Source organism: Micromonospora sp. DT43, assembly GCF_049841645.1.
Classification (GTDB): Bacteria; Actinomycetota; Actinomycetes; order Mycobacteriales; family Micromonosporaceae; genus Micromonospora.
The window spans coordinates 1-97703 of record NZ_JBNCKR010000022.1; the positions used below are offsets into that span (position 1 = coordinate 1).

General features: G+C 71.7%; 94 protein-coding genes, 3 tRNA genes and 1 pseudogene. 35 read left to right on the forward strand and 63 right to left on the reverse strand.

Annotation, left to right across the window (positions count from 1 at the left end):
- Window positions 1–553 precede the first annotated feature (553 nt).
- On the forward strand, window positions 554–778 hold the full coding sequence (locus ACLQ26_RS31620) for a hypothetical protein (protein ID WP_425748028.1): 225 nt from the start codon (window positions 554–556) through the stop codon (window positions 776–778).
- A gap of 4 nt (window positions 779–782) precedes the next feature.
- Here the strand turns inward: ACLQ26_RS31620 and ACLQ26_RS31625 are convergent, their stop codons facing one another.
- Both ACLQ26_RS31625 and ACLQ26_RS31630 read right to left on the reverse strand, forming a co-directional pair.
- The gene (locus tag ACLQ26_RS31625) at window positions 783–1580 is read right to left on the reverse strand and encodes a carbon-nitrogen hydrolase family protein (protein ID WP_425748029.1); all 798 of its coding nucleotides are present in this window, start codon (window positions 1578–1580) and stop codon (window positions 783–785) included.
- A 39-nt stretch (window positions 1581–1619) separates the two neighbouring features.
- Complete coding sequence (locus tag ACLQ26_RS31630) at window positions 1620–2453, reverse strand: EamA family transporter (protein WP_425748030.1); 834 nt, start codon at window positions 2451–2453, stop codon at window positions 1620–1622.
- A 41-nt stretch (window positions 2454–2494) separates the two neighbouring features.
- On the opposite strand from ACLQ26_RS31630, the gene ACLQ26_RS31635 reads away from it, so the two are divergent.
- Window positions 2495–3115: a helix-turn-helix domain-containing protein gene (locus tag ACLQ26_RS31635; protein ID WP_425748031.1), complete on the forward strand. Its 621-nt coding sequence runs from the start codon at window positions 2495–2497 to the stop codon at window positions 3113–3115.
- A gap of 27 nt (window positions 3116–3142) precedes the next feature.
- Here the strand turns inward: ACLQ26_RS31635 and clpX are convergent, their stop codons facing one another.
- From clpX to ACLQ26_RS31660, 5 genes are all read right to left on the reverse strand, one after another.
- Window positions 3143–4438 carry an ATP-dependent Clp protease ATP-binding subunit ClpX gene (gene clpX / locus ACLQ26_RS31640; protein ID WP_007464107.1) on the reverse strand — a complete coding sequence of 432 codons (1296 nt, stop codon included), beginning with the start codon at window positions 4436–4438 and terminating at the stop codon, window positions 3143–3145.
- Window positions 4439–4648: 210 nt separating this feature from the next.
- Window positions 4649–5311 carry an ATP-dependent Clp protease proteolytic subunit gene (locus ACLQ26_RS31645; RefSeq protein WP_007464109.1) on the reverse strand — a complete coding sequence of 221 codons (663 nt, stop codon included), beginning with the start codon at window positions 5309–5311 and terminating at the stop codon, window positions 4649–4651.
- 10 nt (window positions 5312–5321) lie between these two features.
- A complete protein-coding gene (locus tag ACLQ26_RS31650; protein WP_007464111.1) occupies window positions 5322–5963 on the reverse strand; it encodes an ATP-dependent Clp protease proteolytic subunit in 642 nt (213 codons plus the stop codon).
- A 194-nt stretch (window positions 5964–6157) separates the two neighbouring features.
- Window positions 6158–7504, reverse strand: coding sequence for a trigger factor (gene tig, locus ACLQ26_RS31655; protein ID WP_425748032.1), 1347 nt, complete (start codon window positions 7502–7504; stop codon window positions 6158–6160).
- Window positions 7505–7621: 117 nt separating this feature from the next.
- Window positions 7622–7695 (reverse strand) — tRNA-Pro (locus ACLQ26_RS31660).
- Window positions 7696–7989: 294 nt separating this feature from the next.
- Here ACLQ26_RS31660 and ACLQ26_RS31665 point away from each other — a divergent pair.
- Window positions 7990–8063, forward strand: a tRNA-Gly gene (locus ACLQ26_RS31665).
- A 95-nt stretch (window positions 8064–8158) separates the two neighbouring features.
- Here the strand turns inward: ACLQ26_RS31665 and ACLQ26_RS31670 are convergent.
- Window positions 8159–8629, reverse strand: a complete 471-nt coding sequence (locus ACLQ26_RS31670; protein ID WP_425748033.1) for a hypothetical protein — start codon at window positions 8627–8629, stop codon at window positions 8159–8161.
- A 41-nt stretch (window positions 8630–8670) separates the two neighbouring features.
- Window positions 8671–10254 (reverse strand): hypothetical protein, encoded by a 1584-nt coding sequence (locus tag ACLQ26_RS31675; RefSeq protein WP_425748034.1) that lies wholly within the window; start codon window positions 10252–10254, stop codon window positions 8671–8673.
- 270 nt (window positions 10255–10524) lie between these two features.
- On the opposite strand from ACLQ26_RS31675, the gene ACLQ26_RS31680 reads away from it, so the two are divergent.
- On the forward strand, window positions 10525–10791 hold the full coding sequence (locus ACLQ26_RS31680; RefSeq protein WP_425748035.1) for a hypothetical protein: 267 nt from the start codon (window positions 10525–10527) through the stop codon (window positions 10789–10791).
- A 172-nt stretch (window positions 10792–10963) separates the two neighbouring features.
- On the opposite strand, the gene ACLQ26_RS31685 is transcribed toward ACLQ26_RS31680, so the two are convergent.
- Window positions 10964–11509: a hypothetical protein gene (locus ACLQ26_RS31685; protein ID WP_425748036.1), complete on the reverse strand. Its 546-nt coding sequence runs from the start codon at window positions 11507–11509 to the stop codon at window positions 10964–10966.
- A gap of 140 nt (window positions 11510–11649) precedes the next feature.
- On the opposite strand from ACLQ26_RS31685, the gene ACLQ26_RS31690 reads away from it, so the two are divergent.
- Window positions 11650–11991, forward strand: a complete 342-nt coding sequence (locus tag ACLQ26_RS31690) for a hypothetical protein (protein WP_425748037.1) — start codon at window positions 11650–11652, stop codon at window positions 11989–11991.
- Between the two features lie 14 nt (window positions 11992–12005).
- Here ACLQ26_RS31690 and ACLQ26_RS31695 read toward each other — a convergent pair whose 3' ends face one another.
- Window positions 12006–12473 carry a ribose-5-phosphate isomerase gene (locus ACLQ26_RS31695; protein WP_425748038.1) on the reverse strand — a complete coding sequence of 156 codons (468 nt, stop codon included), beginning with the start codon at window positions 12471–12473 and terminating at the stop codon, window positions 12006–12008.
- An 88-nt stretch (window positions 12474–12561) separates the two neighbouring features.
- On the reverse strand, window positions 12562–13761 hold the full coding sequence (locus ACLQ26_RS31700) for a DUF1015 family protein (RefSeq protein WP_425748039.1): 1200 nt from the start codon (window positions 13759–13761) through the stop codon (window positions 12562–12564).
- Between the two features lie 297 nt (window positions 13762–14058).
- On the opposite strand from ACLQ26_RS31700, the gene ACLQ26_RS31705 reads away from it, so the two are divergent.
- Window positions 14059–14403, forward strand: coding sequence for a hypothetical protein (locus ACLQ26_RS31705; protein WP_425748041.1), 345 nt, complete (start codon window positions 14059–14061; stop codon window positions 14401–14403).
- A 304-nt stretch (window positions 14404–14707) separates the two neighbouring features.
- On the opposite strand, the gene ACLQ26_RS31710 is transcribed toward ACLQ26_RS31705, so the two are convergent.
- A complete protein-coding gene (locus tag ACLQ26_RS31710) occupies window positions 14708–15331 on the reverse strand; it encodes a DsbA family protein (RefSeq protein WP_363690079.1) in 624 nt (207 codons plus the stop codon).
- Between the two features lie 220 nt (window positions 15332–15551).
- Here ACLQ26_RS31710 and pepN point away from each other — a divergent pair, with 220 nt between their 5' ends.
- Both pepN and ACLQ26_RS31720 read left to right on the forward strand, forming a co-directional pair.
- On the forward strand, window positions 15552–18101 hold the full coding sequence (pepN, locus tag ACLQ26_RS31715) for an aminopeptidase N (protein WP_425748042.1): 2550 nt from the start codon (window positions 15552–15554) through the stop codon (window positions 18099–18101).
- Window positions 18102–18185: 84 nt separating this feature from the next.
- Window positions 18186–18749, forward strand: a complete 564-nt coding sequence (locus tag ACLQ26_RS31720; protein ID WP_425748043.1) for a Uma2 family endonuclease — start codon at window positions 18186–18188, stop codon at window positions 18747–18749.
- Window positions 18750–18814: 65 nt separating this feature from the next.
- Here the strand turns inward: ACLQ26_RS31720 and ACLQ26_RS31725 are convergent, their stop codons facing one another.
- From ACLQ26_RS31725 to ACLQ26_RS31790, 14 genes are all read right to left on the reverse strand, one after another.
- On the reverse strand, window positions 18815–19222 hold the full coding sequence (locus ACLQ26_RS31725; protein WP_425748044.1) for a DUF5130 family protein: 408 nt from the start codon (window positions 19220–19222) through the stop codon (window positions 18815–18817).
- Window positions 19209–19505 carry a hypothetical protein gene (locus tag ACLQ26_RS31730; RefSeq protein WP_425748104.1) on the reverse strand — a complete coding sequence of 99 codons (297 nt, stop codon included), beginning with the start codon at window positions 19503–19505 and terminating at the stop codon, window positions 19209–19211. The genes ACLQ26_RS31725 and ACLQ26_RS31730 overlap by 14 nt, the downstream gene beginning before the upstream one ends.
- Before the next feature lie 72 nt (window positions 19506–19577).
- Window positions 19578–21041, reverse strand: coding sequence for an amidase (locus ACLQ26_RS31735; protein ID WP_425748045.1), 1464 nt, complete (start codon window positions 21039–21041; stop codon window positions 19578–19580).
- A 135-nt stretch (window positions 21042–21176) separates the two neighbouring features.
- A complete protein-coding gene (locus ACLQ26_RS31740; protein WP_425748046.1) occupies window positions 21177–22187 on the reverse strand; it encodes an amidohydrolase family protein in 1011 nt (336 codons plus the stop codon).
- Window positions 22187–22711, reverse strand: a complete 525-nt coding sequence (locus ACLQ26_RS31745; RefSeq protein WP_425748047.1) for a 3-hydroxyanthranilate 3,4-dioxygenase — start codon at window positions 22709–22711, stop codon at window positions 22187–22189. The genes ACLQ26_RS31740 and ACLQ26_RS31745 overlap by 1 nt, the downstream gene beginning before the upstream one ends.
- Window positions 22708–23139 carry a RidA family protein gene (locus ACLQ26_RS31750; RefSeq protein WP_425748048.1) on the reverse strand — a complete coding sequence of 144 codons (432 nt, stop codon included), beginning with the start codon at window positions 23137–23139 and terminating at the stop codon, window positions 22708–22710. The genes ACLQ26_RS31745 and ACLQ26_RS31750 overlap by 4 nt, the downstream gene beginning before the upstream one ends.
- A gap of 127 nt (window positions 23140–23266) precedes the next feature.
- Window positions 23267–24040, reverse strand: a complete 774-nt coding sequence (locus tag ACLQ26_RS31755; protein WP_425748049.1) for a 2-keto-4-pentenoate hydratase — start codon at window positions 24038–24040, stop codon at window positions 23267–23269.
- A complete protein-coding gene (gene dmpG, locus ACLQ26_RS31760) occupies window positions 24037–25095 on the reverse strand; it encodes a 4-hydroxy-2-oxovalerate aldolase (RefSeq protein ID WP_425748050.1) in 1059 nt (352 codons plus the stop codon). Before dmpG ends, ACLQ26_RS31755 begins: the two co-directional genes overlap by 4 nt.
- A complete protein-coding gene (locus ACLQ26_RS31765; RefSeq protein ID WP_425748051.1) occupies window positions 25092–26027 on the reverse strand; it encodes an acetaldehyde dehydrogenase (acetylating) in 936 nt (311 codons plus the stop codon). Before ACLQ26_RS31765 ends, dmpG begins: the two co-directional genes overlap by 4 nt.
- On the reverse strand, window positions 26024–26821 hold the full coding sequence (locus tag ACLQ26_RS31770) for a 2-keto-4-pentenoate hydratase (RefSeq protein ID WP_425748052.1): 798 nt from the start codon (window positions 26819–26821) through the stop codon (window positions 26024–26026). The genes ACLQ26_RS31765 and ACLQ26_RS31770 overlap by 4 nt, the downstream gene beginning before the upstream one ends.
- Window positions 26822–26841: 20 nt before the next feature.
- Complete coding sequence (locus ACLQ26_RS31775) at window positions 26842–28323, reverse strand: 2-hydroxymuconic semialdehyde dehydrogenase (RefSeq protein ID WP_425748105.1); 1482 nt, start codon at window positions 28321–28323, stop codon at window positions 26842–26844.
- 23 nt (window positions 28324–28346) lie between these two features.
- Entirely contained in the window at window positions 28347–29684 is a 1338-nt protein-coding gene (locus ACLQ26_RS31780; RefSeq protein ID WP_425748053.1) for an FAD-dependent oxidoreductase, read from the reverse strand.
- Window positions 29681–30991 carry a kynureninase gene (gene kynU / locus ACLQ26_RS31785; protein ID WP_425748055.1) on the reverse strand — a complete coding sequence of 437 codons (1311 nt, stop codon included), beginning with the start codon at window positions 30989–30991 and terminating at the stop codon, window positions 29681–29683. The genes ACLQ26_RS31780 and kynU overlap by 4 nt, the downstream gene beginning before the upstream one ends.
- A gap of 19 nt (window positions 30992–31010) precedes the next feature.
- Window positions 31011–31913, reverse strand: coding sequence for a tryptophan 2,3-dioxygenase (locus ACLQ26_RS31790; RefSeq protein ID WP_425748106.1), 903 nt, complete (start codon window positions 31911–31913; stop codon window positions 31011–31013).
- Window positions 31914–32061: 148 nt separating this feature from the next.
- Here ACLQ26_RS31790 and ACLQ26_RS31795 point away from each other — a divergent pair, with 148 nt between their 5' ends.
- From ACLQ26_RS31795 to ACLQ26_RS31805, 3 genes are all read left to right on the forward strand, one after another.
- A complete protein-coding gene (locus ACLQ26_RS31795; protein WP_425748057.1) occupies window positions 32062–32526 on the forward strand; it encodes an Lrp/AsnC family transcriptional regulator in 465 nt (154 codons plus the stop codon).
- Between the two features lie 105 nt (window positions 32527–32631).
- Window positions 32632–33153, forward strand: a complete 522-nt coding sequence (locus tag ACLQ26_RS31800) for a hypothetical protein (protein WP_425748058.1) — start codon at window positions 32632–32634, stop codon at window positions 33151–33153.
- A gap of 75 nt (window positions 33154–33228) precedes the next feature.
- Complete coding sequence (locus ACLQ26_RS31805; protein ID WP_425748107.1) at window positions 33229–33996, forward strand: class F sortase; 768 nt, start codon at window positions 33229–33231, stop codon at window positions 33994–33996.
- Here ACLQ26_RS31805 and ACLQ26_RS31810 read toward each other — a convergent pair.
- Window positions 33942–34721 (reverse strand): TioE family transcriptional regulator, encoded by a 780-nt coding sequence (locus ACLQ26_RS31810; RefSeq protein ID WP_425748059.1) that lies wholly within the window; start codon window positions 34719–34721, stop codon window positions 33942–33944. The two genes, ACLQ26_RS31805 and ACLQ26_RS31810, sit on opposite strands and share 55 nt — an antisense overlap.
- A gap of 54 nt (window positions 34722–34775) precedes the next feature.
- Here ACLQ26_RS31810 and ACLQ26_RS31815 point away from each other — a divergent pair, with 54 nt between their 5' ends.
- Complete coding sequence (locus tag ACLQ26_RS31815) at window positions 34776–36362, forward strand: DUF6194 family protein (protein WP_425748061.1); 1587 nt, start codon at window positions 34776–34778, stop codon at window positions 36360–36362.
- A gap of 36 nt (window positions 36363–36398) precedes the next feature.
- Here the strand turns inward: ACLQ26_RS31815 and ACLQ26_RS31820 are convergent, their stop codons facing one another.
- Window positions 36399–36935 (reverse strand): HNH endonuclease, encoded by a 537-nt coding sequence (locus tag ACLQ26_RS31820; protein ID WP_354860605.1) that lies wholly within the window; start codon window positions 36933–36935, stop codon window positions 36399–36401.
- A 267-nt stretch (window positions 36936–37202) separates the two neighbouring features.
- Between ACLQ26_RS31820 and ACLQ26_RS31825 the strand changes: the two genes are divergently transcribed.
- From ACLQ26_RS31825 to ACLQ26_RS31835, 3 genes are all read left to right on the forward strand, one after another.
- The gene (locus ACLQ26_RS31825) at window positions 37203–38261 is read left to right on the forward strand and encodes a mechanosensitive ion channel family protein (protein ID WP_425748108.1); all 1059 of its coding nucleotides are present in this window, start codon (window positions 37203–37205) and stop codon (window positions 38259–38261) included.
- Between the two features lie 234 nt (window positions 38262–38495).
- Window positions 38496–39860 (forward strand): MFS transporter, encoded by a 1365-nt coding sequence (locus tag ACLQ26_RS31830; protein WP_425748062.1) that lies wholly within the window; start codon window positions 38496–38498, stop codon window positions 39858–39860.
- A 108-nt stretch (window positions 39861–39968) separates the two neighbouring features.
- On the forward strand, window positions 39969–40358 hold the full coding sequence (locus tag ACLQ26_RS31835) for a globin (protein ID WP_363679614.1): 390 nt from the start codon (window positions 39969–39971) through the stop codon (window positions 40356–40358).
- Between the two features lie 33 nt (window positions 40359–40391).
- Here ACLQ26_RS31835 and ACLQ26_RS31840 read toward each other — a convergent pair whose 3' ends face one another.
- The 4 genes from ACLQ26_RS31840 to ettA all read right to left on the reverse strand — a co-directional run bounded on the left by ACLQ26_RS31840 (window position 40392) and on the right by ettA (window position 43947).
- Window positions 40392–40976, reverse strand: a complete 585-nt coding sequence (locus ACLQ26_RS31840; protein ID WP_358106650.1) for a YbjN domain-containing protein — start codon at window positions 40974–40976, stop codon at window positions 40392–40394.
- A 132-nt stretch (window positions 40977–41108) separates the two neighbouring features.
- Window positions 41109–41828, reverse strand: a complete 720-nt coding sequence (locus ACLQ26_RS31845) for a hypothetical protein (protein WP_425748063.1) — start codon at window positions 41826–41828, stop codon at window positions 41109–41111.
- Entirely contained in the window at window positions 41825–42271 is a 447-nt protein-coding gene (locus ACLQ26_RS31850) for an acyl-CoA thioesterase (RefSeq protein WP_007464226.1), read from the reverse strand. The genes ACLQ26_RS31845 and ACLQ26_RS31850 overlap by 4 nt, the downstream gene beginning before the upstream one ends.
- A complete protein-coding gene (gene ettA / locus ACLQ26_RS31855; protein WP_363679620.1) occupies window positions 42271–43947 on the reverse strand; it encodes an energy-dependent translational throttle protein EttA in 1677 nt (558 codons plus the stop codon). Before ettA ends, ACLQ26_RS31850 begins: the two co-directional genes overlap by 1 nt.
- Before the next feature lie 403 nt (window positions 43948–44350).
- On the opposite strand from ettA, the gene ACLQ26_RS31860 reads away from it, so the two are divergent.
- The gene (locus tag ACLQ26_RS31860) at window positions 44351–45751 is read left to right on the forward strand and encodes an alpha,alpha-trehalose-phosphate synthase (UDP-forming) (protein ID WP_425748064.1); all 1401 of its coding nucleotides are present in this window, start codon (window positions 44351–44353) and stop codon (window positions 45749–45751) included.
- Between the two features lie 41 nt (window positions 45752–45792).
- Window positions 45793–48357, forward strand: coding sequence for a trehalose-phosphatase (gene otsB / locus ACLQ26_RS31865; RefSeq protein ID WP_425748109.1), 2565 nt, complete (start codon window positions 45793–45795; stop codon window positions 48355–48357).
- Between the two features lie 227 nt (window positions 48358–48584).
- On the opposite strand, the gene cobA is transcribed toward otsB, so the two are convergent.
- Genes cobA through cobC form a run of 3 tightly spaced genes read right to left on the reverse strand, consistent with a single transcriptional unit; the run spans window position 48585 to window position 52028 of the window.
- On the reverse strand, window positions 48585–49829 hold the full coding sequence (gene cobA / locus ACLQ26_RS31870; RefSeq protein ID WP_425748065.1) for a uroporphyrinogen-III C-methyltransferase: 1245 nt from the start codon (window positions 49827–49829) through the stop codon (window positions 48585–48587).
- A gap of 40 nt (window positions 49830–49869) precedes the next feature.
- Entirely contained in the window at window positions 49870–50949 is a 1080-nt protein-coding gene (cobT, locus tag ACLQ26_RS31875; RefSeq protein ID WP_425748066.1) for a nicotinate-nucleotide--dimethylbenzimidazole phosphoribosyltransferase, read from the reverse strand.
- A complete protein-coding gene (gene cobC / locus ACLQ26_RS31880; RefSeq protein WP_425748067.1) occupies window positions 50949–52028 on the reverse strand; it encodes an Rv2231c family pyridoxal phosphate-dependent protein CobC in 1080 nt (359 codons plus the stop codon). Before cobC ends, cobT begins: the two co-directional genes overlap by 1 nt.
- Before the next feature lie 122 nt (window positions 52029–52150).
- Between cobC and ACLQ26_RS31885 the strand changes: the two genes are divergently transcribed.
- Entirely contained in the window at window positions 52151–54280 is a 2130-nt protein-coding gene (locus tag ACLQ26_RS31885; protein ID WP_425748068.1) for a transglycosylase domain-containing protein, read from the forward strand.
- A gap of 9 nt (window positions 54281–54289) precedes the next feature.
- Here ACLQ26_RS31885 and ACLQ26_RS31890 read toward each other — a convergent pair whose 3' ends face one another.
- Together ACLQ26_RS31890 and ACLQ26_RS31895 are read right to left on the reverse strand one after the other, a co-directional pair.
- Window positions 54290–54859, reverse strand: a complete 570-nt coding sequence (locus ACLQ26_RS31890; protein WP_363679631.1) for a GNAT family N-acetyltransferase — start codon at window positions 54857–54859, stop codon at window positions 54290–54292.
- On the reverse strand, window positions 54856–56253 hold the full coding sequence (locus tag ACLQ26_RS31895; RefSeq protein ID WP_425748069.1) for a cobyrinate a,c-diamide synthase: 1398 nt from the start codon (window positions 56251–56253) through the stop codon (window positions 54856–54858). The genes ACLQ26_RS31890 and ACLQ26_RS31895 overlap by 4 nt, the downstream gene beginning before the upstream one ends.
- A 171-nt stretch (window positions 56254–56424) precedes the next feature.
- Here ACLQ26_RS31895 and ACLQ26_RS31900 point away from each other — a divergent pair, with 171 nt between their 5' ends.
- The gene (locus ACLQ26_RS31900; RefSeq protein WP_425748071.1) at window positions 56425–57246 is read left to right on the forward strand and encodes an SURF1 family protein; all 822 of its coding nucleotides are present in this window, start codon (window positions 56425–56427) and stop codon (window positions 57244–57246) included.
- A 10-nt stretch (window positions 57247–57256) separates the two neighbouring features.
- Here ACLQ26_RS31900 and ACLQ26_RS31905 read toward each other — a convergent pair whose 3' ends face one another.
- The 5 genes from ACLQ26_RS31905 to ACLQ26_RS31925 all read right to left on the reverse strand — a co-directional run bounded on the left by ACLQ26_RS31905 (window position 57257) and on the right by ACLQ26_RS31925 (window position 62466).
- Window positions 57257–58849 carry an ATP-dependent DNA ligase gene (locus tag ACLQ26_RS31905; protein ID WP_425748111.1) on the reverse strand — a complete coding sequence of 531 codons (1593 nt, stop codon included), beginning with the start codon at window positions 58847–58849 and terminating at the stop codon, window positions 57257–57259.
- 88 nt (window positions 58850–58937) lie between these two features.
- Window positions 58938–59144, reverse strand: coding sequence for a hypothetical protein (locus tag ACLQ26_RS31910; protein WP_007464240.1), 207 nt, complete (start codon window positions 59142–59144; stop codon window positions 58938–58940).
- Between the two features lie 66 nt (window positions 59145–59210).
- Window positions 59211–60554 carry a dipeptidase gene (locus ACLQ26_RS31915; RefSeq protein WP_425748112.1) on the reverse strand — a complete coding sequence of 448 codons (1344 nt, stop codon included), beginning with the start codon at window positions 60552–60554 and terminating at the stop codon, window positions 59211–59213.
- A gap of 36 nt (window positions 60555–60590) precedes the next feature.
- A complete protein-coding gene (locus tag ACLQ26_RS31920) occupies window positions 60591–61736 on the reverse strand; it encodes a M48 family metallopeptidase (RefSeq protein WP_425748072.1) in 1146 nt (381 codons plus the stop codon).
- A gap of 67 nt (window positions 61737–61803) precedes the next feature.
- Window positions 61804–62466 (reverse strand): uridine kinase family protein, encoded by a 663-nt coding sequence (locus ACLQ26_RS31925; RefSeq protein ID WP_425748113.1) that lies wholly within the window; start codon window positions 62464–62466, stop codon window positions 61804–61806.
- Between the two features lie 581 nt (window positions 62467–63047).
- On the opposite strand from ACLQ26_RS31925, the gene ACLQ26_RS31930 reads away from it, so the two are divergent.
- A complete protein-coding gene (locus tag ACLQ26_RS31930) occupies window positions 63048–63449 on the forward strand; it encodes a rhodanese-like domain-containing protein (protein WP_039908933.1) in 402 nt (133 codons plus the stop codon).
- 148 nt (window positions 63450–63597) lie between these two features.
- On the opposite strand, the gene ACLQ26_RS31935 is transcribed toward ACLQ26_RS31930, so the two are convergent.
- From ACLQ26_RS31935 to ACLQ26_RS31945, 3 genes and pseudogenes are all read right to left on the reverse strand, one after another.
- The gene (locus ACLQ26_RS31935) at window positions 63598–65139 is read right to left on the reverse strand and encodes a cobyric acid synthase (protein ID WP_425748073.1); all 1542 of its coding nucleotides are present in this window, start codon (window positions 65137–65139) and stop codon (window positions 63598–63600) included.
- A gap of 206 nt (window positions 65140–65345) precedes the next feature.
- Window positions 65346–66338, reverse strand: a pseudogene (locus ACLQ26_RS31940) (cobalamin biosynthesis protein); the annotation flags it as partial.
- Window positions 66339–66611: 273 nt separating this feature from the next.
- The gene (locus ACLQ26_RS31945; RefSeq protein WP_425748074.1) at window positions 66612–67388 is read right to left on the reverse strand and encodes a single-stranded DNA-binding protein; all 777 of its coding nucleotides are present in this window, start codon (window positions 67386–67388) and stop codon (window positions 66612–66614) included.
- Window positions 67389–67692: 304 nt separating this feature from the next.
- Here ACLQ26_RS31945 and ACLQ26_RS31950 point away from each other — a divergent pair, with 304 nt between their 5' ends.
- Window positions 67693–68130: an HPF/RaiA family ribosome-associated protein gene (locus tag ACLQ26_RS31950; protein WP_425748075.1), complete on the forward strand. Its 438-nt coding sequence runs from the start codon at window positions 67693–67695 to the stop codon at window positions 68128–68130.
- A 163-nt stretch (window positions 68131–68293) separates the two neighbouring features.
- Window positions 68294–69391 carry an alpha/beta fold hydrolase gene (locus ACLQ26_RS31955; RefSeq protein WP_425748076.1) on the forward strand — a complete coding sequence of 366 codons (1098 nt, stop codon included), beginning with the start codon at window positions 68294–68296 and terminating at the stop codon, window positions 69389–69391.
- 138 nt (window positions 69392–69529) lie between these two features.
- Here ACLQ26_RS31955 and ACLQ26_RS31960 read toward each other — a convergent pair whose 3' ends face one another.
- Entirely contained in the window at window positions 69530–70225 is a 696-nt protein-coding gene (locus tag ACLQ26_RS31960; protein WP_425748077.1) for a hypothetical protein, read from the reverse strand.
- Between the two features lie 158 nt (window positions 70226–70383).
- Here ACLQ26_RS31960 and ACLQ26_RS31965 point away from each other — a divergent pair.
- Together ACLQ26_RS31965 and ACLQ26_RS31970 are read left to right on the forward strand one after the other, a co-directional pair.
- Window positions 70384–70456, forward strand: a tRNA-Arg gene (locus tag ACLQ26_RS31965).
- 204 nt (window positions 70457–70660) lie between these two features.
- Entirely contained in the window at window positions 70661–70906 is a 246-nt protein-coding gene (locus ACLQ26_RS31970) for a hypothetical protein (protein WP_425748079.1), read from the forward strand.
- A 108-nt stretch (window positions 70907–71014) separates the two neighbouring features.
- Here the strand turns inward: ACLQ26_RS31970 and ACLQ26_RS31975 are convergent, their stop codons facing one another.
- From ACLQ26_RS31975 to ACLQ26_RS31985, 3 genes are all read right to left on the reverse strand, one after another.
- On the reverse strand, window positions 71015–73576 hold the full coding sequence (locus ACLQ26_RS31975) for an ABC transporter permease (protein ID WP_425748080.1): 2562 nt from the start codon (window positions 73574–73576) through the stop codon (window positions 71015–71017).
- Window positions 73573–73743, reverse strand: coding sequence for a hypothetical protein (locus tag ACLQ26_RS31980; RefSeq protein WP_425748081.1), 171 nt, complete (start codon window positions 73741–73743; stop codon window positions 73573–73575). Before ACLQ26_RS31980 ends, ACLQ26_RS31975 begins: the two co-directional genes overlap by 4 nt.
- 417 nt (window positions 73744–74160) lie before the next feature.
- Window positions 74161–75387 carry an ankyrin repeat domain-containing protein gene (locus ACLQ26_RS31985; protein WP_425748082.1) on the reverse strand — a complete coding sequence of 409 codons (1227 nt, stop codon included), beginning with the start codon at window positions 75385–75387 and terminating at the stop codon, window positions 74161–74163.
- A 92-nt stretch (window positions 75388–75479) separates the two neighbouring features.
- Between ACLQ26_RS31985 and ACLQ26_RS31990 the strand changes: the two genes are divergently transcribed.
- On the forward strand, window positions 75480–76418 hold the full coding sequence (locus ACLQ26_RS31990; protein ID WP_425748083.1) for an SMP-30/gluconolactonase/LRE family protein: 939 nt from the start codon (window positions 75480–75482) through the stop codon (window positions 76416–76418).
- 157 nt (window positions 76419–76575) lie between these two features.
- Here ACLQ26_RS31990 and ACLQ26_RS31995 read toward each other — a convergent pair whose 3' ends face one another.
- Window positions 76576–76929 (reverse strand): hypothetical protein, encoded by a 354-nt coding sequence (locus ACLQ26_RS31995; protein ID WP_425748084.1) that lies wholly within the window; start codon window positions 76927–76929, stop codon window positions 76576–76578.
- Between the two features lie 110 nt (window positions 76930–77039).
- On the opposite strand from ACLQ26_RS31995, the gene ACLQ26_RS32000 reads away from it, so the two are divergent.
- Complete coding sequence (locus ACLQ26_RS32000; protein WP_425748085.1) at window positions 77040–78074, forward strand: NAD-dependent epimerase/dehydratase family protein; 1035 nt, start codon at window positions 77040–77042, stop codon at window positions 78072–78074.
- Here the strand turns inward: ACLQ26_RS32000 and ACLQ26_RS32005 are convergent.
- The 3 genes from ACLQ26_RS32005 to ACLQ26_RS32015 all read right to left on the reverse strand — a co-directional run bounded on the left by ACLQ26_RS32005 (window position 78054) and on the right by ACLQ26_RS32015 (window position 81179).
- Window positions 78054–79268 carry a hypothetical protein gene (locus ACLQ26_RS32005; protein WP_425748087.1) on the reverse strand — a complete coding sequence of 405 codons (1215 nt, stop codon included), beginning with the start codon at window positions 79266–79268 and terminating at the stop codon, window positions 78054–78056. The two genes, ACLQ26_RS32000 and ACLQ26_RS32005, sit on opposite strands and share 21 nt — an antisense overlap.
- Before the next feature lie 582 nt (window positions 79269–79850).
- Entirely contained in the window at window positions 79851–80522 is a 672-nt protein-coding gene (locus tag ACLQ26_RS32010) for an alpha/beta fold hydrolase (protein WP_425748114.1), read from the reverse strand.
- Window positions 80523–80609: 87 nt separating this feature from the next.
- On the reverse strand, window positions 80610–81179 hold the full coding sequence (locus tag ACLQ26_RS32015) for a TetR/AcrR family transcriptional regulator (RefSeq protein WP_425748088.1): 570 nt from the start codon (window positions 81177–81179) through the stop codon (window positions 80610–80612).
- A 97-nt stretch (window positions 81180–81276) separates the two neighbouring features.
- Here ACLQ26_RS32015 and ACLQ26_RS32020 point away from each other — a divergent pair, with 97 nt between their 5' ends.
- Together ACLQ26_RS32020 and ACLQ26_RS32025 are read left to right on the forward strand one after the other, a co-directional pair.
- Window positions 81277–82200, forward strand: coding sequence for an oxidoreductase (locus tag ACLQ26_RS32020; RefSeq protein ID WP_425748089.1), 924 nt, complete (start codon window positions 81277–81279; stop codon window positions 82198–82200).
- Window positions 82197–82577: a hypothetical protein gene (locus tag ACLQ26_RS32025; RefSeq protein WP_425748090.1), complete on the forward strand. Its 381-nt coding sequence runs from the start codon at window positions 82197–82199 to the stop codon at window positions 82575–82577. Before ACLQ26_RS32020 ends, ACLQ26_RS32025 begins: the two co-directional genes overlap by 4 nt.
- Window positions 82578–82604: 27 nt before the next feature.
- Here the strand turns inward: ACLQ26_RS32025 and ACLQ26_RS32030 are convergent, their stop codons facing one another.
- Window positions 82605–83591 (reverse strand): hypothetical protein, encoded by a 987-nt coding sequence (locus ACLQ26_RS32030; RefSeq protein ID WP_425748091.1) that lies wholly within the window; start codon window positions 83589–83591, stop codon window positions 82605–82607.
- A 98-nt stretch (window positions 83592–83689) separates the two neighbouring features.
- Here ACLQ26_RS32030 and ACLQ26_RS32035 point away from each other — a divergent pair, with 98 nt between their 5' ends.
- The gene (locus tag ACLQ26_RS32035; protein WP_425748092.1) at window positions 83690–84583 is read left to right on the forward strand and encodes a septum formation family protein; all 894 of its coding nucleotides are present in this window, start codon (window positions 83690–83692) and stop codon (window positions 84581–84583) included.
- A 6-nt stretch (window positions 84584–84589) separates the two neighbouring features.
- Here ACLQ26_RS32035 and ACLQ26_RS32040 read toward each other — a convergent pair whose 3' ends face one another.
- Entirely contained in the window at window positions 84590–85624 is a 1035-nt protein-coding gene (locus ACLQ26_RS32040) for a hypothetical protein (RefSeq protein ID WP_425748093.1), read from the reverse strand.
- 125 nt (window positions 85625–85749) lie between these two features.
- On the opposite strand from ACLQ26_RS32040, the gene ACLQ26_RS32045 reads away from it, so the two are divergent.
- From ACLQ26_RS32045 to ACLQ26_RS32070, 6 genes are all read left to right on the forward strand, one after another.
- Window positions 85750–86268, forward strand: a complete 519-nt coding sequence (locus ACLQ26_RS32045; RefSeq protein ID WP_425748094.1) for a hypothetical protein — start codon at window positions 85750–85752, stop codon at window positions 86266–86268.
- 117 nt (window positions 86269–86385) lie between these two features.
- Complete coding sequence (locus tag ACLQ26_RS32050) at window positions 86386–86781, forward strand: VOC family protein (protein WP_425748095.1); 396 nt, start codon at window positions 86386–86388, stop codon at window positions 86779–86781.
- Between the two features lie 118 nt (window positions 86782–86899).
- Window positions 86900–88078: a sensor histidine kinase gene (locus tag ACLQ26_RS32055; protein WP_425748096.1), complete on the forward strand. Its 1179-nt coding sequence runs from the start codon at window positions 86900–86902 to the stop codon at window positions 88076–88078.
- Between the two features lie 97 nt (window positions 88079–88175).
- Complete coding sequence (locus ACLQ26_RS32060; protein WP_425748115.1) at window positions 88176–89285, forward strand: hypothetical protein; 1110 nt, start codon at window positions 88176–88178, stop codon at window positions 89283–89285.
- Window positions 89258–89971, forward strand: coding sequence for a response regulator (locus ACLQ26_RS32065; RefSeq protein WP_425748097.1), 714 nt, complete (start codon window positions 89258–89260; stop codon window positions 89969–89971). The genes ACLQ26_RS32060 and ACLQ26_RS32065 overlap by 28 nt, the downstream gene beginning before the upstream one ends.
- A 71-nt stretch (window positions 89972–90042) precedes the next feature.
- On the forward strand, window positions 90043–90756 hold the full coding sequence (locus ACLQ26_RS32070) for a hypothetical protein (protein ID WP_363679694.1): 714 nt from the start codon (window positions 90043–90045) through the stop codon (window positions 90754–90756).
- A 72-nt stretch (window positions 90757–90828) separates the two neighbouring features.
- Here the strand turns inward: ACLQ26_RS32070 and ACLQ26_RS32075 are convergent, their stop codons facing one another.
- The 7 genes from ACLQ26_RS32075 to ACLQ26_RS32105 all read right to left on the reverse strand — a co-directional run bounded on the left by ACLQ26_RS32075 (window position 90829) and on the right by ACLQ26_RS32105 (window position 97519).
- Window positions 90829–91581, reverse strand: coding sequence for a lysophospholipid acyltransferase family protein (locus tag ACLQ26_RS32075; RefSeq protein ID WP_425748098.1), 753 nt, complete (start codon window positions 91579–91581; stop codon window positions 90829–90831).
- Window positions 91582–91685: 104 nt separating this feature from the next.
- Window positions 91686–93746 carry a glycogen debranching N-terminal domain-containing protein gene (locus tag ACLQ26_RS32080; RefSeq protein WP_425748099.1) on the reverse strand — a complete coding sequence of 687 codons (2061 nt, stop codon included), beginning with the start codon at window positions 93744–93746 and terminating at the stop codon, window positions 91686–91688.
- Window positions 93746–94117, reverse strand: coding sequence for an SCP2 sterol-binding domain-containing protein (locus tag ACLQ26_RS32085; RefSeq protein WP_425748100.1), 372 nt, complete (start codon window positions 94115–94117; stop codon window positions 93746–93748). Before ACLQ26_RS32085 ends, ACLQ26_RS32080 begins: the two co-directional genes overlap by 1 nt.
- Window positions 94118–94414: 297 nt before the next feature.
- The gene (locus tag ACLQ26_RS32090; protein ID WP_007464304.1) at window positions 94415–94831 is read right to left on the reverse strand and encodes a CBS domain-containing protein; all 417 of its coding nucleotides are present in this window, start codon (window positions 94829–94831) and stop codon (window positions 94415–94417) included.
- A gap of 92 nt (window positions 94832–94923) precedes the next feature.
- Window positions 94924–95622, reverse strand: coding sequence for a TMEM175 family protein (locus ACLQ26_RS32095; protein ID WP_425748101.1), 699 nt, complete (start codon window positions 95620–95622; stop codon window positions 94924–94926).
- Window positions 95623–95894: 272 nt separating this feature from the next.
- Entirely contained in the window at window positions 95895–96335 is a 441-nt protein-coding gene (locus tag ACLQ26_RS32100) for a PPOX class F420-dependent oxidoreductase (RefSeq protein ID WP_425748102.1), read from the reverse strand.
- 158 nt (window positions 96336–96493) lie between these two features.
- A complete protein-coding gene (locus ACLQ26_RS32105; protein ID WP_425748103.1) occupies window positions 96494–97519 on the reverse strand; it encodes an aspartate-semialdehyde dehydrogenase in 1026 nt (341 codons plus the stop codon).
- Window positions 97520–97703: the final 184 nt, after the last annotated feature.

The window sequence follows — 97703 nt, forward strand, 5'->3', positions numbered from 1 at the left end:
GGGGTATAAATCATAATTGGCACTGGCTTTACAAGCACCCTGTTGAGTTCTCAAAGAACAACCACACACCGATCAGAAGCTCCACATCCGTGGAACCCCGTTTCGGGGCAACCGCTCAAACCTACTTGGTCGAACTTTCATTGTCAACCTCGTATCCGAGGTGATCAATCTGGTTCGTCCGGACCCACGATGACGCACGCCGTACCCGGCGGTCGTTACTGTCGTGGGAAGCCGCAGACCGGCCGATCACCGCTTCGCGGCTCTCCGCCCGGCTCCTGCCGGCTTCAGAACTCTACCCGGTCGGCTTCGCGTTCGCAACTCCGTTTCCGGAGTGTTCCGCACCGCCCGATCCCCAGTCTCGCTCGGCGTTCCCGCCACGAGCCTGGTGCCCGGTCTCGGCCAGTTCGTCCGGCCTCCCCCGTGCAGAGAGAAAGTTACGCGGACCGCCCGGAGAAGGCAAATCAGGGTTCATCACTGGTTCGGTCGAGCGGATCGGCGCGGTCTGCGCCGCGGTCGGCGACGCGGCGCGCGCTGTCGTGCCAGAGTGTCAGGCATGGATGAGTCCGGGCTGGACGCCGCGGTGTTTGCCGAGGAAGCGCTGCTCGGCGTCCTCCTGCCGTTCTGGCAGCTGGTGATCGGCGCGGTCGTGCTTGTCGTCCTGGTGCTCTCGGTGGGACGACTGGCCCGCCGGGGCAGATCCCGGATGACCACCGCCCTGCTGGTCACCGCCGTGGTGATCGCCGGCCTCGCGACGATAGGCGTCCTGCTGGAGGGCTGAACGCTCAGAGCCGGCGGTTGGCCAGGCTGGGCAGCTCGGTCCGAATCGCGGCGAGGCGGTCGAGGTCCAGGTCGGCGACGGCCACCCCGCAGCCGTCCGGCAGCTGGGTGAGGACCGTCCCCCAAGGGTCGACCACCATGCTGCGCCCGAAGCACGTGCGGCCGGGCTCGTGGTCGCCCGTCTGACCGGCCGCCGCCACGAAGCACTGGTTCTCGATCGCCCGCGCCCGCAGCAGGACCTCCCAGTGGTCCCGCCCGGTGTGCAGCATGAACGCCGCCGGAACCACCAACAGGTGGGCGCCGCCCTCGGTGGCGAGCCGCCGGTACAGCTCCGGGAAGCGCAGGTCGTAGCAGATCGACAGCCCGACCCGGAGACCCTCCACGTCCACGACGACTGGTTGCACGCCGGGCGCGACGCTCGCCGATTCCCGGTAGGAGACCCGGCCCGGGATCTCCACGTCGTACAGGTGGATCTTGCGGTAGCTCGCGGCCAGGCTGCCGGCGCGGTCGAAGACCAGCGACGTGTTCCAGGTGTGCTCCGGGTCCGGGCCGGCCTCGTGGAACGACCCGGCCAGCACCCACATGCCCAGCCGCCGTGCGACCCCTGCGAAGAAGTTGCCCACCTCGCCGTCGACCGGCTCCGGCGTGGGCAGGCCGGCCGCGGGGCCGAGATAGTCGACGTACTCCGGAAGGATGGCGAGGTCCGCGCCGCCGTCGGCGGCGCGTTCCAGCAGCCCCTCCGCGGCGGCCAGGTTGGCCTTGCGGTCATCCCGGGCGTTCAGCTGGCAGACGGCGACGCGCATGAGCCAAGAGTACGGCCGGGAGGGCCGACGCGGACAGCGTCAGATGCTGGCCAGCACCAGGGCTCCCGCGGCGAACCCGAGGCCGGCGATCTGGACCGGCCGCAGGCGTTCCCGGTCGACGGCGAGTGCGAGCAGCACCGTGCTGGCGGGGTAGAGCGCGGCGACCGCCGCCACGATGCTGAGGTGACCCCGCGCGGCGGCGGCCATGAAGAGCGCGTTGGCGGCGCTGTCGAGCAGGCCGGCGACGGCCGCCCAACCCAGCACCCGCCGGTCGAGCCGAAGCCGCACCCCGGTGCCGGCGGCGAGGATGAGGCCGAAGGCGATCGAACTGGCCCGGACCGCCGCCACCGGCCACATGCCGGCGCTCTCGCTGGCCTGGCCGAGCAGAGTGAAGAAGACGCCGAAGAGCGCGCCGGCGGCGAGGGCCAGGCCCACCAGCCGCGCGGGAGCGCCGGAAGCGCTGCCCCCTTCGCCCAGGCTCACCAGGGCGATCGCCACCACGGCGAGGCCGGCCCCGGTGAGCGCCAGTGCGCCGGGGAAGCTCGACGTGAACAGGCCGGCGACGATCGGCACCACCGCGGCGGTGATCGCGGTGACCGGCGCCACCACTGCCATCATTCCGCCGGCGAGGGCTCGGTAGAGCAGCATGACGCCACCGGCGCCGGCCACCCCGGCGAGCAGCCCCCAGGCGATGTCGGCGACCGTCGGTGTCCCGGGCACCACAAGCACCAGCGCGACAAGCAGGGGGACGCTCAGCAGCTGGGAGATCACGGTCACCGCGATCGGGTCCGCACGACGGGACGCCTTGCCGCCGGAGAAGTCGGCGGTGCCGAACGCGATCGCGGACACCGCTGCCAGGAGAATGGGTAGCATGCCACTGTCGTACCACAATAGTGACCACGAAGGATAGTTTGATGACCGATACAGGTAGCCGGGTGGGCGCGGTGACCGCCGCCGTGGCCCGGCAGGTACGGGAGCTGCGCGGCGCCCGTGGCTGGTCCTTCGAGGAACTGGCCGGCCGCTCCGGGGTGAGCAAGGCGATGCTCGTGCAGATCGAGGGCGCACGCACCAACCCCAGCGTCGGCACGCTGTGCCGGATCGCCGACGCGTTCGGCGTCAACATCGCCCGCCTCGTCGAACCGGACGAGGAACGGGCGGTGCGGATCAGCTCCACGGCCGAGGCGCCGGTGCTCTGGCAGGGCGAGCACGGCGGCACCGGCCACCTGCTGAGCGGGCTGGGCGAGCCCGACCTCGTCGAGCTCTGGGACTGGCGAATGGAACCCGGGGAGGAACACCGCTCCGCCGACCACCCCCGCGGCACCCGCGAGGTGCTGCACGTCCTCACCGGCGCGGTGATCGTCCAGGTCGACGGGCAGGATCACCCCGTCCGGGCCGGTGACACGATCGAGTTCCACGCGGACCGGGAGCACGGCTACCGCAACGACGCCGGAGAACCGGCCCGGCTGATGATGGTGACCGTCACCCCGTCGGGCGAGTGGGACCGCCGAACACGGTCACGCCGGCCGCGTCAGTAGCGAACGGCCGGCGTGACGCGGGGAGGATCAGGCCGACTTCTCCTCGCGGTCCCGCCGGGCCCGACGCCCGGTGAACTCGCGCGGAACGATCGTCGGGTTGACGTTCTCCAGGACGACCTCGCGGGTGATCAGCACCCGGGCGGCGTCGGGATTGCTCGGCACCTCGTACATCGCGGAGAGGAGGACCTCTTCGATGATGGCGCGCAGACCACGGGCGCCGGTGCCCCGCAGCATGGCCTGATCGGCGATCGCCTCCAGCGCCGGCTCGTCGAACTCCAACTCGACGCCGTCCAACTCGAACAGGCGCTGATATTGACGGACCAGAGCGTTGCGGGGCTCGGTGAGGATCCGCACGAGCGCGCTGCGGTCCAGGCTGCGCACATTGGTGATCACCGGCAGCCGGCCGACGAATTCGGGGATGAGCCCGAACTTGAGCATGTCCTCCGGCATGACCTGGCTGAAGATGTCATCTGTCGACCGGTCCGAGACCGACCGGAGCCGGGCGCCGAAGCCGGTGCCGCCCTGACCGGTGCGGGATTCGATGATCTGATCGAGACCGGCGAACGCGCCGCCGCAGATGAACAGCACGTTCGTGGTGTCGATCTGGATGAACTCCTGGTGCGGGTGCTTGCGACCGCCCTGCGGCGGCACGTTGGCCACCGTGCCTTCCAGCATCTTGAGCAGAGCCTGCTGCACACCCTCGCCGGAGACGTCCCGCGTGATCGACGGATTCTCCGACTTGCGGGCGATCTTGTCGACCTCGTCGATATAGATGATGCCGGTCTCGGCGCGCTTGATGTCGTAGTCGGCGGCCTGGATCAGCTTGAGGAGGATGTTCTCCACGTCCTCGCCGACGTAGCCCGCCTCGGTGAGCGCGGTGGCGTCGGCGATGGCGAACGGCACGTTCAACATCCGCGCGAGGGTCTGTGCGAGGTGGGTCTTGCCGCAACCCGTCGGGCCGAGCAGCAGGATGTTGGACTTGGCCAGCTCGACGGCGTCACTGCCGGAGCCCGGCGCGTTGGCCGCCTCTGCCTGGATCCGCTTGTAGTGGTTGTAGACCGCGACGGCGAGCGCCTTCTTGGCCTGATCCTGACCCACGACGTAGTTGTCGAGGAACTGGCAGATCTCCATCGGCTTGGGAAGCTCTTCCCACTTCACCTCGCCGGACTCGGCCAGCTCCTCTTCGATGATCTCGTTGCAGAGATCGATGCACTCGTCGCAGATGTAGACCCCTGGGCCCGCGATGAGCTTCTTGACCTGCTTCTGCGACTTGCCGCAGAAGGAGCATTTCAGTAGGTCGCCGCCGTCACCGATCCGTGCCACCTACGTTCTCCCTGCACTCATCGGCCGGAGACCCGGCCCTGACCTGCGGGCGCTGCGCGCCGCCCGGCTTGTTTCACCTCGCCGGCTCAACCGGCGAAGCGGTACGGACCCGACGTTACCCGCTGGCGGGGCATTCTCCGACCCCCAAAACGGGTGTGTCAGAGGTCGGCCGGGAACGGGTGCCCCGGCCAACCTCTGACCCGGTATTGCTCAGCTGGCGGAGTGGGTCGCCAGCAGACCCTTCTTGCGGCTGGTCAGGATCGTGTCGACCAGCCCGTACTCCTTGGACTCCTCGGCCGTCATGATCTTGTCACGGTCGATGTCCTTGCGAACCTGCTCGATCGGGCGGTTGCAGTGGCGGGACAGCATGTCCTCCAGCTGCGTCCGCATCCGCAGGATCTCCCGGGCCTGGATCTCGATGTCCGAGCCCTGCCCGTAGCCGCCCTCGGTGGCCGGCTGGTGGATGATGATCCGCGAGTTCGGAAGAGCCATCCGCTTACCCGCGGTGCCCGCCGACAGCAGCACCGCCGCCGCGCTGGCGGCCTGCCCGAGGCAGACCGTCTGGATGTCCGGACGGACGTACTGCATGGTGTCGTAGATCGCCGTCATCGCGGTGAACGAGCCACCCGGCGAGTTGATGTACATGATGATGTCGCGGTCCGGGTCGGTGCCCTCCAGCGTCAGCAGCTGGGCCATCACGTCGTTTGCCGACGCGTCGTCCACCTGGACACCGAGGAAGATGATCCGGTCCTCGAAGAGCTTGTTGTACGGGTTCGACTCCTTGACCCCGTACGACGTGCGCTCGACGAACGACGGCAGCACGTAGCGGTTGTGCACGGCCGCGAACTGGGGCGGCAAGCTCAGATCGGTCATCGTCAGCTCCTCAGCTCAGGGTCCCGGCGCCATCCGGAACCTGGGCGGCCCCGATGATCACCTTGTCGATGAAGCCGTAGTCCATGGCCTCCTGGGCGGTGAACCAACGGTCCCGGTCCGAGTCCGCCTCGATCTGCGACTGGCTCTGGCCGGTGTGGTGCGCGACGCGCTCCTGGAACATCCGCTTCGTGTAGAGCATCTGCTCCGCCTGGATGGCGATGTCGGACGCCGTGCCGCCCAGACCACCGGACGGCTGGTGCATCATGATCCGAGCGTGCGGCAGGGCGTAACGCTTGCCCTTGGTGCCCGCGCAGAGCAGCAGCTGACCCATCGAGGCGGCCATGCCCATCGCCACTGTCGACACGTCGTTGTCGATGAACTGCATGGTGTCGTAGATCGCCATGCCCGAGTAGACCGAGCCACCCGGCGAGTTGATCCACAGGTTGATGTCGCGGTCCGGGTCCTCCGCGGCGAGCAGCAGCAGCTGCGCGCAGATGCGGTTGGCGACCTGGTCGGTCACCTCACTGCCCAGGAAGATGATGCGTTCCTTGAGCAACCGGTTGTAGACCGAGTCGTCGAGGTTGCCAATGGAGTCGCCACCGCGCGCGTCAATCGCCCGGAGCGACTTCTTGGGGATGTGCATGTCGGTCATGGCAGCCCTTCGCTCTCCGTACCGTCTTTCCCGACACTAACCGCTGTGCGGGGCGGCAGAGTCCCGGTCGGGGCACTGTTCGCTCTCAGCGCAGTTGCGTCGGGCGCACCCGCGGCGCGGGCTTCCGGGCGTACCCGGGGAAAGGTACGGCCGCCGCCCACCGCGCAGCGGCGGACGGCGGCCACACCCGACGATCAGTGCTCGTGGTTGTGCTCCGCCTCGTTGGCGGCGCGCAGCGCGTCCAGGGTGACCTCGTTGCCGGCCGAGTCCTTGATCGAGATGCGCTCCATGACGGCCGCGAGCGCCTTGCCCCGCCGCACGTCGCCGAAGACCGCGGCGGCCGCGCCGGAGCGCACCAGCTGGTCGTAGTACTGCTGCGGGGCCATCCCGGCGCGCTGCGCCCGGTGCACGATCTCGTGACCGAACTCGTCGTCGGAGACCTGCACGTCCTCCGCGTCGGCGAGCGTGTCCAGCAGGAGCTGCACCTTGACGCCCTCGGTCGCCGCCTCGGTCAGCTCGGCGTCGATCTGCTCCTCGGTCTTCTCCTCGGCGGCCAGGTACTCCTCCAGGGAGGCGCCGATCCGCTCCAGCTGGTCGACCATCGCCTGCTTGCGGCTCGCGACCTCCTCGCGGACGACGCCCTCCGGCGCCGGGATCTCGGCGGCCTCGACGAGCTGCGCGAGGGCCTTGTCCCGGGCGGCGTAGATCTGCTCGACCTGCTTGCCCTGGGTGACCCGCCCCCGCAGGTCGCCGCGCAGCTCCTCGATCGTGTCGAACTCGCTTGCCATCTGGGCGAACTCGTCGTTCAGCTCCGGCAGCTCCTTCTCCTTGACCGTGCGCACGGTCACCGCCACGTCGGCGTCGCGGCCGGCGAAGTCGCCGCCGACCAGCTGGGTGGTGAAGGTGGTGTCGTCGCCGGCGGCGAGGCCGACCACTGCCTCGTCCAGGCCCGGCAGGAGCTGCTTGCTGCCGACCTCGTGGGAGATGTTGCTCGCCTGGCCGCCCGGCACGTCCTCGCCGTCGACGGTGGCGTTCAGGTCGATCTGCACGTAGTCGCCCTCGGCGGCGGCCCGCTCGACCGTCTTGAGGGTGGCGAACCGCTCCCGCAGGTTCTTCACCTGCTCGTCGATCTCGCTCTCGTCGATCTGCAGCTCGTCGACGGTCACCTCGATGGTCGACGCGTCGGGCAGCGTGATCTCCGGGCGGACGTCGACCTCGGCGGTGAAGTTCAGCGAGTCACCGTCGTTGAACTCGGTGATCTCGACCTCGGGACGCCCCAGCGTCTTCAGGTCGTGCTCGCGCACCGCGGCGAGGATGTTCTCCGGGATGGCGTCCTGGACCGCCTCGTTGAGGACGGTTCCCCGGCCCACCCGCTGGTCGATCACCGCGGTCGGCACCTTGCCCCGGCGGAAGCCCGGGACCTGGACCTGCGAACCGATCTCCCGGTACGCCTTCTTGAGGCTCGGCTCGAGCTCGACGAACGGCACCTCGATGGCGAGCCGCACGCGCGTCGGGCTCAGAGTCTCGACGGTGCTCTTCACAGGCGTACTCCTTGACGGATCTGGGTTTGATTCTGGGCCTTCGATTGGCCCATCGAGTGTAGGCGAGCCGACACGGCCGGCTGCTAGCGCCCGGGGCGACCCGGGCACTCACGACAGTCGGGGTGGCGGGATTTGAACCCACGGCCCCTCGCTCCCAAAGCGAGTGCGCTACCAAGCTGCGCCACACCCCGTGGCGACGTGCAGTCTATGCCGTCGCCGCGCCCCAGGCAGTGCCGGGGCGTCCCCCACCCGGACAGATCCCCCAGAAATACCGAAAGGGTCGCCGGCGGTCGGCGTCCCGCTCCAAGATCCGCGCGACTTCGGGGATGTAGGAGGGGTACCGCGAGCCGGGAACGGACGTTGTGCCGATCTTGGGCGGTGGGACGAAGCGCCACCGCCCCGCGCCGCCGCCAGGCGGTGGCGCGGTTGCACGTCGGGCATCAGCATTGGGTACGCTGTAGGGCGTCCCGCTCGGCGGGGCGCACGCGGGCGTAGCTCAATGGTAGAGCTTCAGTCTTCCAAACTGACTACGCGAGTTCGATTCTCGTCGCCCGCTCCACCTGCGAAGGCCCAGGCAGACCGCATCGCGGCACCTGGGCCTTCCGCGTCTCCCCATCGTCGATCCATGCGCCGCCCGCGATCCGAGCCGGCGGATCACGCCCACTGCCGGCGGGGGAAGCCGATGTCGTCGAAGAGTGAGTAGTGCTCGGCGAACGCCCTGACGGCGCGTCGGGCGGCGGCGATGGTCTCGTCCACGGTCGTGAGGTCCTCGGTGACGCGCATGACCGTGTGCTCGCCGGCCGGATACCTGAACAAGGGACGGAGGAGATCGACTTCGATCGCAGCGGTCAGGGTGAAACCGTCCTCGCGGAGCGTGAGCCGCAGGTAGAGACGAATCTCGGAGAGGAAACCGGTGACGTTCACCGGGAGATGCGGCAGCGTAAACGTCAGGGCGTAGAACGTCGGCTTCCCGCCGTCGCTCGGATCGAACTCAAGACGACTTCCCGAGACCAGGACCTCGTCCTCTTCGCCCGGCACCGAGAGGTCATGGTTCAGGTAGACCTCGGTGAAATCGCGCCCGACTTCCCAGGACACCTCGGTCATCCCACGCAGCAGAGCAGCCATCCCCGAACTCACCGTGTCCACGGTGGCGGAGCCTGGCCCGCTCATACGGTCACCGGCGGACCCGCAAGCCATGCGGTGAGTAGATTGCCGACCTCGTCGCCGAGCGCGGGCGCGGCACGCCAGGCCAGCACGAGAAGGTCCGCATGCTGGTCGGGCGTCACATCGAGAGTAGGCAGCGGCGTGCGGCGCCAGGTCGTACGGCTGGCGTCTCGTACGAGCCCGGTCACGTCGGCACGACCGCGTCGGGACAGCCCCGCATCGGGGTCGACGGCCAGGAACAGGGCGGCACGCAAGCGCACGGGTACGGGTCCCCTGCCGAGCAGCCGATAGCCCGCGCGTCGCAGTTCCACCCGCGCGCCGGCGAGCAACTGCCAGGGCAGCTCCGCCGGCAGGGTCGCCGCGATGGGCCGTAGCGCCGTGGTGGCCTCGCGGACGACCGCCGGTGAGGGATCGGTCAGCAACGGCATGACCTGGCTGGTCTCGACGGCGTCGAGCTGGCGCAGGCCGCGTACGGCCGCGGCGCGGATCGTCGCGGCCGGGTGGGTGAGGAGCCGGTTCAGCAGCGGCGCGTCGGTCTCCGAAGCACTCTCGCTGAATCCGAGGACAGCACCCGGTGTGGGCGCGGGCCCGGTGACCGCCGCCCGGTAGTGCGCCCGCGCGTCGGTGCCGACGCGCCGAGCGGCCGCCCTGGCGATGGCCCGCACCAGCGACGCGCTGTCGTCGAGACGGGTCACCACCTCGGCCTGCTCGCCGAGGCGCAGCAGACCGATCAGGGCGGTCGCCCGTACGTCCGGGCGGCGGTTGCCGGCCAGCCGCCGCAGGGTCGGGAGTCGCTCGGTCCACACCGCCTCCCGGCAGGCGGCCTCGGCCGCCAGCGAGCGGATGCGCACGTCGGCCTCGGACTCGGCGAGCGCGACCAGGTCGTCGATCCGCAGCCAGCGCTGCGCCACCTCCATCTCGACGACCAGCCGCCGCTGGGCCGCGGAACCGGAGGCGCCGACCGCTCGGCGTACGGCCGGCGGCGCGCTGAGCAGCGTGGCCACGGCCTGGTTGGCGGCGAAGCCGCCGCGCGACCTGGCGTCCACAAGCAGTGCCATCGGCATCGCCGCCGGAAGGTACGTGGCGGGGTCGTCGGCCAGCAGCAGCGCGAGGCCCGCTCGGGCGCGGTCCCGCACCTGCCGGACCCAGTCGCCGGTGCGCAGCACCAGAAACGGCACCAGATCCGGGTCGGGATCATCCAGCATGGACAAGACCGCGCGCTCGCGGACACGTCCGTCGCGGTGGGTGCTGGCCAGCGCCACGGTGAGGGAGTTGGCCATGGGTGGGGACAGACCGGCCACCAGCCGAGCGAGCGGTGTCGTCGGCTGGTCCGACGGGTGCCACAGCACCTGTCGGGTGTGTTCGTCGAGCCGGACGACCAGTTTCGGGGAACGAGCCAGCGCCCGCAGCGCCGCCCGGCCCCGGTCGTGGTCAGCGTTGGCGCCGACATCGGCCAGGAGGAGGGCGAGGTGTTCCAGCGCCTTCCTCCCGGCGCCGGCTCGCTGGCCGGCCGCCGCGACGGCCGCCTCCAGCGCCGGTCCCGTCTCGGCGCCGGGTTCTTCCCGGTCCCCCGGCGTCCACGTCATGTGATCATGCTGCCGTACCGGCGGCCCGGCCCGCCTCCGACTTATCGACGGGTGGCCCCGGAGCGCCGGTTACCACGTCGCTCCAGGTGGAACCATTCGTCGACCGGGCCGAACGCGGCCGCCGTATTCAGCGTCCGCCGTATTCAATGGTGGTGGAGAGGCACCGTCCGCCACCTCGCCACCACGCCGCCGCCGAGGCGGCCAGCGGCTGACCCACCCGGGCGACATTTCGCCTGTTTCTGGCTCCCGGGCGGCGGGTAGGGCAGGCACATGGACACCAACACCACAGCCCACCTGGTCGGCGGCCCGCGCGACGGCAGCACCCACGACACCGGCGGCGAAGCCCTCGTCGAGGTGGAGATCGACGGCATGATGCACCGCTACATCCTGACCACCAAGCAGCACGACGACGGCCGCCCGCTCTACAACTACGACGGGATGGTCGCCCCGGACGGCGGCGAGCCCGGCGTCGAGGACCCGGCCGCCCGGGTCGCCTCGCCCCGGGCCGACGCCGAGGGGCACGGCGGCGACCGCTGACCACCGCGGGTCGCTGACCCGAACGACGGACGCGCCGGCCGGCCGCGGATGATCCGTGGCCGGCCGGGTAAGCAGCGGCCCTGCCTGGTGGGGAGACGACCGGTGTCGCGGTGTCCCGCGACGGACGCACGGGCGGGCGGCGCTGACCGGCCCGCCCGTGCGCGCCGCCGGGTCAGTTCGAGGTGATCCAGTTCCAGGCCGAGACGACCCACTCGGTCTGCTGCAACCAGGCGACGCCGAGACCGACGAGGAAGACAGCGGTGGCCAGGTGGGCGCCCCACGCGCTGCGCCGGACCCGTCCGAGCTGCCGCTCCAGCACCAACCGGCCGATCACCCGGGCCAGCGCGAACAGGCCGACCGCCACCAGCAGGCTCAACACGAGCACCAGCAGCGGGCCGGACAGGTTGCCCCCGCCGGAGAGCGCCCAGATCCCCCAGCACACGAACGCGAACAGGCCACCCGCCGCGCTCCACTCCCCGCCGCGACGCAACTGGGCCAGGCGCCAGCTCAACGGCCGGCGCGGCACCGGTTCACCCGGCCAGCCCGTACCGGTCGGCTCCTGCTCCACCACCGGGAACGGTTCGGTCCGTGGGGTGCGCGGCTGGCCCACCGGCGCGACACCCCGGCGGAACCCGTCCCGCTGCGGCGGCACCCCGACGCCGGCCTGCGGTGGGACCTCCACGGTTCGCTCCGCCCACGGCTGCGTCTGGTCTGCCATCTCGTCCTCCCCCTGACCGGCGGCACCACCACCACCCGAATCCGAGGGTAGCCACCCGGCAAATCGGTCGCCGACCCCCCGTCCGGCGCGAACCCGGCACGACGTGCCGAATTCCACACCGGGCGAGGTACGGTCGGCTGATGGGTGATCCGGAGCGACGCAGGCGACGGCTGCGCCACCAGTCCGACCCCGATCCTGCCGTGCGCGGCGCCGACGGTGCGACTGTCAGCACCGCCGGCGTACACGACGGCGTGGAGTCGCCGCCGCGGCGTCGGGGGCCCAGCGGCGACGACCGCGACGGCGAGCGGGGGTTACGAGGGCTGGTCGGCTCCGGCTCGTCGCAGGTGGGGCTGAGCGCCGCGCTGCGGGCCCGGGACGCCGCCCGACCTACCGACGACGACCTCGCCGAGGCGGAGGCCCGGGTGGTAGTCGTCCGCCGCAACTGGGTGCCCCGCGAAGAGCTGCCCCGCCCGCCGCGCTGAGGGCGGCGGCCCGGTCAGGGCAGGTCGGGCAGCTGCCGGGTCTGCTCGTACGTGGCGACCTGGATGATCCGGCGGGCGTGCCGCTCGTTTCCGGAGAACGGCGTGTTCAGGAACGCCTCGACGATGCCGGTGGCCTCGTCCAGGGTGTGCTGGCGGGCGCCCACCGCGACGACGTTCGCGTCGTTGTGCTGGCGGGCGAGCTGAGCCGTCTCGACGCTCCAGGCGAGCGCGGCGCGTACGCCGGCGATCTTGTTCGCGGCGATCTGCTCGCCGTTGCCGGACCCGCCGATGACCACCCCCAGGGAGGTCTCGTCGGCCACCACCCGGTCACCCGTGTGCAGGCAGAACGTCGGGTAGTCGTCGTCCGGGTCGTAGCTGTGCGGGCCGACGTCGACCACGTCGTACCCCTGCTTGGCCAGGTGATTGGCCAGGTGCACCTTCAACTCGAAACCGGCGTGATCGGATCCCAGGTAGACGCGCATACCGGGCAGTCTGTCAGGCCGCGCTCTCCGACGCCGCAGGGGCGGCGTCGGAGAGCCGGGTTCGTCACACGGTCGTGCGGATGGTCACTCAGTGCGGCAGCTCGGCGACCACCAGGCCGCCGCGCGCCTTCGGGGTGAACCAGGTGCTCTTGCGGGGCATCTTCTCCCGAGCCAGGTTCACCGCGACGAAGTCCGCCACGGTCACCGGCGCGATGAGGACGGCCAGCTCGGCGCGCCCGGCGTCGACCTCACCGGTGAGCCAGCTCGCCGGGTAGTCGCCGCCCACGTAGGTGATCCGCTTGTCGCCCGGGTCCAACCCCAGGGCGTCGCGCAGCAGCAGCCGCTCGACCAGGGCGTGGTCCAGGTTCTCCAGGCGTGCGTCGGCGGTGGCGGGCAGGCGCACCGCGTACCCCTGGCCGGCGAGCCGGAGATGGACTGTGCCGCCGGCCGCCGGAACCTCGACCGGGCCGTCGATCGGCTCGACCTCGGCCCCCGCCGCGCGCAACCGGTCGAGCAGCTCGCCTGGCGTGGTGGTCAGCTCGCTGACCAGCCGGTTGTAGGGCTGGATGGCGACCGACGCGGGAGTGGTCACCACGGCCAGGAAGCGCGACAACCCGCCGGTCTGGGCGGCCAGGCTGCGGTGGTTGCCGTCGGCGACGACCAGCTCGCCGCCACCGGCGAGAGCGGTAAGCGCATCCTGCTCCGGGCCGGGGCCGACCAGCCAGATGGCGTGGGTGCGCCCCGCCTGGTCGGTGTCGGTCGCGGCGGGCGCACCGGCCGCGTCGGTCGCCGCCGCGAGCGCGGCGTGCAGCTCGTCGCCGCTCCCGGTCTGCAGCAGGAGTACGGGTGAGAGCAGGTGACCCAGCGCCTCGGCCAACGCGACGCGCTCGCGCACCTTGGCGATGAAGACGTCCTCGTTGCGGATGACCAGGCCCGGCTCGTCGGCGCGGGTGGAGATCTGGTCGGTGTCCACCATCGCGAAGAGCCCGTACGCCGTCTCCTCGCCGGGGGCGGTGATCCGGTACAGCACGACCACCTGCTCGGCGGGCGTGTAGCTGCCGTCGGCCTTGGCCTCGGCGAGCCGGGCCACCGAGGCCGGCAGCGCGTCGAGGAACGACGTGCCCAGGCTGTCGGGGGCCCGGTGCGGCATTTCGATGCCGAGGGCACTGTGCGGGTTCGCCTCGATGATCGCGGTGATCTCCGCGTCGTCGGCGAACTCGTCGTAGTTCTGCGCGCCGGTGCCGCCAGTGGTGATCCAGGCCCGGGCGATCGGATGCACGACCGTCATGCCCACTGACGCTACCGGCGGCGACGTCGCGGGCGACGGGGACCCGCGCGGCGTCCACCAGTTGAAAGTGCCGGGCCGGGACGTGGTGGTCAGCCGGCGCGGCCGGACGCGCCGTTGTGCCGTCGGTGTCGGCCGGCCACGACCGGTCCGGCGTTACTTCGCCGGCCGTTCGCGACGGGCCCGGTGATCGCGTTGCGGCGAGGCGCGGCGGGCGGCCCCGGCACGGGACGCGGTTCCGGCGGCGGCGCCGGAACCGGTCGCGGGTTCAGCGGTGGCGTCGGCACGGGACGCGGGGCGGTGGGTGCCGGCGGGGGCGGGGCGGGCTCGGCCGGCGCGGCAGCCACGACCGGTTCCACGGCCGACGGTACGACCGGATCCGACGCCGCCGGCACGACAGACGGCATCGGCACGACCGGCATCGGCACGGCCGGTGTCGACACGATCGGCGCCGACACGATTGGCGCCGACACGACCGGCATCGGCGCGGCCGGTGTCGACACGATCGGCATCGGCACGGCCGGTGTCGTCATCGCCTGCGTCGTCGCCGGTGCCGGTGTGACCGGGCCGGGCGTCAGGCGCGAGGTGACCGGCACCCGGGCCACGCCGACCACGATGGGCGGGGCGAGCAGGTCCACCACATGAGCGGGGAGGTCCGGACGGACCGTCGGCCAGCGGGAGTCGTCGACCGACCAGTACGCCGCTCCGGGATTCTCATTCACCCCCTGTCGGGTCAACTGATCGTCACCGGACGCACGGTGCTTGGCCATCGGGATTGCCTCCACGAGCTGCGGGGTGCGGCCCTGCGGGTCGCTGCGGCGGACACCGAGGGAAACGACGCCCCCCGCCCAGCGGTGACGCCGTGACCGCGAGGCGTACCCGCCGACCGACGCGGCGCGCCCCCGCCGACCACGTGACGGTGGCCGGCGGGGGCGCGTGCGATCGCGGCTCAGTCGAAGATCGGGCCCAGGTCGCGGGTGCGCTTGAGCTCGTAGAACCCGGGGGTGCCGGCGACCAGCAGCACGCCGTCCCAGAGCCGGCCGGCAGCCTCGCCCTTCGGCCTCGGCGTGATCACCGGACCGAAGAAGGCGACGGGCGTGCCGTCCGGTCCGGGCGCGTGGATAACCGGGGTGCCCACGTCCTGGCCGACCGGCCGCATACCGGCCTCGTGGCTGGCGCGCAGCGCCTCGTCGTACTCGGTGCTGTCGGCGGCCGCGGCCAACGCCGGGTCCAGCCCGACGTCGGTGAGGGCGGCGGCGAACAGCTCCGGTCCGAGCTGCTCCTTGCCGAGGTGGATGCGGGTGCCCAACGCGGTGTAGAGCTGACGGACGGCGTCCGCGCCGTGGGCCTGCTCCACGGCGATGCAGACCCGCACGGGGCCCCAACCGTTGTCCATCAACTCGCGATACTGCTCGGGCAGGTCCCGGCCCTCGTTGAGCACCGACAGGCTCATCACGTGGTAGCGGATGGTCACTTCGCGGACCTGCTCGACCTCCAGCAGCCAGCGAGAGGTGATCCACGCCCACGGGCAGATCGGGTCGAACCACATGTCCACGGCGACACGTTCGGTCACGGTGCGGTCCCTTCGCGACGGGTGACGCCGGACGTCCGACGTCTCCTCCGATCCTCACCCCGGAGCACATCGACCGGTACCCGAATGAGAGCGTGACCTCGGCCACCGCTGGCTGCCCGTCCGTGGAAGACTCGGATCGGGCCGGACGTCACGAGCGGTCGGCAGACGGGCGCCGCCGGGCGTACGGCGAGACGTGGGATGGAGACGAACAGTGCCGGGAGTGCGTAACCTGACGCAGGTCGAGGCGACCGAGCGGGCCCGCCTGCTCGAGGTGACCGGGTACGACATCAGTCTGGACCTGTCGACCGCCGTGCTGGCGGCCGACAACCGCACCTTCCGGTCGACGACCGAGGTCCGGTTCCGCTGCGGCGAACCGGGAGCGAGCACGTTCATCGAGCTGGCCGCCGAGACGGTGCGGTCCGCGACGCTTAACGGCACCCCGGTGGACCTGTCCGACTGGTCGGCCGAGAAGGGCCTGACACTGTCCGGGCTGGCCAGCGAGAACACCCTGGTCGTCGACGCGGACTTCGCCTACTCCAACAGCGGGCAGGGGCTGCACCGCACTGTCGACCCGGTGGACGGCGAGACGTACCTCTACAGCCAGTTCGAGACGGCCGACGCGCAGCGGGTGTTCGCCTGCTTCGACCAGCCCGACCTGAAGAGCGTCTACACCTGGCACGCGACGGTGCCGGGGCACTGGCGCGTGGTGTCCAACATGCCGGTGCAGCGCGAGGAACCGGCCGGCGACGGGTTCAAGACCGTCCACTTCACCGAGTCGGTGCGGATGAGCACCTACATCACGGCGCTGTGCGCTGGGCCGTACCACGAGGTGCGCGACACCCACGACGGCATCGACCTGGGGGTGTTCTCCCGGGCGTCCATGTCGCAGTACCTGGACGCCGACAACCTGTTCCTCATCACCAAGCAGGGCTTCGACTTCTTCCACGAGAAGTTCGGCGTGCGCTACCCGCTGCCGAAGTACGACCAGCTCTGGGTGCCCGACTTCAACGCCGGCGCGATGGAGAACTTCGGCTGCGTCACGCACGCCGAGTCGCACTACCTGTTCCGCTCGCAGGTCACCGACTTCGAGTACGAGCAGCGCGCCAACACGATCCTGCACGAGCTGGCACACATGTGGTTCGGCGACCTGGTCACCATGCGCTGGTGGAACGACCTGTGGCTCAACGAGTCGTTCGCCGAGTGGGCAAGCCACTGGTGCAACACGAACGCCACCCGGTTCACCGAGGCGTGGACGACGTTCCTGTCCATCCGCAAGAACTGGGGCTACCGGCAGGACCAGCTCTCCTCCACCCACCCGGTCTACACGGAGATGCCGGACATGGAGGCCGTCGAGGTCAACTTCGACGGCATCACCTACGCCAAGGGCGCGAGCGTGCTCAAGCAGCTCGTCGCGTACGTGGGTGAGGAGCCGTTCGTGGCCGGGCTGCGGGCGTACTTCGGCAAGCACGCGTGGGGCAACGCCACCTTCGACGACCTGCTCACCGAGCTGGAGGCGGCCTCGGGCCGGGAGCTGCGCAAGTTCGCGGCGCAGTGGCTGGAGACCGCGCAGGTCAACACGCTGCGCCCGGAGGTGACGATCGGCGCCGACGGCACGTACGAGCAGGTGGTCGTCCGGCAGGAGGCGCCGACGGCGTACCCGACGCTGCGCACCCACCGGATCGGCGTGGGCCTGTACGACCTGACCGACGGGCGGTTGGTCCGCCGCGAACGGTACGAGGTGGACGTGACAGGCGAGCGGACCGACCTCGCCAACCTGCGCGGCGTCCGGGCGGCCGACGTGCTGCTGCTCAACGACGACGACCTGAGCTACACCAAGCTGCGCCTCGACGAGCGGTCGATGGCCACGGTGGTGCAGCACATCGGCGGCTTCGACTCGTCGCTGGCCCGCGCCCTGTGCTGGACGGCCGCGTGGGACATGACCCGCGACGCCGAGCTGGCGACCCGCGACTACGTGGCGCTGGTGCTGGCCGGGCTGCCCGCGGAGACCGACATCAACCTGGTGACGGCGACCCTGCGCCAGGCCACCACCGCGCTCACCCTCTACGCCGACCCGGCGTGGGCGGCCACCGGCTGGGCGGCCCTCGCCCGCACGGCGAAGGACGCGCTCGCCGCAGCCGAGGCGGGCAGCGGCTTCCAGCTGGCCTGGGCCCGGGCGTACACCTCTGCCGCCCGGTCCGAGGAGGACCTGGCAACGCTGCGCGGCTGGCTGGACGGCACCGGTGCGCCGGCCGGGCTGACCGTTGACACCGAGCTGCGCTGGACGGTGCTCGGTGCGCTTGTCGCCAACGGCGCGGCCGGCGCCGCCGAGATCGAGGCGGAGCTGGCCGGTGACCGCACCGCCAGCGGCGAGCGGGAGGCCGCGTACGCGCACGCGCTGGTGCCGACCGCGGAGAACAAGGCCGCCGTGTGGGCGCTGCTGACCGGCCCGGACGCGCTGCCGAACTGGCGGAACCGGGCGCTGTTGCAGGGCCTCGCCCACCCGGCGCAGGTGGAACTGGTCGCCCCGTACCGGGAGAGGTACTTCGCGACGGTCGGCCAGGTGTGGGCCACGCGGGACAGCGAGCCTGCGCAGGAGTTCGCCCAGTTGGCGTACCCGACCTACCTGGTGGACGACGACACGGTGGCGGCCACCGACGCGTGGCTGGCCGGCGACGGCAACCCCGGCCCACTGCGTCGACTGGTCGCCGAGGGCCGCGACGGTGTGGTGCGGGCGCTCAAGGCCCGCGCGAAGGACGCCGCGCAGAGCTGACCAGCGAGTACGCGGCCCGGGGCCGGCGTGGGTGCGAGTCCACGCCGGCCCCGGGCGTTATCGTGGCGAGAGGAGGTGAACGTGATGGCACACCCGACCTACGAGTGGCGACCCCCGGATCGGGGCTGGCGCGAGCAGGATCTGTTCGACCTGCCTGAGGACGGGAACCGCTACGAGATCATCGACGGGAGCCTGCACGTGACACCACCCCCGGGTTACGGGCATCAGGAACTGGCTGATGAACTACGGGCCGCCCTTCGAGCAGCGGCGCCCGCTGGATGGCGGGTCATCCGGGAGGCGGGGCTTCGAGTGGCAGGGGGAAATCTCATCCCCGACGTCACGGTGCTGAAGCCGACGGCCCCTGCCGACGGCACCTGGGTCGAAGCAGCGGATGTGGCGCTTGTCGTCGAGGTGGAGTCGCCGGGCAGCCGTCGGCATGACCGGTTCACCAAACCAGCGCTCTACGCCGAGGCCGGCATCCCCGCCTACTGGCGGGTCGAGCGCGGCGATTTCGGGCCGGTGATCTACCGGTACGAGCTGGTGAAAGGCGTTCACTACAACCTCCTCGGCACGGTCGGTCCCGACGACCCGGCGCGGATCGACGAGCCGTGGCCGATGCGCCTCGATCCCTCGGCTTGGCCCCGCTGACACGCTGACACACCGAAGCCCGGCCCGCTGAAGAGCGGGCCGGGCTTCGTCGTACGTGGAAGTCGTCAGCCCTTGCCGGCGTGGCTGGCCAACTGGTCGAGGCCGTTGATGATGCCGCCGGCCAGGTCGCCGCCGCTGAACGCGCCGACCATGGAGAGCGCCGCCAGCTTGGCGTACGTGTCGGGGATGCGCTTGCGGGCGTGCCGCCCGGTGACGATCTCCAACTTGCGCTGGTTGGGCGACACGGCGATCAGCACCGACTTGTCGGGGTCGGCGAGCTGGCGGTGCAGCCGCTGGGCGTGCTCACGGATCGGCTCGTCGAGGCCGCCGACGAACACCGAGAAGACCAGGCCGGTGCCCTTGTCGGCCAGGCGCAGGGCCTCGTCGATGCGCAGCAGCTGGCGGGTCGAGAACGGCCCGTCCAGCACCTCAGGCGGACTGTCCGTCCCAATCTGCTTCTCACCAACGGTCACTTGCGCCTCCGGTTCCACCGGCCGGCGCCTCGACGCTGGCCTGCTGCAGCTTGTGGCTGGTCAGCGCGGGTGCCTGCGCGCCCGCCGCCAGCGCGGTGCCGGCCGAGTCGGCCAGCTGCTCCGGGCGGCCCAGGAACCAGACCGGAGTGAAGTCGAAGGGCCGGCCCGGCCGGTAGCGCTTGGCGCCACCACGGCCACCGGCGCTACCACCACGGCTACCGGCGTACGACAGGCCGGCGATCACCAGCACCGCGGCCACCGGGATGCCGACGAAGACCAGCAACGTCTCGGTAACAGACAATCCCAACGCCCCCAGGCGGAAGAAGGACCTCGAACAATCGGGTCGGATGGACGATCATGATGGCGACCGGCCAGCTCCGTCACCATTCACGTTAGCGGAGTCGACGGCCCGCCAGATTGCGGGGTGCCGATCCCATCCGTCACTGGCGTGCTCCAGTTGCGCAGCGGTCGCGATGAGCCGCGCGTCGTCGCCGTACCGGCCGGTGAGCAGCACCCCGACGGGCAGCCCGTCGGTAGTGGCGCCCACTGGCAGGGACACCGAGGGATCGCCTGTGACGTTGAAGATGGCGCAGTAGGGCGAGAAGCGGCGTTGCCTGTCGAAATCAGCAGCCGGATCGCCGTCGGCGGTGAACCAGCCGACGGGTGCCTGCGGTGCGGCCAGGGTGGGGCAGAGCAGCAGGTCGCAGCCGGCGGTGCGGGCGGCGCCGAGCCGCACCTGTGCCTGCAGCTCGCCGAGGGTGGCGGCCAACGCGCCCGCCGAGACCGTGGCGCCCCGGGCCCGTAGCAGTCGCGTCAACGGCAGCAGCTCCGCCTCGCGGTGCGGGGGCACGGGGGCGAGCGCCAGCACGTACCAGATGATCTCGAACAGCGGCCACGCCTGGGGCCCCAGCGGCGGCGGCACCTCGACCACCTCGTGGCCGGCGGCGGCGAGCAGGGCGGCGGCCTGGTCGACGGCGGCCACGCAGTCGGGGTGCACAGGCTCGTCGGCGAGCATCGGCGTGGTGAACCGGCCGATCCGCAGCCGGCCGGGCTCGGCCCGGCGGGCGACGGCCAGGTATCCCCCGGGCGGCGCGGGCGGCGGCAGGTAGGGCTCGCCGGGCACCGGCACGGCCATGACGTCGAGCAGTGCGGCGACGTCGGCGACGGTCCGCCCGAGCGGGCCGCTGGTGGGCAGCCCGAACGCGCCGGAGCCGAGCGGCCCGCCGGAGACCAGACCGCGACTGGGCTTGTAGCCGATCAGGCCGCAGAGCGACGCCGGGATGCGCAGGGAGCCGCCGCCGTCGGACCCCTGGGCGATCGGGACCAGCCCGGCCGCGACAGCCGCCGCCGCGCCCCCGCTGGACCCACCGGCGGTGTACGCGAGCTGCCACGGATTGCGGGCCGGCGGTGCGACGCGGCCCTCGGAGTAGAGCGAGCAGCCCAGCTCGGAGGTGGTCGTCTTGCCGAGACTGACGAGGCCGGCGGCCTTGATGAACCGGACCACGTCGGCGTCGACCGGCGGGACGAAGTCGACGAAGGCTGCCGAGCCGAAGGTGGTGCGTACCCCGGCGGTGAGGGTGAGGTCCTTGATCGCGGTCGGCACCCCGTGCAGCGGGCCGCGCTCCTCGACGGGCGTGGCGTCGGCGGCCCGCGCGGCCTGCCGGGCCAGGTCGGGGGTGACCGTGACGAACGCGCCCACGGTGTCGCCGAGCGCCGCCACCCGGTCCAGGCAGTGCTCGACCAGGTCGATGCTGGTCAGCTCGCCGCGGGCGATCGCGGCGGCCTGCTCCAGCGCAGTCAGGTCGTGCGGCTCGGCCATCCCGTCATCCTGCCCGCTGCGGCCGGCCGGAAGCGGCCGACACGGCGGCCCGATCCGCCCGCTCCACCCGCCCACTCCGCAGATCTTGGACAATTTCCGTTCACGGATGACGGAAAGTGTCCAAGATCTGCTCCGTCAGGGGCGAGACTCACCGAGGAAGCGCCTGGCGTTTGTGGACAGGAGCTTGTCGCGCTGGGCGTCGGTGAGGAAGTCGGCGGCCCGGACCACCGCGCCGGCCGGGCGTTCACCCAGCGGGTACGGGTAGTCGCTGCCGACAAGCACCCGGTCCTCCCCCATCGTGTCGACGAGCAGCCGCAGCGCGGGCGGCGCGAACACCACCGAGTCGACGCTGAACCGGTCGACGTAGCTGCTGGGCGGGGCGACGGACACGCCCCGGACCAGGTCGCCACGGCGGTGCCAGGCGTTGTCGGCGCGGCCGAGCCAGAACGGGAAGCTGCCGCCACCGTGCGCGAAGCAGATCCGCAGCGTCTCGGGCACCCGGTCGAAGACGCCGCCCAGGATCATCGCCAGCACCGACAGGTGCGTCTCGGCAGGCATTCCGGCGAGCCAGCGGGCCATCCAGCGGTCCAGCCGGGGACCACCGGGCATGTCCCACGGGTGGACGAAGACCGGCGCGCCCACCTCGGCGCAGTGTTGCAGGAAGGTGACCACGCCCTCGTCGTCGAGGTCCCGGTCGCCGACGTGGTTGCCGATCTCCACACCGACGTGCCCGGCGGCCAGGCTGCGATCCAGTTCGGCGCAGGCGGCGTCCGGGTCCTGCAGCGGCACCTGGCAGAACGGCACCAGCCGGTCACCGCCGGCCGCGGTGACCTTCAGGGTCAGGTCGTTGAAGATCCGGGCGACCTTCACCGCCTGGTCGGCCGGGCGGTCGTAGCTGAAGAAGACAGGCGTCGGCGAGACCACCTGCACTGCCACGCCGTCGGCGTCCATGTCGACCAGGCGCGTCGAGGCGTCCCAGCACTCGGCGCCGACCGGGCGGAACTCCGTCTCGCCCACCATGATCATGGCGGCGCGCTCGGAGTCGACCCGCAACCAGGGCCAACCGGACCCGCCGCACGCCGCGCCGAGGTCAGGCCACCCCTTCGGTACGACGTGCGTGTGCACGTCGACCACGCCAGCGGGCATCAGCCCTTGCCCGGGTGCAGGGTGCCGCAGTTCGCGCAGGTGCGCGCCGCTTCGTCGGCGTAGAACGCCTGGAACACCGGTGGCAGGTCGGCGGCGATGTCGCGGACCTGCAACTCCACCTCGTGCACCTTGTGCCCGCACTCCGGGCAGTACCACTGGAACGTCTCCAGCGTGCCCTCCTCGCGGACCCGCTCGACGACCATGCCTATCGAACCGGCCTCCGGCCGCTGCGGCGAGTGCGGGGTGTTGCGCGGCAGCATCCACATCTGACCCTCGCGCACGTGCACCGTACGCGGCCCTTCCGGGGTCATCAGGTTGATGTGCATGTTGCCCTTGACCTGGTAGAAGAACTCCTCGTACGGGTCCACGTGGAAGTCGGTGCGCTGGTTGGGACCGCCCACCACCATCACGATGAAGTCGTCCCCGCCGGGGAACATCTCCTTGTTGCCCACCGGCGGCTTCAGCAGGTGCTGGTTGTCCGCGATCCAGCCCGGAAAGCTGAACGGTTCGGCGATCTCACTCACGACTGACCTCCCGAGGGAAGAAGGGCCACGGCCTGGATCTCGATGAGCAGGTGCGGGTGCGGCAACTGGTGGACGGCCACCGTGGTGCGGGTCGGCCCGGACGCGTCGAAGAACTCCGCCCACACCTCGTTGTAGCCGCCGAAGTCGTTCATGTTCACCAGGTAGGACGTCACCTGGACGAGGTCGGAGAGGTCCGCACCGACCGAGCGCAGCAGATCGCCGATGTTCGCGATGACCGCCCGGGTCTGCACCCGGATGTCGAGGTTCGTGGTGCCGAACTCGTCCACCTCGACACCGGCGAACGTGTTGTCCGCCCGCCGTGACGACGTACCGGAGACAAAGACGAACCCACCCGCCACCTTCACGTGCGGAAAAGCGCCCCGAGGCACAGCCTTCCCGGCAACAACCCGAGCACCACGGGAGCTCATGACTTACCACCAGCCGGCACGGAGACGCGGACCGCAACCAGGTCAGGGGTTCCGGGCAGCCCGACCGGCGCAGGGATCAAGCCTGACCGCCCGGAGCCGGTCGGGCTGCCCGGAACCCCCACGCCGATCACAAGGACGCCCGCAGCGACGCCGTGCCGAGCTTCTCCACCACGGCGCGGACGTGTGCGCCGGCACGCAGCGGCACCGCGGCCGTAGCGGCACCGGCCAGGAAGACCCAGCCGGCCTCCAGCCGCACCCCGTGCCGACCGGCCAGCCGGATGCCCTCGTCGAGCGCCCGGCGCGGATCACCGAGGATCGCCGCGGTCGAGCCGACCTGGGCCACCCGCCCGTCGACCTCCAGCAGCACACCCAGGTTGTCCAATCCCGACGGCACCGGCGACCACGGCCCGATCACGAACGCGGCCGCCGAGGTGTTGTCGGCGATCACGTCCGGCAGCGAGAAGCGGAAGTCCGCGTACCGGGAGTCGATCAGCTCGATGGCGGGGGCGACCGCGCGGACGGCCGTGGCGAAGTCGCCGACCGGCTCACCCGGCTCGGGCAGCCGGTCCAGCAGGAACGCCACCTCCGGCTCGACCCGGGGATGGATGTACGCGGCCGGGTCCACGGCGCCGCCGTCGGGCACCCGCATCGCGTCGGTGAGCCGCCCCCAGATCACCTCGTCCACGCCGACCTGGGCCATCTTCGCCCTGCTGGTCAGCCCCATCTTCAGCCCGACGAGCCGCTCGCCACGTTCCAGCCGGCGCTGCACCAGCGCGGCCTGCACGCCGTACGCGGTGTCCACGTCGAGACCGGTCTCGGCGGCGAGCTGCGGGATCGCGGTGGCCGTGTCGGCCGCCGCACCCAGCTTGTCGGCGATTCCCGCGACGTCCACTCCGATCATGGGTGCTGCTCCTTGTCGGCCAGGTCGAGTGCCACGTCCACGATCATGTCCTCCTGGCCGCCGACCATCCGGCGACGGCCCAGCTCGACAAGGATCGACCGGACGTCCACGCCGTACTTCGCGGAGGCCCGCTCGGCGTGGCGCAGGAAGCTGGAGTAGACCCCGGCGTACCCCAGGGAGAGCGTCTCCCGGTCGACCTGGACCGGCCGGTCCTGCAACGGGCGGACGATGTCGTCGGCGGCGTCCATCAGCGCGAACACGTCACAGCCGTGCTTCCAGCCGTGCAGCTCGGCGACCGCCACGAAGACCTCCAGCGGCGCGTTGCCCGCGCCCGCGCCCATGCCGGCGAGGGAGGCGTCCACGCGGACGGTCCGCCCGGACGGTGAGCCGAGCGGGCCGGCGCCGAGGATCCTGCCGTGCTCGACGGCGAGCACGCTGTTGGCCACCCCGAGGGACAGGTTGTGGTGCGCGTGGATGCCGATCTGTGTCTCCGGGCCGAGGACCTGCCGGTACGCGTCGACGCGCTGCGCCACGTCGGACATCAGCAGCCGGCCGCCGGAGTCGGTGACGTAGACGCAGTGCGCCCCGTACGACTCCATGAGCTTGGCCTGCCCGGCAAGCCCCGCCGCATCGAACATGTGCGACATCATCAGGAACCCGGCCACGTCCATGCCGTTCTCCCGTGCCCAGGAGATGTGCTGGGCGGAGATGTCCGCCTCGGTGCAGTGGGTGGCGACCCGCACGCTCGTCACGCCCAGCGCCTTCGCCGCCTTCAGGTCGGCGATGGTGCCGATGCCGGGCAGCAGCAGCGTGGTCAGCTTCGCCGTGGTCAGCACCTCGGCGGCAGCGGAGATCCACTCGGCGTCGCTGGCAGCGCCGTGGCCGTAGTTGACGCTGGAGCCGGCGAGGCCGTCGCCGTGCGCCACCTCGATGGCGGCCACCCCGGCGGCGTCCAACGCGGCGGCGATCGTGCGTACCTGCTCGACTGTGTACCGGTGGGCGATGGCATGCATACCGTCGCGCAGCGTCACGTCCTGGATGTACAGGTCGGTCATGGCGCGGCCACCTCCGAAGAACGCATGGCGACCAGCCGCTCCGCGGTCCGCAGCGCGGCGGAGGTCATGATGTCCAGGTTGCCGGCGTACGCGGGCAGGTAGTGGCCCGCCCCGGAGACCTCCAGGTAGACCGACACCTGCAACGCGGTGAGCTGCCGCCCGAGCGTCGGCACGTACGCCTGCACCCGGTCGAACTGCACGTCCTGCTTGAGCCGGTAGCCGGGGACGTACTCCTGCACCGTCGCCACCATCTCCACCACCGAGGCGGTGATGGCCTCCGTGTCGGCGTCGACGTCCGGGCAGAGGCAGTAGACGGTGTCCCGCATCAGCAGCGGCGGGTCGGCCGGGTTCAACACGATGATCGCCTTGCCCCGCTCGGCCCCGCCGACCACCTCGATGGCCCGGGCCGTGGTCTCGGTGAACTCGTCGATGTTGGCCCGGGTGCCCGGCCCGGCGGACTTCGACGCGATCGACGCGACGATCTCCCCATACGCCACCGGGGTGACCCGGCGGACGGCGGCGACGATAGGCACTGTCGCCTGCCCACCGCAGGTCACCATGTTGACGTTCGGCTCGTGCAGGTGCTCGTCGAGGTTGACCGGCGGCACCACGTACGGGCCGAGCGCGGCCGGGGTCAGGTCGACAACAGTCCGACCGTGGGCGCGGAGCACCTCGTCGTGCCGGCGGTGCGCGCCGGCCGAGGTGGCGTCGAAGACCAGCTCCACGTCGGCGAACTCGGGCATCGCGACCAGGCCGTCCACGCCGTCGGCGGTGGTGGCCACGCCGAGCCGGCGGGCGCGTGCCAGGCCGTCGGAGGCCGGGTCGATGCCGGCCATCGCCACCATCCGCAGGCTGTCGCTCAGCCGCAACACTTTGATCATCAGGTCGGTGCCGATGTTTCCCGATCCCAGCACCGCCACGTTAATGGTCACTGCCCGCCCCTGTCGCTGAAGGATGTGCGCACCGAGCCGAGGCCGGAGATCCGGGCCTCGTACGCGGCGCCCGGGGTGACCGGCACCATCGGGCCGAGCGCCCCGGAGAGCACCACGTCCCCGGCGCGCAGCGGGTCACCGGCGCGGGCGAGGGTGCTCGCCAGCCACTGCAGAGCGTGCAGGGGGTTGCCCAGGCAGGCCGCGCCCGCGCCCACCGAGACCGGCTCACCGGCGTGCTCCAGCACCATCCCGCACAGGCGAAGGTCCACGTCGGCGAGGCGGCGTGGCGTGGTGCCGAGCACGAACAGCCCGCTGGAGGCGTTGTCGGCGACGGTGTCCACGATGGAGATGTCCCAGCCGGCGATCCGCGAGTCGACGATCTCGATGGCCGGCAGCACGTGGTCGACGGCGCGGATCAGGTCGACTGTGGTGATCTGCGGGTCGGCGAGATCCTTGTCGAGCACGAACGCGATCTCGGCCTCGACCCGCGGCTGGAGCAGCCGGTCCATGGGCACCTCGACCCCGTCGCCGACAGCCATCGCGTCGGTGAGCATCCCGAAGTCCGGTTGGAACACCCCGAAGGTCTCCTGCACCGCCCGGGAGGTCAACCCGATCTTCGCGCCTACACGGCGTTCGCCGCGGCCCTGCCAGGCCCGCGCCTGGAGCTGCTGCACGTGGTACGCGGACTCGACGTCGCCCTCCGGCAGCAGCCGCCCGCGCAGCGGTGGGCAGGGCTTGCCGGTGCTGCGGGCGTCGGCCAGCTCCCGGTTGGCGGCCTCGATGTCAGCTTCCATGCCCGCTCCCTCGCTACGGCTCACGACAGGTCCACGCAGACGTTTGTGAGTTCGGAGTAGAAGTTCAGCGAGTGCACGCCGCCCTCCCGGCCGATGCCGGACGCCTTCACCCCACCGAACGGGGTCCGCAGGTCACGCAGGAACCACGTGTTGACCCAGACGATGCCGGCGTCCAGTCGGGCGCCGGCCCGGTGCGCGACACCCACGTCCCGGGTCCACACGGTCGCCGCGAGACCGTACTCGGTGCCGTTGGCCAGGGCGTACGCCTCGTCCTCGGTGTCGAACGGCGCGACGTGCACCACCGGGCCGAAGATCTCCTCCCGGTTGGTGCGCGTCTGCGGGCCGAGGCCGGTGAGCACTGTCGGCTGCACGTACGACCCGCCGTCGCGGGCGTCACCGAAGGTGGGCGTGCCGCCGCCGGTGAGCACCTCGGCGCCCTCGGCGCGGGCCAGCTCGTACGCGCCGAGCACCTTCGCTCGATGCTGCGGGGAAATCAGCGGCATCGTGGCGGTGGCCTCGTCGGTCGGCCAGCCGTACGCCAGTTCGCCGGCCCGCTTCGCCAGCCGGGCGGTGAACTCCTCGAAGACCGGACGCTGCACGTAGATGCGCTCGGTGCAGAGGCACACCTGCCCGCCGTTGGTGAAGCTGGAGCGCATCGACCCGGCCACCGCCGCGTCCAGGTCGGCGTCGGCGAAGACCAGGCCGGCGTTCTTGCCGCCAAGTTCGAAGCTCACCGCCTTCACGCCGTCGGCGGCGGCCCGCATGATCGCGCCGCCGGTGGCCGACTCGCCGGTGAAGGTGATCGCGTCCACGCCCGGGTGGCGGGTGAGGAACTCGCCGGCCGAGTCCGGGCCGAAGCCGTGCACGAGGTTGAACACCCCATCGGGTACGCCGGCGGCGGCCATCACCTCGGCGAGCACCGTCGCCGAGGCGGGCGTCTCCTCGCTGGGCTTGACCACGACGGCGTTGCCGCAGGCCAGCGCCGGGGCGACCTTCCAGGTGAGCAGCAGCAGCGGCAGGTTCCACGGCACGATGACCGCGACCACACCTACCGGCTTGCGCAGCGCGTAGTTGAGCGCGCGGCCGCCGGTCGGGGTGACGGTGGTGAACGATTCGGTGGGCGCGGTCGCCACGATCTCCGCGAACGCCCGGAAGTTCGCCGCGCCGCGCGGGATGTCCAGCGTACGGGCCTGGGCGATGGACTTGCCCGTGTCGGCGACCTCGGCGGTGACCAGGTCGTCGAAGCGACGTTCCAGCTCGTCGGCGACGCGGCGCAGCACCTCGGCGCGTTCCCGCTCCCCCATCCGGCCCCACGGCCCGCGCAGCGCCGCGCGGGCAGCGGCCACCGCGTCGTCCACCGTGGACCGCGACGCCTCGACCACCTCGAAGACCGGCTCGCCGGTCACCGGGCTCACCTTGGTGAACGTCGACAGGCCGTCGACGAAGTCGCCGCCCACGAAGTTGCGCAGCCGCGACGGCCCGCCCGGGGCGTGGCCGGTCATCAGCGTGGCGTCCCAGGTGCCGGTCATGCGCGCCTCCCTCGGCTGAGCCCCGCCGTGATCGCGCCGACCAGCAGCAACGCGGCACCACAGGCGACCGCGCCGAGCACCCGGTGCTGCCGGCGGACCCGGCGGCGCACCTGGGCGTACGGGGTGGTGGAGAAGGACACCAACTCGTACTGGGAAACGTACCGGCCGGGCAGTGCCCGTTCCAGTGCGTGCTCCACCCGTCGCCAGTTCTGGAAGACCGGCGAGGCGACCTTGTCCCGCATCTCCACGAAGTTGGTGAGCGCCATCTGCGCGATGGCCTCGGCGTTCTCCTGGCGACGGCGCTGGAACAGCGGCAGCGCCGCCGACCAGTCGTCCGCGCACTCGTCGAGGCAACGGTCCAACTCGACGACGTCCTCGAAGGCGCAGTTGGCGCCCTGACCGTAGAACGGCACGATGGCGTGGGCGGCGTCGCCGAGCAGGCCGACGGTGCCGTTGACCTGCCACGGGGTGCTGCGCACCGTGCCGAGCACGCCCACCGGGTTGTGCTGGTAGTCGTCGACGAGGTTCGGTGCCAGCGGGACGACGTCCGGGTAGTGCTCGGCGAAGTGCCGCTCGATCGCCAGCGGATCGTCCAGCGCGGCGAAGCTGCCGGCACCGTCGTTGGGCCAGAACAGCGTGCAGGTGAAGGACCGGTCCGGGTTCGGCAGCGCGATCATCATCGAGGTGCCCCGGGGCCAGATGTGCAGGGCGTCCGGATCCAGGGCGAAGTCCCCGCCCAGAGGGGGAATCGTCAGCTCCTTGTAGCCGTAGTCGAGGAAGTCCACGCTCTCGCGCAGCAGCCCGTACGCCAGCAGTTGCCCGCGTACCGCGGAGCCGGCGCCGTCGGCGCCCAGGACGACCGACGCCTTCGCGCCGACAGTGCCCTGCGGGGTGTCGAAGCTCAGGGTGCCGTCGGCCGGGTCCAGTCCGACGAGCCGGTGGTCGAAGACGATCCGGACTCCGGGCAGCGCGGCCGCCGCGTCCAGCAGGGCGTTGTTCAGCGCGCCCCGGCTGATCGAGTTGATCGCCCGGTCACCGGCCGCGCTGTACGACTGGAACTGCGGCTCACCCTCGACCGGGTGGATCATCCGGCCGCGCATCGGCAGCGCGTCCGTCATCACCTGCTCGGCGAGACCGATCCGGCGCAGCGCGTCCAACCCACGCTCGGAGAGCGCCAGGTTGATCGAGCGCCCTCGCTCGGCCGTGCCGGCACGTGGGTCCGGTCGCCGCTCGTACAGGGCCACCGGATAGCCGCGCCGGGCCAGGAAGCAGGCGGCCAGACAGCCGGCCAGACCCGCGCCGATGATCGCGATCTCGTCGCGCCGCTTCGTCATGAGGTCACCTGCCCCACAGTCGCCGCCAACGCGGCGGCGGCCCGCCAACAGTCGAGATACGTGGAGTAGAGCGGCACCGGGGCGAAACGGACGATGTCCGGCTCCCGGGCGTCGGCGATGACGCCGTGCTCGTGCCGCAGCCGCTTGGTCAGCTCGGCGGCGTTGCCGGCGCCGACGCGTACCGACAGCTGGCAACCCCGGCGGGCCGGGTCGCGCGGGGTCACCACGCGCAGCGGCCGGTCGGCGGTGACCTCGTCGAGCAGCGATTCCAGCCAGCCGGTGAGCCGGAGGCTGCGCTCCCGCAGCGCCGGCATGCCGATCGCGTCGAACAGCTCCAGCGAGGTCCGCACCGGGCCCATCGCGAAGATCGGCGGGTTGGAGATCTGCCACGCCTCCACAGTGGACGGCGGCCGGGACACCGGCGTCATCTCGAACCGGGTGGCCGCCGCGGTGCTCCACCACCCCTCGAAGCGCGGCAGGTCCTCGTCGCCGAGGTGCCGCTCGTGCACGAAGACGCCGGCCAGCGCGCCCGGCCCCGAGTTCAGGTACTTGTAGGAGCACCAGGCCGCGAAGTCGACGTCCCAGTCGTGCAGGGCCAGCGGCACGTTGCCCACCGCGTGCGCCAGGTCCCAGCCGACGACCGCGCCGGCCGCCCGGCCGGCCGCCGTGATCGCCGGAATGTCCAGCAGCTCACCGGTGAGGTAGTTGACCCCGCCGAGCAGCACCAGCGCCACCCGGTCACCCTCGGCGGCCAGGTAGTCGGTGACGTCCTCGGTGCGCAGCGCGTCCTCGCCGGGGCGCGGGCTCAGCCGGACCACCGCGTCGTCCGGGTCCAGGCCGTGGAAGCGGGCCTGGCTGCGCACGGCGTAGCTGTCCGAGGGGAACGCGTTGTCCTCGATGACGATGCGGGTGCGGACGCCTGCCGGCCGGTAGAAGCTGACCATCAGCAGGTGCAGGTTGACCGTGAGCGAGTTCATCACCACGGCCTCCGCGGGCCGGGCGCCGACAAGTCGCGCGGCCGGGCCGGTCAACAACTCGTGGTACGGCAGCCAGGCGCGCTCCGCCTCCAGGTGTCCCTCGACGCCGAGCCGCCCCCACGCGTCCAGGTCGGCGAGGAGTTCGTCGCGGGTGGCCCGGGGTTGCAGGCCGAGCGAGTTGCCGGCGAGGTACGCCGACTCGGGGTGGCCGCCGCCGTCGGCGGGCGGCACGTGGAACAGATGCCGGTGGCCGGGGTCGGCCTCGTCGCGGCGGTGCGCTTCCGCTTCGCCGGCGGCGAGGCCCAGCGGCTCGGCTTCAGGGGTCGTCATGCTTGTTCTCGCTCTCCGGTCACATCGCCGTGCGGGCCGACCACAGCTCCGGGAAGACCACCCGGGCCATGCTGCGCTGCAACCACGCCAGCCCGGCGGAACCACCGCTGCCGACCTTGGCGCCCATCGTCCGCTGCACCGCCTTCACGTGGTTCCACCGCCAGTCGCCGAACTCCTCGGCGACACCGCTCAACGCCTCACCGAGCAGCCGCAGGTGGTTGTCCGGGCCGCCGTCGCCGTAGATCCGCACCCAGGCCGCCTCGACAGCCGGCTGCGGGTCGTGCTCGACCGACACGTCCCGGTTCAGCAGGTCGGCGGGAAGGTCGAAGCCGCGCCGGGCGAGCAGCGCGAGCACATCGTCCCAGAGGCTCGGGGTGGCAAGTGCGGCGCTCAGTTCGGCGTGCACCTCGGCCTGCCGCCGGAACGGGCGGATCAGCGTCGGGTCGCGCAGCCCGAGCAGGAACTCCAGCTGCCGGTACATCGCCGACTGGAAGCCGGAGGCCTCGCCGAGCAGGTTGCGGAACCTGTTGAAGTCGGCCGGGCTCATCCAGCGCAGGCCCTGCCAGGCGGCGTTGAGCCCCTCCAGGTGCAGCTTGGCGCGGCCCAGCGGGGCCAACGCCTCCCAGATCTGGTCGGCGCGGATCAGCCGCTGGGTCTCCCGCAACTCGTGGCAGGTCAGCCCGAAGTACAGCTCCATGATCTGGCTGACCATCAGGAAGGACATCTCGCCCGGGTCGTCGCTGAGCGGGTGCTGCATCTTGTGCAGCGCGCTGGCCTGCACGTACGCGTCGTACGGCACCATGTCGGCGAACTCCAGGGTCGGCTCACCGCCGGTGCGCTCCGCCTGCGCCGCGCGCTGTCCGGGGGTCACCGGTTGCACCGTGGCACGGCGGCTCGGCGCCCGCCGCTCCGTCTGATCCACCATCTCGTCTCCCTCCCCCGGACCAACCAACGTCATGATCTCGCGGTGGGATCGGCCTGCGGAATGCCGGATCAACGGCACTTACCGACGTGACCTGACGAACCAAAGGCAGCTAGGCGAATTCGGTTCACGAAAGTAAGGTTCGAGCGTGGACGACATGGACTGGGCGCTGCTGCGCGAGTTGCAGGCCGACGCCCGGCTCTCCTTCAGCGAGTTGTCCCGTCGGGTACACCTGTCCCCACCGGCGGTCGCCGAGCGGGTCCGCCGGTTGGAGGAGGCCGGGGTCATCACCGGCTACCACGCCCACGTGGACCTGACCCGGGCCGGCCGGACGGTGGTCGCCCTGATCCGGATGTCCTGCTACGGAGCGCGCTGCATCCTGCACGACCCGGAGGTGTCCGGCTGGCCGGAGATCCTGGAGATCCACCGGATCACCGGCGACGCGTGCAGCATGCTCAAGGTGGCCGCCGGCTCGATCGGCGACTTCGAGGCGGTCATCGACCGGCTCGCCCCGTACGGCCAGCCGTCGAGCACCATGGTCCTCTCGTCCCCGCTGGACTGGCGGCCGATCACCCCACTCCCTCCCGCCGACGCCGGCGCCCGACACCGCTGACCCCTTCCCCCTGCTCCGCCTGTTGGTTTGCCTCCGGGCCAGCGGGAACTCAGCGCCCGTGCCCAGGGGAGGGTTCCGGCGGTCGTCGCCGGTTGGGGGGAAATCATGCAGGGACTTCGCACGATCAACCGCGCGCTCTCGTCCGTACTGACACTTGTGGGGCTCATCGGGGCGTTCGTCCTGTTGTCGGTCGCGCCCGCGCGAGCCGGTGAGAACAGCTTCGTCGAGGTGACGCCGAACAGCGTCCCGGCGGGCGGCCGGGTCACGATCCGCGCGAGCTGCGACAACAACAACGATCGACAGGCAAACGTGCACTCCGACGCGTTCGGGCACGTGATGCTCAGACCGGACAACGGCTTCCTCAAGGGGGAGGTCACCGTTCCGGGCAACAAGGAACCGGGTGACTACCAGGTCGACCTGCGCTGCCAGAACAACCAGACGGCCCAGACGATGCTGACCGTGCTCAACATGGCGTCGCCCAGCAAGGGTCCGGCGACGGGCGGCGGCGGCACCGCGGGTGGCCGGGGCACCGGCTCGGTCCTGGTCGTCGGCGGCGTGGCCCTGGTGGCCGCCGCGGTCGCGCTCGGCATGGCTGGCGGTCGGCGTCGAAGCGGAGCCGGCTCCTGAGCCGGACCTGCCATGACCCGCAGATCCGCGCGTGCGCGGTCGGACCACCGTGCCCGCCTCCGGGCCGCGGCCGTCCTGCGCGCCTCCGGACGGCTGGCGGCCCGGGCCTCGGGTCGGCTGCGCCGGGTCGCCGGGCAGGCGGGGTTCGCAAGCGTCGCCACCACTGATCCGGACGCCCGGCCGCTGCCGCCGCGCCGCCGGGTCGGGTCGACGCGGCGTGGGCTCGGCACCGGGCCGGGACTTCCGGTCCTGGCCGTGGCCGCGCTGATGGTGGTGATCGTGGCGATGCTGGGCGTCGAGCAGGTGACAGGCGTGAGTCTGCTGCCGGAGCGGATCAGCGCCGGCCTGCGACCGCCGCCGAAGAAGTTCCCGGTGCTGCCGGCCAGCCGACCGACCGCTCTCGCCATCGGCAAGATCGACCTGCGGGCGCCGCTGCACGACGTGGGCATCGCCCCGGACGGCACCATCGCCGTGCCCGACGTGGCCCGCGCCCAGGAGGCCGGCTGGTACGACAAGGGCCCCACCCCCGGCCAGTACGGACCGGCGGTGATCGTCGGACACGTGGACACCACCACCGGCCCGGCCGTCTTCCACCAACTGCGGGACCTGCGCGCGGGCGACCAGATCGAGGTCACCCGCTCCGACGGCCGGGTCGCGGTCTTCGAGGTGGACTCGGTGCAGCGGTTCGACAAGGACCGGCTTCCGGTGGACGAGGTGTACGGCGACTTCAGCCGCCCCAGCCTGCGGCTGATCACCTGCGGCGGCCGGTGGGTGGGCGGTGAGCGGGGCTACTCGGACAACCTGGTGGTCTTCGCCTCGCTGGTCAAGGCCCGTGACGGTTGATCTCCGGCGGCGGCGTCGAGGTACTCGGCGAGCCGGGCGGCGCCGGTGAGCATGGCCCGGCCGCGCTCGGTCAGCCGTCGGCGCCACTGGCCGAGCGACGCGGCGAGCGGTTCGGCGCCACCGGCGTTGCGCACCCGACCCAGCACGTCGGCGATGTGGTCCAGCCGGTATCCGCCCCGACGCAGCAGGTGGGCGAGTTCGGCGTCCCGGACGTCGTCGGGCGAGTAGACGCGGTGGCGGGTCACCCGGTCACGCTCGGGCCGCAGGATCCCGGCCGACTCCCACTTGCGCAGGGTCGCGGGTCGTACGCCGAGGCGGTGAGCGAGCACGCTGATCGGCACGGTGCCGCGGCTCTGCGGGGTGGGCTCCGCCGCGGTGAGAGTGGTGACCGCCGCCTCGACCGCGTCCAGGGTCTCCCGGTCGCGCTGTAGCAGCCCATGGCCGTGGTCGATCGTGCGCAACGCCGTCTCGATCTCGCCCCGGTTGACGGCGCGCATGATGTCGCCGCTGGCCGCGTGACCGTGACCCACGATGAGCGCGAGATAGGCGCACAGGGCCTTGGCGTGCGCCTCGGTGAACCGGCGGTACCCGGTCGCGGTGCGCGCGGCCGGTGGCAGCACGCCGTCTCGTTCGTAGTTGCGGACGGCCTGCGCCGACAGCCCGTGCCGACGGGCGAGGTCGACCGGTCGGCGTACACCCGGGTTTGAGGGTTTTGGGGTTGCCACCGCGCTCCCTCGCTCTGAAGTCTCCACCGCTGGTGCAACGATACGGTTGATGCAATGACCACCCTTCTCGACCTGCTCGCCGGTTCGCCGACACTGCTCGCGCTCGGTGAGCCGACGCACGGCGAATCCGCCTTCCTCCAGATCCGCAACGACGCCTTCCTGACGCTGGCCGAGCACGGCTACCGGTCGATCGCGGTGGAAAGCGACCGGGCCGCGGGACTGCTCGCCGACGAGTTCGTGCAGGGCGCGGCCGTGCCGCTCGACCGCGTGCTGGCCGACGGGTTCAGCCACGGGTTCGGCGCGGCGCCGGCCAACCGCGACCTGCTGCTGCGGATGCGCGAGTGGAACCACGGCCGGCCCGCCGCCGAGCGCCTGAGCCTGCACGGCTTCGACGCCCCGCTGGAGATCGAGAGCGCCCCGAGCCCACGTCGTCACCTGCTGCGGGTGTGCGACTTCCTCGACCTGGACCGGTCGGCGGAGATCGACGACCTCGTCGGGGACGAAGCCCGGTGGAGCGACACGGCCGCGATCTGGGAGCCGGCCCGGTCGATCGGACGCTCGTCCGACGCCCAGCGACTGCGGGTGCTCGCCGACGACCTGCTGACCGAGTTGTACCTACAGGCACTCCGACGGTCCGAAGGCTGGCCGGCGGCACTCGTCCACGCCACGTCGGCCGTCGCGCTGCTGCGCTACCACGCGGCGGCCGCGGCGCAACTTCCCCAGGAGGAACGCTTCGCCCGCCTGGCCGGGGTCCGGGACGCGCTGATGGCCGAGAACCTGCTCGCGATCCGGGCGGTCGAGGCACACCGCGGACCCACGCTTGTCTTCGCGCACAACACGCACCTCCAGCGTCACCCGAGCACGATGACGGCTGGCGCGACGGAGGTGTCGTGGGCCGGCGCCGGCGCGATCGTCGGAGCGCTGCTCGGCGAACGGTACGCGGTGATCGTCGGCAGCCTCGGCGCAAGCCCCGCGCTCGGCATCTCCTCGCCCGCCGCGTCGACCTACGAGGGCAGGCTCCAGCAGCAGTTCACCCTTCCCGGGTACGTCCCCACGGCCGAGATCGGGCCGGCCGAGCGGAGAACGCACGACTACCGCTACTTCCCTCTGGACCAGGCCACCATCGACCACGCCGACGCGGTGCTGCACATCCCGACCGGAGTCGACGCGGCAGTGCTCGCCGACCGGATCCTCGCGCTGCCCGGCGTCGAGCAGGTGGTGGCGAGCACAGAGAACGGGTCACCCGAGGGCACCTGGGGCGACAGGTTCTTCTTCGTCGGCTCGGATCGCCGCCAGCCGTTCGCCACAATCGTCGAGCACGACGTGCCCGGCTTCGACGAGGCCGCGCAACTGGACCGTCCCGGCGTCTTCCGCCTCAACCTGGACCTGGGCCGGGCCGAGTTCGAGAGGCTGTTCGGCTTCCCACCGAAGGCGTTCGAGGAGCACCGCGACGCCTTCGACTTCGCCCGGGTGGACACGGTCACGCCGCACCCGGGGTACGCGCTGCACGGCTTCGCCAGCATCGTGATGCCCGGTCCGCAGATGCTGCCCGAGGTCGACCGGCTGCTCGCGATCGCCCACGGCCGGGCGGTCGGCCGACACGAGCGCGCGATCCGGCGGGCAGCCGACAAGCGGGACTGAGCCGGCCCGCCGCTTCTGCCGCAGCCGGGCTCGGGGTCAGGCGGCCGCCTCGGGCTCGCGCAGGTCGAGCCAGTCGGCCCAGCGGGGGTCCGGAGCGCGGTGCCCGAGGACCCGCCAGGCGGTGCCCTTCGGCGCGGTCGGCAGGGCGTGCAGCCGCCAACCCAGCTCCGCCGGGGTCTTGTCGCCCTTGGTGTGGTTGCACCGGGCGCACGCGGCGACCACGTTCTCCCAGGCGTGCCGGCCACCCCGGCTGCGCGGGAAGACATGGTCGATGGTCTCGGCCGGCCCCCGGCAGTAGGCGCACCGCCATCCGTCCCGGGCGAAGATCGCCCGGCGGGACAGCCCGACGTGGGTGCGGTAGGGCACCCGGACGAAGCGGGTCAGGCGGACCACCGACGGCACCGGCAGCGCGTCGCGCGCGCTGTGCAGGATGCCGTCGCCGTCGGCGACACAGACGGCCTTGGCGGAGAGGACGAGGATCGCGGCGCGACGCACCGACACGACACACAGGGGCTCGTAGGTGGCGTTGAGGACCAGCGCGCCGGAGCCCACCGTGGGTCGTATGTCAGGCATCGCGCTCACCCTCCCGGTTCAGCGGCTGCTGCAAAACGCCCGCCGACCGGAGCCGGGCACGAGGGCCCGCACCGTCGACGCCCGTTCGATCACCGACGTCCGTTGCGCCAATAGTCCCTGATCGGACCCCGGATTGCACGCACTAATCCGGGGTCGGACATGAAGCTCTTTCCCGCACCTGTCACGATGGCCGGTTCGCCCCGGTCCGATCCGGCGCTCGGCCGCATCTCACCCGGCCGGTGGGTCGGCGGCGGTCGGTCCGGGGCGTTGCGGTACGAAGACAGGGTGAGTACCGCCAGCGAGACACCCCTTGCCCTGTCCGACGCCGTGTCGGTGAACTGCCAGGGCAGCACCTCCTGTGAGTGGATCTACGGGATCACCAGGTCGGCCTGGTTCGCCGAGGGCAGCTACTGGATCCTGCTCAAACCGCTGCGGGTGCTGCTGATCGTGGCGCTGGCGATGATCGCCCGTTGGGCGCTGCACCGGACGATCGACCGGCTGGTCCGGACCACCACCGACGGCGCGGTGCCGACCATGCTGCGGCCGCTGCGCGAGCGGGTGCCCACGGCCGCCGTCGACCCGGCCGAGTTCGTGCCGGAGCGCCGACGGCAACGGGCCGAGGCGATCGGCTCGGTGCTGCGCAGCCTGACCACCGCGTTCGTCTTCGGCATCGCACTGCTGATGATCCTGCGCGAGTTCAGCTTCGACCTCGCCCCGCTGCTGGCCAGCGCCGGGATCGCCGGCGTGGCCCTGGGTTTCGGCGCGCAGAGCCTGGTGAAGGATCTGATCGCCGGGCTCTTCATGCTCATCGAGGACCAGTACGGCGTGGGCGACAACGTCGACCTGGGCGAGGCGACGGGTGTCGTGGAGTCGGTCGGGTTGCGGGTCACCACGGTCCGCGACGGACGCGGCGTGCTCTGGTACATCCGCAACGGCGAGATCGTCCGGGTGGGCAACAAGAGCCAGGGCTGGGCGCTGGTGGTGGTGGACCTGCCGATCGGCTTCAGCGGTACGGAGGAGGCCAGCGCCGTGTTGCGAACGGCCGCCGCCTCTGTCGCGCTGGACCCGGAGCTGTCGCCGGAGATCGTGGAGGCGCCGGAGGTGCTGGGTGTCGAGCAGATGACTGTGGACGGCGCCGTGATTCGTACGGTGGTGAAGACGACCGCCGACGGCCAGTTCGCGGTGGGCCGGGAGCTGCGCCGCAGGCTGGCGGAGGCGCTGGAGAACTCGGGGATCACCGCGCAGATCGCCGCCGCCCGCATCTATCCCGGTGTGTCGAGCCGGCCGCTGCCGGAGGGCGAGACCGGTCAGGGTGGCGCCACCTGACGTCGGCGACACTGGCCGGCGATACAGGGGTCGCGAGCCGCCCGGCCCCTCAGGTATCGTCCGTTCGTTCAGTCGGGGATGCGACGAACGATCCGTTCGCCCTAGCTAGTTGTCAGACGATCGGGCAGAATCCGGAGCACGCGTTCCCGCCGGAGCGTGGTCACATCCTCGCTGATCCTCAGATCTGACGAGTGTTCCCGGCCCGGCCGCCACGAGTTGCCGTTCCGGGGGCCGATGGAGGCGACGGTGCCCGACGAGCGACCTTCCGCGGAAGGCCCGGCCACTTTTCGCGAAGTGTTCGCCCAGCGCGAGTTCCGGGCTGTCTTCACCGCTGGAGCTCTGTCCTGGGTCGGTGACTACGTCGCCAAGGCGGCCGTGACCCTCCTCGTCTACCAGGAGACCAGGTCCGTCGCGCTCTCCGCCGCCGCCTTCGCGATCAGCTACCTGCCGTGGTTGCTGGGTGGCCCGCTGCTCACCGCCCTGGCCGAGCGGCACCCGTACCGCCGGGTGATGGTGATGTGCGACGTGATCCGGATGGCGCTGATGCTGCTCATCGCCATCCCGAACCTGCCGGTCCCGGCGGTGCTGGTGCTCCTGTTCGCCTCCACGCTGGCCAACCCGCCGAGCCAGGCCGCGAAGTCCGCGCTGATGCCGCAGATCCTCGCCGGCGACCGGCTGGTGATCGGGTTGTCGCTGAACGCCAGCATCGGACAGGCCGCCCAGGTCGTCGGCTACCTGCTGGGCGCGGCCGTCGCCTCGATCGACCCGACGGTCGCGCTGTTGTTCAACGCGGCCACCTTCGGCTTCTCCGCACTGCTCGTCCGCCTCGGTGTGCGGAACCGGCCGGCGGCGATGACCAGCGCGCACCGCTCGCACCTGCTCCGAGAGACCGGCCAGGGGTTCCAGATCGTGTTCGGCACACCTGTGCTGCGGGCCATCGCGGTGCTGGTGTTCAGCGCGATGCTGTTCTCGATCGTCCCGGAAGGGCTGGCCGCGGCGTGGGCCAACAAGGGCTCCCGTGGTGACATGGACGCGGGCACCGCGCAAGCAGTGATCATGGTCGCCAACCCGCTGGGCTTCATCCTGGGCGGGCTGCTGATGAGCCGGCTGTTCGGCCCGACCCGCCGGCTGGCCCTGATGCGGCCCCTCGCGGTGCTCGCCCCGCTGGTGTTGGTGCCGACGCTGTTCAACCCACCACCGCTTGTGGTGGCGTTGCTGGCCGCCCTGTGCGGGTTCGCCGTCGCCGGGATGCTGCCGATGGCCAACGGGCTCTTCGTCCGGGCGCTGCCGGCCGGATTCCGGGCTCGCGCATTCGGCGTGATGGCCACCGGCGTCCAGATCATCCAGGGTTTCGCGGTGCTGGCCACGGGGCTGCTCGCCGAGCGATTCTCCATTCCGGTGGTGGTCGGGGTCTGGAGTGCCGTAGGGGTGCTGCTGATGACGATCGCCGCCGTGCGCTGGCCGGACAAGCAGACGGTGGACGACACCATCGCCGAGGCCGCCGCGGCCAGCGCCGAGCCGACCCCCCGTCCGGGCGGCACCCCGACGGGCGCCGACCTCCGGCCCGGCGACGGGCACCGCCGGCACGCGGTGACCTGATCGGCGGCGTGAGCCGACGCACGGTCTCCGGGTCGGGCCGGCGGCCGACACGCCTGGCAGGATGGAACGGTGAACCCCGCAGGTGAATCCGACCGTCCCGATGCGTCGATGACCCTCTTCGAGGCGGTCGGCGGCGAACCCACCTTCCGTCGGCTGGTGGACGAGTTCTATGTCGGCGTCGCGAGCGATCCGCTGCTGCGTCCCATGTACCCCGAGGAGGACCTGGGTCCGGCGGCCGACCGGTTGACCCTGTTCCTGATGCAGTACTGGGGTGGGCCGAACACGTACTCGGCGCAGCGCGGGCACCCGCGGCTGCGCATGCGGCACGCTCCGTTCCGGATCGGCGTGGCCGAGCGGGACGCCTGGCTGCGGCACATGCGCCAGGCGGTGGACCGGCTCGACCTGGAGCCGCCGCTCGCCGTCGCCCTCTGGGACTACCTGGAGCGGGCCGCGTACTTCATGGTCAACATGATGGAGGACCCGGCCGGGCGCGCCTGACGGCGCGCCCGGGCACGGACGCCGCGGCCTGCCTCAGAGCAGTGCGCCCTCGTCGTGCAGCCAATCCACGAAGCTGGTGGCCACAGCCGCCCCGCAGTCGAGCATCTCGACCAGCAGAGCGTCGTGGGTGCCGGCGCCCAGCGGCACCTGCAGCTCGGCGTAGATCGGCAGTTGACCGCGCTCGGTGGGGTCGCCGATATACGCCTTGCAGAAGCGCCGGGTGTGGTTCCACTCGTTGACCACCCGGTAGGCCCGGTCGGCCCAGTCCGGCGGAACGGTGGCGTGCGGGCGGGCCCGCATCACCAGGATCTCGTCCTCCGGGCCCTCGAGGGTCACCAGCACGGCGTGCCGCTCCCACATGGCCAGCAGGTTGCCGTCGCCGTCGGCCAGGTAGCGCACGTCGAGCAGGTCGAGTGCGTCACAGACACGGCGCAGGCTCACCGGCTCGATGGTCGCCGGCATCTCGGTCAGTACGGGTCGGTCGCTGCCGGGGCAGTCGTCCCCCGGCTGGCGAGGGTTCGGCGGGCCGACCCGGACCGCGCTCTCCACTGTGATCCCGCTTCGGGTTTCCGGATCGCCGCCGTCGGCGGGACCGGGGCGCCATGACCACCACGGCATCGCTCGTCGCACCTCACTCCCCAGCGGATCCAGTCGCCTACGGTGCGTTGGATCCGAGGATGGACGGTACCCGGACAGCCGGGTTGAAGCATCCCCCCAACGGCCGCACCGGTCCAGAAGAATGAGCAGGGGTCATCCGAACGGACGAGCTGTGAGGGGTGTCACGGCAAGATCGGTGGCCTTCTGCAACCAGGCCGCTCCATATGGTGCCACCAGGCCCACCCAACGGCCGGCCACCCGCACCTGCACCTCGGAGCCCGCCGGGGCGTCGACCGCGCCGAGGAAACCCAGCCGTACCAGCCCCTGCACCAACCGCTGCGGCACCTCGACAGCGGGGCCCGGCGGATCGTCCGGCGTGACCCGTACGGCGACGTGGTCGAGCAGCGCGTCGCGCAACGCGCGCTGACCCACCGCGCGGCCCGCCACCCCCTGCTCGCTCGCGGTGCGCAGGGTGCCCGCCGCCGCGTCGGCGATCCGCCGCAGCTCCACGCCGGGCAGTACCTCCACCGGCTCGCTGCGCGCCGGTGGCAGCGGCCAGCGCCACTGCGCGTCGCGGCGGGCCGGCAACGCCGCGCCACCGCGTTCCAGCTCGGCCAGCAGGTCGGCGGCCCCCACGGTGACGTCGCCGGCCGCCGCACCGGCGACAGTGCGGGTCACCAGCACCTGCCACGGCAGCCGGGCGAACAGGGCGACCCGGCCGGGTGCGCCGGCCGGCCGCAGCCGGACCGGCGCCGCCGCGTCCAGCCGGACCAACCGGGCCAGGAAGGCACCCGCGTCGGCCACGCCTGTCACGCCGTGCGTGGACGGCGACGCCGCCACCCGGTCCGGGCCGGCGGCGCCCGGCCGCGTCACGCCCCGCCGCCCTGCGGGGCGTACGTGAGCAGGAAATCCCGCTCCTCGGCGGTGATCCGCCGGGGCACCTGGCGGGTCAGGTCGAACGGCACCAGCACCGAGCGGGCGCGGCTGGCCAGCACCTCGCCGTCGTACAGCTCGTACGCGACGGTGAACCGCGACGCCTTGATCTCCTCCACCCACAGCTCGATGCGGACGGTGGGCGCGGCCTCCGCGGTGGCCCGACCCAGCGCGTAGTCGACCGGGCGCAGATAGTCGACCTCGTGCCGGCGGATCACCACTCCGTCGGCGAACGAGCCCACTCCCCACGCCCGGCCGCCGGCGAACATCAACGCCACCCGCGCCTCCTCGTAGAGCGTGAGGAAGCGCGAGTTGTTGACGTGGCCGTACGCGTCCAGGTCGGACCAGCGCAGCGTGCAGTGGTAGACGAACCGGTCGGACATCAGTCGCGGGTCAGCTTGCGGTAGGTCACCCGGTGCGGCCGGGCAGCCTCCGCGCCGAGGCGGTCGATCTTGTTCTTCTCATACGCCTCGAAGTTGCCCTCGAACCAGAACCACTTGGCCGGGTCCTGGTCGTCGCCCTCCCAGGCCAGGATGTGCGTGGCGACCCGGTCCAGGAACATCCGGTCGTGGGAGATGACCACGGCGCAGCCGGGGAACTCCAGCAGGGCGTTCTCCAGGCTGGAGAGCGTCTCCACGTCCAGGTCGTTCGTCGGCTCGTCGAGCAGGATGACGTTGCCGCCGATCTTCAGGGTCAGCGCCAGGTTGAGCCGGTTGCGCTCACCGCCGGAGAGCACCTTGGTCGGCTTCTGCTGGTCCGGACCCTTGAACCCGAACGCGGCGATGTACGCCCGCGACGGCATCTCGACCTTGCCCACCATCAGGTAGTCCAGACCGTCGGAGACGACCTCCCAGACGGTCTTGTCGCCGTCGAGGCCCTGCCGGTTCTGGTCGACGTACGACAGCGAGACGGTGGGGCCGACGCGGACCTCGCCGCCGGTCGGCTCCTCCAGCCCCACGATGGTCTTGAACAGCGTGGTCTTGCCGACGCCGTTCGGGCCGATGATGCCGACGATGCCGTTACGCGGCAGCGAGAACGACAGGTTGTCGATCAGCAGCCGGTCGCCGAAGCCCTTGCTGAGGTCGTTCGCTTCGATCACCGTGCTGCCCAGGCGCGGGCCCGGCGGGATCTGGATCTCCTCGAAGTCCAGCTTGCGGGTCTTCTCCGCCTCGTTGGCCATCTCGTCGTACCGGTCGAGGCGGGCCTTGGACTTGGTCTGCCGGGCCTTGGCGTTGGAGCGGACCCACTCCAACTCCTCGGTGAGGCGCTTCTTCATCTTGGCGTCGCGACGACCCTCGACGGCCAGCCGGGCGGCCTTCTTCTCCAGGTAGGTGGAGTAGTTGCCCTCGTACCCGATGGCCCGGCCGCGGTCCAGCTCCAGGATCCAGCCGGCCACCTTGTCCAGGAAGTACCGGTCGTGGGTGATCGCCATGACGGTGCCGGCGTACTTGGCCAGGTGCTGCTCCAGCCAGGAGACGCTCTCCGCGTCCAGGTGGTTGGTGGGCTCGTCGAGCAGCAGCAGGTCCGGTGCCTCCAGCAGCAGCTTGCAGAGCGCCACGCGGCGGCGCTCACCACCGGAGAGCTGGGTCACGTCGGCGTCCGGCGGCGGGCAGCGCAGCGCGTCCATGGCGAGTTCGAGCTTGGAGTCGATGTCCCACGCGTCGGCGTGGTCCAGCTCCTCCTGGAGCTTGCCCATCTCCTCCATCAGCTCGTCGGAGTAGTCCGTCGCCATCTGCTCGGCGATCTTGTTGAACCGCTCCAGCTTGGCCTTGGTCTCGGCCACCGCCTCCTCGACGTTGCCGAGGACGGTCTTGGCGTCGTTGAGCGGGGGCTCCTGGGCGAGCATGCCGACGGTGTAGCCGGGCATCAGCCGGGCCTCGCCGTTGCTCGGCTTGTCCAGCCCTGCCATGATCTTGAGGAGGCTGGACTTACCGGCGCCGTTCGGGCCGACCACACCGATCTTGGCCCCCGGCAGGAAGCTCAGCGTCACGTTGTCGAGCACGACCTTGTCGCCGTGCGCCTTGCGCGCCTTTTCCAGGACGTAGATGTACTGGGCCACGGTGCGGGCTACCTCCGTCGGATTGCTGTCGCCTGAGTCGGCGGCGCGGCGCGGGCTGGGACCTGCACCCGCCGCCGCCGGCCGGGAGCCGGCCGCGCGCACGCCATCGTCAATCCTGACAGGTACGGCGCGCTTCGCCCACATCACCCCGCCCCAGGAGTACGCGGAGAGCGATCGCCAACCCATGATCCACTCGACTTTATGGAAATCGGGCCGTCCCCCGCGCCTGGATACACCAGTTTCAAGAAACCCGAGTCGATCACCCCGGTTGTCGACAAGATCACCCTCAGGATTTCGAGGAGTACGAGGCGGGTAGGAGACTCCGGCACGGGGCACAAGACGCCGCAGCTACGCTCAGTACGCTCATCGCGGTGGACCCGTCAGCACCCGGAGGTGGCCGATCGTGACCGTCCGTAGCTCCTTTGTCGTAGTGGCGAACCGTCTGCCGGTCGACGAGGTGAGCACACCCGAGGGACGGCAGTGGCGACGCAGCCCGGGCGGGCTGGTCACCGCGCTGCATCCCGTGCTCGCCGAACACAAGGGCACCTGGGTCGGCTGGGCCGGCGGCACCGGCGCCGCCCCCGAGCCGTTCGACCTGGAGGGCATCCGGCTGCATCCGGTTCCGCTCAGCGCCGAGGAGCTGGAGCGCTACTACGAGGGCCAGTCCAACGCGACGATCTGGCCGCTCTACCACGACGCGGTCGAGACACCTGCGTACAAGCGGCGTTGGCGGGAGGCGTACCGCCTGGTCAACGCCCGGTTCGCGGAGGCCGCGGCGGACGTCGCGGCCGAGGGCGCGACGGTCTGGGTGCAGGACTACCAGCTCCAGCTCGTCCCGGCGATGCTCCGCGAGCTGCGCCCGGACCTGCGGATCGGGTTCTTCCTGCACATCCCGTTCCCGCCGATCGAGCTGTTCATGCAGATGCCGTTCCGCACCGAGATCCTGCGCGGTCTGCTCGGCGCGGACCTGGTGGGCTTCCAGCAGCGGCTGGCCGCGCAGAACTTCGTCCGGCTGGCCCGGCACCTGCTCGGGCTGCGCTACGAGGGGCAGATGATCCAGGTCGACGGTCGGCAGGTGAAGGCGGGCGCCTTCCCGATCTCCATCGACACGCAGGAGATGGAGCGGATGGCCGCCGACCCGGCGATCCAGGCGCGGGCCAAGCAGATTCGCGCCGAGCTGGGCGACCCGAAGACGATCATCCTGGGCGTGGACCGGCTCGACTACACCAAGGGCATCGAGTTGCGGCTCAAGGCGTTCCGCGAGTTGCTCGCTGACGGAAAGTTGACAGTTCCAGACGCCGTTATGGTGCAGGTGGCCACGCCGAGCCGCGAGCGCGTCGAGCACTACCAGGCACTTCGGGTCAAGGTGGAGCGCGAGGTTGGTCGGATTAATGGCGAATTCGGCCGAGTCGGCGTGCCTGCCGTGCATTACCTCCATCAGTCGTACAGTCGCAGTGAACTGGCCGCGATGTACGTTGCTGCGGACGTGATGATGGTGACCCCGCTGCGAGACGGCATGAACCTCGTGGCAAAGGAGTACGTCGCATCCCGTGCCGACCAGGGCGGTGCGCTCGTGCTCAGTGAATTCGCCGGCGCCGCAACGGAGCTGCGCCAGGCCTTTTTGTGTAACCCGCACGACCCGGACGCGGTCAAGGACGCCCTGCTCCGGGCCGTGCACGTGGAAAAAAGCGAGGCGCGCCGCCGGATGCGGACAATGCAACGTCACCTGCGTACCCACGACGTGGGGCACTGGGCCAAGTCTTTCCTCTCCGAACTCGGAGTTCCCGAGGCGGAGGACGCGTGAACACGTCCGTCAACGACGGAGCGGCGATCGCCACCGGGGTGATGGACCCGGAGCTGCGCTCCGCCATCGGCCGGATCGCCCGGGTACCCCAACTCCTGATCGCCTGCGACTACGACGGCACACTCGCGCCGATCGTGGAGGACCCGAGCACCGCCGTACCGCTGCCCGAGGCGGTGGCGGCGATCCGGGCGCTCGCCGCGCTGCCGCAGACGAATGTGGCAGTGGTCTCCGGCCGGGCGCTGCGGGATCTGGCCACGCTCTCCCGGCTGCCCAGCGAGGTGCACCTCGTCGGCAGCCACGGCTCCGAGTTCGACATCGGCTTCGTCGAGCGCCTCTCGCCCGAGTTGGTCGCCGTCCGCACCCAGGTGCGTAACGCGCTGCGCGAGATCGCCGCCGAGCACCCGGGCATCCGGCTGGAACGCAAGCCGGCAAGCGTCGCCGTACACACCCGGGGTGTCGACCCGCAGGTCGCCGCCGCGGCCATCGAGGCGGTCCGCAACGGTCCGGCCAGCTTCGACGGCGTCACTGTGACGCAGGGCAAGGAGGTCATCGAGCTGTCCGTGGTGGCCACCCACAAGGGCACCGCCGTCGACCAACTCCGGACCCAGCTCTCGGCCAGCGCGGTGCTCTTCATCGGCGACGACGTCACCGACGAGAACGCCTTCGGCAACCTGCACGGCCCGGACCTCGGCATCAAGATCGGCCCTGGCGAGACCAAGGCCGGCTTCCGGGTGGCCGAGCCCATCGAGGCCGCCCGCGCGCTCGGGCTGCTGCTGGAGACCCGTCGGCACTGGCTGTTCGGCGAGCGGGCGGTGCCCATCGAGCGGCACTCCATGCTGGCCAACGGTCGTACCGTCGCGTTGCTCACGCCGGAGGCGAAGGTCAGCTGGCTCTGCCACCCCAAGCCGGACTCGGCGGCGATCTTCGCCGACCTGGTCGGTGGCAGCCCGGCAGGCCACTTCAGCGTCGCCCCGGAGCGCGGGGGCATCCCGCTGGGCCAGCGCTACCGCTCCGGCACGATGACTGTCGAGACCCGGTGGTCCGGGCTCACCGTCACCGACTGGCTGGACAAGCCGGCCCGGGAGACCACCCCGGACGACAGCCCGGCGGTCATCACCGGCGACTCGACACTGGTCCGGGTGCTCACCGGCAGCGGCCGGGTGCGGCTGGAGTTCGCGCCCCGACCCGAGTTCGGTCAGGTCGCCGTGCAGATGCAGCCGCTCGGCGACGGCCTGCTGGTGCTCGGCTCCAACGAGCCGGTCGCCCTCTACTCCCCCGGGGTCCAGTGGCAGGTCAACAACGACGGCGGGTACGAGACCGCCAAGGCTGTCGTCGACCTCTCCGCCGCCGGTGGGCAGGTCGTGCTGGAGCTGCGCTTCGGCACGCACAGCCTGGAGCACCACCGGGTGCCGATCCACGAGCGGCAGGCCGCGGCCGAGCAGCCGTGGAAGGACTGGGTGGCCTCGCTGCGACTGCCGTCCACCTCCCGCGAGCTGGTGGCCCGCAGCGCGCTCACCCTGCGCGGGCTCTGCCACGAGGCCACCGGATCGATCCTGGCCGCCGCCACCACCTCGCTCCCCGAGGAGCTGGGCGGCGTCCGCAACTGGGACTACCGCTACTGCTGGCTGCGCGATGCCGCGCTGACCGCCCGCGCGCTCGTCGACCTCGGTTCCATCGAGGAGGCCGAGGCGTTCCTGCGGTGGGTCGACGGTTGCATCGAGCGCACCGGTGGCCACCCGGAACGGCTGCACCCGCTCTACACCATCGACGGCTACGAGCTGGGCGCCGAGGCGGTCATCGACACGCTGCCCGGGTACGCCGGCTCCCGGCCGGTCCGGGTCGGCAACCTCGCCAACCACCAGCTCCAGCTGGACGTGTTCGGCCCGATCGCCGACCTGATCGCGGCCGTCGCCGACGCGCGCGGCTCGGTTCGTGACGATGAGTGGCGGGTCCTGGAGAACATGGTCGAGGCGGTCCGCCGCCGTTGGCACGAGCCCGACCACGGCATCTGGGAGGCCCGGCTGCCACCCCGGCACCACGTCTTCTCCAAGGTGATGTGCTGGATGACAGTCGACCGGGCGCTGCACGTGATGCGCCAGCACGGCGGCGAGGACCGGTCCGAGTGGAGGGACCTGCGCGACCGGATCGGCGCCAACGTGCTGGAGCACGGCTGGCACTCCGACGTCGAGGCGTACAGCGTCGCGTACGGGGACGAGGACATGGACGCCTCGTCGCTCTGGATCGGGCTCTCCGGCCTGCTCCCCGGCGACGACCCGCGCTTCCTGTCCACGGTCCTGAAGATCGAGGCGGACCTGCGCAGCGGCCCGGTCGTCTACCGCTACCACTGGGACGACGGCCTGCCCGGCCGTGAGGGCGGCTTCCACATCTGCACGGCGTGGCTCATCGAGGCGTACCTGCGCACCGGACGCCGCACCGACGCCGAGGAGCTGTTCGCGCAGATGGTGCTCACCGCCGGCCCGACCGGGCTGCTCCCCGAGCAGTACGACCCGCTCGCCGAGCGCGGCCTGGGCAACCACCCGCAGGCGTACAGCCACCTGGGTCTGATCCGCTGTGCCCTGCTGCTGGACAACATGCTCAAGCAGTAGTCCCACCGCTCGTGATACGGGGCCGGAGGCGCTTGCGCCTCCGGCCCCGTCCGCGCGTTCGGCCCTGTTGTCCGGCTACCACGCCCTCGCCGGTGCTGATCCTGGCTCGGCGTGGCGCTGATCGACTCGGTTCCCTTGAATCTGGGGTGTCTGGTGGCTGAGATGCCCCGGTTTCCATGAGGCCGAGTCGATCACGCCCTGGCCCACTAACCCGCAAACCTGGTTGCTCACCCGTCGAGTGCCTCCACCACGTCGCCCACCACGACCACGGCCGGCGGTCGCACCTCCGCCGTGAGCACGTCCGCGGCCACCGCGTCGAGCGTGGACCGCAGCGTCCGTTGGGCACCCGTCGTGCCCTCCTGGACCACGGCGGCCGGCGTCTGCGGCGACTTTCCGTGCGCGATAAGCGTCTCGGCGATGGCTGCGAGGTTCTTCAGCCCCATCAGGATCACCAGGGTGCCGCGCAGGCCCGCCAGGGCGTCCCAGCGCACCAGCGAGGCCGGCGAGTCGGGTGCCACGTGCCCGGAGACCACTGTGAACTCGTGCGCCACCCCCCGGTGGGTGACCGGGATGCCGACCGCCGCCGGAGCGGCGATCGAGCTGGTGACCCCGGGGACCACGGTCACCGGCACACCCGCCTCGGCGCACGCCAGCAGCTCCTCGCCACCACGACCGAAGACGTACGGGTCGCCGCCCTTGAGCCGGACCACGAAGGCACCGGCCAGGGCACGGTCGACCAGGATCCGGTTGATCTCCTCCTGCGCCCGCGACGGGCCGTAGGGGATCTTCGAGGCGTCCACCAGCTCGACGTCGGCGCGCAGCTCGTCCAGGAGCAACCCGGGGACCAGTCGGTCGGCGACCACCACGTCGGCCTCGGTGAGCAGCCGCCAGCCCTTCACGGTGATCAGCTCCGGGTCTCCCGGGCCCGCCCCGACGAGCGCCACCCGCCCAGTGGTCGGGCCGGTCGTTGCCTGCGCGTCGGGCAAGCCCTGCGGCGGAGCGACGTCGTCCGCCACCAGGCGGGCCGCGAGCAGGTCACGGACGGCGTCGCGGACGGTCATCGCCCGCCGGGGGTCGCCCCCGCCGAACACGGCCACGGTGACCGGCCCCTGTCGGGTCACGGCCGGAGTCCAGGCCGTGGCGGCTGTCCGGTCGTCGGCCCGTACGCAGAAGATCCGCCGCTCGGCGGCGACGGCGCTCACCGCGGCCGCCGCCATCGGGTCGTCGATCGCCACCTGGACCAGCCACGCCCCGTCCAGGTCCTCCGGGGCGAACCGGCGCGGCACCCAGTGCAGCCGACCCGCGTCCACCCGGGCCCGCAGCGCCGGGGTCAACTCCGGCGACACCAGCAGGACGTCCGCGCCGGCGTCCAGCAGCGCCGGCACCCGGCGGGTGGCGACCGCGCCGCCGCCCACCACTACCACGCGCCGCCCGTCGAGCCGCAGGCCGAGAGGGTACGGGCTGGCACTCACGCCGCACCACCGGGCCGGGCCGCCCATTCGTTGGACACCGTCACTTCTCGGCCACCCCCGCGGAGTCGAAGGTGGCCACGTCGTGCAGCACACGGACGGCGCCGGTGACCACCGGCAACGCCAACAGGGCGCCGGTGCCCTCGCCGAGGCGCAGCCCCAGGTCGATGAGCGGATCGAGGCCGAGGTGACGCAGCGCCACCGTTGCGCCCGGCTCGGCCGAGCGGTGCCCCGCGACCATGGCCGCGACCGCGTCCGGTGCGAACGCCGCGGCGGCGAGCGCCGCGGACACGGCGATCACGCCGTCCAGCAGGACCGGCGTACGGCGGGCCGCGGCGCCCAGGATCAGCCCGGCCAGCGCGGCGTGCTCCAGGCCACCGACGGCGGCGAGCACGCCCAGCGGGTCGGCCGGATCGGGTGCGTGCCGGGCCAGCGCGGCCCGCACCAGGGCCACCTTGCGGGCGTACGTCGGGTCGTCGATCCCGGTGCCCCGGCCGGTGGAGTCGAGCGGGTCGGCGCCTGTGAACGCGGCGATCAGCGCGGCGGCCGGGGTGGTGTTGCCGATGCCCATGTCCCCGGTGAGCAGGATGCCGGCACCGGCGTCGATCAGCTCGTCGGCGATCCGGATGCCGGTCCGCACCGCCTCCAGGGCCTCGTCGCGGGTGAGCGCGGCGGTCACCGTGAGGTCGCGGGTGCCTGGGCGCACGGAGGCGGCGACCAGTCGGGGCGCGGACGGGTCGGCCGGATCGGAAACCTCGCCGACGGGCAGCGGGGTGGCCACTCCGACGTCGACCACGGTGACCGAGGCGCCGGCCTGCCGGGCGAACGCGTTGACGACCGCGCCGCCGGCCAGGAAGTTGCCGATCATCTGTGCGGTCACCTCCTGCGGCCACGGGCTGACGCCCTGGGCGTGCACTCCGTGGTCGCCCGCGAAGATCGCCACGGCGGCCGGTTCGGGGATCGGCGGTGGGCAGGCTCCGGCGAGCCCGGCGAGGCGTACCGACAGGTCCTCCAGCAGGCCCAGCGAGCCCGCCGGCTTGGTCAGCCGACCGTGCAGCTCGCGGGCAGCGGCCATCGCCGCCTCGTCCAGTGGCCGGATGGCAGCGATAGTGGTCTCCAGCATCATGCCTCCATGATCTCGCGCAGCACCTCGATGAACGCGTCGGTGGTGTGTCGGTCGCGTACCGCCACCCGCAGCCAGTCCGGGCCGAGCCCGGGGAAGGTGTCCCCCCGGCGTACCGCCCAACCCCGGTTGCGCAGGGCCTCCCGTACCCGGCTCGCGTCGGCCAGGTGCAGCAGGACGAACGAGCTGGCCGGGCGGCCCGCGACGCGTACACCGGGCAGGTCGGCCAGCCGCGCGACCAGGTGGTCGCGGTCGGCGGCGAGGTCGGCGGCGATCGCGCGTTCGGCCTCGACCGCGACTGGAGTGGCGCAGGCCGCGGCGGCGGCCAGCGCGGGCGTGGAGACGGCCCAGAGCGGCTGGACGGCGGCCAGGCGGGACAGCAGTTCCGGGGCGCCGAGCAGGTAGCCGATCCGCAGCCCGGCCAGGCCCCACGTCTTGGTGAGGCTGCGCAGGACGAGCAGGCCGGGCAGATCCCGCCGCTGCGCCAGCGACTCCGGCTCGCCGTTGTGCCCGGCGGCGGTGTCGGCGAACGCCTCGTCGACCACCAGCACCCGGCCGGGACGGGCGAGAGCGGCCACGGTCCGCGCGGGGTGCAGCACCGACGTGGGATTCGTCGGGTTGCCGATCATCACCAGGTCCGCGTCGACGGGCACCAGGGACGGGTCGAGCAGGAACCCGTCGGCCGGGTCCAGCAGCACCCGCTCGACCGGGTGCCCGGCGGCCCGTAGCGCCGCCTCCGGCTCGGTGAACTGCGGGTGCACCACCACGGGCCGGCGGACGCCGCGCAGGGCCTGAGCGATGAGCACGAAGCCCTCGGCGGCGCCTGCGGTGAGCAGTACCTCGTCCGGGTGACGTCGGTGCCGGGCGGCGACGGCGGCGCGGGCCGGCGCCGGGTCGGGGTAGCGGGCCAGGTCGGCGAGGGTGGCGGCGATCGGGGCGGCCAGCCAGGCCGGTGGCGGCGCCTGCCGGACGTTGACGGCGAGGTCGATCAGCCCGGCGGTCGCCTCCGCGTCGCCGTGGTGCGCGAGGTCCGGCTCGGCCACGGCGATCGGAGCCGGTGCGCTCGGTTGATCGGGCATGTCCGCGATCCTGCCGGGAAGGCGGCCGGCGGGACAGTCGATGTCGGCGTAAGCCATGTCACCACCTCGCGGGTTTATGAGTTCTTCTCATGCATGAATCGGAAATGTCATAACTTGACCACGTGAGCAACCGACCCCTTGCTGCCGCTGGTCGACTCGTTCCTCTACTCCGCGCCGGACTCATCGCCGGCATCGTGATCGCCGCCGCCGCGTACCCGCTGGTCGCCCTCACCGGGCTCGGCGCGAAGGCCACCGCGCACGCCGTGGAGCAGAAGACCAGACTGCTGACCACCGCCCTGCCCGCCGAGACCTCCTACCTCTACGCCCCGGACGGCAAGACCGTGCTGACCATGTTCTACGAGGAGTACCGGCAGTACACGAAGCTGTCGGACATGTCGCCGAACATCCAGCAGGCGATCGTCGCCGCCGAGGACTCCCGCTTCTACCAACACCACGGCGTCGACCCCAAGGGCGTGGCCCGTGCCTTCGTGTCCAACGCCCGCTCCGGCGGCTCCCAGGGCGCGTCGACGCTGACCATGCAGTACGTCCGGATGGCCCTGCGGGACAGCGCGACCACGCCCAAGGAGGTCCAGGAGGCCACCCAGCAGACAAGCATTCGCAAGGTCAAGGAGATGCGGATGGCGCTGGACCTGGAGAAGGAGATGAGCAAGGAACAGATCATGGAGCGGTACCTGAACTCCGCGTACTTCGGTCACCGGGCGTACGGCATCTACGCGGCCAGCGAGATCTTCTTCTCCAAGACACCGAAGGACCTCACCCCGGTCGAGGCGGCCACCCTCGCCGGGCTGGTCAAGTCCCCCTCCGAGTACGACCCGGCCGACTCCGACCAGAAGGAGGCCACCGGGCGACGCAACTACGTGCTGGACCGGATGAGCCAGCTCGGCTACCTCTCCCCCGACTCGGCGGCCGCGGCGAAGACCGAGCCGATCCGGCTGAAACTCACCACCCCGCCGAGCGACTGCGCCTCGATCATCGAGAAGTACAACAGCTGGGGCTTCGCCTGCGACTACCTGAAGAACTGGTGGAGTTCGCAACCCGCGTTCGGTACGAACCGGCTGGAGCGGATGGACAAGCTACGCCGGGGCGGCTACCGCATCGTGCTCAGCATCGACCCGAAGATCCAGGCCGCGGCGGAGAAGAACGTCGGCGCCAAGGAGGGCACCGGCAGCCCGTTCGCCAACGGGATCGTGGTCTCCGAACCGGGCACCGGGCGGGTGAAGGCGATGGCGGTGAACCGCAACTACTCCCTGGATCTGGCCGACAACCCACCCAGCTCCAACCCCGAGGCCGGCCCGAAGGTGAAGGCCAACTATCCGAACACGGTGGCACCGCTGCTCGGCGGCGGTGACCTACCGGGCTACCAGGCCGGGTCGACGTTCAAGATGTTCCCGATGCTGGCCGCACTGGACTCGGGGATGACGCTGTCCACCTCGTTCAACGCCCCGTACCGCTACAAGTCGAACGTCTACGACGGCTGGGCGCCCTCCAACGCCAGCGGCGCGATGACCGGCCAGCAGACCATGTGGTCCGGCTTCGGCAAGTCCGTCAACACGTACTTCGTGTGGCTGGAGGAGAAGGTGGGCGCGGACCGGGCGGTCCGGCTGGCCGAGCAGCTCGGGCTGCGCTGGCGCACCGACGTCGACAGGGATCAGGCGTCCCCGGGCAAGGCCAAGAAGTGGGGCGCGTTCACCCTGGGCGTCTCCGACGCCACGCCGCTGGAGATGGCGAACGCCTACGCCGCCGTCGCGGCCGACGGCCGCTACTGCGAGGCGATCCCCGTGCAGGCGATCATGAACCGGGACGGCACGCCGGCCACGTACGCCACTCCGGGCGGTCTGCACCGGGAGGTGGCCAAGCCGCGCTGCCGCCAGGTGGTCAGCGCCGATGCCGCCCGCGCGGCCACCGACGCCGCCCGCTGCCCGACCGGCGACCGGCCGGCACGCGGCGGCTGCGGCGGCTGGTCGACAGCCGACAGCGTCCGGGGTACGGTCGGCCGCCCGGTCGCCGGCAAGACAGGCACCACCGACAGCACCCGGTCCGCCTGGTTCGTCGGCTACACACCGGAGCTGGCCGCCGCGAGCTTCATCTCCGACCCGGACAATCCGTTCAACGCGGTCGGTGACGGGCAGTCCCAGATCCCGATCGCGGCGGTCGCCGAGACCCTGCGCGACGGCCTGAAGGGCACGCCCACCCGTGACTTCACGCCACCGTCGGACGCCATCGTGGGATGACGGCGCCGCTCAGCGCAGATCCGCCGCCACGAACGACCAGAGTTCGAGGTCGACCCGGCCACCGCCGACGAAACCGGCGTTGCGCAGCAGCCCCTCGTAGCTGAAGCCGGCCTTCTCGGCGACCCGGCGTGACGCCAGGTTTCCGGGAGCGACCCGCAGCTCGACCCGCTGGAAACCGTGCTCCAGGATCAGCGCGATGGCCGCCGCGTCCACCGCCTCGGCGGCCAGGCCGAAGCCCCGCGCGTGGGGTGCCATCGCGTAGGAGACCTCGGTGAGCCGGGCGCCCCAGTCGGTGCGCCGCGTCCAGAGGGAGCCGACCATCTGGTCGTCCTCCCGACGGACCACCGCGTAGTGGTCGCCCTCGCCGCTGTCGCGCCGCTGCCGGGCCAGATCCGTGCACCAGGCGTGGCCGTCGATCGGGCCCGAGTCGTCGGCCAGCGGCAGCCACCGCCGGGTCAGCTTGTCGGCGAAGATCTCCCCGGCCACGAGCGCGTCCGCCGCCGTGAGCCGACGCACCTCCGTACGCGGAGTGGAGACGGTCAACGCCGGAAACCGGCGGACCGCCAACTCACCGATCACGCGGGCACCACGGGAGGCTGCGCCGCCTCGGCCGCCGGCTCGCTGACCGCCGCCGCCACCACCCGGGCGGCGGTCGCCGCGTGCCCCGCCCAGTGCAGGGTGAGCTGCGAGGCGTGCACGTTGCGCCACACGAAACCCTCAGGCGTGCCGCCGTCCCAGCTCCACGCCGGCCGCTGACCGGCGCGCGGGGTGAGCACCGCCCGATGCTCCTTGTGCCCCACCACCACCGTGTCGCGCGCGGCGACCACGCTGTCGGTCTGGGCGGTCGCCTCCCGGTAGCCCACCACCAGGCCGTCGCGGCTCACACCCACCGCGTCCAGCACACCGCACATCGGCAACCCGTCCAGCTCCCGGGCCAGCCACAGCAGGCCGGCGCCCTCGGCGACCACAGGCCGGCCGGTGCGGGCCAGCTCGGCCACCGCGATGCAGAGCCGCCTGTTGGCCGACAACTGCTCGGCGTACGACTCGGGAAGCGCGCCCCCGACGACAAGCGCACGGGTGCCGACCGGCAGCGTCTCGTCGCGCAGCGGATCGACTGTGACCACCTCGGCGCCGGCGGCGGTCAGCAGCTCGGCGGTCTCCGGGTGGCTGAAGCTGCCACCGGGCCCACCGGCCAGCGCCACCAGCGGGCGCTGCGCCGGGACGACCAGCTCACCGAGCGCCTCCCCCGGCGACCAGGCCGCCGCCGGCAGTGGCGGAGCGGAACGGGCAAGCCCGAGCAGCCGCTCCAGGTCGACAGTGGCGGCGACGGCCTCGCCCAGCCGGCGCACCGCACGGACCGCGTCGGCCGAGGCGTCGACCACCGGCGCCACCCCGTGCCGGCGCGACGGCAGCACGGCCGGCAGGTCCTGGCGACGCAGCGCGCCGTAGACCGGCACGCCCACGTCGTCAAGCGCCTCGCGCAGCATCGCCTCGTGCCGCGACGACGCCACCCGGTTGAGGATCACCCCACCGAGCCACAACTGCTCGTCGTACGACCGGAAACCGTGCACGAGGGCGGCCACCGACTGCCCCATCGCGGCCACGTCGACCACAAGCACCACGGGGCTACGCAGCGCGGCGGCCGCGGCGGCCGTGGACTCCTGCTCCGGGCGGCCACCGACCGAGTCGTACAGGCCCATGCTGCCCTGCACCACGGCGAGCGCGGCCCCCGCGGCGCCGTGTGCGACGAGCGGGGCGAGCCTGTCGACGCCTACCAGCCGCGGATCGATCACCCGACCGGGCCGGCCGGCGGCGAGACCGAGGTACGCGGCGTCGACGTGGTCCGGGCCGAGCTTGAACCCGGCGACGTCGACACCCCGCTCGGCCAGGGCGGCGAGCAGCCCGATCGCCAGCGCGTTCTTTCCGTGCCCGGAGGACGGGGCGCTGAGCACCAGGCGCGGCACGACTGTCATCAGCGACTCCTCGCGGGCGGCGGCGGGTACGCGACGACCGGCTGGGGGCCGAGCCGTCCGCGTGACGATACCCGCCCGCCCCGACGGGCGAGCACCGCCGACCCACGCCAACCGGCACCGCCTGGCCCGGTCGAGGTCAGTGGCCCCGGTCATACGGGTAGCCTCGGTGCCGTGTACCGGTTCCTGCTGAGCCCACGCTGGTTGGGCGCCCTCGCGCTGACCCTGGTCGCCTCCGCCGTCATGGTGTGGCTGGGCAACTGGCAGCTGGACCGCTATCGAGGTCGTACCGAGATCAACGAGCGGATCGACGCGGGCGAGCGGATGTCCCCGGCCCCGCTTACCGACGCGTTCCGCGCGCCCACCGGCGGCCCCGGGACCGCCGGCCCGGCCCCCGCGAAGGACAGGGTCTGGACCCGGATCACCGCCACCGGCAGGTACGACACGTCGAACACCGTCCTGGTCCGTGGTCGGACTGTCGACAGCCGGGTCGGCTTCGAGGTGCTCACGCCGCTGGTGCTCGCCGACGGCAGCGCGCTGCTGGTGGACCGGGGCTGGATCCCGCCCGCGCCGGGCGGGGCGACCGCCCAGCCGTCGGTGCCCACCCCGCCGGGCGGCGACGTGACTGTCAGCGGCCGGGTGCACGAGACCGAGAGCGGCGCCGGCACGGTGGACCGCCGCGACGGCCGGCTGGAGACGCGGCGGATCGCCGTACCGCGCCTGGCCCGCGAGCTGCCCTATCCGGTCTACGGGGGCTACCTGCTGCTGGACGAGCAGACCCCGGCCGCCGACGCGGTGTTCAAGGCCGTGCCGGTCGGGCACACAAACAACTGGCAGAACTTCGGCTACGTCGTGCAGTGGTGGCTGTTCGCCGCGATGGCGCTCTTCGGCTACGGCTGGGTGGCCCGCCGCGAGGCACGCCGGGCGGCCGGCCTGGACAACCCGACGGCCCCGCTGGACCGGGCGGCCGAGCCGACGGCGAACGCGTCCGCCTGACTCGGCCCGCTCAGCCGCTCTGCCGACCGGCGTGGATGGCGCGGACCGCGTCGATGGTGTCCGCCTCGGCGGCGGACTTGTCGTCGCGGTAGCGCACCACGCGGGCGAACCGCAGCGCCATCCCGCCCGGATAGCGGGTGCTCGTCTGCACCCCGTCGAAGGCGATCTCCACCACCTGCTCGGGCCGGACCCGGACCACCCAGTCGCCGCGCTCCACGGCCAGGCCGAGGAAACGCTCGGTCTGCCACCGCAGCAGCTCGTCGGTGAGCCCCTTGAACGTCTTGCCGAGCATCACGAAGTCGCCGGTGCGCGGGTCGCGGGCGCCCAGATGCAGGTTGGACAGCCAGCCCTTGCGCCGGCCGCTGCCCCACTCGACGGCGAGCACCACCAGGTCGAGGGTGTGCCGTGGTTTGACCTTGACCCAGGCGGCGCCGCGCCGGCCGGCGTCGTAGGGGGCGTCCGGCGCCTTGACCACCACGCCCTCCTGGCCGGCGTCGAGCGCGGCGGCGAACGCCGCGCCGGCCTGCTCAGGGCCGTCGACCTCCATCCGCCCGACCAGCAGCGACGAATCGACAGCGCCGGCCAGGGCGGTCCACCGCTCCCGGCCGGGCAGATCGATCAGATCCTGGCCGTCGAGGTGCAGCAGGTCGAAGAAGTACGGAGTGAGCACCGTCGCGCCCGTGGTGGCGGCGGCCGCGAGCACCGCCGGGGCGACAGGTGTGCGACCGGTGGTGCTCGGTGTGGTGCGTCGGGCGGCTCGGCTGGACGTCTGCTGGAACGGCAGCGGGCGGCCGGTCTCGTCCAGGCCGATCGCCTCGCCGTCGAGCACCAGCTCCCGCCCGGGCAGGGCGCGAACCGCCGCGACCACCTCCGGCACCCGGCTGGTGATCTCGTCGAGGCTGCGGGTGAACACGGCGATGTCGGCGCCGGAGCGGTGCACCTGGATGCGGATGCCGTCGAGCTTCACGTCGACCACCGCCGGCGTGCCGGTCGCGGCGAGCGCCTCGTCGACCGAGGGGGCGCTCTGCGCGAGCATCGGCGCCAGCGGTCGGCCGACCTGTAAACCGAAGCCGGCCAGCTCGGCGGCCCCTCCGGTCAGCGCGGCCACCGCCACGGCGCGCAGGTCACCGGCGAGCAGCAGGGCCCGACGGACGGTCGCCACCGGCACCTCGGCGGCCCGGGCCACGGCGTCGGCGAGCAACCCGGCCTGGGCGCCCTGCCGCAGCTCGCCACCGAACAGGCCGGTGAGCAGTCGTTGCTCGTCGGCGGTCGCCGCCGCGTAGAGGGCGCCGAGCAGAGCCCGGCGGCGGGCCTGCGACCCGGCGCCCGCCACGGCGGCGATCTGCTCGATGGCCGCGTCGACGGCGGCCACGGTAAGCGTCGGCTCGGCGGCCGGTGGCGGCAGATCGCGCAGACTCGCGTAGCCCACGCCGGTCTGCCGCTGGCGCAGCTCACCGGCGAGATAGCCGGCGCCGGGCTCCACCTCGGCCGGGTCGAGCCGGCGCAGCGCGTCGGCGAGCAGCTCCACCTTGGCCCGCCGGCCACTGGTGGCGCCCACGGCGGCGGAGGTGGCCGCCAGGTCGATGAACCGCACGAAGCCCATCCTGCCAGCCACCTCCGACACCGCCCGGGCATTGCCGTGCCCGGGCGGTGTCGGCGCGGTGCCGCAGCCCACGAGGGGGCGGCGGGAATCAGGCGGAGACGGGCTCCTCGATGCGCAGCCCTCGGGCGCGGACCTCGCCGGCGACCCGGGAGAGCACCGAGTCGAGGGCGACCAGGGCGGCGGACAGCTCACCGAGCTGGTCGTTGAGCGTGTCCTCGGACCACGCGGAGACGTCGACGTCCCCCAGTGCGCTGACGGCGGCCCCCAACCGGGCCATCACCTCGTTCGTACTCATGTACGAAAGGCTATAACAACCCGTCCGGCGACACGCCGAAAACCCCTGATCAGGGTCGAAAGATGTCTAGATCCCCGCCTCGGCCACCTTGCCCAGCAACAGCGCCTCGGCGAGGCAGACCTTGGCGAACTCGCCGAGGTGCAGACTCTCGTTCGGGCCGTGCGCGCGGGCGTGCGGGTCCTCCACACCTGTCACCAGAATCGCCGCGTCCGGGAACATCTCCTGGAAGGTGGCGATGAACGGGATCGAACCACCGATGCCCACGTCCACCGGGTCCGTGCCGTCCCAGGCCGCACGGAACGCCGAACGGGCGGCGTCGAACATCGGCCCGGACGCGTCGATCACGCACGGGTTGCCGTCGTGCTCCAGGCTGACTGTCACCTGCGCGCCCCACGGCGCGTGCTTCTCCAGGTGCGCGCGCACCGCCGCGTACGCCCGCTTGGGGTCGTCGCCCGGGGCGAGACGGATGCTGAGCTTCGCCTTCGCGGCCGGCACCAGGGCGTTCGGGGCCTCGGCGGTGGGCGGCGCGTCGATGCCGAGCACCGACACCGCGGGCTTGGTCCAGAGCCGGTCGGTGATCCGGCCGGTGCCGATGAACTGGACGCCCTCGGCCAGCCCGGCCTCGGCGCGGACCCGGTCCTCCGGGTAGTCGACGGTGGCCCCCTCGCGAGCGACAAGCCCGTCCACCGCCACGGAACCGGCGTCGTCGTGCAGGGTCGCCAGCAGGCGGACCAGCGCGGTCAGCGCGTCCGGCGCGGCACCGCCGAACATGCCGCTGTGCACCGCGTGGTCCAGCGTGCGCACCTCGACGAAACAGTTGACGACGCCGCGCAGCGAGGTGGTCAACGCCGGTACGCCGATGTCCCAGTTGCCGGAGTCGGCGATCACGATCACGTCCGAGGTGATCTCGTCGCGGTGTTCGATCAGCAGTCGCTCAAGCGAGTCGGAGCCGTACTCCTCCTCGCCCTCGATGAAGAGCACCACACCGACCGGCAGCGCGTCCCCGTACGCCCGCAGCGCCGCGACGTGCGCCATGATGCCTGCCTTGTCGTCGGCCGCGCCCCGGGCGTACAGGCGGCCGTCGCGCTCCACCGGCTCGAACGGGTCGGACTCCCACAGCGACCGGTCGCCGACCGGCTGCACGTCGTGGTGGGCGTAGAGCAGCACGGTGGGCGCGCCGGGCGGGGCGGCCCGACGGCCGATCACCGCGGGCTGCCCGCCGGAGCGCACGATGTCGACGTCCAGGCCGCAGCCGCGCAGCAGCTCGGCCACCGCCTCGGCGGAACGCTCCACGTGTGAGTGGTCGAAGCCCTCGAAGGCGATGCCGGGGATGCGGACGAGACGTTCCAGGTCGGCGCGTACGCCGGGCATCTCCCGCTCGACGGCGGCCCGCACCTCGGACTCGGACATGATCGGTGAGGTCATGACCGGCATCGTATGCCGGCCTTACCCAGGCGTGCTGGCCGAGCCCGTAGGGTCACCGCCGCCCGCCGGGCCGGAGCCTGCCCGTGCGCCCGGCGCGGCCCGGCCGGCACGGTGCGCGCGAGCGGCGGCGTCGGTGGCGGCATCCATCCAGGAGCGGGCCCGCCCGGCCGTGCCGCCCACCCACTCGCCGACGTCGCTCGCGCCGTCGCCGAGGCGGCGCAGCAACCCGACCAGCGGATCGGTGGAGCTGCTGAACTCCTCCCGGTACGACTCGGCGGCAGCCTTGATCTCCTCGGAGACGCTTGTCGAGGCGTCGTCGTCGCGGCGCGGATAGTCCCCGGCCAGCACCCGCCCGTACGCCCCGGAGTCGATCCACTGCCGCAGCTGGGCGGCCCGCGCCACAGGCGTCGGGTGCGTGCTCCACGCCGTCATCCGGATCTTGTGGAGGCTGTCGCGCAGGTCGCCGCCACCGGCGTACTCGGCGGCCTGCTCCAGGAAGGCGGTCGTGTCGACCTGCGACAGGTCACCGCCGCCCGCGAGCTTCATCAGCAGCCGCAGCGCGGCCGCCGGGTCCTGCCCGGCGAGCAGGCCGGCCCGGTCGGCGGACAGCTCCGCCTTGCGCCACCACTCGAGCATCGCCGCGATGATCGCCCGCAGCGCGAACGCCCCCACCGGCAACCAGCTCAGGTTGGCCGCCCACCGGGTGAGGATCGTGAGCATCGTCTTGTAGACGGCGTGCCCGCTGCCCACGTGCCCCAACTCGTGGCCGAGCAGGCAGCGCAGCTCGTCCTCGTCCAGCTGCTGCACACACGCGGAGTTCAGCACGATGAACGGCCGTTCCAGGCCGACGGCCTCGGCGCCCAACCACGGCGACTGCGTCACGTACAGCTCGGGCAGCTCCGCCACGTCGAGCGCCGCCGCGGCCTCGGTGTAGCGCTGCCACACCGCCGGATACTGCCGGTGGTCGACGCGGATGCCGGACGCCAGCACGGACAGCCGGAAACCCCGCTCGTTCCACATGCCGAAGAACGCCCGCACCACGTCGTCGAAACCACGCAGCTCCCGCAACGCGACCAGGGCGCCCCGGTCGGCCGGATGCTCCCAGGCCCGCGAGCTGATGCCGGTGAGGGTGATGCGGCGCCGAGCTGGCGCGTCCGCTGCCGTCATGATTGGTCCCCGTTCGCCGTGACTCCTCGCATCGTGCCGCAGCGGATGACAGGCGTCCATGCCCCGGTCAGCGGATCCGCACGTAGTACCGAGAGACGTCGAGCGACATCGTCGGCGCGCCGTCGACCACCAGGTCGACCCGCCCCGCGGTGTCGTCGGCGGCGAAGTGTGCCCGCTCCCCCGCATGCCAGCGGCGCAGCTCGGGCAGGATCCCCGGCCCGTCCCGCTCGACCGCCCGGGCCAGCCGCAGCGGCGCGGGCGCGGTGACGAAGACGGCGAGGGTCAGCTCCGGCCGGACGACGGCACGGGCCGCGCTGACCCCCTCCACGATCAGCACCGACGTCACCGGCACGGACACCGGGCGGGGCAGGAAGCACCGCCGAACCCAGCTGTAGCGCCGATAGGCCCCCGGCTGTTGTCGGCGCAGCGGGGCCAGCACCTCGCCGTCCAGCCGGGACCAGAACGTGAGCTGGTCGTCCCAACCGTCGAGCAGGTCGTCGGTGTGCACCACCGGCGGGCGACCACCGGGCAGCGCCGCCAGGGCGTCCGCGAGGTGCGCGGCGAACCGGCTCTTGCCCGCGCCGCTCGGCCCGTCGACAGCGACCAGCCGGGTCCGCCCCAACCGCGCCGGGCCCGCGAGCACCCGACGTGCCAACTGGGCGTACGCCTCGACGACCACCACCGGCGGCACCTGCGCGCCGGATCGCCCGGTCGGCCCGCCGACGTCCATCCCCACGCCCCCGCCCTCGTGTCCGCCCTCGTGTCCGCCCGAATTCACGCCCTCGTTCCCGCCCTGGCCCACGACCTCGCCCCGCCCTGGCCCCGCCCTGGCCCAAGCCCTCGCCCTCGGTCTCGTCCCCGCCCTGGCCCAAGCCTCGTCCCCGCCCTGGCCCAAGCCTCGTCCCCGCCCTGGCCCAAGCCTCGTCCCCGCCCTGCCCACGGCCGTGTTCCTCGGTGCGCCCGTGCTGTTGGGCCTGCGCCGTTGCCGGGCCCTCGCGGGCGGCCAGCCCTCTGGCCACGAGCCGGTACACGACCGCAGTATGCCCCGGCCCCCGCCTCCGGGGCGGGAGTCCACTACCGTGATCAACTCAGGTTCCCCGATACCGGGGTGTCCCGTCGACCAGGACACCCCGACTTCAGGAAACCCGAGTTGATCACGGCGTTTTCGGCGGAATGACACGTCCGGGCCGACGCCCCGGGCCGGTCATTCTCACGTCCGGGGGATTTGGGGCGGTGACGGGTGACGGGCGGCCCGTTCGGCGCGCGGGCCGATACCCGAGTCGGCATGATCGGGTGGTGCTCCGAGACGTGATGAGCCCCGGCATTGACGCCCTCCTCGAACAGGCCCGCGCCGGGCTGCACCGATTGACTCCACAGCAGACCGTCGAGGCGGTCCGCGGTGGCGCTCTGCTGGTCGACACCCGTACCGACACACAGCGCCGCGAACAGGGCGACCTGCCCGGGGCGGTCGTCATCGACCGCACGGTGCTGGAATGGCGGCTCGATCCGGCCAGCGCCTGGCGCATCCCGGAGGCCACCGCCTACGACCGGGAGATCGTGGTGGTGTGCCGCCAGGGCTACAGCTCCAGCCTGGCCGCCGCCAGCCTGCAGACCCTCGGCCTGCGGCGGGCCACCGACATGATCGGCGGCGTCGACGCGTGGCTGGCGGCCGGCCTGCCCACCACGGACCGCCCCGCCGACATCCGCCCCTGAACTCCGGCCCTGAACTGCCCTGCTCGGCTCATGGGTTGTGCCTTCCCGACCGCTGGGCGGTCTCAGCCGCGCAGCCAGTGACATCCCGCGGATCGTGTGCGATCTCGTGGCCCCGGTCAGGCTCAGGTCGGCGCGGCCCCGGTCAGGCTCAGGTCGGCGGGGCGCCGGGTGGGATGAAGGGGAGCCCGGGGGGTGCGCCGCTCTCGATGAGACGCCAGAGGGCATCGGTGTCCAGGTGCTCCTCGACGAGGTCGCCGAGCAGGTCCAGCGAGCCTTCCCGGGCGGCGGCGAAGCTTGTGGTCGGCGCGACCCGGAACCCGGTGCGCCCCGCCAGCCGGGCCGCCTCGGTGAGGAACCAGCGGCGGAACCCGTCGGACTCGAACGCCCCGTGCCAGTGCGTGCCGTGCACCGCGCCGAGCACCGCGCCCTCACCGCTGCCGTCGGCCCCGGTCAGCAGCGGGGTCAGGGCCGGGTCGGTCTGCGAGACGTACCCGTGGTGGATCTCGTAGCCGCGGACCGCCACGTCGCCGGGGCCGGTGCCGACCGACTGCCGGACGGTCTTGCGGGGATCGAAGGTGATCTCGATGGGCAGCAGGCCGAGCCCTGGAACGCTGCCCTGTCGGCTCTCGACCGGGTCGTGGATGGCCCGGCCGAGCATCTGGAAGCCGCCGCAGAGGCCGAGCAGCGGCTTGCCGGCCGCCGCGTGGGCGAGGACCGCGTCGGCGAGGCCGGTGTCGCGCAGCCAGGCGAGGTCCGCGACTGTCGACTTCGAGCCGGGCAGGACGATCAGGTCGGCGGCGGCCAGTTCGGCCGGTTCGGCGGTGAGGCGTACGCGCACGCCCGGCTCGGTCGCCAGTGCCTCCACGTCGGTGGCGTTGCTGATGCGGGGTAGCCGGACGACGGCCACGTCCAACCAGTCGGCGCCGTGCGGGGCGGCGGGACGGCCGAGCACCCGGCCGTAGGCGAGCGAGTCCTCCGCGTCGAGCCAGAGGTCGAGCGACCAGGGCAGCACCCCGTACGTGGGACGACCGGTAACGTGCCGCAACATGTCCAGCCCCGGCTGGAGCAGACCGAGGTCGCCGCGGAACTTGTTGATCACGAAGCCGGCGATGAGCGCCTGGTCGGCCGGGTCGAGCAGAGCCACCGTGCCGAACATCGAGGCGAAGACGCCACCCCGGTCGATGTCGCCGACCACGATGGCAGGCAGATTGGCGTGCCGCGCGAGCCCCATGTTCACGTAGTCCCCGGCCCGCAGGTTGATCTCCGCCGGGCTCCCGGCGCCCTCACAGATCACCACGTCGTACGCCGACCGCAACTCGGCCAGTGCCCCGTACGCCGTCTCGGCGAGCCGGGGCCGCAACTGCCGGAAGGCGCCGGCGGTGATCGTGTCGACTGCAGTACCGAGGAGAACCACCTGGCTGGCGAGGTCACTGCCGGGCTTGAGCAGCACCGGGTTGAAGCGCAGGTCCGGGGCGAGCCCGCAGGCGGCGGCCTGCATGGCCTGGGCGCGGCCGATCTCGCCGCCGCGCCCGTCCGGCCCGACCACGACTGCCGAGTTGTTCGACATGTTCTGCGCCTTGAACGGCGCCACCTTCACGCCCTGGCGGTGCAGCCATCGGCAGATGCCGGCGGTGAGCACGCTCTTGCCGGCGTCGGAGGTGGTGCCGGCGACCAGCAGCCCGCCGCTCACCGCCCGCTCCCCGGCCCCGCCGCGCCACGAGCCAGGCCACGCCCCGACCCGGCCCCGCCGGAGAGCAGGCCGCCTCCCCGCCCAGCCATCCGCAAGCCACCCCCGGCCTTGGCCCTGCCGGGCAGCAGGCCGCTGACAGACCCGGCCCCGCCGAGCAGCGGGCCGCTGGCAGACCCGGCCCCGCCGGACAGCGGGCCGCTCCCGGGCCGGGGGCCGACGGCCCGCAGGCTGCGGCGGGCGACGGCGCCGGCCAGGCGGCCCACGGTCACCGGGTACGCAGCCGCCAGGCCGAGTGCGGCCAGCCCGACAGCGCCGGAGATGCGGGCCGCCCGCTTGAGGTGTCGCGCCTCGGGACGGGGGCCGTCGCCCAGGAACGGGCGGACCTCGGAGCGCCCGAAGTACATGTTGCGGCCACCGAGGCGGACGCCGAGCGCGCCTGCCATCGCCGCTTCGCACTGGCCGGCGTTGGGGCTCGGGTGATCGTTGCGATCCCGTCGCCACACCCGCCAGGCCCGCTCCCGGTCGCCGTTCGCGACCGGCGCGACGGCGATGGTGAGGAGCCCGGTCAGCCGGGACGGCACCAGGTTGAGCAGGTCGTCCAGCCGGGCGGCCGGGGTGCCGAACCGCGCGTAGCGCTCCGATCGGTGCCCGACCATGGCGTCGAGGGTGTTGGCGGCGCGGTAACCCAGCAGCCCGGGCAGGCCGGCGACCGCACCCCAGAGCAGCGGCGCGACCACCGCGTCGGAGGTGTTCTCCGCGACCGACTCGACTGTCGCCCGGGCCAACTCCGACTCGTCGAGCGTCGACGGGTCGCGCCCGCAGAGGTTGCCGAGCCGCCGTCGGGCGGCGGGCAGGTCACCGTCACGCAGCGTTCGACCCATGACGGCGGCCTCGCGTCGGAGCGTACGACCGCCCAGCACGGTCCAGGTGCCGGCGGCGACGAGCACCACGCGGGTCACCGGCCGGTGCCGGGTGGCCGCTGCGGCGACTGCCCCGAGCACCACGGGCCCACCGACGGCAAGCGCCGTGAACACCGCGCCGGCCTTCCGGTCCGGCCGGTGCAGGCGGCGCTCCAGAGCGCCCGCCACCTGGCCGAACCCGGCGACCGGATGCCACCGTTGAGGGTCGCCGAACAGCCTGTCCAGCGCGTAACCGGCCACCAGGCCCACCGCGTTCGCCACCGGCGCTGTCCGTCGCATGCGTACCACCCCCCGGCCGGCCAGCCTAGACGAGCACCAGGTGCGCCGGCCGTGACCACCGTGCTCCATCGACTCCACCTCCGCCAGCCTCCGTCACGCGGGGTGACGACGCCTGTCACGTCGCCACCCCGCCCCCGTCGTGCCGCCGGCGCACACAGTCGTCGGCACCAACCTCGGGCGACAAACCACAGCCCGACCGTCACCGGCCCCAGGCAGCCAGGGCTCTGGCCCTACCCCGTCGACAGCCGAGCCGCCGCCGACCGGGCCGAACTGTCAGGCCGGCTGCGGAACCCGCCCTCGCCCTCGCCGGCCCCGACCGGGCGGCGGAACCTCCGGCCGACCCTCGTCGGGCACCGGCCCCAACTCGTCGTCGGGCTCGTCCTCCGGGTCGACGTCGTCCGCGCTCACCGCGAGGGCAAGCTCGTCGTCGACTGCCGCACGCCCGTCCCCGCCGCCAACGGAGAAGCCGTCGTCGAGGTCACCGCCATCGAGGGAGATGTCGTCGAGCGGGCCGTGGCCCAGCGGGCTGGTACGCGGCAAGCCGTACTCGGGCAGCTCGAAATCGTCGTCGAGCGGGCGGTCGTCCAGCAGCACCGGCGCCTGCTCGTCGGGCACCGGGTCGGTCGGTTCGCCGTGTACGCGGCTCTCGGCGGCCCCGTCCTCGACGATGCTCGTGGTCGTGGTCGGCCGGTTGCGCAGGAAGCGGGCCCGCCCCCGGGAAAGGTCGTGGCCGACGGCGACCGCCTCCAGCTCGTAGAGGGTGCGGTGGTTGCCGGCGTCGTCGGTCCAGTCGCGGGTGTAGAGCCGACCGCAGACCACCACCGGGTCGCCGACCATCACCGAGGCGGCCACGCCCTCGGCGAGCTTGCGCCAGCAGTTGACGCGGACGCGCAGCGAGTTGCCGTCGACCCACCGGCCCGTCTCGCGGTCGAGCCGGCGGGCGGTGGAGGCGACCTTGAAGTTGGCCACCAGCGTGTTGCTCTGGGTCGTACGCCGCCACTCGGGCGTCGTGAGAATGTTTCCGACAATCGTGACGTACGTGTCGAACATCGTCCCTCCAGGGATCCGGGGTCTGCCAGCGCGAGTCGACTCGACATCGAGCATCGACACCGGGTGCGACCACCGCCAGCGGCCATCTCCGACCTGTGGATGACGAGGCCACCTGTGGACAACGCCCTGATCACACCCCCGCTGTGGTACGGCCGACCCACCTGTCCGGGCACCGACGGTTCCGGAGCCGCCCGAACTGGGTATGGATTTGATCAACGCACCACCGACAAGCTCCACGTGGACGAGAGGTCAGCGCCATGATGATCACTACTTTCGGCTCCGCAACCGCTTCCGAGGTGCGGCGATGAGCGCCGTGGCGAACCCGGCGACCGTGGGTGAGTGCCTGCGGGTGGGCGCGGGGTTCTCCCAGGGCGACCGCAACTGGATCGCCGAGCAGTTCGCCACCCTCGACGCCCGGCTGGCCGGTTTCCACGCCGACGCCACCGAGCTGGAGGTGTCGGTGAAGGACCGGGAGGCCCGGGGTCAGAAGGTCACCCTGGAGTGCTGGATCGCCGGCCGGCAGAAGATCGTCACCACCTCCGCCGAGGAGGATCTGCACGCCGCCCTCAACGACGTCCGCGACGACCTGCGCCGGCGGCTCAACGACGCGAAGACCCGGCAGGAGCCCCGGCACAACAAGCACCTGCGGGACGTCCCCCGGCCGCAGGGCGAGGTCGACCCGACCGACGAGGACGCGCTCCCGGCGGCCGACCCGAACCGCGCCGACGCCGAGACGGCCTGACCCGCGCGCACCCTCCACGGCCGCCCGCGATCGTGCACTCTCGGTCCTCGTCACGCGCCTTCTACGCGTCATGCCGGGGCAGCAAGTGCACGATCGCGGGTGCCGGAGGGCAGGTACGGCCTGGGGCTACCGCCGGGTAGGTTGGCGGCGTAGCGTCGCGTCCGTGGAACCGGACGTGTTGGGGCCGCCCTACGAGCGGCAGACGATCGACCTGGGCACCGACGACGAAGGCCCGGTAGTCGCGACGCTGGTCCGGCGGCGGGCCGAGCGCCCCACCGGACGGGCGGTGCTCTACGTGCACGGCTTCGTCGACTACTTCTTCCAGACCCACCTGGCCGACTTCTTCGCCGAGCGCGGCTGGGACTTCTACGCCCTCGACCTGCGCAAGTACGGCCGCAGTCTGCTCGCGCACCAGACGCCGAACTTCTGCCGCGACATCAGCGACTATTTTCCCGAGTTGGACGCCGCCGCCGAGATCATCCGGTCTGACGACGGGCACGACACCCTGCTGGCGATGGGCCACTCCACCGGCGGCCTGATCCTCTCGCTCTGGGCGGACGCCCGCCGCGACGCCGGCACCGTCGACGGTCTGGTCCTCAACAGCCCGTTCTTCGACTTCAACGCCCCCTGGGCGGTCCGTCGACCCCTCGCGGCCGCCATCTCACGGCTGGGCCGCAGGGCGCCGCACCGCATCGTGCCGTTAGGTCTGGGCACGGTGTACGGCGAGAGCCTGCACGCCGACCACCGCGGCGAGTGGACCTACGACCTGGCGTGGAAGCCGCTGGCCGGGTTCCCGGTGCACGCCGGCTGGCTGAACGCGATCCGCGCCGGTCAACGCCGACTACGCGCCGGCCTGGACATTCCGGTTCCGGTGCTGCTGGCCTGCTCGACGCGCTCCTTCCGGGGCACCAGGTGGCACGACAACGCGACACTGGCCGACGCGGTGCTGGACGTCGAGCACATGGTCCGCTACGCGCCCCGCCTCGGCCGGCACGTCACACTGGCCCGCTTCGACGGCGGGTTGCACGACCTCACGCTCTCCGGCCCCTCGGTACGGAAGAAGGTCTTCGACGAGGTCGGCCGATGGGCCGAGGCGTTCCTGGCCGCCGGCCCGACCGCACCGGCCGACCCCGCGACGACCGAGACGAATCCGATCGACACCGCCCCCACGGACCCCGTCCCGACCGGCGACGGCCCCCGAGTGCCGGGCAGCCGGCAGCCGACGGCCGGTTACGCCGAGGCGACGCCCGTCGGCGACTGACACACGCCGAGTCCTGCCCCCGAGCCGAGACGGCGGCCGTCCGCGACCGACGCGCGCAGCGCCCGCCCTCAGCTCAGGCGAGCGGACTGGGCGCAGATCGCCGACGCGTCCGACCGGGACCGATCGGCGCTTTCCGTCTCAGGCGTCGCCGGGTGTGGCCGGGAGGACGGCCCGGATCCGGTCGAAGGTCGCGACCGGGTGACAGTCGATGCCGGGCAGCACCAGGCCCAGGCAGTACAGGGCCACCTCCCCGGTGGCGTCGGGCTGCACGACGAAGACGGGCGCACCGACGTACCCCGCTGGCAGTTCGCTTGTGATCCGCACGTCGTCCCCGTCGCGGACCACGCGCTCGATCCCCACCTCCAGGGGGCGCGAGTCGTCTTCGCGTACCCCATGGGCCAGCACGAAAGCGGAACTGCCGTCGGCGGCGAGGGCCGCGACGGCCTCGGGCCCGGCGGCGATCGTGGCCGGGACCGGCTGCACGCGCCACCGCCAGCCGCCGTCGCCGGCGTACCGGTGCAGGCCTGCGGTCGGCAGTACCGCGACCCCGTCGCTCGGGAAGCGGGCCCAGCCGGGCACGATCTCGCTCTCCGCGACGGCGTCCGGCGCGACGCCTGCCGGCTCGGTGACGCTCGCCCGCAGGCCCAGCTCACCGCCCGCAGGGCCGACCAGGTCGGCCGCCGTCAGCAGCGCCTCCCCCACCGGGTCGTCGCCGTCCTGGAAGAAGAAGGCGGTGCCGTGGGCGTCGGCCGTGCGGTACGGCAGGATGGCGCGGCCGACGACCTGGCACAGCTCGTAGGCGACGCCGCTCTCGGCGTCGGGGTCCAGCAACACCAGCCGAGGGTACGGGCTGCCGAGTGGTCGACCTGCGAGAACCCGGATGCCTGTCGCCCGGCCTTCGTGAGACCCTGCTCGACGACGCGGACGGGGGCACCCTTTACCCCGGCGTGCCCGGGGTCGGCGGTACCCTTCTGGCGCGACATCCACGCCGCGCGCCCGTAGCTCAGCGGATAGAGCAGGGGACTTCTAATCCCAAGGTCGTAGGTTCGAACCCTACCGGGCGCACAGGTACTTCTCTCAGCCGACTGGCTTCCGTGGAGCTGTTCGTGGAGCCATCGAGCTGCTGACTCCCTGCAAGGACTGAGCGTCAACGACCGTAAGGTTGGCCGGCCGGGGTGTGCAATGCCCTGGCCGGCCATCTCGTGAAGGAGGCGGCGGTGGGACTCGGCGTGTATCGAGAACCAGGTGCACGAGCAACGCTATGCCGGCGTGGAAGCAAGCTCCTCGCTGGAACGCCTGGTGACGGCGAGCAACCGGGAGCGGCACCACCTGGTGTCGAGGATCGATTCCTACGGCGACGCCATGATCAACCTGATCCAGCTGCCGCAGTTGACCGCGGAGCTGGACGAGATCGCGAGCCGCAAACCGGAACTCCGGGTCGACGTGCAGGCGCTGGGGGCGCTCATCGAGGAGGCGACCCGGGCGCGCGGATATCTCTGGATCTCCGGTGACTGAGGCCGGCCCCGGCCGGGACGGACAGGTTGGCCGCAGAAGGTGCAGGTCGCGGTCGGTCTGATGATCTGATGTGGACATGGAGCGAAGCTACGACCATGACAGCGTGGGCTACTCCCGAGCCAGCATCAGGGTGATCGGCGAACGTCCCGCCCGCCGGGCCGGCAGCGCCGTGGCGAGCAGGCCGACAACCAGCGCCAAGACGGCGAACAAGGCGATCTGCGCCGCGGGGAACGACAGGACAGCCGTGAGACTCCAATTCATCGCCGCAGCCACCGCCCAGCCGAGGCCGACCCCGAGCACGATACCGGCGGCCGCGCCGAGTGTCACCACGAAGAAGCCCTCCGCCATCAAGGTACGGCTCAGCTGCCGCCTGGTCAGCCCGAGAGCCCGCAACAAGCCGGACTCCCGTGTCCGCTCGACGATCGACAGCGACAGCGTGTTGGCCACGCTGAAGAAGGCGATCAGCACCGACAGCCCTAGTAGCGAGAGCAGTAGGCCGCGCAACGTCGACATCGCCTCAGTCCACTGCTTGATGCTCTGGGCACTGCTCACCGGAGTGATCGCGGGTTGCCCGGCGACCACGTCGGTGACGGCACGACGAAACGCCGCGTCGGTGGCGCCCGACGCCTGGGTCACGTAGACCGCCGACACCGGTAGCGCCGGTGCGACGCGGGTCAGGTCGTTACCCGAGACGGCGAACGGACCGAGTGGCGACATGGCGTCCAGGAGTGCCACCACGCTGAGGGTGAGTTCGGTGCCGTTCGCAGATCTGGCAGTGAGCCGATCGCCCACCTCGACCCGCAGCTGACGCGCCAGCTTCGCTTCGAGAGCCACCTTGCCGGGACCAAAGCCGCGCAGCGAACCCTCTGCCACAGCGGTCGGGGCTGCACGAGCGACCGTGTCGTCCACACCCTTCATCCGGATCGCCCGCCCGTTCACGATGACCTCGGTCGCCGAGCTGGGGCCCCGAGCGCCCACCACGGCGCCGACCTCCGGCCGGCCCTCCAGGGCAGCCATTACGTCCGTGCTGGCCGTGGGGGTCGCGGAGTCCACCCGCAGCGTGTAGGCGAACGGGAAGTTCTGAGCAAAGTCCTCCTCGATCGAGCGTGTCGCGGCCGCCGCGATCGTGCTGACCACGGTGACAAGGGTCAGGCCGATGCAGAGCGCCGCCGCTGTCGTGGCGGTCCGCTCCGGATTGCGGCGGGCGTTCTCCCCGGCGAGCCGGCCCGGGTGCCCGAGGATCCGCCCGAGGATGCGGCTGGCCGCGGACCCCAGGCGCGGGATGGCCAGCGGCGCAAAAATCAGCACCGCCGTGATCAGCGCCAGCGCGCCGACCACCACCGCGGCGATCGGGAGACGACCGGGCTGGGCGAGGGTGCGGGCGGCGACGACCCCGCCGACGACCAGCACGGCGGCGAGCGACGCCAGCACGGTCGCCGTGCGGCGGCGGCGACCGGCAGAGCGCACCGGCGGCGGCGCCGCGTCCCGCAGGGCCTCCACCGGTCGGATGCGCGAGGCCTTCAGGGTCGGGCCCACGGCCGCCAGCATCGCGACCACCGGACCCAGAACGAACGCGACCAGCGCCGTACGAGGCTCAAGGAGCGGCGTGGCACCTCCGACGTCGATGCCCTCGCCCGAGCCGAAGACCCGCAACAGCACCCGCGCCGCGGCCAGGCCGAGCACCAGGCCGACCACCGAGGCAAGGAACCCGAGTAGCGCGGACTCTCCCAGTGCCCCCACGCGGACCTGCCGCCGGGTCGCCCCGACGCACCGCAGCAACGCCGTCTCCCGCAGACGTTGCGCGAGCAGGACGGAGAAGGTGTTGTAGGCCACGACCCCAGCGACGATCGTCGTGATGCCAGCGAACACCAGCAGGGCGTTGCTGAACCCGTCGAGGTCGCGGGCAGCGTCGCGGGCTTCCTGTGCCCGAACGGCCGCGCCGGTACGGACGGCGTACCGGTCACCCAGTTGAGCGATCAGGCGGTCTCGCAGCGCCTCCTGCGACAGCCCTGAGGCTGCCACGGTCTCGATCCGGCCGAACGCGGTCGCCCTCAACAGTTGGACGGCCACCGCGTCCGTGGTGCCGACCACCACGCCGTCACCGAGGTCGTCCCGGCGGGTGTCCACGTCCATCAGACCCGTCACGGTGTACGGCTGCGGCCGGGCACCGGAGCCGGCCGTGAGCAGCAATTGATCACCGATTCCGATCCGCTGCTCATTGGCGGTGTCGCGATCGATTGCGATGTCGGTGGGACCGGCCGGGGCCTGCCCCCGCACGAACCTGACGTCCCACAGTTGGGACTCGTCGGCGATCCCGATCAGTTGGGTACGGCTGGGCGCGGCTGTCAGCGTCCGGCCGTCCGGTCTGGCGGCCTTCACCGGCCCCCAGACCTGACCATGCGCCGCGGCCACTCCGTCTACCGTGGCCACCTCGTCGAGCAGCGCCGCCGGCACGGTCCTGGCACTACCCGCCACGTCCTGTGGCTGACGTTCCACCACCACGTCGAGTGTGGCTGAGGTCCGGGTGAGTTGGTCCAACAGTGCCGCGCGCATCGTATCGGTCACCATGAGCGTGCCGGCCACGAAGGCGACGCCGAGCGCGACGGCGAGCCCGGGAAGTAGCAGCCGCGATGCCCGATGCACGACATTTGCCCAGACCAGCTTCATCATCGGCCCTGCTCCAGCTTCTTCAAACCCCCCAGGACCAGGTCGGCGGTGGGTTCCATGAGTTCGCTGACGACGGTGCCGTCGACCAGGAAGAGCACCCGGTCGGCGCAGCTCGCCGCGACCGTGTCGTGGGTCGCCATGACGGCGGTGAAGGCGCCGGAAGGGAACATGACATTTGCTCCCTCCAATGCCTCTATCGCAGACTCGCTGGCACCGAATCGTTTGCGCATAGCGGCTCCGGCCAGAGCGGGAGGGACGACGGTCTGCACTGGCTCCTCCTCGAAAGTTCACGTCACCGATTTCGGCCACACTTTATACCGACCCAAACCGTGTAATAGCGGTGTCGGATCCGCATCTTCCGTCGTCACGGCCTCCATAGCCCTGGGCCAACTCCATCTCGGAGTCGTCTGGCCGACGAAGGCCGCCCCTTGTGCACCTCCGAACTCCGAAGCCGCTGAGCCCCGGAGCCTCACGCGACCCATGAGGAAGGGTGAGCCCGCCGTGAGCCCGGACGGCCACAGATCAACCGCTACAGACCAACACTGAACGGCACGCCCAGAGGTGTCTATCTGGACAGATAGACACCCCTAGGACTGCTGGCTCAGTTGGGCATCGAGTTCGTCGAGCGCGTCACGGACATACTCCTGCCCGAGGCCGTCTGGCAGCGTGACACGGACCGCGAAGACGAGTTCCACGAATGCCTGCCGCAGCGTGTCCAGCTCGGCCTCGGTCAGCTCGATGCGGTACCACGACGCCCTGGGAGCCTTGGCCGGTTCGTCGACGAGCCTTCGGGCGACGGTCTGGGCCAGCGCGTACGGGGTGCCGGTCCGCGTGTCCCACTCGTCATCGCCCAACTCCTCCGCCGCGCACGCAACGAGCTGCCCCCAGCGGCGGAACTCCGCCGGATCGCCGCGCAGCTCGTACCCGGTGGGATGCAGCCGCACGGCCGTACGGGCGATCGGTACGTCGTCCAGGCCGACGCTCATCTCGCCGAGTTCGAACTGAACGATCTGCCGCTGCCAGCCCCGCGCGATCTCCAGCGCTCCCGCGGGGTCGGCACCGGCCAGCAGCAGCGCACGGCTCACGGCCCGCTCGTCCCGTTCGATGGCGTGCATCAGCGCGGTGTGCCCGTTGCCGTCGACCGCGTTCGGATCGGCGCCCGCGGTCAGCAGCACGTCGACGGCGGCATGGTCGCCGCGCCGAGCGGCGAGGATGAGCGCCGGAGTGCCGTCGGAGCGACGCGAGTTCGGATCGGCGCCGTGGCTGAGCAGGATGCGGATCGTGGCTGGTGCGGCCGATCCCAGCACCGCCCGCACGATCGGGGCCTCCTTGCCAGGCTCTGCACCCACACCGAGGTCCAGCAGGTAGCGCAGGACGTCCAACGCCGCCGGCTGGGGTCGGTGCCAGGTAGCGGCGATCGCGTTGGTGAGAAGGCTGCCACCGTCGGTGCCCTCGACCTCAAGGGCACCACTATCGACGAGGAGCCGGACGACGCCGAGATGGCCGTTGCGCACCGCCGACTGCAACGGCGACTCGTACTGCGGCCTCCTCGCCCGCAGCGACGCCCCCGCGTCGACCAGCAAGCGAGCGATCTCCAGGTGCCCTGTACTCGCCGCCTCGGACAGCACGGTGGCCGTGTAGGGGCTGGCGGCCGAGTCGGGGTCGGCGCCGTCTGCGAGCGCTCTCGCCACGGCCACCGGATCGGCCGCACCAACCGCCGCGACAAGCTCTGCATCAGCATCCACGACGACGACCCTATGCGGCGCGTGTCGGGAGGACACCTCGATAACCGCACGCGGCACGGCCGCGTACATCCTCAATCCATCGACGGTCGTACAGTGGGGATCGTCCTGGCCCCAGTGATCGTGGCGGGTGTGTTCCCCTCTGCCCGCCCGGAAGGAGCACAGTGAACCGACCCCTCAGGACCGCGCTCGGCGTCGCCCTGACCGCCGCCCTCCTGACCTCCGTCGCCGTCGCGCCCGCCCATGCGCACGCCGGGAGCCGACCGCCGGCCGTCATCGACCTGCCGGACGGATTCCAGCCCGAGGGCATCGCCACCGCCGGCCGTTACGCGTACTTCGGTTCCCGCGCGACGGGCGAGATCTACCGCGCCGACCTGGTGACCGGCCGGGGCACGACGATCAGCGCACCCACCGGCACCCCGTCGCTCGGCCTCAAGGTCGACCCGCGCGGCCGGCTGTTCGTCGCCGGCGGCACGGCCGGTGACGCTCGCGTGCTCGACACCCGCACGGGCGAGGTGCTGGCGCGCTACCAGTTCGCCACCGCCCCGACGTTCGTCAACGACGTCGTCCTGACCCGCGACGCCGCGTACTTCACCGACTCCAACCGGCCGGTGCTCTACCGACTGCCGCTCGGTCGCGGTGGCGCGCTGCCGCCCGCCGACGGCTTCACGACCATCGCGCTGACCGGCGCGTATCAGCAGGTCGGCACCGGCGTGAACATCAACGGCATCGTCGCCACCCCGGACGGCAGGGCGCTGATCGTCGTCCAGTCCAACACGGGCACGCTGTTCCGGGTCGATCCGGCGACCGGCGCGACCACAGTCGTGGCCGTGCCCGGCTACACCTTCACCAACGGCGACGGCCTTCTGCTGCTCGGCCGCACCCTCTACGTCGTGCAGAACAGCCTCAACCAGATCGCGGTGGCCACGCTGAACCGCGCCGGCACCGCCGGAACGGTCACCGGCACGATCACCGACCCGAACTTCGACGTGCCCACCACAGTTGCCGAGGCGTTGGGCCGGCTCTACCTGCCCAACGGCCGCTTCACGACGCCACCGACCCCGACCACGCCGTACACGGCAGTCGCGGTCCGCGCCCACTGACGAGCCCAACCAATGGGGTACGCCGGCGGGTCGATGGGCGCCCGTGCGCCCACGTCCCGCCAGCCGGGATGACGCGGCAGACGGTGATCGTTTGGCGGGCTTGGTATGAGGCCCGCAGGATTGCCGCGCTGGCTGACCTGCCGCATTCCGCGTGACGTTAGAGATCACGCCAAACGTGCGGCTCCTGGTAGGCATGCCATCCGCGAAAGAACCAGTCCGTCAGATCCCGCAACCGCTCCCGACAATCCTGGTAGTACTGCGCAGGTTGCGGCCGAGGGAAGTTCGGGTGCGCGGTCCACTCCGCCACGAAGTGTGAGACCTCGTAGAACCCGTCAGCCATCCAGCGTGGCAGGTCATCATGACCTTCGTACTGCTCACAGCCCACCCGCATCGCCTGCTCCAACCGGCTGAACGCCGCCTGGTCCCAGACGAGTTCACCGCGCAGTCGGAGCAGGAAGCCCCCCTCCACGGACTCGAACTCTCGCCTCAGCACCCTCAACGCGTCATCCACGTCTGCATCGTGGCAGCCTGGTACGACGACTCGGCACCGTCAAAATTATTCAGACACGCGACACTAGTGACTCTCGCGTCAAACTGCCGGTTCTCTGGGGTGATAAGCCTGTGCGTTTGTTAGTGCTCGGAGGAACGTGGTTTGTAGGTCACGCGATTGTCAGGGCGGCTATCGGTGCCGGCTGGGAGGTGACAACGTTCAACCGAGGCAAATCGAGCCCCTTCCCGGAGGCCGCTCGGCTCGTACGGGGTGATCGAACCCAACCGGAAGACCTGGCTGTCCTTGCCGCCGCTGGCCCCTGGGATGCCGTGGTCGACACGTCGGGCTACGTCCCGAGCAACACCCTCGCCGTCGCCCGCGCACTCGCGCCCGTCGCCGCCCGCTACGTCTTCATGTCGACGCTGAGCGTGTACCGGGACTGGCCAATCAAGCCGTTGGATGAGCGGTCCGAGGTGCTCGACTGTCCGCCGGACGCCGACGCAGACTTCGGCACAGACACCGAGGACGGGCCAACCAGCTACGGCTACCAGAAGGCTGGTTGCGAGGCTGCGGCAGTCGCCGTGTTCGGGGCTGACCGGACCACGATCCTGCGGCCCGGCGTCGTACTTGGCCCGCGTGAGTATGTGGACCGCCTGCCCTGGTGGCTGCGCCGCGTGGCTGCCGGCGGAGAGGTGTTGGCGCCGGGCTCGGCAGAGCGGGCCATTCAGCCGGTCGACGTCCGCGACCTGGCCGCGTTCACCCTGCAAACCATCCGTGACCAGTCGTCTGGCTCCTTCAATGTCTGCGCTCCCATTGGCAGCGCGACCTTCGGAGACTTGCTGACGCTCTGCGGCCACTCGACGCACGCCGACGCGTCCTTCACCTGGGTGCCTGACGACTTTCTGCTCGCGCAGGGCGTCCGGCAGTGGTCCGAGCTGCCGCTCTGGCGCACCTTCGACGGGGTGTGGAGCGTCGACACCTCCGCCGCGCAGGCCGCTGGCCTCCAGAGCCGCCCGCTCGAATTGACCGTTCGGGACACCTGGCGGTGGTTGGTCGAGAGCGAAGACATCAGCGGCCACGACCGCGCCGCCGAGATCGGAATCAGCCGAGACAAGGAAGCAAAGGTTCTGGCTGCCTGGCACCGCTCAGACAAGCGGTCGGGCTGAGGTCTCCAACCGCCACTCCGCGATGCGCTCACCGAGCTGCCGTGCCTCGGCATCGCCGCTCCACGGTGCCTCGTTCAGCAGGTGTTCTATCCGATCCAGCCGACCGGTCAGCGAGACGTTGCGCCCCTGCGGTGGCAGCGCCAGCACAGCACGCAACGCTTCCGTAGCGCCGTCCTTGTCCCCCATGTGGAGGTGAGCGGCGGCCATGTCGATGTTCGTACCGTTGATCTGCGAATGTGGCCGCCGCGCTGCCGGCAGCGCTTGATAGACCCGCAGTGCATCGCCCGCGTACTTTGCGGCCTGCTCGCCGTTGCGGAGGTCGAGCCAGGCAGCGGCGGCGCAGGCTGCGGCGCGTGCAGCTCCGAAGGCAAACTCCCCACCGGTCGTCACAGCCAGCTCATCGGGCCTGCCTTCTGCCGCCTCGCTGTCTCGCTGGGCGGCGTCCAGCACGCCAGCAACCGATACGGGGTCATCGAGCAGAGCATGAGAACGAGAAGCGATGTAGCGGAGGCGCAGCTTCGGTTCACCGTCAGGGGCCACCCGCATTGCACGGCCGAAGTAGCTGATTGCCGTGTCCGGCTCGTTGCGCCAGTTCGCCAACGTCATCTGCAGCCCGTACGTCCATGCCTTCAATGACGCGTGACCGGCAAGATCTGCGTACTGCGTAGCTGCCCTGGCCAGCGTCGCCGACTCATTCCAGTGCCCGAGGTCGAAAGCGGTGGAGGCCATGAGTGCTGCGCCCTGGCCGATGACCACGAACAGGTCAGCCAGATCTCCCGGCCGCCGCGTCCGGTCGGCGAGTGCTCGGGCATCGTCACGCAGCCGCCGAGCGCTTGAGAACGTGTCGAAGGCTGTCATTCCAACAGACCGCGCGAGGACCCCCATGTCCTGTTGCAACGTTTCAATCGAGTCATGCGGCACCCCCGTGCTCGACAGCAGTGAGTCATGGGCGACCGCATCCGCGGCATCGCTCACGGCATCACCAAGATCACCTCCGCCACCAGCGCCTCCCTTTCGGGCAACGCCGTCGATGTGTTGGAAGAACCGCGATCTGGCCGCGTCCGAAAGCCTGTCGACTGCGACGTCCAGCAACTCCTGGTTCGCGCTGCCGGGCACCGTTCCCGGCCGGCTGTGCCAGTACGCAACGGTTCTGACCGCGATGCCCAGCCAGGCCGCGAACCCCTCGTTCGTCATCCCGGCGGCAGCTTGCAGCGCACAGGCGAGGCGTCCACTCCACTGACCCATCCTCGCCATCGCGCCTCCCGCGCCTGTGTTGCATCGGATTGCCGCTCGTTGCACCAGCTTTGCATGGGCGCATCGTCCGACTTCGACTTCACTGGATTCAGTAAGCCGATACAAGCACCAGAGGACGTGCGGTGACCAGCATCAAAGACGCGGCCCGGGGGCGGCTATGCGGGCCGGACCAGCATCGAGCGTGTCTGTCGTACCCAATATGAAGGCGGCCCCCGACCAGCGCAGCCACGCCGATCGAGGGCCTTGATCGCCTAACGAGGAGGCGACCCGTGAGCACCGTACCCACACTGCCCGCCTGCGGTGAACCCGCGACGATCCGCATCGAGCTGTACTCGGCAGACTCCCTGGACGCCTGTGCGTACACCTGCGTTGACCACACCATCCGCGCGACCGCAGCCGCTGCCCGCGCCGGGCTGGAAGCCCACCTGCTCGGCATGGCACCTGACGTCGAGCGGTCCTGCGGCCATGTGTTCGTCTTCCCGACCGGCGCTCTTGGCGAGGCCCCAGCCGATCGCTTGTCGCCTATGGCCGCAGTGCCGACAGGAGCAGATCCGTCACCTCCGCCGGATGCGTGACCATCGCCAGGTGATGGGCGTCCATGCTCCAGACCCGGTAGCCGCGTTCCTCCGCCTGCTCTGCCGTGGACTGGTACGCGGCACTCAACCGGAGGTAGATGTGTCGGGCCGAGTGCCATGCCTCGCGCGGTGCGGGTAGCACCTCGGAGACGACCTGCCATGGCAGTTCGGGTATGTCGTGGAGCACCCGTCTCCGCTGTTCGGGGTCCGTCAGGACATCGGCTAGGGAGGCCCCGGGAAACCAGGTGTCCCACCGTGGCAGCCGGCCCGACACCACCATCTCCCGCAACCACGTGGCCCGTTCCGGCGTCAGCGATCCGATCCAGCTCGTGCCCGGATGCGGCAGGCGGGCATCCAGGAAGACGACGTCGAGCCGGTCACTGCCGACGGCGTCGGCGATGCCCGGCAGGTAGGCGCCGGCGCGGCTGTGGCCGACGACGACGGTAGGCGCACCGGAGGTGACGGTGGCAGCCGCCGCGCAGACGGCCGCATGGAAGGACGGCGACTCGATCAGGGGGCGAAGGTTCAGGACCACCACGCGCCACCCCGCCGCTTCGAGAGGTGTACGCAGTGCGTCCCACGTCGCAGGAGTGAGGAGCGGGCTGTGGACGAGGAGCATCGTTGGTTCGGCGGCCACAGTCGCATCCTGGTTGCCGGACCGTCATCTGTACAGCCGAGCCCTGGTGGCGCACGGGCTGAGCGGGATTCAGGTGGCGCGTAGACCGTCGCGGACGACGGCGATGACGCGGTCGCGGGCGCCGGTGTCCGCCGGGTCGACCTCCCGCGCCAGGCAGCCGCTCATCAGGGCCTTCACGTCGGCGAAGGTGATTCCATCCCGTACCGCGCCCGCGTCCTGGGCGGCCTTCAGCAGGGCGTGCAGCCGACCTGACACGTCGCTACCGGCCTCGACGGCAGCCGACTCGATGTCGAATCCGGCACCGGCCAGCGACTCCGCCAACCCACGGTGGTCGGTGCCCTCGTGGATGAGCTCGGCGAAGAAGGCAAAGAACGCCGCCCCCGGATCCTCCGTCGCCGCCAGGGCGTCCGCCCTCGCGGTGAGCACTGCCATGCGATCGAGCAGGACGGCCGCGAACAGCGATTCCTTCGTCGGGAAGTGGCGGCTGACCGTGCCGGTGCCCACCCCGGCACGTCGGGCGATCTCGTGGACCGGCACGGACAGCCCATCGGTGGCGAATGCTTCCGCCGCCGCCCGCAGCACCAACGCCCGATTGCGTCGGGCATCGGCGCGCGGCGCTCGCGGAGGCTTGCCCGTCATCGAGTTCCATCTCCTACCTGTCCAAACGGGATGGCCATCCCGTATATTCACTCCATCCGGGACGATGGTCCCGATTATAGGGATCGGGAGGGCCACCATGCCCAGATGGACCGCCGACGACGTCGGCGACCAGCATGGCCGCACCGTCGTCATCACCGGCGCCAACAGCGGCATCGGGTACGAGACTGCCACGGTGTTCGCAGCCCGGGGTGCCTCGGTCGTCCTGGCCTGCCGCGATCATGACAGGGCCACCGCTGCGGCGGCAGCCCTGCCCGGCGGGGACGTCACCACGATCGACCTCGACCTGGGCTCGCTCGCCTCGATCCGCCGCGCTGCGGACGAGCTCCGGTCACGCCACGCTCGGCTGGACCTGCTCATCAACAACGCGGGCCTGATGATGCCGCCACTCGGCCGCACCGAGGACGGGTTCGAACTCCAGATCGGGATCAACCACCTGGGCCACTTCGCCCTGACCGGGCTCCTCCTCGACCGGCTCCTCGCCACACCCGGCTCCCGCATCGTCACCGTCAGCAGCTCGGCGCACCGCCAAGGGCGTATCGACTTCGACGACCTGCAGTTCCAGCGCCGCCGCTACCGGCCGCCGACCGCCTACGGCCAGTCGAAACTCGCCAACATCCTGTTCACGTACGAACTCCAGCGCCGCCTTGCCGCGGCGCAGGCCCAGCCCATCGCGGTGGCTGTCGAACCCGGCATCGTCTCCACCGGCCTCCAACGCCACGTCACCGGCGGGATGGCCGTCGGTGTCGCGGTCGTCGGAAAGCTGATCGGCCAACCCAGCGCCGCGGCCGGCGCGCTCGCCACCCTGCGCGCCGCCACCGACCCCACGGTCGAGGGTGGCGACTACTACGCGCCCGACGGTCGACTGCTGAACGCATCCGGCCACCCGGTGCCGACCCGATCAAGCGCTGCGTCGTACGACGTGGACACCCAGCGCCGCCTGTGGGCCGAGTCCGAAACGCTGACCGGGGTGAGGTACTCATTCACGGGCGCGGCCGCATGATGCTCCGCTGGCTGCTCAGGATCACGGCGATCCACCTCGGCATTCTGGGCGCCGCCGCGCTGCTCGTCCCGCAGGCCGCGTCATCCGGCCTGGGCCAACCGTTGACGCCGTTCGACGTGTTCGCTACGCGAACCATCGGGGCGATCCTGCTCACGGTCGCGATCCTGAACTGGTCAGCGAGCGTCAGCACCCGGGCGCCGGCCGCAGTGGTCCTCGCCAACGTCTTCCTGAACGCCGCGCTCGGCGCGGTCAACGCCATCGCCATCGTCGACGGCACGATCGGCGCCGGCAGTTGGAGCGGTGTGGCCATCCACGCGGCACTGGTTCTGGCCTTCAGCCTCTGCCACTTCCTGCGCCGCCCGCCCCAGCTCGCGTGAAGGGCGTTCAGCTGCGGTCGCGCGTCATCAGGTGTCGAGGGAAGGGATCCGCCAGACGGTCGCGGAGGACTCCTTCCCATCCCAGATGTCGGCGGCGAACATGTCCTCTGCGACACCCAGCATCATCGCAACCTCGGCGTCGCCGGCCTGGGAGGGCGGATTCAGGCTGATCCACGCGGCAGGGCGAAGCTCGCCCGAGCACAGCAGCAGCCCGTGTTCGGAGGTCTGCACGAGGATCCGCTGGTCATTCAGGAAACATCCGTACAGGTCGAACGCGAATTCGTCCAGTGCCAGATCCTCGGCGTGCAGTCGAGCGACCGTACGCCCGCTCGGCCACTCCAGGAGGGATATCTCGTCGTCGAAGCTGGGGTGTGGCATGAGCAGCAGACGGTCTCCGGACGGCGCGAAGCTTGTCGAAACGACGTCCTCGGCGATCAGCTCCACGGTGATCCGGTCGCCGGTCACCCGAGCGGCATAGATCGAACTGCCGTCCTGCCCCATGCCCGCGTCCAGGACCACCGATCCGTCGTGCGGGTGTGGCACGGCGATCACCCCGGCGTCCGCCACGTCCAGAACGGCCTGGTCGAGGATGCCTCCCGAACTCGGGTCCACCAGGACCACCATGTGTTCGCCCTTGGTCTCGTACTCGTGGCCCCGATGTTCCTGCCGTTCGATTACCGGCGCGGTGACGAGCAGACGGCCGCCCGGCAGCAGCGTCGCGGAATCGGCCGCCGCGACGTCGACCGCGATCGGCCCTCCCGCCGCGATGACGATTACCGACCGGGTGTCCGTGACGACGACGGTCGCCAGGTCCGGAGTTGCCGCGAGGAGACTGGCCGTCGGTGGCACGTCCAGGACCAGCCGCTGGATTGACCGCAACTGCTCGTCCAGCACGCTCACCACTCCGTCGAGCAGGCGGTACCTGACCCCGGGCTCAAGCGACAGTGGCGCAAGATCATGACCCAACCGCAGGCCGGGAACCCGACCCACCCACTCCGCTGCGATCCGCTGCACGCGGTCATCCTGCCAACGCCTCGGGAACAGCGATCAACGGGCCGCCACGCCGCTGCCATATGCTGCCCGCGTTCACACGGGGCCACGGGGAGAGTCACATGCGACGGCACGGCAGGGCAGCGCTGACGGCTGCGATCCTCACGGTGGCACTGGCCGGCTGCGGCACGCCGGCCGGCACGGACGGTGACCTGTTCGACGGCTGGCCAGCAATGGCGGCGGCGCAGCAGTTCGCCCCGCAGGCCGGCGAGTGCCACATGATTCCCACGCCCAGTTCGTACCTGAGCAGTTACTCCCCGCTGGACTGCGCGAAGACCCACAGGTTGGAGACCTTCCACGTGGGCACGTTCACCGGCACCCTGGCGGCCCGAAGTGCTCCGCCCACCGTGGAGTCGGCGACGATGCGGTCGACCTTTGCCGACTGCGACACACGGGCCAAGCAGTTCGTGGGCGGCGACTGGCGCGATGCCCGACTGTCGGTGCAGGTCGCGCCGCCGTCGCCGGCCGGCTGGGAGGGTGGCGCCCGCTGGTACCGGTGCGACATCTTCGAGTTGGACGAGATCAGCGGCCCGAACGGCGAGAGCGATGCGGCGATGGAGCGGGCCGGCTCGCTGCGTAACGCCCTGGCCAGCCGTTCCCCGCTCCACCTCGGGTGCATGAACGAGGACAGGTGGGGCATGCTGCGGCCGGTCGCGTGCACTACCGGGCATCAGTTCGAGTACGCGGGCATCTGGACCGCGTCGGATCGTTCCTGGGCGGACGCGACAAGAGACGAGGACCCCATCCACTCGGCCTGCCGGACGGTCATCGCCCGGTACGCCAAGGTGCCTGTGGACAGCAACCTGCCCTACCGCACCGGGACCTCGTACCGCTTCCCGACCCGTCCGCTCTGGGAGCGCGGTGATCGCGGTGTGCGCTGCTACTACTGGTCCGGCGGCGCCGCCGTCAAGCGATCGATCGCCGGCGGTGGCACCAAGGCCCTGCCGATCCGCTGAGGCGGGTCAGATCGGGCCCAGCAGCGCCGCCATCGCCGCGTCGCCCTGCCCGAGTTGCGTGCCACCGGGCGGTGCCACGACCAGGAAACGCCGGCAGGCGTCGAGTTCGACGTACCACTCGGGCCCACCTCCGTCGAGGGACCGCAGCACCGCGAAGCGGGACGCCGGGGTGGCACAGTCGGCCGCCGGTCGAGTGGTGGTCAGCGCGCGGAGCGCCTTCGCCTGCCGCTCGGGTGGCAGCGGCCCGCCGTACACGAAGTCACCTGCCGGTTTGCCGCCGCCCCGCTCGGACGAGGGCACCGCGTAGACGCAGAGGCGCAGCGGCCCGGCAGTCGGACTCGCGCCGCCCGCGACGCGTCCGGGACGGCCGAGGTGGGTCTCCACCCACACCATGTCGGACCACCGCTGCGCGCAGCCGACGGTCTCGGCCGCCGACGATTCGACAGGCCCGACGGTACGACTGTCGACAGTGGTCAGGCGCAGCCCGTCCAGCGCGGCGAGCACCTGAGGGCGCGGCTTGCCGCAGACGTCCGTCGGCACGTACGGCCGTAGCCAGCGGCCCCGGTCGTCGAGCAGCGCCAGCCAGGGTGGGACGACCAGGTCGAGAGTGCAGGCGATCTCTCGTCGACCCCGGACCTCGTCCGACAGGCGCAACGCGGCCACCAGCGCACCGATGTCGTCGGCGCGACGCTCAGTGGTCACCTGCTCCCGGCCGCCACCGGCACGTGGCCGCACCTCGCGACCGCAGAGCACGACGGCGACCGGGACGAACGCGGGGTCGATCCGCCCGATCTCCGGCTCGACTCCGGCCGGCGTCGCCGCGCCCGGCGATGCCGCCGACGGTCCGGCAGACCCCGGCGGTACGGGCAGCACGACACCGGCCCGCGGTGCGCTCTCGGCGCAGGAGGTCCACCTCTCGACGATCTCGGCGGGGCCGGGATCGTTGGGCGTGCTGGCCGAGCCCGCGCAGCCGCTCAGTGCCATGCCGCACAGACCCATGCCGAGCAGCGCCGCCGCCAGTGTCGTTCCGCCCGAGCGCATCCGGCTCACCACCTCTCGCCAGGAGATGAGACGGTCGATGCCGGTGCCCGGTTCCGGACGACCGGCCCGACGGGCGAATCCGACGGAGGCGGGAACGCGTGCCGGTCCTGCGACGTCGCATCGGGATGGATGCGAAGACTCTCGCCCGTACGGCCGCTCTCGCCGGGGCGACGCTGCTGGCCACGGCAGGCTGCGGAGGATTCGCCAGGTCGACGAACCAGCCGCCTCCTCCGGCACGTGGCAGCGCAACAGCAACCCCCGTCGCCTCGTACCCGCCACCCGTCGCGACACCAGCGGCCATCCGCCTCGTCGACGAGGACCTGGCCGACCTGCACCTCTGGGTGAGCAACCAGTCGTTCGAGGACGACCGGGTCACCGTCACGGTCAGCATCGACGGCACCCGGCTCGTCGACCAGCCCTTCGACGTGCAGGGCCAGCACAACTGGGTCCTGTTCCCCGTCAAGCTGCCGGCGGGCAGCCACGAGGTGACCGCCACCTCGCAGACGGGCGCCGAGACGCGCCAGCGGCTCACCATGCCCGAGAAGGGACGCCGGTACGCCGTGATCGGCTACTGGAGGGACCCGGGTCGAGACGGACCTCATCTCGACTGGCTCGTCAGGTCCCACCCGATCGGCTTCCAGTAGCCGAGCCGACCGAGCCCGCCGAGAACGCCGAGCCAACCGAGCCGACCGAGAGTGACGTCGCCGACGCTGGGCGACGCCGCCCGCCACGGCTGGCGCAACCGTGGGCATGATGGCCGAATGGCACATCTGGGACTGGTCGCGGTGCTGGTACGCGAGTACGACGAGGCGATCGACTTCTACGTGGGCGGCCTCGGCTTCGAACTGGTGGAGGACACGGCCCGTCCGGACGGCTCGCGCTGGGTGGTGGTGCGCCCACCGGGGGCTCGGGAGACGGCGTTGCTGTTGGCCCGGGCGAGCAGCGCCGAACAGCGAGCACGGGTGGGTGACCAGACCGGCGGTCGGGTGGGCCTGTTCCTGTACACCGAGGATTTCGCCCGGGACCACGCCCGGATGGTCGACGCCGGGGTGCGGTTCCTGGAGGAGCCACGGCACGAGGCGTACGGCTCGGTGGCGGTCTTCGTCGACCTGTACGGCAATCGGTGGGACCTGATCCAGCCGCGCGCCGAAGGGTGACGACAAGATGACATGACGCACACGGTGGGTGAACGCTCACTGTCCGCCATGCTATTCTCCGATGTCGATCTCTGCCGCGCGGACCCGGACCGGGTCGTTGTCGGAAGGACACCTCCCGATGCCGGCGACTGCCGCCCCGACCGTGCCACCGCCCGCTCTGGACAATCCGGCGGGCGGGGCGTTCAGCCTCATCTTCACCACGCTGCCGGCGCTGCTGCGGCTGACGTGCGGGCTGGTCGGCGGCGCGGTGGCGCTGTCGGTGCGTACCCCGCCCGTCGACGAGGCCCTGCTGCTGCCCGGCGTGGCCGCGCTGACCGGATGGTCGCTCTGGTACGCCGGCCGGGCGCTGCGCCACGGGATCACCCCGGCACTGGTCGCCGGCGACGTCGCTGTCACCGTGGCGGCCTGCCTGCTCATCCCTCACCTGGTGGCGCCCGAGGTGCTGCCCGGTGAGGGCAGTTGGATCGCGGTCCTCGCCAGCACCACGGTGATCAACGCGCAGGCCACCGCACCGGCCCGCTGGTCGGTCCCGGCCGGACTGCTGGTCATCGCCGCGTACGTGGCTGGTACGCAGGCCGCCGGCAACCCCACCGAGTCCCGGGCGCACGCCGCCACCCTGGTGGTGCAGACGGCCTGCACGGCGATGATGACGGGTGTGATGCGCCGCCGGATCGGGCGGGCCGACCGGGCGTTCGTGGAGCATCAGCGGCTGACCCGGGAGGCGCTCGTCGCGCGGTCCGCCCGCGAGGCCGAGCGCCAGCAGAACCGGGACCTGCACGACACCGTGCTCGGCACGCTGACCATGGTGGGGCTCGGCGCGGTGGCTGGCCCGTCGGCCTCCTTCCGCGACAGGTGCGCCGCCGACCTGCGTACCCTCGTCGCGTTGACCGACCTCGGTCCGACGCCCGGCGACGGCCCGGTGCCCCTCGACGGGCGGTTGCGGGCGGTGCCCGACCGGCTGCCCGAGCTGCCGGTGGGCCTGGATCTGGCGTCCTGCGCGGTGCCCGCCGGGGTGGCCGACGCGATCACCGAGAGCGCCTACGCGGCCCTGTCCAACGTGGTCCGCCACGCGCCGGGCGCAACGGCCACCCTGCGGCTGACCCGCGACGCGGTCGCCGTCGTGGTCGAGGTGGTCGACGACGGCCCCGGCTTCGACCCGGCCACCGTCCCCCCGCACCGGTACGGGCTGCGCGAGTCGATCCACGGGCGGATGGCGGCGGTCGGTGGGCGGGCCGAGGTGCGCTCCGCGCCCGGTGCGGGCACCCGGATCCGACTGGAGTGGCCCGGTGTCGGCTGACCTCGGCGCCTCGGCGGAGCGCACCCGCACCGGCGAGACGACCATTCTCGGGCCGCGTCCCAGCCCGGTCGACGGGCCCACGACGCCCGAGCCCGCGCTGCTCGCCGCGCCGGCCGCGGTGGCCCACGCCTCCGACCGGGGCGCCCGGATCGTCGCCGTCGCCATCGCGTTGGCCTGGCACGTCGCGATCGGACTACCGGCGGTGCTGGCGACCCGGACGCAGTTCGCCGCGCCGACGGTGGTGCTCGGCGGCTGGCTCCTGGTCGCCGTGACCGGGGCGGTGGCCGGCGTCCGGTTGCTGCGAGGCAGGCCGCTGCCGCCCTGGCCGCTCGCGGGGGTGCTGCTCGCCGTCGACGCGGCCGTCTTCGCCGCCGTCGGCGCGGGGCAGCTGTTCGCCGCCGCGAACTGGGTGTGGGGCACTCTCGGCTGGTTCTTCGTGCTGGCGCTGTGGGGCCGGCGGGTGAGCGGTCTGGTCGCGCTGCTGACCACGCACGCCCTGATCGCGCTCGCCGCCGTCCTCCTGCACGGCGCCGGAACGGCCGACCTGGCCCGCTACACCATGTACGTCTACGGCACCTTCTCGCTGCCGGTGGCGGTCTTCGTGGGCAGCGCGGTGATCGTCGGCCTGGCCCGGGACCGGGCCGCCGCGGCCGCCGCCATGCACACGCTCTCCGCCGAGCGAGCCGCCGCCGAGCGGGGCCGGCAGGAACGCCGCGACCGGCTCTCCCTGGTCGGCGCGGCGGCCGGACGCGTCCTCGGCGAGCTGGCCGCCGGGGAGGCCGACCCGGACGACCCGGAGGTGCAGCGCCGCTGCGTGTTGGCCGCGGGCCGACTACGGCGTCTGATCGCCGAGTCCGACGACGTGCCCGACCCGTTGCTGCACGAGCTGCGGGCGGCCGCCGACCTGGCCGAACGCAACGGGCTGCCGATCGACCTGGTCGCCATCGGCAACCCACCGCCGCTGCCGGTGGAGATCCGCCGCCGGCTGGCCGACCCGCTCACCGGCCTGCTCGCCGACGCCCGTGGGTGGGCGCGTCTGACAGTGGTGTCCGGCCCCGGCGAGGTGGTGGTCAGTCTGGTCACGCCGGACCGGGAGGGACCGGACACGACAGGCCCTCCGCCCGGGGAGCACGAGGACGGGCCGGTGCAGCACCTCTACGAACGGGACGGGGACATCAGATGGGCGCAGACCCGGTGGTTGGGGTGACAGGTGACCGGCTGATCGGGGTGGCGATCGTCGACGACCACCCCGTGGTCGTCGAGGGGGTGCGCGCCTGGCTCGCCAGCGAGCCGCGACTGACCGTGCTGGCCACCGGGGACGACCCGGACGAGGTGCTACGGGCCGCGCCGGACGCCGACGTCGTCCTGCTCGACCTGCGGCTGCACGGCCGGATGGCGCTCGACAAGCTGGCCGAGTTGAGCGCCACCGGACGGCGGGTGGTGGTCTACTCGGAGCACACCGACCCGGAGACGATGCTGGCCGCGCTGGACGCTGGGGCGGTGGCGTTCCTCGCCAAGCACGAGGGCCGGGAGCACTGCGTGGCGACCGTACTGGCCGCGGCGAGCGACAGGCCGTACGTGCCGCCGGCGCTGGCCGGTGCGATGGTCGGCGACCCGCGGCCGGACCGGCCGATGCTGTCCGACAAGGAACGTGAGGCGCTGCTGCTCTGGTTCCAGTCGATGTCCAAGGCGTCGGTGGCCCGTCGCATGCAGATCAGTGAGCACACGGTGAAGCAGTATGTGGACCGTGCGCGGATCAAGTACACCCGGGCGGGGCGACCGGCAGCCACAAAGGCGGCGCTGCTCGCCCGTGCGATCGAGGACGGACTCGTCCGCCCGGAGGAGATTGGCATCTACCGGTCACAGGCGACACACGACCGGCCGACCCCCTAACGGGCGTCATGACAGTGGCCGGCGGATCGGCGAGGCTCAACCCACAGCCAGCTGACCGGGAGGTCGTGACGATGCACGCCGACGCGTCCCCCTTCTTCATCGGCCCACACCGGTTCGACGCGACTGACGACGACGTGGGCCCGACCCTCGACCGGCGTTACGACATGCGCCCGCTGCTCGGCGAGAAGGTGCTCGGCAGGCACCGGCTGCTCGTCGCGGGCTACCTGCTCGGGCCGACCGAGACACAACGCGGCTGGCAGCTTCCCGGGCCGGTCTCGGTGACCGTCACCGACCAGCGGATCTGCTGGGTGGGCACCGGCTCGCAGCTGTCGCTGGTCGCCGACGACACGCCGCGGTCCCGGCTCGCGGGGCGGCTGACCGGTCTGATGACCGGTCAGATCCGCTGGCAGTGGCCGTCCCGGCTGGAGCTTCCTCCCACCGATCCGGCACAGCTGATGATCGTCTGTGACGCGTTGCGCACCATCCAGCAGCCGGCGTTGGCCCTCGGCGGGTCACCGGGTGAGGTAAGCGCGCTGGCGCGTCAGGTCCGCCGGGCGGTGGCCATGTTCCGTCTCACCCGCCCCCAGCTCGTGGACCTCTCCGCCCAGGAGCGCGACGTTCTGCTGCTGCGCGCCGGCCCCGCGCTGCTCGCCGGGGAAACGCGGATCACCCTCCCCGGCTCGCTGCCTGTCGAGTTCCGCTCCCGGGACGACTACTACCGCTCGGGGCCGGAGCCGACCTCCTGGGACGGCTTCGCCGGCGGCGCGGCGTCCGGGCGCTGGTGACACGAGCGTCCGGGCGCTGGTGACACGCAGCGTCCGTGCGCGTTGGTGGCGAGGAGCCGGCGGGCGTCGCCGTCACACGCTGGGCGTGCGCTCCTCCCCGGCGGCGTCCAGCGCTGCGGCCTCCTCCGGCGTCGGCGCGGTGCCACCGAGGTGCGCCGGGAGCCACCAGGTGTCCTCCGGGCCGGCCGGCGCATCCGGGTACTCGCGCTGGGCCCGCTCGACAAGCGCGCTCAACCGGCTGGTCAGCTCATCGGCCAGCACGTTCGGGTCCGGGAAGTCCGCCGGCTGGATCGGCTCACCGATCAGGATGGTGATGGGGGTGTGCCGACGCGTCAGGGTGCGGGGCCGACCCTTCGTCCAGAGCCGCTGGGTGCCCCAGAGCGCGACAGGCAACACCGGCACCTTCGCCGAACGGGCCATCCGTACCGTGCCGCTCTTGAGCTCCTTGACCGTGAACGACCGGCTGATCGTGGCCTCGGGGAAGACGCCCACGACCTCGCCCTGCTTGAGCGCGCCCACGGCGGCGCGGAACGAGGCCGCGCCTGCCTGCCGGTCCACCGGGATGTGCCGCATACCGCGCATCAGCGGGCCGGAGATCCTGTGCGTGAAGACCGAATTCTTGGCCATGAACCGGACCAGCCGGCCCGACGCGTTCGCACCCAGCCCGGCGAAGATGAAGTCGAGGTAGCTGACGTGGTTGCTGGCCAACACCGCCCCGCCGGTGCGGGGTACGTGGTGGGCGCCCTCGATGGTGATCTTCAGGTCGAGGACCCGGAACAGCGTCTTGGCGGTGGCGATAACGGGCGGGTACACGAGCTCCGGCATCCGCAGAATCTACCCTGCCCGGCTGGTGGTCGGCTGAGTGGCGACCCGGCGGCGTACCGGCGGCGACGCGGGTGGCGCGCCGCCGCCGGTACGCCGACCGTGGCTCAGTCGGCGAGGCTGTGCAGATCGAGCCGGCCACGGGCGAAGGCGTCCACCCGGCCCCAGCGGCCCGGGATGTCCAGCACCTCGATCCGGCCCATCCCGACCGGCAGCCGCGGTTCGACCGCCAGGTGGCCGTCGTGTGGTTCGAGGCCGAGCATGGTGCGCAGCAAGAGCAGCGGCGTACCTGTCGACCACGCCTGCGGGCTGCACGCCGTCGGGTACTCCACCGGGAACTTCGTCAGCTCCCGCGGGTATCCGCCGAACGCCTCCGGCAGCCGCCCGTCGAAGTAGGTGGCCGCGTCCAGGATGCCGTTGGCGATGGTGGCGGCCTCCTCGGCGAAGCCGTACCGGCGCAGACCCCAGGCTATGAAGGAGTTGTCGAACGGCCAGATCGTGCCGTTGTGGTAGCCGATCGGGTTGTACCGCGTCTCCCCCTCGGCGAGGGTCCGCACCCCCCAGCCGGAGAAGAGCCGCGGCCCCACCAGGTGCTGCGCGACCTGCTCCGCACGCTCGGGCAGGACGATCCCGCTCCACAGCAGGTGGCCGATGTTGGAGCTGAGGACGTCGCACTGACGACCGTCCGGATCGAGGGCCAGCGCGTAGTACCCGCCGTCTTCCACCCACCAGTCGCGGTTGAACCGTTCCTTCAGCTCCGCCGCCTCCCGCTCCAACTGGTCGGCGAACTCCGGGTCACCCCAGAACTCGCGGGCCAACCGTGCCCCGCGAACCTTCGCGTCGTACGCGTACCCCTGCACCTCGCACGTCGCCCGCGGAAAGGGCGGCAGGGTGCCGTCGGAGTAGGAGATCGAGTCCCAGGAGTCCTTCCAGCACTGGTTCTCCAGGCCGGTCTCGGTGTTGCGCCGCTGGTACCAGATGTAGCCGGTGCCGACCAGGTCGGCGTAGTCGTCGATCCACCTCAGCGCGGCCCGGGACTCCTGCTCCAACTCCTTGACCAGCGCCACGTCCCCGGTCCACCGCTCGTACTCGTCGAGCAGCACGACGAACAGCGGGGTGGCGTCCACCGACCCGTAGTACGGCGAGTGCGGTTGCTCCTCGAAGGCGGCCGTCTCGCCGTAGCGCATCTCGTGCAGGATCCGCCCCGGATCCTCGTCCCGGAAGTCGTCGAACCGGCTGCCCTGCAGGGACGCCAGGATGCGCAGCGTCGTCTTCGACAGCTGCGGCGTGAACGGCAGCGTCTGCAGGCAGGTGAGGATGCTGTCCCGGCCGAACATGGTCATGAACCAGGGCAGACCGGCGGCGGGCAGGGTCGCGCCGCCGAGCGAGAGCGGCGAGAAGCGCAGCGCCGCCAGGTCGATCAGGCTGCGCCGGTACGTGCTGGCCACCCGACCGTGCTCACTGTTGACCTTGGGAGCGTCCGCGATCCACTGCTCCAGATCGTGTTGCAGCGCCAGCCGCTCACCGCCGTGCACCCGCAGACCCATCCGCAGGTCCCGGTCCCCGGGCCCGACCGCGCGCGTCTGCACGTCAATCGTGGCCTCCCACTGCTGGTTCGGCTCCAGGCGAACGGTGTACGCGAACCCCCGGCTGTCGTACCGGGCCGACACCGACGAGGAGATGATCGTCTCGCGTCGGAAGTTGCCCCGGCGGTAGCCCAGGCGCAGCTTGTCGGCCTCGACCTCGGTGTAGATCTCGCCCTTCTTGTTCAGGATCTCGTCCTTGACCTGGAACAGGTCGGCGAAGTCGGACGCCGCGTCCATCCGTACCTCGAGGTCGACCGCCTTCTCGTCGTGGTTGAGGATGGTGAGCTGCTCCCGGAAGCTGCCACCGACCGCCCGCTCCCGGATGATCGACAGCTTCGCGTCCACGTAGTGCGTGGCCATCCCCGGCACCAGGAAGAACCGGGACTCGAAGTACTGGAGGTCGTCGTACGAGAGGGAGTTGAGGCGTTCGCCGTTCACGCTCAGCACCCAGGTGGACAGGAACCGGGTGTCGATGGAGAAGAGCCCGGTCGGCTCGCTCGGCGTCGCCTCGATGTCACCGGTGTCCTCGCAGACGACGAACGTGTTGCCGTCCAGGATCCGGACCGTGTTGCTCTGGCCCATCAGTGCTCCTCCCCCGCGAAGCGGCGACGCGGCCCACGGGCGTCCGGCGACCCGGGAAAGATCCGCTCCACCTGCACCACAAGTCGGGCGTCGCCCGTCACCGTCATGTCGCCCCGCAACAGGGCGGCCAGGCCGTGCTCACGGCCGGTGGCGATGTCGTCGAAGAGGACCGGGCTGGCGCCGATCACCGTGTCGGCCTCCCGGTCCTCCTGAGTCACGTCGAGCCGCCCGTGGTCGATCGCCAGCAGCCAGTGTCGGGTCTGCGCCCCCTCGTGCAGGTCGAACCGCACTGTCCCGGAGGTCTTCGCCAGCAGGGGCTCGTACCCCCGCCGGTCCAGGTCCTCAAAGAACCTCGTGGTCGCGTCCACCATCGGGTCCACTCCTCCCAGTTGGCCGGGCCCGGGATCCCACCCGGCGCGCTCGCGTCACGCGCACGGCCGGCGTCACACGTCCCCGCACGGGTCCCCGCCTACCCACACGGTCAACCTCGCCCAATTCGGGTGAGCCGCGCGTCGTGTCGGTCGCGGCCGGTAGCCGCCCGGTGATCGGTGGCAGCTCAGCAGGGCGGTGCTCGGCGTGTCGGGTCGCTCAGCCGCCACCGATCAGGGAAACGGCACGGCGCCGGCCCTCCCCCATCGGGGGAGGGCCGGCGCGTCCGCGGCGGACGATCAGTTGTTCGGGTCGTCGGCGCTGATGTCGGCCAGCACCGACTGCGGTTCGCGCTCGACCGCGAGGTCACCCATCGAGACCAGGCCGATCAGGCGCCCGTCGTCGATCACTGGCAGTCGGCGTACGGCGTAGGTACGCATCAGGTCCGCGGCGGACACCGCGTCGTCGTACTGACTCACGGTGATCACGTCGCGGCTGGTTATCTCGTTCAACCGGGTCGAGCCCGGGTCCATGTTCTCCGCGACACCACGGACCGTGATGTCCCGGTCCGTGACGATACCGACGACACTGTCGCCATCGGTCACCACCACGTCGCCAATCGCGCTGTCGCGCATCTCCTGAGCGGCGGCGATAAGCGTGTCATTGCCGTCCATCGTCACCAACCGGGTCGTCATGAACTCTCCGACCGTTGTCATGGTGCTCCCCTCTCGGTGTCGGCACGGCCCGTCTACCCGCCGCCCGGGAGGGGGTAACGCCGATGGCCGGACCGCTGTGCGGGGCGAGCTGGCTATCCGCGCGGGCGGCGCAGGCGGCGCAGCTCGTACAGGCCACTGCTGGTCAGGCTGAAGAAGATCGGCAGCAACAGGAAGATCGTCAGCGCGAGCAGTGGGTCGGTGAAGAATCCGATGAGAGCCGCCAGCCCGTATCCCAGGATCCCGACCGCGGCCCGTGCCCGTTCCGCGGGGAAGAACCCCCGCGACACCGCCGGATCGACCAGGTCGTGCCGGCGGGTCAGATAGTGGTACAGGACCAACCAACTCGCCGAGAGCAGCATGCCGGCCAGACCGTAGAGGACGACCCCTGTGCGCTCGTCGGCCCGGTCGCCCTGCCGCACGGCCTGCGAGACGATCGAGGTCGCGAACGGCAACAGCGCCGTCGTGAACAGCACCCCGAGGTTGCACCACTGCAGACCCTTCCCGCTGCGCGCCACCCGGTGGAAGGCAGCCCTGTGGTTCAACCAGGTGATCGCCACGAGCAGGTACGACGTGACGTAGGCCAGGTACGCCGGCCACTGCTCGAGGAGCGCGTGTAACAGCTGACCCCTGGCGACCCGGGGCGGCTGAAGGTCGAGCACCAGGAGCGTGATGATGATGGCGAACACCCCGTCGCTGAACGCGAGCAGGCGGGACGTCTCCGACCGCAGGGCCGGGCCGCCGGTGCCGTCGCGAATCCGCCCGGCGTCGTCGCTGCCCTGCTCGGTGCTCATCCCGCCCCTCCCCCGAGGTGCCGCTCCTCGCCGGCGCTCCGACTGGGCGACGCCGGCACGGCAGCGCGGTATACCCGCCGACGGCCTCGCCACCCCATGGCCGCGGGGCGGCGCGTGTCGGGCTGGGGGATCTGCTGGGCGGGGTGTGGCGGCACAACCCGGCCAGGGTGGACGTCGCGCTGTCCCGACAGCGACTGGCTCGCCATCGGCCCGCGCAACGCTGGCCCGGCGTGACAGTGATCGAGCCGGGCTGACCCGGAAGGCCGGCCCGCTCAGGCGCGGGGCGGCATTCCGTAGATCCGCTCGACGTGCAGGCGCAGCACCAGCCGCTGGTCGGCGACCATGGCGGTGCGGTAGTCGGCCCAGTCCGGGTGCTCGCCGCGCAGCGACCGGTAGAGCCCCACCAACTCCTCGACCGTGGCGTCGTCGACGGCTGCGGCCGGGGCGGTCAGCTCGGCCCGCCCCTCGACCACCGCGTACGCCCAGCCGTCCTCGCTGCCGACGTGGAAGCTGGCCCGCGGGTCCCGACGCAGGTTGGCGGTCTTGGCCCGGCCGTCGGTGACGGACACCCGGATCAGGCCGGCCGCGCGGTCGAACGCGTAGACCACCGTGGACAACTGCGGTCGCCCGTCGCGTTTGAGCGTGGCCAGCACGCCCATCGAGCGGCCGGCGATCAGGTCGGTCAACGCCTGCTGGGCGGGGTCCTCCGGCACGGTTTCCTCCAGGTGGCACGGTCGGCTGCGTCCATCCAAACACGACAGGGGTGCTGCCGCCCCCGATGAGCCGCCGCCGTCACGCACTGCGGGCCCCCGCCACGATCGGCCGGAAGCCCGCAGTGATCGCAACGGTCAGCGCCGTTGGAAGGCCGTACTCAGCGCCGCTCGGCGGCCACCAACTCGGCGAGCTGTACGGCGTTGAGCGCCGCGCCCTTACGCAGGTTGTCGTTGGAGCAGAACAGCGCCAGCCCGTACTCGACTGTCTCGTCGGCGCGGATGCGGCCCACGTAGGTCGGGTCCTGCCCGGCGGCCTGCAGCGGCGTCGGCACGGCGGTCAGCGCGACCCCGGGCGCGTCGGTGAGCAGCTCGTGGGCCCGCTGCGGGGTGAGCGGGCGGGCGAAGCGGGCGTTGATCTGGAGCGAGTGACCGGTAAACACCGGAACCCGGACGCAGGTGCCGGAGACCAACAGATCGGGGATCTCGAGGATCTTACGGCTCTCGTTGCGGAGCTTCTGCTCCTCGTCGGTCTCGAACGAGCCGTCGTCGACGATCGAGCCGGCCAGCGGCAGCACGTTGAAGGCGATCGGCTCGGCGAACGAGCGCGGCGCGGGGAACTCCACGGCCGACCCGTCGAAGGCCAGCCCGGCGGCGTGCTCGGCGACCTTGCGGACCTGCTCGTCCAGCTCGGCAACACCGGCCAGCCCGGCGCCGGAGACCGCCTGGTACGTCGAGACGACCAGGCTGACCAGACCAGCCTCGGCGTGCAGCGGGCGCAGCACCGGCATCGCGGCCATCGTGGTGCAGTTGGGGTTGGCGATGATGCCCTTCGGGCGGTTCGCGGCGGCGTGCGGGTTGACCTCGGCGACCACCAGCGGCACCAGCGGGTCCATCCGGAACGCCGACGAGTTGTCGATCACCACGGCACCGGCCTCGGCAACCCGGGGCGCCAACTCCAGGGCGCTGCCCTTACCGGCCGAGAAGAGCACGATGTCCAGGCCGGAGTAGTCAGCGGTGGCCGCGTCCTCGACCGTCACCTCGCCGTCGCGCCACGGCAGCGTACGCCCTGCGGACCGCGCCGAGGCGAACAACCGCACCTGCTCCGCCGGGAACTTCCGCTCCGCCAGCACCTGCCGCATCACGCCACCGACCTGGCCGGTGGCCCCCACAATGCCGATCCTCATGCCCGCGAGGCTACCCAGCCAACCCCCACAACCGGCACCCCTTTCCCAACCCCCGGGTCCCACCTCACACCGGACCCACCACCCCGTTGATCATGAAGTTATCGTCGCGACACGCCGGGTGGTTTCTAGGCTTCAGTGCAACTGATCTTGGTTGTGGTGGAGGTGCTGGTGGCGAGGCCTGGTG

Coding starts and splice junctions, on each gene's coding strand:
- ACLQ26_RS31620 (WP_425748028.1), top strand. CDS start 554: ATGGATGAGTCCGGGCTGGACGCCGCGGTGTTTGCCGAGGAAGCGCTG.
- ACLQ26_RS31625 (WP_425748029.1), bottom strand. CDS start 1,580: ATGCGCGTCGCCGTCTGCCAGCTGAACGCCCGGGATGACCGCAAGGCC.
- ACLQ26_RS31630 (WP_425748030.1), bottom strand. CDS start 2,453: ATGCTACCCATTCTCCTGGCAGCGGTGTCCGCGATCGCGTTCGGCACC.
- ACLQ26_RS31635 (WP_425748031.1), top strand. CDS start 2,495: ATGACCGATACAGGTAGCCGGGTGGGCGCGGTGACCGCCGCCGTGGCC.
- ACLQ26_RS31645 (WP_007464109.1), bottom strand. CDS start 5,311: ATGACCGATCTGAGCTTGCCGCCCCAGTTCGCGGCCGTGCACAACCGC.
- ACLQ26_RS31650 (WP_007464111.1), bottom strand. CDS start 5,963: ATGACCGACATGCACATCCCCAAGAAGTCGCTCCGGGCGATTGACGCG.
- ACLQ26_RS31670 (WP_425748033.1), bottom strand. CDS start 8,629: ATGGCTGCTCTGCTGCGTGGGATGACCGAGGTGTCCTGGGAAGTCGGG.
- ACLQ26_RS31675 (WP_425748034.1), bottom strand. CDS start 10,254: ATGACGTGGACGCCGGGGGACCGGGAAGAACCCGGCGCCGAGACGGGA.
- ACLQ26_RS31680 (WP_425748035.1), top strand. CDS start 10,525: ATGGACACCAACACCACAGCCCACCTGGTCGGCGGCCCGCGCGACGGC.
- ACLQ26_RS31685 (WP_425748036.1), bottom strand. CDS start 11,509: ATGGCAGACCAGACGCAGCCGTGGGCGGAGCGAACCGTGGAGGTCCCA.
- ACLQ26_RS31690 (WP_425748037.1), top strand. CDS start 11,650: ATGGGTGATCCGGAGCGACGCAGGCGACGGCTGCGCCACCAGTCCGAC.
- ACLQ26_RS31695 (WP_425748038.1), bottom strand. CDS start 12,473: ATGCGCGTCTACCTGGGATCCGATCACGCCGGTTTCGAGTTGAAGGTG.
- ACLQ26_RS31700 (WP_425748039.1), bottom strand. CDS start 13,761: ATGACGGTCGTGCATCCGATCGCCCGGGCCTGGATCACCACTGGCGGC.
- ACLQ26_RS31720 (WP_425748043.1), top strand. CDS start 18,186: ATGGCACACCCGACCTACGAGTGGCGACCCCCGGATCGGGGCTGGCGC.
- ACLQ26_RS31735 (WP_425748045.1), bottom strand. CDS start 21,041: ATGGCCGAGCCGCACGACCTGACTGCGCTGGAGCAGGCCGCCGCGATC.
- ACLQ26_RS31740 (WP_425748046.1), bottom strand. CDS start 22,187: ATGCCCGCTGGCGTGGTCGACGTGCACACGCACGTCGTACCGAAGGGG.
- ACLQ26_RS31750 (WP_425748048.1), bottom strand. CDS start 23,139: ATGAGCTCCCGTGGTGCTCGGGTTGTTGCCGGGAAGGCTGTGCCTCGG.
- ACLQ26_RS31755 (WP_425748049.1), bottom strand. CDS start 24,040: ATGATCGGAGTGGACGTCGCGGGAATCGCCGACAAGCTGGGTGCGGCG.
- dmpG (WP_425748050.1), bottom strand. CDS start 25,095: ATGACCGACCTGTACATCCAGGACGTGACGCTGCGCGACGGTATGCAT.
- ACLQ26_RS31770 (WP_425748052.1), bottom strand. CDS start 26,821: ATGGAAGCTGACATCGAGGCCGCCAACCGGGAGCTGGCCGACGCCCGC.
- ACLQ26_RS31775 (WP_425748105.1), bottom strand. CDS start 28,323: ATGACCGGCCACGCCCCGGGCGGGCCGTCGCGGCTGCGCAACTTCGTG.
- ACLQ26_RS31780 (WP_425748053.1), bottom strand. CDS start 29,684: ATGACGAAGCGGCGCGACGAGATCGCGATCATCGGCGCGGGTCTGGCC.
- kynU (WP_425748055.1), bottom strand. CDS start 30,991: ATGACGACCCCTGAAGCCGAGCCGCTGGGCCTCGCCGCCGGCGAAGCG.
- ACLQ26_RS31800 (WP_425748058.1), top strand. CDS start 32,632: ATGCAGGGACTTCGCACGATCAACCGCGCGCTCTCGTCCGTACTGACA.
- ACLQ26_RS31815 (WP_425748061.1), top strand. CDS start 34,776: ATGACCACCCTTCTCGACCTGCTCGCCGGTTCGCCGACACTGCTCGCG.
- ACLQ26_RS31820 (WP_354860605.1), bottom strand. CDS start 36,935: ATGCCTGACATACGACCCACGGTGGGCTCCGGCGCGCTGGTCCTCAAC.
- ACLQ26_RS31830 (WP_425748062.1), top strand. CDS start 38,496: ATGGAGGCGACGGTGCCCGACGAGCGACCTTCCGCGGAAGGCCCGGCC.
- ACLQ26_RS31835 (WP_363679614.1), top strand. CDS start 39,969: ATGACCCTCTTCGAGGCGGTCGGCGGCGAACCCACCTTCCGTCGGCTG.
- ACLQ26_RS31840 (WP_358106650.1), bottom strand. CDS start 40,976: ATGCCGTGGTGGTCATGGCGCCCCGGTCCCGCCGACGGCGGCGATCCG.
- ACLQ26_RS31850 (WP_007464226.1), bottom strand. CDS start 42,271: ATGTCCGACCGGTTCGTCTACCACTGCACGCTGCGCTGGTCCGACCTG.
- otsB (WP_425748109.1), top strand. CDS start 45,793: ATGGACCCGGAGCTGCGCTCCGCCATCGGCCGGATCGCCCGGGTACCC.
- cobT (WP_425748066.1), bottom strand. CDS start 50,949: ATGCTGGAGACCACTATCGCTGCCATCCGGCCACTGGACGAGGCGGCG.
- cobC (WP_425748067.1), bottom strand. CDS start 52,028: ATGCCCGATCAACCGAGCGCACCGGCTCCGATCGCCGTGGCCGAGCCG.
- ACLQ26_RS31895 (WP_425748069.1), bottom strand. CDS start 56,253: ATGACAGTCGTGCCGCGCCTGGTGCTCAGCGCCCCGTCCTCCGGGCAC.
- ACLQ26_RS31905 (WP_425748111.1), bottom strand. CDS start 58,849: ATGGGCTTCGTGCGGTTCATCGACCTGGCGGCCACCTCCGCCGCCGTG.
- ACLQ26_RS31910 (WP_007464240.1), bottom strand. CDS start 59,144: ATGAGTACGAACGAGGTGATGGCCCGGTTGGGGGCCGCCGTCAGCGCA.
- ACLQ26_RS31915 (WP_425748112.1), bottom strand. CDS start 60,554: ATGTCCGAGTCCGAGGTGCGGGCCGCCGTCGAGCGGGAGATGCCCGGC.
- ACLQ26_RS31920 (WP_425748072.1), bottom strand. CDS start 61,736: ATGACGGCAGCGGACGCGCCAGCTCGGCGCCGCATCACCCTCACCGGC.
- ACLQ26_RS31925 (WP_425748113.1), bottom strand. CDS start 62,466: ATGGACGTCGGCGGGCCGACCGGGCGATCCGGCGCGCAGGTGCCGCCG.
- ACLQ26_RS31930 (WP_039908933.1), top strand. CDS start 63,048: ATGAGCCCCGGCATTGACGCCCTCCTCGAACAGGCCCGCGCCGGGCTG.
- ACLQ26_RS31945 (WP_425748074.1), bottom strand. CDS start 67,388: ATGTTCGACACGTACGTCACGATTGTCGGAAACATTCTCACGACGCCC.
- ACLQ26_RS31950 (WP_425748075.1), top strand. CDS start 67,693: ATGAGCGCCGTGGCGAACCCGGCGACCGTGGGTGAGTGCCTGCGGGTG.
- ACLQ26_RS31975 (WP_425748080.1), bottom strand. CDS start 73,576: ATGATGAAGCTGGTCTGGGCAAATGTCGTGCATCGGGCATCGCGGCTG.
- ACLQ26_RS31980 (WP_425748081.1), bottom strand. CDS start 73,743: ATGTTCCCTTCCGGCGCCTTCACCGCCGTCATGGCGACCCACGACACG.
- ACLQ26_RS31985 (WP_425748082.1), bottom strand. CDS start 75,387: ATGTACGCGGCCGTGCCGCGTGCGGTTATCGAGGTGTCCTCCCGACAC.
- ACLQ26_RS32005 (WP_425748087.1), bottom strand. CDS start 79,268: ATGACGAACGAGGGGTTCGCGGCCTGGCTGGGCATCGCGGTCAGAACC.
- ACLQ26_RS32010 (WP_425748114.1), bottom strand. CDS start 80,522: ATGCTCCTCGTCCACAGCCCGCTCCTCACTCCTGCGACGTGGGACGCA.
- ACLQ26_RS32015 (WP_425748088.1), bottom strand. CDS start 81,179: ATGACGGGCAAGCCTCCGCGAGCGCCGCGCGCCGATGCCCGACGCAAT.
- ACLQ26_RS32020 (WP_425748089.1), top strand. CDS start 81,277: ATGCCCAGATGGACCGCCGACGACGTCGGCGACCAGCATGGCCGCACC.
- ACLQ26_RS32025 (WP_425748090.1), top strand. CDS start 82,197: ATGATGCTCCGCTGGCTGCTCAGGATCACGGCGATCCACCTCGGCATT.
- ACLQ26_RS32035 (WP_425748092.1), top strand. CDS start 83,690: ATGCGACGGCACGGCAGGGCAGCGCTGACGGCTGCGATCCTCACGGTG.
- ACLQ26_RS32040 (WP_425748093.1), bottom strand. CDS start 85,624: ATGCGCTCGGGCGGAACGACACTGGCGGCGGCGCTGCTCGGCATGGGT.
- ACLQ26_RS32045 (WP_425748094.1), top strand. CDS start 85,750: ATGGATGCGAAGACTCTCGCCCGTACGGCCGCTCTCGCCGGGGCGACG.
- ACLQ26_RS32050 (WP_425748095.1), top strand. CDS start 86,386: ATGGCACATCTGGGACTGGTCGCGGTGCTGGTACGCGAGTACGACGAG.
- ACLQ26_RS32055 (WP_425748096.1), top strand. CDS start 86,900: ATGCCGGCGACTGCCGCCCCGACCGTGCCACCGCCCGCTCTGGACAAT.
- ACLQ26_RS32065 (WP_425748097.1), top strand. CDS start 89,258: ATGGGCGCAGACCCGGTGGTTGGGGTGACAGGTGACCGGCTGATCGGG.
- ACLQ26_RS32070 (WP_363679694.1), top strand. CDS start 90,043: ATGCACGCCGACGCGTCCCCCTTCTTCATCGGCCCACACCGGTTCGAC.
- ACLQ26_RS32075 (WP_425748098.1), bottom strand. CDS start 91,581: ATGCCGGAGCTCGTGTACCCGCCCGTTATCGCCACCGCCAAGACGCTG.
- ACLQ26_RS32080 (WP_425748099.1), bottom strand. CDS start 93,746: ATGGGCCAGAGCAACACGGTCCGGATCCTGGACGGCAACACGTTCGTC.
- ACLQ26_RS32085 (WP_425748100.1), bottom strand. CDS start 94,117: ATGGTGGACGCGACCACGAGGTTCTTTGAGGACCTGGACCGGCGGGGG.
- ACLQ26_RS32090 (WP_007464304.1), bottom strand. CDS start 94,831: ATGACAACGGTCGGAGAGTTCATGACGACCCGGTTGGTGACGATGGAC.
- ACLQ26_RS32095 (WP_425748101.1), bottom strand. CDS start 95,622: ATGAGCACCGAGCAGGGCAGCGACGACGCCGGGCGGATTCGCGACGGC.
- ACLQ26_RS32105 (WP_425748103.1), bottom strand. CDS start 97,519: ATGAGGATCGGCATTGTGGGGGCCACCGGCCAGGTCGGTGGCGTGATG.